This window comes from Seonamhaeicola maritimus (assembly GCF_008056315.1).
GTDB classification, from domain to species: domain Bacteria; phylum Bacteroidota; class Bacteroidia; order Flavobacteriales; family Flavobacteriaceae; genus Seonamhaeicola; species Seonamhaeicola maritimus.
In genome coordinates this window covers 115,343-230,685 of the sequence record NZ_VRKQ01000010.1, presented here as the reverse complement: position 1 = coordinate 230,685, position 115,343 = coordinate 115,343, and the positions used below count along the sequence as shown (strand labels likewise).

The window sequence follows — 115,343 nt, the reverse complement described above, 5'->3', positions numbered from 1 at the left end:
AGGGAATATCGCTGATGTTAGATCAAGAGCGCCCCATCCAGCTTTAGAGGAAGAGGCTATTAGGGTGATTAAATCCCTGCCCAAAATGATTCCTGGTATGCAAAAAGGGAAGGTAGTTAATGTACCGTATAGTTTACCCATTATTTTTCAAGTAGCAGATGATAACCCAGAAGGAAAGAAAGAATGATTTTTCCATTCTGCATTAATTAATATTAAAGACCGAAGCTCAAACTTCGGTTTTTATATTTTAAGTGAATTTAAAAAGCAAAAAAATCGTACTTTTCGGGTACAGTTTTAATCCATGAAGTACCCTCTCATTTTTTTACTAATGTTATTGCTTGTTTCTTGCAATTATTTCGACGTAAAAAAAACTTCATCTGAAGCTATTTTGAACGAAGAATTAAAAACTTTTAATTGGAATGATGTTGATACTTATCCGTCATTTTCTTCTTGTGATTCTTTAAATTCAAAGGTTGAAAAAAAGCAGTGTTTTGAGTATACCTTATCATCTCATATTTTAAAATATCTTCAAGACGAAATTATTGTGGTTACTCAGGATGTTAATGATACTATTGGGTTGCATTTTAAAGTTTCTGAAACTGGAGTTTTAACTTTGGTTGAAACAAAAATTGATAGCCTTACCCTAAAAGAAATACCTAATATCCTAGAATTAATTAAGATTAGTTTAGATTCACTGCCTGAAGTTTTTCCCGGAATAAAACGGGGGCAACAGGTTAAAACGGAGTTCAAACTTCCTATTATAATTAGTGTAGAATAGTCAAAATCTAATAGCTACTTTTCTCATTAGTCTCAATATTTCGGCGTATAACCAAACAAGTGTTACTAATAACCCCCAAGTTGCCAGCCATTCTTTATATTTGGGTGATTTGTGTTTATGTTTTTCAATATAATCGAAATCTAATAGTAACGATAATGATGCAAAAACTGCTGCCAGAATATTAAAAATTATGGCTGGCCATGATGTACCCCAGATAAAAACTTTAATTCCGAAGAAACCTAAAATCCATGAAATAAGATAAATAACAAAAATGCTGGTTGCTGCAGTTATGATAACACTTTTCAATTTTTTAGTAACAACAATTATTCTGGTTTGATATAACATAAGCATGACAAAAAAGGTAATCATTGTAAATCCAATAGCTTGATATGGTAGGTTCGGGTAATGTTTATGTGCATAAGCACTCATTCCTCCCAAGAAAAACCCTTTCGCAATGGCATAAAGAGGTACTAAAAAATGAGCCCAATGTTGACGAACCGAAATAACTATACTTATAATTATAGCAGCTAGCATGCCACCCATAGAATACCATTTAATATCTGTACCTTCATTATATATCTTCCAAACACCTATTGAAATGATAATGATAATAAGTATAGAAAGTATAGACTTTGTAAAAACCCCCGTGACGGACATGGTTTTTGATGAATTGTTGTCACCATCAAAAAAGTAGTTGGTAAACGCCGGATTGGAAGTTTTGTCTAATAACTTCATTATTACAAGTTAAACTTATATCCAGCAGCAAAATTAATTGGAAAATTATCACTATTGCTGGCAAAAACAGCAAATAATTCGTTATAAATTAAAGAAATGAAACTGTTTTCTGAGATTTTTATATCGCTACCTATTCCAAGGCTAAAAGGCACCCTAAAAGCACTGTTTTTTTCAACAGTTGTAGATTCATCAAAAGTTATGGTTTCTTTTGAAAAAGTATAGCTTGCAACATTAAGGTTGGTATAAATATTAAAGTTTGTTTTATTAACAAAACGAAACCTATGTCCAAGAGCTAAAGTTGTAGAGATAAATTTGTAATCGTCGTTTTCCAATGCATGCGAGATACTAATGAATCCCGATTGCAAGGGAAGCGGTTTCTTTTCAAATAACTCTAATTCAGCGTTAATAAAAGTTACTTTGCCATTATTAGGGTTCTCCATAAAAGGATGGTTAGTTAAACCTGCAAATAATCCTAATCTTGTTTGAGCAGTAACTTTCTCATCAGTATATGTAAATCTTCCAGTACCGTTTGAGTTATAGGCTTTAATAAATTGTTTAAGACTATAACGTCCAAAACCCACATTTTCCATGGACATGCCAGAATCTTTGGTAAGTTTATTTAGTACATCCTTAAATTCTTCTCTAAAACTATTATCGTCATTTTGAGTGTTTAATAATTCCTGAAGGGTGCCATAATTATCTCTAACAAAAAGTCTTAAAGTATCTTTCGTTTTTAGTGAAAGTAAATCTAATTCACCTTCAGTTTCAACTTTAAGGTTAGGTGTTTCATTATTAATAGCGAATTGCTCTTGAGCAAAAGAAAATGACATTATGGTCAAATAAACCAGTAGTATAAGGAAAAGTTTTTTCATGCTACATATGGAATTGGGTATATGTAAATTTATGAAAATTATTGATACTCCTATTTTTTAAAGGTTCTTCCTTTCCATTTATATTTTTTGATTAAGGATAAGAATGTTATATAAACACTAAAAAAGGGATAAATAATGAAAGCAAAAGGAAAACTTTGAAGTACTTCTCTTTGATTAAAAAATGAAGCTGATTTATAAATTAATAATAAATCAATGTTAAATTTGATGAATAAGAGATAGAGAAAAGTCCTGAAATTAAAAAGGCTTAATGCAGAGAAGAGGCCTAACGTAATTATTAAGGCATTGGAGAGTAAGACAATTACCCCTGTAAATTTGCTGAACCAATTATTATAGGTGCTTGCCTTTGAAGCCCAGCGTAAACGTTGGTTAATCAATAATGACCATGATAACTGTGGTTTTGTATTTACAATAACATGTTCACTTTTTAAATAATGAACCCCTTTAGGATAAACTTTAATGACTTTTTCTAGAAAGAAAATATCGTCTCCGCTGGCAATGGTTCTGTTGCCTTCAAACCCGTTTAGCTCATTAAATATTGTTTTACGATATGCAAAATTTGCACCATTGCACATAAATGGTTTGTTAATACCAAATCCACCAATTGTTGCTCCTTGCATACTTAAGAAATCTAAAAGTTGAAACTTATTTAAAAAACCTTTTGTATTATTATATGTAACTGGTGGTACAATACATTTTGAATGTTTTTTTTGAATAAATTCATCTAAACTAACTAGCCAATATTTTGGTAAAACACAATCGGCATCCGTGGTAATAATCCACTCGTTTTTAGAATGATTTACCGCCGTAGAAATCGCATCTTTTTTAGGTGAGTTTGAATGTCTTTCATTCTTAATAATTTCAATGTCCGGTTGAGCGCAGTCAAAACCTTTTATAACTTCAACAGAATCATCTTCAGAATGATCATCAACAAAAATAATTTCGTATAGGTTTTTTGGATATTCTAACTTGGAAATAGAATTAAGTAATTCTGGTATATTTTCCACTTCATTTCTAAAGGGGATTATAATCGAAAACGTGGTTTTTGGAGGTAAATCTTTCAGTTCAAAATTTTTGACTTTATCAAAACCTAAAACAAAACTTCCTATTAATAATAGGTAGGTTAAAATTATTACGATACTTAATAGAGCCATTTTAGGTGGAGTCTTTAGGTAGATTAAAATTTAACACGTAGTAACTTCCAAATAAACTGGGTAACACAAAATTCAGAAGCCACATTAGGGTTGAAATGCTTAAAATGGTTAGTTCATTAACTCCAATAAACGAAAACACAAATAAGGCAACACTCCCCTTAATAACTACATCAAAAATAATAATTGAAGGGATTATTGATGATAGAAAATACATAGAGCTAATTAGAATCATAGAATTTAAATAATCTATTTTAATATTAAAAATTTGAAGTAAAAAATAGAATTGAAATGAAAATACTAAATAGCGCGAAAAAGATAAGAGCAATGTATAACTAAGTGTTTTTTTTGAAAGGTTTACAAAAAAGATTTTAATCTTTTTAATTGAAATCCCTTTAATAGTGAACTTGCTATTTTTAACACCGAAACCAATAATAGTAAACGTCAGTAATGCAATAAGCAAGACTCTGGCTAGATTGTAATAATCAATATTAACATTGTATTTGGTTATAAAAAATAGCAGTCCAATTACTCCAAAAAATGTGGTGGCAAGCATTTGAGTAATGTTTCCTATTAAATTCAACAACACTATTTTTTTTCTAAAATTACGGGAAAAGTAAATAGCCTTTGCACCATATTCACCAATTCGGTTAGGGGTGAATAGTGATGCGGTTAAAGCTCCTAAACTTTGTTCTAATGCATATTTGAAGTCTATTTTATTAAATGAGGCTACTAATTTTTGCCATTTTATAATTTCCAAAAACCAGTTAAAACTTGTTAAAATGAGCAAGAGAAGGAGGTTTTTTGTCGAAAAAACGTCATTTTTGGTTAAAAAAGAAACAAAAACAGAAAAATCTATTTCAGGGTTGTTAGTTAGTTTTTTTAAAATAAAATAAATAGCTCCCGTTACAATACTTAATTTAATGAGTACAAAAAAGAATTGTTTAGTTTTGTAGGAGACCCAATTGTTCATGATTACAAATTAAACCATTATTTAGGTTATGATCACAAATTATAAATATTTCAAAATACTTTTTTTCTATTCTGTTTTTTTGTTAAGCAACTCATTTTATGCTCAGGAAGGAACAAGTCTCATTAAAGCTCAATTTGGCTTAGGATTAAATAGTCCTTCTAAAGATGGGTTTGTCAATAATTTTGAAGGGAAGAGTCTTAACTTTCCAACAGTTGATTTAGGGCTTCAATATATGTTTAACTCTGAACTTGGAGGGAAGTTAGATTATAGTTTTAGTAGAATTTCTAATGAAGACAATAACCCAACATTTAAATTGAATTACTCAAGAATCAATCTACAATTGGTTTATGATGCTAACAATATTTTTACTTTTTTACCTTATAGAACGGGTGTCTTTTTTCATGTAGGCCCTGGTTATTCTGCTGTTAAGCCTTTAGGGAATTACACTCAGAATAAAGAATCGTTTTTTAATGTAATGGGAGGTATGCAATTTCATTATGGGGTTTCAGATACCTTTTCAATATATACCGATGTGTCCTATATAAATGGTTTTGGAAAAGAATTTGACCCTATTACAGAAGGAAATGGGTCATTTAACGGAAATTTATTAACCATTACTTTTGGTGTGTCCATTTCACTTAGTGGATGTTATTTTTGTGATCAATAAATGAAGGAAACAATTATATTAGGAATTGACCCCGGAACAACTATTATGGGTTTCGGACTTATAAAAGTGGTAGGAAAGGAAATGCATTTCATTCAATTAAATGAACTGGACTTAAAAAAGTACAATGATCATTATTTGAAGTTGAAACTTATTTTTGAACGTACCATTGAACTCATTGATACCCACAAACCAGATGAAATTGCTATTGAAGCGCCTTTTTTTGGTAAAAACGTGCAAAGTATGTTGAAACTTGGACGGGCACAAGGAGTTGCTATGGCGGCTGGTTTGAGTAGGGAAATTCCTATAACGGAATATCTTCCTAAAAAAATTAAAATGGCAATAACTGGAAATGGGAATGCCAGTAAAGAACAGGTTGCAAAAATGCTTCAGAGCCTTTTAGGTTTAAAAACATTGCCTAAAAATTTAGATGCTACCGATGGATTAGCGGCAGCCGTTTGTCATTTCTACAATTCTGGAAAAGTGACAGTAGGCAAAAGCTATTCTGGCTGGGATGCATTTGTGAAACAAAATCAAGATAGAGTTAAAAAATAGGCGAATGCTTATAACTTAATGGCAGGAATCTACATTCATATCCCTTTTTGCAAGCAAGCTTGTTATTATTGCGACTTTCATTTTTCAACCTCACTTAAAAAGAAAGATGAGTTAATTAAGGCTCTTATTAATGAGGTCACTTTAAGAAAAGGAGAACTACAGGGACAGACTATCGAGACCATCTACTTTGGTGGTGGCACACCTTCTTTACTGTCTAAGGACGAAATATTGTTAATTATTGAATCGATTTACAACACCTTTGAAGTTATTGATAATCCTGAAATCACCTTAGAAGCAAATCCAGACGACTTAACTTCTAAACGATTAAAGGACTTAACAATTTCCCCTGTTAACCGTTTAAGCATTGGTATTCAATCATTTTACCATGATGATTTAAGGATGATGAACAGAGTCCACAATGCTGTAGAAGCAAAAAATTGTTTATCTGAAGCAACTCAGCTTTTTGATAATATTACCATCGATTTAATTTATGGCATTCCAAATATGTCTTTAGAAAAATGGAACCAAAATTTAGAAATAACTTTTGATTATGGAATAAATCATATTTCAAGTTATGCGCTAACAGTAGAACCCAAAACAGCTTTAGATAGTTTTATTAAAAAAGGAACCTATCCACCACTTGATGAAACTTTAGCTTTGAAGCATTTTAATCATTTGGTTGAAAGCTCAGAAAAAAATGGTTTTGTTCAGTATGAAATATCTAACTTTGGGAAACCTGATTATTTTTCAAAACACAATACTAGTTATTGGAAAGGGAAATGGTATTTGGGTATTGGCCCATCGGCCCATTCGTTTACTGGTAATTGTCGCAGTTGGAATATCGCTAATAATTCAAAATATATAAAGGCCATTCAAATCAATGAATTACCTAATACTGTTGAAGTCCTTTCAAAAGAAGATCAGTTTAATGAATATATTATGACCGGGTTGCGGACAATTTGGGGCGTTTCTTTTGACAAGGTTAAAACTGATTTTGGTGAAGAATATCTACAGCATTTAAAAAGGGCTTCAGAAAAATATATTGAGCAAAGTTTACTCTGTTTTACCTCGAATGAATTTAATGATAATCAAAATTCTACTGAGAAGTTAATAACCACCCAAAAAGGTAAATTTTTAGTTGATGGTATTGCTTCCGAATTGTTCATGATTTAGTTATATTTGAGTATGATCGCAACTATACAATATAATTCAAGAAAAATCCAAATAGATGTATCAAAACCAATCGATATTTCTATCGCCATTGACATGTCAAAAACAAATGTAAACGCTTGGTATGTTGATGACCCTAAGATTTTTCCTGAAGCTTCGGATGGTGAGATTATTAAGGTTTCAGAGGGGGCCGTGGTTAATTTTAATAATATTCATTTTAATCCACATTCACATATTACACATACCGAATGTGTGGGTCATATAACTAATGAAGTGCATTCTGTAAATAAAAATTTAAAACATTATTTTTTTGTTGCCGAAGTAGTTACTGTTGCACCAGAAAAGAAAGGAGACGATTTTTTTATATCTACCAAACAGTTAAAAACGGCTTTAAGAAATAAAAAAAGAGATGCCATTGTAATTAGAACACTTCCTAATTTATTGGAAAAAAAGAGTAAGAGATATTCAAATACTAATCCGCCCTTTTTATTAGAGGAAGCTGCTGAATATTTAAAAGAAAAAGGGATTAAACATTTACTAATTGATTTACCATCGGTTGATAAGGAAAAAGATGAAGGAAAATTGGCTTTTCATAATGCATTTTGGAATACTTCTGGTGAAATAAGAATGGATGCTACCATAACGGAGTTTATATATGTACCCAATTCAATTGTAGATGGTGAATATTTACTTAATCTTATGATTGCACCTTTTGAAAATGATGCCACTCCTAGTAAACCTATTTTGTATAAAATAATTCAGTAGTATGGAAATATTTTTAGCTATTATAATAGGCGCTTTAGTTACTTTGGGGGTTGTTACATTTTTAAAGTCTTATAAGAGGAAACAATTAACAAATGCGCAGTCCGTAATTCTTTTAGATAAGATTAAGAAGGTCTGTAAGTTTATTACTGTAGAAGGTGATTTTGCTGAAATTTATCATTATGAAGATGTTAAGCAAAAGTTTTTAAAACTCATTTCCAGCAAAAAGAAGGCTTTAGTGGTTATTAATGCCAAAGCACATGTAGGTTATGATTTGTCTAAAATCCTGTTGAGCTCTGATACTGCAAGTAGAACCATAGTTTTAGAGCATTTCCCAAAGCCAGAAGTGTTATCAATAGAAACCAATTTGAATTACTATGACAAATCGGACGGACTATTCAACAAATTTGAAGCCACTGATTTAACAGATTTACATATGGAAGCAAAACACCATATAGAAGAAAAAATTCCAGAAAGTGGCCTCATTCAAATTGCGCAAGTAGAAGCCAAAGAAACCATTCAATTGATTGAAGTCATAGTGGAAACTATCGGTTGGACATTAGATTATTCTGCGTTAAAAATTGATGGTAAAGATCAAAAGTTAATTTCATAATTGTGGTTTTTCCTGCGAAGACAAGATTTTAATTATGAGAACTTAGTAAAATGAAAAATTTATCTGCTTACGATCGAATAAAGATAGTAGTCTATGTAATTGGGTTAATTTTGACAATCTATTTAATTACTGTTGTTGGTTTAATTGATAGCCATACGCCTCCACCAGGTTTTGTTTTAGCTCTTTTTTTTATGTTTTTAGGAATACTGTGGTATTTTGTTGATCGGATAGTAATTCATTTTTCTAGCTTTATTCAAATAAAACATTCAATAAATATTTTTGGAATATATTTAAATTTTATAATTGTCATTTGGATAATAATTAGAGCCTTATGAACATAGAACAAATCCGTAATTATTGTTTGAGTAAAAAAGCATCAACAGATGAATTTCCTTTTGATGAAAACACCCTGGTATTTAAAGTAATTAATAGGGCGAATTAATTAATTGAAAATCAATGATGTAAGTCGTTTATTTGAGTGAATTTATTCGGAATTCAAACTTTCTCGCATTTTTTTAGTCATTCCTTTTACTACCATTTCGTAACTATGGTCAATAAGTTTTAAAATAAATTTTGGGTGCAATTCCCTTCTATATATAGCAATTGTATTCCAATGCTTGTTGCTTACATAAGGTCCAGGAAACACACTTTCATATTGTTCTCGTAATTCAATGGTATAATCAGGGTTGCATTTTAGAGTAATCGATGCCTCTCCTTTTTCCCATTTGTTTAATGGGGCTATTACAAACATTTTATTTAAGACCTTAAATACAAGTGTGTTTTCATCGAAGGGAAATTCTTCGGTTGTTGATGGTTTTTTTAGACAATATTCTCTCAGTAATTCTATATCCATTAATTAAATATAATTAAAATATGTATTAGATATTTCAATAAATCCTTAGCTCTAAAATATTTATTAATATACCCCCGTCCTAACCACTATCTAAAAACTAGGTCAAAATAAAACCTAGTCTTTCTTAATCGGAATAAACAATCCCGTAATATTCACTTCCATCATTAAATAAATTTATGTGATAGCTATATCCCTTTACTTTTAATGGCAATCCTAAATGTGTGCATTCAACCGATTCCATCTTAACAACCACAGCATCATGAAATCTATGACATGTGGGAACTAGAATATCTGCATAATTTTTCACCAAAACCTTTTCATTCTCCGTTAATCTTTGGTAAAACTCTCCTTTTTTAACCCTTGAAGTTAGCCTTGCTAACCTTATAGATTGCTCATTGGTATATCCACAATTCCTGTAGAATTCAATGGCATCCAGACGTTTGCTATAATGTCTATTGAGCATTTTATTGTAGAGTTGTTTTGCCTCATCTCGTGTAATCTCAAATGCGGTCATTAGATTATCATAAATATTCAAACTAATGTCGCTTCCAATCAAGCTATCCACAATCTGTGCATTTGCTGAATCTAAATCAATGATGAGGTATTTTATTGGTATTAGGCTTCTCAACTCTCTTGGCAATCTAATAAGAGGATAATATTCTCTGTTTTTTATATCTTTGGGTCTATGATTACCTTTCCCTTCTGCTATTAGAAAACCTATGGATTCTATTAGGTTGTTCACTATGGATTTTCTGGAATAACTATATATATCCTTACCAGCTTTTAGGTCTTTAAAGAGCTTCTTAGAACGTTCTTTTATCCAATTCCTTTCATTGCTATCAGGTGTAATATTTAGACTCTTCAGGGCTTTAAAAATAGCATTACAAGCCCTGTTATTCCTATGGTCAGTATCTTCTAATAATGATTTATGAAGCTTGATGTCATATGTCAGTTCATAGATGCTTATTACCCTATCTATATGTTCAGGAAATGCAGTCTTTTTGAATCTGTAAATGGCATAAAGCATCTGCCAATTATCTGTTAGGTCCTTGAGGCAATTCAGCATAAGACTGGCATTTGCATCCATATAGTTGGCATTTCCATAATCAGCCTGATTTTGGGATAGTTGATTGAAATAATAACTGGTATCCACATTGGACCTCAGATATAAATCAACGGTATGATAGAACTCATTTGGCTTGAGGGTTTTATTCTGAAGTTTATCCAATATTACTTCAGCATCGGATAACTTTAGCAATAATACAGTAAGATAAACTAGTGCTAAATCATAAGTAAAGGAACCTTCATCCTTGTATTTAAGACCCTTTAAGATGTCTTTGAAGCTGTTGTGAAGGTCAAGAGTTGGAAGTTCTGCAATATTTTGTAGACGCTCTTTGAAGTTGACGCTACGAAGAGTTGTGTATTTTTCATTGGTGGATTCATATTCAAGAACTTCAAATCCATAAGACCTGAGGGTCTGGTTAAATATAGGTTGGTTATATTGATGGTAGTCATTGATTAATCCTAGAGGTTTGGTCAATAGCATGAGTCTGTTTATGTAATTGTCTTGTGTTATTAGCTCTTTGTTTATATCACTCCCAAAGTAGTAGTTGCCATTAACCTTGGATTGATATTTCTTCAATGTATCTTTGTATTGAGTTGCAATATTATCAACCTCATATTGGGTCTTTGGGTAGTGAATCTCATTGAAATTTCTATCCTTTTTAGCAGTGGTGTTTATATATAATGCATTATGAACCTCATGTCTGCATCTCCCATAGGCTTGGACAAAATTCAATATGTTTATCTTATATGCCTCGTTGCGTTGTTCGCTAACAACACAAATGCTGCAGTCATGTTCAAAGTCGAACCCAGCGAAGTAGCTTGATGATAGAATAAATACATCATACAGGTCATAATCCAAGTTCTCTGATGAGATTCCTCGTCCAAAGGGGAGTAGTTTAATCATTAGGTTGTTGCCGACAAGATTGGCAACTCTTAGGTCCCTGAAGTCCTTGTGAACATCTATGTTATTTGAAAATACAACTACCTTTCTGCCAAGTCTTTGTTCACGATATACAAACTCTTTATAGTGTTGTAACTTGGGGCTAACCATTACTGGTCTGATAGGTTGGTTTTCCCTTTCCAATCTATAGTGCTGGATATTCATATTCTCAGGCATATCCAAGTTATAATAGATAGGCGTTGCTGTTGATACCTTGAAGTTACCTTGCCATTGGTTAATTACCAGTTCCATGAATTCACCCAAAGACTTCCTGTATGAGCTGTCCTGAGTAAATGCATGAATCTCATCTACAAACACATGCATTGGGGTTAATTGATTATATAAACCAGAATTCATGGATTTAATCTTGAGTACTTGCTCCGCTGTTGTATTGATTATAAGATTCTGATTGCGGGGTAAGATATTGTCTAGATAGGTTTCAACATCTTTCCAAGTATCATTGGATTTGCTATATATGAATAGTTGTTTATCACTATCATATGATTTACCTAAATTCTCCTTGCTTTTTATCATTCCAATATTGGGTGAAATGATTATGATACATTCATCTGTTTTATTCAGTACCGAATGCGTTCCTCCAAGTCCTGTTGTACCCTTTGTGACATGGGTGTTTTTGCTAAAGTCTTTTAATACATCTTTAGCTTTTCCGTTTACATACTTACCATTAAATGTTAATGTTTGATTTTTATTAGTTTTCATTTTAAATTAATTATTAAAATGAGTGCTTTTTACTATATAATTTGATATTTATATAATAGAGTTGACACTCTTTAATCTTGTTTGGATTGCTGTACATTCCGATTTAAAAACAAGAAGTTTTATTGATGACCCCTTAGGGTCATTGGATGGTGGTATCATATTTATTTTGATTACCACCATTTTATTATATGCTGATTTAAGGTTTCAGCTTAACCATATACTTATCATGAATTCTTTTCATCCTTGATAGGACCTTATGACGACCATTCTTGATGCTATTGTAGCTCTTTGCAGAGGTCTTAGGTAGCTTATAAAGATTGTTGACCCAAATAGCTTTAAGCTTATCAAAAGCTCTGTGTTGCTCTTGGTATTCGTTTAGGAAATACAATAGAATCAAGCTGTCCCTTCGTTCAACCAATGGTAGTTTGTCGAGGTTGGTTTTCAGACCCCATGATTTGTTGTTTTTGTGTTTTTCATTTTTCATAGTTTTATGCTTTAATATTTATGTTATATATATAAATATGTAGAAAACAAGTAATGTTAGCCTTGATGATTACTTATTTTAAATTTAGTTTCATTAGAGGTGTTACAGTCTAAATATTCGGGTGGAAAAACCTTCCAAAACGATGTGGGTTATCCCACTCAGTTTTTAAGGTTGAAATATTGCAAAATCCCGTGGAGCACCCTACTATTACTGGATTCTTTAGTTTTAAATTAGGTCCCTCCAAATAGGTTAATTGTTATAGTAAAATACTAATTGGAAGGGACGTGATTACCATGGAATTTTGCAAAGAAATCACGCTGGAAATTCTCTAATCATTAAATCCTCAGGTATACTTAGAATTTTATCAATTTGTTTAAAGAAAAATGGAACATTCTTCACTTTACAATCTTCTCTAATCAATCTTGCCCAATCACAATCAAATGGTCTTCTGTTATGACCACTTTCGCCACCATTTATTACCCAATCAACCAAATCCAACAACACCCTATCAGTTCCATCATTAGCTTTAGCCATCAAATTAATTTGTTCAAGTTGAGGTTCAACTGAAAGAAACCTCTTGCCATTGACCTTCGATAGTTGAACAATTAGATTTCCAGCAGTTTTTTGGTCCACTGGTGACGTTCCAAACATGACATTCTTTGGTGGGTTCTCTTTCCAACTTTCAGGAATGTATTTGTTGATGTTTGATGGTCTCTTGGTCAACAATAGGAATAATAGGTTTGGCGAGTTGGGAACCACCTCATTGAAGAATTTGTCTCTCAACTGACCCGTATTCCAAAACTCATGGGTATCTTCGTGATAGGGATTGCCCTTATGGTCAACCAGAGGCATTGGTTTTTCAAAGATGTCTTGCATGGAACCCACAAACACCTTGTGGATTTCACCCGCCTTCATGGCTTCCTTTTGATATGTTTTAAGTTTCCCCCAAACATCTTTAATCATTCTTCGGGGTTTATCAATTCCCCAAATGTTATTACCATATCTTCTTGCCATTGCTAATGCGTAACAATTGTCGCATCCTGAATGTACTTTTGTACACCCCCACCATAAATTTGCCGTATGGCGTGTCCATTCAATTTTACTGTCTTTACTCATAATATTTAGTTTTTATTAATGTCCATTTTATTATTTAGTAGGATTCGGACCAACACTCCCATATTTATGTTTATGGATGACTTTTATAAATGAAGTTTATCATATTTATTAAATATTTCTTCTACTTCTGGTCCCCATAGGAAGTTGTTCTCGGAATCCAAGATTTTATTAGAAAGCATTATAATAGCATCCCAAGCATCGGGCTTATTTATTATTTCATTTGTTTTATCCCAAGCTTTTATAATGAATTCAATATCAAAATGTTTCTTACCAATTATTTTATTGATTTCTTCCATTTCATAAATCAAGCATTCCGAATCTGATTCTGGTTCTTCTTCTTCTTCCAAATAGAAATCCTCAAATAGACCTCTTATGTCGTGCTTTTTGCCCATCATTTTGATTTCTGAAGCATAACCGCTTAAGCATATCATTCCCCATTCAAGCATTTCTGCTTCATGCTCATCCAAACTATTGGATGTATAATATCTAGGTTTAAAGGATGGATTGACTTTACAAATTCCAGTGCCATCTTCATTTGCGTTAATGAATATTATGTTTCTTCCCAATAAATAATATATTAAAGCGTGACCCGCTTCGTGATATGCCGTGTTTTTTAATTCGTTTCTCATAATTTTATTTTTTTTATTACCGCATAGTTATCCACCCCCAGTCTTTCGCTGAATTGTTAATTAATTGAATAACAGATGCTTATTATTTTGCCTTCAGAAATGAAGGACTTTTGTTTAATTTAATCTACTCAGTCTTTGTTCTTGGATTGCTAGTCTATATTTATCCATTAAACAAACCTCAATTTCTATTTAAAAAGATTATATCTTTTTCTTCATCATAATATTCCCATCCAATTTCATCACATACTTTATTTAACCAACCATTTTGAACCGCAGCTTCAAAATATTCTGGTGCCGCTTCTTTCCATTCGTACACAGTTTTATATTGTGATTTCGGTTTAGAAATCATTTTTGAGATTTCTTTTTCTGATGGAGATTCCTCTATACTTTCATAAAATTCTTCAATCTCAGTTTTGAAATCTCCATCATAATTTTTTATAAAAATCAATGCTTTTTTAAGACTTCCAAATACATAGGTCTCAAAAGATTCCCAAAATATTTTACGGTTTTCATCGTGGTCATCATAGTCTCTTGGTATTATTTCTATACCCTCAATCCTTGCATTGAATAAATGAATCTTTGATATATCTTTGGGGATTTCTAGTATCCAACAATCCTCGGTGAGTTCGTCATCTGTCCAGCCATCCAACAGTATTTCATCATAAATGGAATATGATATTCCATCGTTATTGCCATATTTATATTTTCCGTTTATAAATTTTATCATAATATTTTAATTTAAATTGGACCATTTGTTTTCGGTCCGTTAATAATCTGCATTTGAATCACTTGCAAGTTAAATTCACTACAAATATACTACTGAAATATCATAAAAAACAGGGAAATATATATTATGACATATATGGCGCAAGTAATAAAACCCTATATTTGTTGATAATATTGATATTATACTTAATATAGATAGTAAATAAAATATGTTTTATGTATAAAATGACGCAATTGATAATAAATTCACTGAATTACAATCAGATATTATCAAATCTATTGGCGGATAACCCATCAAGTAAAAATTTCCCAGAAAATGTATTAACTCGTCTTATAACAATTATTGGAATGACTTCTGGATTAACACTAATTGAAATTGTTAATCTGAAATGGAGTGATATACTAGCCGTAGATAGCAGAAATCGACCTAAGATTAATAAAAAATATCGTATAGAAAGACATTATGAATTTCCAATCAATGCAAAGCTTCACAATCAACTGGCAATTTTTTATAATTATTTAAATCAACCACAGCTGCAAACTAGAATAATTGATTGCTATCAAGAAAGTCTAACAATTGAAACTCTACTTCTAAGAATCAATATTACATTGGGTATTAAATGGATTAATGGAATAAAAAAAGATGTCGTGGTAAATTATAAGAATGAACAACTCCTTCAGATTTTGTTTGGAAGAAGGGTTATGGAAGTTTGTGGAAGCACCAATAAGATTAACACCTATTTGAAATGGTTGTTTAAGCTTGAAAACAATCAACAATTATTTAATTTTTTGGGATTTAAATCTAAGGATGATATCCACGAAAGCATTTCCAATATTTCCCTGATTGAAGATGGTCGATATGCATATCTCTTTGGAGAACCAAGTAGTTTTCTGGATGATGATAAGCATTTTCTTTCTCAGAATCCAACAACCAATGAATTCTATACATTCCAACATTTTCAAGTGTTTTATGAATTCCTAAATGGAGTTAAGATATATAAATACAATATAGTTACTCAGGGAATTGTTATTCTATTGCTTATAAGTCTTACCAACGGAATACGATTATCAACATTGCTCAATTTACGGTGGTCTGACCTTTTTGATATCAACCAAGATACTTTTGAAATAAAACTCAAAAAAACTATTACATTCAATAAGAAAGAATTGCTATTTCACTACTCGGTATTAAAAAAAATCCTCTTTTATTTTGAAAATGCAATGAAATACTTTGGATTCAATGGTGTTAAGATTTCAGGTGAAGATTCCCTAAGTTTTCAACAACAAACCCCAAATCTTGAGTTGCCAGTTTTCATAACCAACAGAGGAAACCGACTTGTGAGGAATAGTCTAAATAGGGAGTTGAAAAAGGCGTTGAATGGGTTGGACTTTCAACATACTGATAAATTTGCCTTAGAATCAACTCTAATCATGTATGGTAGACGAATTATCGAACTAAAAGGAATACACAGACCTACTCTTAGGTTATTAAAAAAACGATTAAATTTCCGTACAACTCTTGAGCTGTTTAAATTCTTAGAAATAGATGAGCAAAAGGGCAACGATGGACAAATAATGAAAGAGTTTGAGTCCGTTCATGACCATATTTTATATAATAAGTAAATGAAATTCAAACTCTTTGAATAGGGGTTTAAGCATTGTTGTTTAGTTTGTTATATAACAAAGGAAGTTTTTTGAATAAAATAAAGGGTAGTAAACTAAGTCAATTTTCTACCTATTTATTCTAATTCAGATTTCAATACTTTATAAATCTTTACCATCGCATAAGTATCCAATTTACAATATTCAAGTAAATGTTCTCTTGTTTGCATTGCTTTTTTGTTTTTTTTTTAAGCACAAGGCTTTATTCTTTAAGGAATATACCTAACACCAATAATTGCAATCATTTTTGGTTTTATAATCGGAACATTACTTGCAAGAAACAGAAAATTACCACCAACAACTACTACTCACTTGGAATTAAACATAAAGAGAATATTGTAAAAAATAAATTCGATAGTTGTTAAAACATTTAAAGATTTTAATCTTTTATGCAACGAATACATAATCCATTATTTTTTGACCCATAGCTATGTTGTAGTTCACTATCAGTATTTATTACTCTATAATAGGCAGTGTCATAGGGTGTGCCGTTAATCCATAATAATCCTCTATTATTCAAATTGCTAAATACACCAGAACTAAAACTTTTAGAACCGCTTGGAATTACTGTAAGACCAAAAAGATTATCTCTTTCTGAATAAGGGTTGTGAGAGTTTAAGAATCACTCCATCTTTGGCTGCCAGCCAAACGCTCTAGCCAACTGAGCTAATGCCCCTTTCTCAGCGTTTATAGTATTTACAAGCCTTTAGCTTCTTTTTACTAAAAATGCATTTGACTGCAAAACTATGCAAATGTCTACATTTTAATGCAAAAACCCACCACCAAAACCCACCACCATTTTAATTTTTTCAGTAGTTATAATTATCAACCTAATAAAACAATACTTGAAATTAATTGCTAGTACTCCATGGATTAAAAACCAAGTTCTCCATATAGTCTTGTTTTTGAACTATTAACATTTTTTCTACGCCATTATCATCTTTCACTGGGAGAAAACCATAATCATAGCAGAAGTAATATGTTCCACTTTTAAATGTGTAAATATGGGTAAACACATCGAAGTTATAACCTGATTTAAATAGTATCTCTCTTTCCACTGTGGTCTTTCCACTAGGACTGAAATGAGCTAATAAGCTTCTATTCCTTCTTAGTGTACTATTGATTTTTTGAATGGTTATTTCATGCAATGGTCTATTCTTGTTATGATGCGTACTTCTACATTGAGCGTCACAGAATTTTTTATCAGTTCTACCAACTAGCTCCTTGTTACAGGATAAACAAAATTTCATTTGCATAATACTTCTTTTTAGACGTCTATATACGTATATAAACGTTTAAAAATACGGTTTTTAAATTATTATACCGCACTTTTAGGTTATGAGAGCTACAAATACTTTAATCAAACCTGAAATTAATATTATTGGCACTAAGTCAGATTACCAATTAGCAATGGATTTAATGCTCCAAAAGTTAACATTAAAGAAATACAGCCAGAACACCATTAAGACCTATCTACACATGTTTAAACAGTTTCTGGGATATATACACCCAATGCCGCTCCATCAGGTCACCACAGCTCATATAATGCATTATCATAAAGAATTAGTGACCAAACGGAGTGTATCGTCATCTTATCAAAATCAGAGCATAAACGCTATTAAATTCTATATAGAGAAAGTGCTAAATCTTCCAAAAGTAACTTATGATTTCTGTAGACCAAGAAAGGCAAAAACCTTACCTAAAGTATTATCCTTAGAAGAGGTTTCTTTAATATTGGATGCTACCAGAAACATAAAGCATAAAACAATACTTTCAGTTATCTACGGATGTGGACTGCGTATATCAGAGTGCATCAATCTAAAGATAGAAGATATTGATTCTTCCAATATGCGTGTATGGGTCAGAAATGCTAAAGGAAAGAAGGATAGAATAACCTTATTATCTCCCAGCTTATTAGAACAGCTAAGAGCTTATTACAAAGTATATAAACCAAAGCAGTGGTTATTTGAGAGTCCCAGCGGTGGGAAATATAGCGTATCTAGTATCAGACAGGTATTTAATCGTTCCAGAAAGAAAGCTGGGGTTAATGTACCAGCCACGGTTCATACGTTAAGACACTCATTTGCAACGCATTTATTGGATGCTGGAACCAATTTAAGATATATTCAAAAGCTTTTAGGTCATGGTAGTTCTAAGACTACAGAAATCTACACTCATGTAAGTACTACTAATCTGATAAATATTGAAAGTCCTTTCGAAAAGATTGGGAAATTTGATACCTTTACAAATAGGAAATAAACGCAATAAAATACGTTTATTAAATAGTTGTATTTAATAATCCCAGACTTCTGGAACTCCCCTTGTTCATTGCAACTATCGCTATTTATTGACTAAGGTCAGTGTTATAAAATGATAATGGAATACTTCACTGTGGAATAATACTATTACCGACCAAGCTTTCGATTGAAATCGGATGAGAGTTTTACTCTCAAATACGAATTTTGATTCGCATTAAAGCTTGTAAAAGGTAGCAGAAATTTTTGACAAAGTCAAGTACTTCTCATGCTTTTGATTTGATAGCACTGATGTGATTTTCAATAACAAAAGTGCTAGCTTGCTTATAAAATAACGAACCATATCAGGCTTGATATAGCGCATAATTTTAGAACCATGACCATCAGACAGGAAGTTACTATGTAGCGTCAGGTCTTCCTACGTAATTCTGGATATTTCCCGAGGAAATTTCCAAATTACTAAACACAACACCGTGCATAAAAAATAGCTATTAATAAGCTTAAATTAAACTTATTGTCATATTTTTAAGGTAAATACCAAGCATGGAAATAAGGCTTATTTAACCGCTACATTCCATGCACAAAACGTTGCCAACAATACAACTGTACTCTTACTCATTAAACTGACTTACTGAATTGTCTTTATTTTTTTTCGACGCTTTTTTTAGCTTGTTTGCGGACTAATAATCTGAATGTTAAAAACTTGTTGAAAACGTTTATGTGTTTCTATTTGTTTCTAAAAACTTCTTTCCTAAATTTAAACTGCTATTAATAACCTTAATAAAAGCAATCTATGAGTACACAAAGCACAAAAGCGAAAACAATTAGGTTAAACCCTAGTGTTATTGCAAAGATTGAAGCTTTAGCAGAAGAAGAAAACCGTAATTTTTCAAATATGGTTGAAACTATTTTGTTGAAGGTTGCTAAATCACCTGATATTATCAGGATGTAGGTAAAAAACCAAGGGTGCTAGAAATAGCGCCCTTTAAACTAAAAAGAAACGATTGAAATAAAAATAAAACCCTTGCGGTAACAAGGGTTTGAGCTGAGAGTTCTTACGGCTTTGATTTAAGAAAAATGTTTAACAAAAATTCCATTATTATGGCCAAAACAGGCAAGGGCAAGAAAAAAGTGTATGTCGCCCCGTACAAACGGAATGGTAAAAAGGTTGGACCTCATTACAGGTCAACACCTAATTAAAACCATCGGGATGCGGAAAGTCCGTATCCGTCAATTGTTTAACCCTTAAAACAAAGAACTTATGAGAACCACTCGTAGAACGATTCGTATTCCGTCAAGGACGGTAAGAATCACTCGGACGATTCGCATTACTAGACGTGTAAGACTAAGATAATGCAATCAATCAAACGTCAGTATTCGTAGTACTGGCGTTTTTTTGTTGATACAAATTAAACAATTTCCATCTATTTTAACGCTAAATCGTTGTTAAAATTGCGATATATCAATCGATATCAGGTATTTTATAGAAATTTTCAACCGATTCTTAATAAAACAGCTTATTAATTTAATATTTCTCAAACTTTTTGCTTCCGACCGTCAGCAACTTTGCCTTCCCTCGGAAAAAAATAAAGGTTTCAGTATGTCAATGAACGTTTGTTCTTCAATGAAAAGTACAGTTGGCAACAACGTATAAAATTCATTGCTTCTTTCGGTTTACTACCGAAAATCCTGCGGATTTTCAGTTTGGTTTTGTACTTGTAAAGGTTTTCGCTAAATTCACGCAACGAAATCTTATACAAACCGTTAGGCAACATTTGACAAACCAATCAACATCTGAATAGAATATGGGATTTTTTGATTTTTTAAGTTTAAAAACAACTGACGAAAAACTGACAGAAAAATTAGTGAATTTTGTTTACAACAGTATTCAATCTAAAAAAGGGGTTCGAGTAGAAGATGCGATATGTTTGATTTCTACAATTGTTGCAGAAAGATGTATTGAAGTTACGAATGAATTTTCAATTAACGAACACGAATTCGAACCTGGTTCAGCAGTTTTTTCCGAGAAAATTAATGAATTACTTGTTGGAGAAATCGCTGTAGAAAAATGGACTGAATTGCCTGAAGAATGTGTTTTTGCTAGAATTAAAAGTAAAATTAATTCTCATTTTGACAATAGTTCTTTTCCTTCTCTAACTGGAATTTTTGAAAATTACGCGAAGAATGTTGGAAAAACGGAATGGGGAAATCTAAATTTATCAATTCCAGAAGATAACAAACCATTCTTATTGCCATTACGAGTTGGATATGAAACAAGAAAATTCATTGATAATAATATAAATATTGAAAATAACGAAAAGACATTACAGATAGCGATTAATGCAATAGGAAAAATACTTATAGAAACTAAAATGGCTTTGGACTCATCAATTGCTTTGGTTATGACATTCGAAATTATAAATGGAATGTCTAAAACAGCAACAATGACTGACAAAAAAATAAAAACGTTGCCTAACACCGTATAAAAAAAATTGATAGTTTTAGCTAAACCAAAGTTAGTTGCTCGTTTGCTTGCTTCTGATTTTCCTTCGGAAAATCCTCGCACACAAACACGCAACTTTCCTTATACAACAACGTTGTGTGTAATGTAACCAAACCTTATGTCTAAATTCATTGAACTAAAAGATTTAATCCATTTTAAAGGTAAATTCATTTACGACAATTTCATTTTAAGAAATTTAAAGCGGATTGAATTTAGAAGTGCTTTATCGAATGAATTAACATATTTGGAAATTACCAAACAGAATATCAAAGACAAGGAGTTCAGTATTAAACGAACAAATTGTGCAATCGATTTGAAAGGAAATAAAAATTACGATTTTGAAATAAAAGACTCTGAAAAAAATATAAATTGGAAATCACATAATCCGATTAAATTTATTGGATTTTCAAATAAATCATTTTATAAATCTGAAAATTCGGAAGTCAAAATTGTGAGTAACGGATTTGGAAAAATGGTTTATTTAAATAGTAAGTTCATTGGTCGAATAAAAAGAAAACGAATTGACATAAAAAATGAGAATTACGCCAATATTCTCATCGGAATTTGTTGCGTAGATATAATTTGCAACGATATTTATAAATTGAACGAACCGAATGATTAAAAACACTACACACAACACCGTGTATAATTCATTGCTTCTGATTTTCCTCATCGGAAAATCCTCGCGCTGAATTAATGCCTTCTATTTTTTATTAAATTAGTTGCTGAAACACGCAACGAAATCATACACAAAACCGTTGTGCAACATATCTGAACTGAATATCGAACGATAAATTTTGAAAAGTCAAAGAAAAACAATTTACCAAGTATTACTAATGATGATTTTCATCTTGATTGGATTATCAATATTGACTGTTGTTTTAGGTATCCTGTCAATGGGAGACAACGTGAATGATAAACAGGTTGAATTTAATGGAATTATAAATAGCGTTGTCGGATTTCCAATCGGACAATTTAAAGTCGGATTCCCACTGTTGCAGAACAATACTGAATTTTGGAAAATCAATAATCTGATTTTACTCTTTTTAAACACTTTGATTCAAGCATCAGGAATTGTTTTCATTGGAAAATACGTAAAAAGGAAAAGAGTAAACAAATAAAATACGTTGCACAACACCGTATAAAAAAAATTGCTAGTTTTAGCTAAACCAAAGTTAGTTGCTCGTTTGCTAGCTTCTGATTTTCCTTCGGAAAATCCTCGCACACAAACACGCAACTTTCCTTATACATAAACGTTGGCGGTAATTTAGGAGGACGAATCTGCATATTAGAAACTAAATGAAAATAAAAAACCAGAAAATATTGAAAATTCTAACATTGGGATTATTCTGTATTACATTTCAAAGTTCATTTTCACAAATTAAAGACGACTGTAATGTAATACTTAAAAATTGGCGTGCGGCAGATTGTGATAATACTTTTGACCCATACAGAATAAAAAATAGAATAACAGGCATAGAAACAATTGATAATGTTACAATTATTACAGTGAACTTTTCTGAGAATTGTTGTGTTGAATTGAATCCTTCTTTGGAATTTGAGAATAATAGACTGAATTTACTCCCATATACTGAATATGAAGGCGATTATTGTGAATGCAATTGTTGTTTTTCTATCAGCTATGAAATTTATGGACTTGCTCAGCTTAATTACGAAACATATTTTAACGGTAAAAGGATTGAATTTTCAAATGAACACTATCAAGTAAAAGAACCGACATTTGAAATTTATAACGGTCAGGAGATTAATAAGACTAATAAATATGGTTTTCAAGAAGGTATTTGGATGAAATTTTACGAAAGTGGAGAAATAAAATATTTGTATCATTTCCCTGACCAAGTCCTTTATTATCGCTCCTATCCAACATGGACAAAAGAATTTTATGAATCTGGAGCTTTAGCCTATTATAATAGAAACGACTCCACAGAAAGATGGTTTGATGATGGACAATTACAAGCTTGGGACTATAAATATAGCATTGGAGACACGGCTTATAAGGAGGGCTTTGCTTTATATGACAATCATCAATTGAAGAAAAGGTATAAAGAAAAGAGTCATATAGAGAAGGATACAAGTACAAGACATCTTATTGAAAGAACTATAACTGATGTTTTCTACCATGAAGAGTATTATGAAAATGGTGTAAAAAAGTATTTGTATACAATGGATACTATTTTTAGTTGGTATAACACTGGTATTATAAAAGAGAAGGAAATAAGTAATGGAAGACTTGAATATAATGAAAGTGGAAAGCTCGTAAAGAGAATTATCCATTGGTCTTTAAATGACACAATATCAAACTGGAACCTAAGCCATTCTTTCTATATTGAATACTTAGAAAATGGACAAATTGGAACTATTCATTATGTAAGGGATGAAGTTTTAGATGGAGGTGATAGCATGGCTCCAAGTAATCATTATTATTGGAAATGGAATGAATTAGGAGAATGCTATGAAACTCCAAGTGAATGGACAGAAGATTTACCTTGGATAGGTTTTTATGAAATAAAACTACCACCAACAAAAAATATACGTAATGCGGGGCAAAGTAGGTAATTTAAACTTTTGTACATTTATTAAAAATCGTATCGGCTTGATAGGTTGGAGCGTTGAAATCCCGCACTCCGCATATTCAGGTCGTTATAGCCAATGAAAAATTAGTTTGGGAAGACCAATAAACATAAATAGCACGGAAGAAATTGTCGACTTGAAAGCCTCGAGATATAGAATTTATTCACTTGGAGGATTTGGTGTGAACCTTAATCAATTCTCAATCTCCTTAAAGAATATCGCAACAGATGAATCGATTAAATGTAAAAAGGCTTTTTGGCCAGTACAAGCATATGCTTTTGGGAAAAGAGCTAAAAGGATTTTAATCGTAGATATTCCAGAAGAAGGACGCTATGAAGTATTATTCGATAATCCAGAAACGTTAAGAATAAAACATTCAAATTTGCCGATTAGTTCAATGTTCAGAAAACCTTTGGCAACCGACAAAATTGAAATACTAATTACTGAAAAGCTCGGTGTATGGCCGAAATTAAAATGATAAAAGAAAAAGGCTATAACACAGGAATATAATCAATTGCCGCATAAAGCTTTCGCACAATCCAAAGCAAAAAATTATATTCTAAACGTTAGCGGTAATTTGACCCCAAATTTAAATGAGAGAGCAGATAACAGTCGATAAAGCAATAAAGAGAGGACATTTGACAGTCAATCTTCCTGTTTGGCTTTTATTGTTGGGAACACCTTGTATAGCTATGTTTCTGTTCAGTCAAAAACTGATTCCAAATTGGGGAATAGCTATTAGCTTTTTAATTGGATTTTTACTTGCTTGGCTATATTGGAGCTACAGAATTACCAAATGGAGGATTTGGGCTTTTGAAAACGTTAGAAACGTTCACGAACTTAAAAAGAAAGCAATTCAACAAGGTTTAATTTGGAAAGACAATAGTTGGTTTAACAAAACAGAAATCAAAACCGACTCTGACAAACGAAAATGGGCTGAATTAGAGAAAAAGTTTGAGAAAAAAGACGTTTTCAAAGAAGACCGTTCTGTTCCAAGTCAATCTGTAATTTACTATTCAAAAATTAAAAACACATATGAGTTTATAATAATGCTTATATGTTTAGCAGGGGGAATATACTTATTAGTAAACTCGGACAGCTATATTTTCGGAACTTTACTAACTTTAGCTGGAGGATATTTCGGATTCAAGGAACTAAAACAAGTTTTTGACAGGAATCCGCAAATAACAATAGACAGTAAAGGAATTAAAACCATAAATACTGAATTTAAAAGTTGGAGTGAAATAAAAAATGAAGAGGTTTTAATGGAAGGCTCTGGAAAGCACAGAGAATTTTATTTTATTTATGACTATAAAAACGGATTTGAAAAGCTGAAAATTGACGACTATGATATAAGTCCTAAAAAGCTAGAAAATTTAATTAGAACATATCGAATTAGAAATAATAAAAACTACCGCTAACATTGTATAAAAATAATTGCTTGGTTCCAGCCCACTCGGAAAATCCTGCGGATTTTCCTCTGGTTCGTTCCATTTTTGTTAAGTTAGTTGCTTAATCACGCAACTATCCTTACACAAACCGTTGTGCTTCATTATGACCCGTCCTGAATAAAGGCTACATAATTTTAAACATTATGTACAAAAACGACAAAGTAATCAGACGGTATTCAGAACCTTTTAAACTGAAAATTTTAGACGAACTTACCACAGGTAAACTAAACAAGTATCAACTCGGCAAACTTTATGGTATTGCTCCTACTACCATTAACGAATGGATTAGAAAGTACAACCGTAAAGACCTAATGAACACCAGAATTAAAGTGGAAACAAAAGACGAAATCACACGTATTAAAGCACTTCAAAAGGAAATCAAACAGTTAAAACAGCTCTTACTTAAAAAGGATTTAGATGCTCTGGTACTGGATTCCTACCTAGAAGTAGCTGCTGAACAATTGGGATATAAATCTGTAGCGGAACTAAAAAAAAAGCTAAATATCTAGCCTTAATTAAAGCCAAAGATAAAGCTAAGGGATTTGCTTCTTTAACAACTATAACCCATTGTTTTGGACTCAAACGTGATGCATTCTACAAGTATAAAGATAGAGCTGGAAAACGCTTAGAGTTAGAACAACAAATTATAAATATAGTTAAGAAAAGGCGCAAATCCCTTCCTAGAGAAGGCGTTCGTAAACTCAAAAAATCATTGCATGACGAGTTTAATAAAGCCAACCTTAAAGTCGGTAGAGACACCCTGTTCAACGTCCTTAGAAAACACAACATGCTAACTCTTAGAAAGAAATACAGCTCTAGAACAACCAATTCATTACACAGGTTCTATAAGTATAAAAACATCATCAAAAATGTAAAAGTAACCAAGCCTAATCAAGTTTGGTTATCTGATATTACCTATATCAGAACCGTGAAAGGCTTTTGTTACTTAGCTTTAATAACAGATATGTATTCTCGTAAAATTGTTGGTTATGACCTTAGTGATAGCTTAGAACTTAAAGGATGTGTAAGAGCCCTTAATAAAGCTTTATATCAAGTTAAAAATACCTGTACTGAGCATAGTCGAAGTATTAAACAACTTATTCATCATTCGGACAGAGGCATACAGTATTGCAGCAATCAATACACACAAATCCTTAAAAGAAATAGGATAAATATTAGCATGACCGAAGAAAATCATTGCTATGAAAATGCCTTGGCTGAAAGGGTTAACGGGATTCTTAAAGATGAATTTTATCTTGACCAAACCTTTACTGATACGGCTCACGCAAAAAGAGCTACAAAAAATGCAATTAATTTATACAATGAAATAAGATTACATTTATCTTTAGACTATAAAATACCAAATATGGTATATAAATTAACAGCGTAAATCATTTTTTAACCTGTAGCCATATTTCAGGACTAGACATGTTGAACCAGATGAGGAAATTCATTCTTATATTGACTATTTTGACCTTTTTATCGTGTGATTTGAATAATCAAATTGAACTCGATGGAAATTGGATAATTACCGAAATGACCTATGAGGGAAAAAGCGTATATCCTAAAACTCTGAATCAAACTATCCGAATCGTATATGGTGGATATGAAAACTCTGAAAGTATGAATTTTAAAGTATCTGACTCAACTTTAACGCTTCCTGGATTCGAATCAGAGCAATTAAAAACGGAATTCGCTTTTGATAAAGGAAAACTAAAAATTAACTCTAATCGCTCAAACTCTGAATTAGAATTGACAAATAAAATTTTTAGCGGGACTTACGACTGGGCTTTTTCGAATATAGAAAAAACGTTGAAATTGAAATCGGATAAAACTTATATAAATATGATAAGTCAAGAAAAAATTGTAAGTGATTCGGTTGACAAAGTATTTGATGGATTATAAAAACACTACGTACAACATTGCATATAAAAAATTGCTATTTTGTGCTGAACCAATGGGAGTTGCTTTGTTTGCTAGCTTCTGATTTTCCTTCGGAAAATCCTCGCACACAAACACGCAACATTTCATATACATAAACGTTGTATGCAATTTCAGCAAAACCGAAAAAATGAGTGACGAAAAAAGGGAAAAGTATTTTAAAATGGTTTATGACAATATTGAAAAATATGGATTTCATAATACCTACGTAATGGAAGAAATTGGATTTACGCCTTTTGGATACTCAACTGGAATTTATAAAAACTTTAGAATTCCTGAACTTTTCATTTCTGGACTTCCGAATGGACTAACAAATACGTTGATTACTAATTATGCGGAAAGATTTAAATTCAAAGAAATACCGCTGAATAAAAAAATTGATGATTTAATTGACCGATTTCCTGTTTACTTCATTGAGGTGGAAAATGATAAGCTGACTGAATATACGTTGAGTTCGTTTAAGTTTTATGAAAATTCGGAATTCAATTATTTACAGTTAATTTTTCCTGACTTGAATGGATTTTTTCCAAATGAAGCGGAATATGACTATGACCAAGAAATATTAGGAGAATGAAAAAACTGCATACAACAATGTATAACCGCAATTACGGCGGATTCGACTACGTCCGAATCCACGCGGAATTGCTAAAGTCTGTGCTAAACCGAAAATTAACGCATATTAACCCGTAACTGACGGTTATACTAGACCGTTACCTGCAAGCTGAATGAACAACACGTTAAAAAAAATAACACCATTTCTGATTTTATCAATATCGTCTATAATTTATGCGATATTCATTGTAATTAAGGAAAGAAATTTAGGTTGGGGATTTTTTGCTGTTATTGCATTAATTGTCATCGGAATTTTACTGTTTGTTGTTGACTTTGGATTAAAAAAATGGCTTAAGAATTACAAAAAAATATTTCTGACTGAATTAGCTTTATTGCTACTTGTAGTGGTAGTTTATAACTATAAGTTCAATCGGACTAAAACACTCGTTTTACCAACGGAATTTAACAAAAGTTATGTGACAATAATTTATGGAGTTGAAAACTCGAAAGATTTGTCCATATCAGCTTTGACTTGGAATAAAAAAATAGAAATACCAAAGAGTGGAATTCTTTTAACTTCATCTGACTTTAATGAAAACCTGCGGGAAACAGATATGAAAATGGATTCTGGAATCTATTTAAACTCTGACGAAACCGAAAAAGGATTTATTCGAATGACAGAATCTGAATTTGAATCAAATGGTCGAAATTATAAATTTAGAACTTGGAAAATACAAGACGGATTTTGTTGTTCTTATTCATCAAAAGAAGTTGAAAAATTTAAAACGGAATTAAAAACGGAATTTGAAACGGAATTTGAAAAAATAAAAGCCAGCAGGTAACACCGTATATAATTTATTGCTTGGTTCTAGCTACTTACGAAAGTCCTCGCGGACTTTCTATCCTTGATTTATTTGCTAACTTTAGTGCTTAAACCACGCAACTAATCTTATACAAACACGTTGTAGCACATTATAAAAAAAATCAAGTGAGAAGAATGTTCAACACCATAATATTAGGAGTTTTAGCGCTAATTGGAATAATTGTCTTAGCTAGCTGGAATTCAAGCAAAAAAGCAGTCACTAAAAAAACTACTATCATTCAAAAAGTTGAGCTCAGACAAAAAAGCGAGATTTAAAACTTTCTGTTTTGTACAATTACGGAGATTCCACAAAAACTATTTCAGAGAAAGCAACAGCAGAAATAATAAAAAACACAATGAAATCAATCAATTGGAATGAATTTCATATTGTGCAATTGGAAGATGAAAATGGAGATGGATACAAAAGTTTACATGTAAGCGGAAGTTTAGAAGAAGATGGGTTAGCTTCAGGATTTGTGACAGATGATGACCACATTTTATTGGTAAAACCGCCTACAACAGTGAAAGAAATGACTGAAATCCTTCTTGACTTTTTGAAAGGAGAAGAAATTTGGAGAAAAAAATATGATTATAAATAACGTGCCACAACAATGCCTATAATTAATTGTTGCAGAGGAACTAAAACAGAAAGAATTACTAAATTTGAGAAAAGAAGAAATAAAAAGCTATGAACGTTAAGCCAGTTTTGTTTCGCCATCCAAAGTGCCTCCTCCATCGCTCAGTCCGATTGTCGGCACAGCCATTGGCACAAAACTGTCCAATCAACAACTAATCATAGCCTAGAACGTTGTAAAACATTTTGACGCAACCTCTTGAAAATTTCGATATCTATTGAATAAAGTCTACTCCATGAGAAAAACTATTATCATTTTATTATTAATAACCTTTTATAATTGCTCTAAAACAGATGATACGGGCAATGTTTGTACTTCAGACTGTACTACTTTACAAGGCAGGTTTATTACACTAAATAATGTCGGAATTGAAGGAGTAAAAGTTTCCTTAAAATATAGAATCCCTGGAGGTCCTTTTGGTGGAGGTTCTATAAGATACATTGTGAAAACCGAAACGGATGAAAATGGATACTTCCATCAAGAATTCTATATTAAAGATAGTGAATTAGGTGAATCAGCTGATGGATATTTTATAATAGATTACGATGATTCTAGCTTAGACGTTTCACAATATATTTTATCTGACAATTTAATAGGCACAACGACTCAACCTCTTCTTGGGCAAGCAATTTATTCAATTAATTCTCGTGATACAATAATTGGCAACACATGCTATTTACCTAAAAAAACATATGTAAAAATCAATTTAAATAATTTCGTTCCAGTACAAGATGGAGATATTTTCGAAGTTCAGTCACTGTACCCCTTTGGATTAGATATAGGTTATAATCAATTTCTTGACTCCAAATACACTACTGGGTCAAGTGGTTTTAGTACATTCGAAGCATCGGAGGTTAACAATCAATTTAATGTTTTTGTTGCCGAAAATGAAAATAATATCATAAGAATACTAAAAATAAAAAATGGAATAAGCACACCAGTCGATTATACCATTTATATACCTACGGACAATAACATTGAACTGACTTATGAGTATTAAAAAACGATTTACAACATCGTATAAAAATAATGCTTAAGTTTAATCTTAAATCAAGAGGTTAGTACGTGTTTGGTCACTCCGATTTTCCTTCGGAAAATCCTCGCACACAAACACGCAACATTTCATATACATAAACGTTGTACCCAATTATGACAAGACCTTTACAATATTTATTTTTAGGGTTTTTATTTCTGATAACTCAACAATCCTTTGCTCAAACAAACAATGACATTTGGATTTCTTCGTATCTAAAAGAAACGCAAAAAAACAAAGAAGTTGTTGACCTATCGGGAGAAGAAATTAAAATGGTAAAACTTGATTCAATCCAAACAAGTTTTTATTATCACGAATCTTACTTATTACTAGATTTCTTGGATGATAATTATGTTATAATTAAGGGTATAGGAGAAAAAGACCTAAAATGTAAATACACAATTAAAAGAGGAAAATTAAAAATAACTTTTGATAAAGGAAAAATTAAAGGTTATGTAACTGAAAAACTTATAGTATTCAAAGAAAAAGTTAGTAAAACATCAACAAAAGAAATATTTTTTGAGAGAATAAATGAGTCACATTTGACTGATTCTCAAAAATTAAAAGAAAGCTTCTTGGAGAATACTAATTGGACTATTAATGCAGATATTAATTCTTATAATTACGGAACTGAATTGCACTTATTGAATGATAATGAATTAAGAATCATACAAATTAACGAGGATTATGGATATAATAATTGGGGAAATTGGAAAACAGATTTATATAAAAACCATCTTTTCCTAATATATAATGATGTGATTAGACCTGAAAAAAGAGTCTACCATTTTTATAGAACAAATAACGACACATTAATCGGAAATACATTTGAACATTCAAATTTCACTGAAAAACCTAAATTGACTAATATCAAACTCTCAAACACCAATTTTTTAAATAATACTCAATTAACAGTACTTGAATCAAAGTTGATAGGAAATTGGCACGCAATTAATAATCCAATTCCGTTTGACCCAATTTTCGGTTCAGACACTTTAACAAACGAGAAATTTGAAATTATCTTCGATGAAAATAAAAAATTCAGTCTATTAAAATCAGGAACTCTTACTAAAGATTCCATTGTCTCTGATAAAAAATTCATACTTAAAGGCAACTGGAAATTAGACAAATCAGGTAAATTTATTGAGTTAATCGATGATGACAACTCAATTAGACTTATAACACTATCAAAACTGACTGAAAATGATTTAGAGATATTTTACAGGATAAGAGCTTTAGACGAAAATTTATTTAGTAATCGAATAATAAAAATGAAAAAATAACTGGGTACAACAACGTATAAAATTAATTGCTAAGTCAAGCTTACTTACGAAAATCCTCGCGGATTTTCTATTCGGTTTGTATTTGCTAAATTAGTCGCTTAAACCACGCAACTAATCTTATACAAACCGTTGTAAAACATTAGAACGAAATCCTAGAAATGAAGAAAAATCCGAAACTATTTTCAATTTTAATCACTCTAATCGTATCTGCGATTTTAGGATATATAGAAATTGGAATTTTTAAAGAATATGGTTGGACTGTATTTCTTGTTATTCCATTCATAATTGGATTTCTTCCACCTTTTATTAATGGAAAATTATCAGAAATAAGTAAAAAAGAGAGTTATAAATTAAGTTTTCTAACACTCGGAATTGTTTTAATTGGACTTTTGATTTTCGCAATTGAAGGAATGATTTGTATTGCAATGTCTTTGCCATTAATCGCTTTATTAGTTTGGCTTGGCTCTTATTTAGGATTTAAAGCAAACTCTGGAAAGTGGATAAATCCGACAAATACAACAATTGGACTTCTTATCATTTGCGTAAGTTCTATGAGTTTCGACTATGTTAATGAACCTGAAAACTTAATTCCTGTTAGAACGAAAGTTATTGTTAACTCAAATATTGAGAATGTTTGGAAAAACGTTGTGACTTTTGACAAAATAGACGAACCAACTGACTGGATATTTAAAACTGGAATTTCATATCCAACAGACGCAACTATTAAAGGAACTGGAATTGGAGCAATAAGATATTGTAATTTTACAACTGGTAGTTTTGTAGAACCAATCACAACTTGGAACGAACCGAATTTATTACAATTTGACGTAAAAGAACAACCAATTCCTATGAATGAATTTAATCCGTTTTGGGAAATTCATCCACCACATTTAGATGGTTATTTCAAGTCATATAAAGGTCAATTTAAACTTACCAAAATCGGAGAGAATAAAACGGAATTAGAAGGAACGACTTGGTATAAAGTAGATGTTACACCAGAAATTTACTGGAAAACTTGGTCTGACTTTATAATTCACAGAATACATAAACGAGTATTGAATCATATAAAAATAGAAACTGAAAATAAATAACGTTTTACAACACCGTATAAAATAAATTGCTAGTTCTAGCTTACGTACGAAAGTCCTTGCGGACTTTCTATCCGTGATTTATTTGCTAACTTTAGTGCTTAAAACACGCAACTAATCTTATACAAACACGTTGGCAATAATTAGAAAATGACAAAACTACTATCAATTTTAACATTAGGAATTCTTTTAATAAATACCAATCCTATTACCGAATTAAAAATTAATAATCCACCGACGAAAGAAGAAGCTAAAAAATTAAATCGTTCTCATAATGAATATGAAATATTCTTAAATGACAAAGGGGATGTTGAATATCGAGATTATGATTATAAGAATATTAAAGGAACTCAATTACCGTTTAAGATTACTCCAAAATCAGGAAAGCAAGTAAACCTAAAGATTAAAAATGGATGGCTAGTAGGATTTGATGTGGGAGAATTTGGTGGAAGTTTATTTTGGTTTAATGACAAGGGAACAGAACATAAAAGAATAACAAGTGGAAATATTAAAAACCTATTTGAAATAAATGGAGAAATTTATGCTACAGAAGGACTAGCTCACATGACCACGTCTAGAGGACAAATCCTTAAAGTTAAAAAAGAGTATGATAAATGGACGGTTGAGAAAAAAGTTGATTTGCCAAATGCACCCTATTCAACCACATTGACAAAAGATAATGAGTTTCTAATAGTGACTTCAAAGGGACTTATAAAAGTAAATAAAGACTTTGAAATAGAAACTCTTGTTGAAGAAGGGTTTTGGCGGTATTATTTATATCCAAACTCAATTTTGATTAAAGGACAAGATATCTATATAGGAATGCGAGGAGGTATCTTAAAAACTCGAATGAATAAAATTGAAAATCAGGAATGGTTGACAAAACAATAACTATTGCCAACACCGTATAAAAATAATGCTTAAGTTTAATTCTAAATCAAAAGGCTAGTGCGTATTTGGTCACTACGATTTTCCTACGGAAAATCATCGGACACAAAACCGCACTATTCTTATACCAACCGTTGTACACAAGCACACAAAAATGATATGAAAAAATTAATCACCGTTATTATAATTACTTTATCATTAACTGTATTTGGACAGGATAAAAAGGAGATTTTAAAGATAATGAATGACTATACTGATAATTATGGGAAATCTGATTATAGTCACGAATATATTGATACAAAATTAAACCCAGCCTTACTGAAATTAGAAAAAATCACTTGTGATGGAAAAGATTTTGGATTATTGAATAGCTTTTTAAAAATGCTTATTAAAACAAAAGGTTCTGCAAATGAATTGCCTGCTGACGTTTTAGCTGGAATCTTTATATGTAAACCAGAAGCGGTACAGAAATATTTAACACAAGTATACAAAGATGAATATTTAAAGAACATTCTGGAATTTGGATTTGGTAATAGAACCTATAAAAAAGAAAATGAAATTGAAAACTATTCAATCCTTAAAGAAAGATTGGATAGATTGATAAAAACTGAATAAAAAGCCAGTGTACAACAACGGCTAAAGTTAATGTGGGCTTGATTTCTAATCCGATGTTTTGTGTATATTTACTAGGTCGCTAAACCCTTTTCGATTTAGCTTTTGATAACAAAATTAAAAACTAAACAAAAAGGCTTCAGCTTAGTGCGTTCTCGATAAATCTCTGATTTATCTCTCCCACACTACCCTTAGCCAGAGCCGTTGTATGTAATGTTACTCAAACACTATAATTAGAATTGTAAATGAAAAAAATTAAAATTACTTCTCTTATTATTTCATCCCTCATCTTAAATAGTTGTTTGAATTTAAGGTCTTGTCCTGAAGAGATTTCTGGAAAATTTGTTTGCAAAAATAATCCAAGCGCCGAAAATTATTTATTGTTAAATAAAGATGGAACATTCGAACACTTTTATAAAGAGGACAGCATAACGCTTAAACAAAATGGAACTTGGAAAAGAAGTAATGATGGTTATTGCAAAATAGAGTTAAGCGAATGGAATAGTTATAATGAAAATGGTGCCGATTTTGAGAAATTCGGAAATGGACTCTTTTGGATTAATGGAAAATATCTCGATATGACACCCGACGGAAATTCACGCTCAAGTTTTGAAAAATCTAAAAAATAAAAACACACTACATACAACAATGTTTAACCGCAATTACGGCGGATTCGACTACGTCCGAATCCACTCAGAATTGCGAGCGTCAGTGCTAAATCGAAAAATAGTAATTTTAAACCCGTAACTGACGGTTATACTAGACCGTTACCAGCAATTTTCAACAACTACTAATGAATTCACTTAAACCTCTGCTGATTATTTTTTTTATATCAATTTCGGCAATTGGACAAAATAAATGGGCAGAAACTCATTCGATTGTAAATCCTGTAACACTTAACGACATAAAAGTTTACGACCTAACACCTGAATTAGTTACGAACTTATTTTCAAAACCAAAAGAAATAAAAACTATTTGGAGTGAATATCATGACGAAAATATGGTCTATTATATTTACGAAAATTCATATTTTCAATTCTGGCCTAATAACCTTCTACAGGATTTAGAAATCAGGGACAAAAAAATAAACAATATCTCTGTTCAAATTAACAATCATTCAGTAGGAGACTCTTTAATTAATCTAAAAAGAGATTATTATAAATCGACCTTGAATATGAGTGATAATGAAGTTAGTATTCACTTAATATCATCGGACTTTTGTATTACTGGTAGTATAATAACTTTTAAGATTGCAAACGACCTTATAGAGCATATTAAACTAATTGATTTAAATTAAAACAACAGCAGGTAACAGCGGCTATAATTCAGCGTTATTTTTTAGCTAAACAAAAGAACTTTTCTTACTTTTAAGAATGATTTCAACTGCGGACAAAACCTGCGGATTTTTCCACGCCGAAATCATAGCCCAAACGTTGTAACCAATATTGAAAAACGCCTATGGGAGCTTGGGGAACAGGAATTTCTTCAAATGATATTTACGAAGACATCAATTATGAATTCTTTGAATTGTACAATCAAGGAATGGAAGTTTCTTCCGTAACAGAAAAGTTATTAAAAGAAAATAAAGAACTGATTGACTCTCACGAAGACCAAAATAATTTTTGGATTACCATAGCAAAATCTCAATGGGAATGTAAAGCTCTTGACCCAAAAATCTACAATCGAATTAAAGACATTGTGGAATCTGAAAAGGACATTGAATTGTGGAAAGAACTTGACGCCTCAAAATCGGATTTGACAAAGCGGAAAAAAGTATTAGAAAACTTTCTGGAAAAAATATCAACCGAAAAGAAAACTGCACGAAAGAGAAAGGTTAAGAAAAAAAGAGGTGCGATTTTCCAAAAAGGAGATTGTTTAATATTCAAATTAAGTGATGGCGACTTCTGTGGAGCATTCGTACTTGAATCAGAAAAAGAATCGGAATTCGGACTTAATTTGGTCGCGGTAACCGATTTAAAAAAGTCTGACAAACCGACTGAACAAGATTTTGAAAATGCTAACATTTTGTTTGGACTTGAACAACAAATAAATAAAGAGTTCAAACCAAAAGAAAAAATAAGTTGGTACTACGCTCAACATTATAAAAAAGCAGAAATTGAAATTGAGATAGTCGGACAATTAGAGGTTGACAAAAGTTATTCATCTTCGAGACATTATCAAAGTTTTTCAAATTGGGATAACCTGAAATTATTTCAAGACAGTTATTACTCTGACTTGGAAAAAAATAAGTGTGACGTGAATGTTCCACTAAAAAGTTTAAGAAAAAATACTGGTTACAACAATGGCTATAATTCATTGTGGCAACGAGTTAAAACAAAGTTTAATTTATAAATGAAAGGTCTGGATTTCGGCGGAATAATCCTGCGGATGATTCCACAACGAAATCATAGCCGATACCGTTGTATGCAATTAAAGAAAACGTAAATGATACAAAAACTGCTTTTGACCTTAACCATTCTGACTTTCCTTTCATGCGGTAATGAGTCGGATAAAATGATTTACAAAACTAAAGGTGGAGAATTTGCCTCTGAACAAGGGAACTTTATTGCCGATTTCCCAACTAAACCAGGATATTCCGCAATTGACAATCAAATTGGATTGGATAAGTTTCAACTTCACTTATTCCGTTCTTCTTTAGGTCCAAATAAAATATTCTCAATAGAATACAACGACTATCCAGAGCATATGATTAAGTCAATGACAGACGAACAAATTTATTCGCAAGGAGTTACTAACTTTTCTAATAAAATGGCCGAAGCGTTTAAATTGGAATTTCAAGAACCTATTGAACAACATGGATTGAGTGGTCATTATTTCGTTCTGAACCTTAAACAGAATGCAATCGAGAAGGGAATCAAAGGACATATTCAAGGCAAACTATTTAGAAACGGGAATAGAGTTTACACGATTACGTATATCGGACAGGATGACAAAAATGTGGATGTCTTTATGAATTCATTTCGACTGATAAAATAACTGCATACAACAACGGCTATAATTCATTGCTTCGGAATTTTCTACCGAAAATTCCTTCCTTTTCGCTAAGTTTGTTTTACGGCGGAAAATCCTAGTGGATTTTCACGCAACAAACCATAGCCCAACCGTTGGCTGTAATTTAAATGCATGTAAATATTAAAATAAATAATATGAAAAAATCAATTCTTTTAAATTTATTACTTTCATTTAGTTGCCATTTTATATTTCTTGCTTCCACCTTTGGACAGAATACAAATGTTGATACCAATGGCAATTTACCAGTTGTTAGTGATGAAATTTATCGCTCTATTGTTCAATTTTATGACTACGATTCCGATATACCATTAGATGCAGGAATTGTTGGCAGTCAGAAGCTTCCATACGGAACCCGAGAAAAAATTATTTTTACAGGGGTTAATTACAGTCGAGTACCATCCTATTTAGTTATTCCGAAAAATGGTGCTAGTTCTCATCCAGTTGTTTTAATTGTCGATGGTATATTTGGTTCAAAGGAACGCTGGTTCGATGATATGAGTTGGCCAAAAGGCGGTCAGGTAACGAAGGCATTGCTTAGCAATGGTTTTGCTGTAATGATTTTAGATGCTGTCTATCATGGGGAGCGTTCAGCTGAGAACGATTATGAAGGACCTTCACTTAAATATCCTATTGCCGCAAGGAATATGATTATGCAAACTACGTGTGAATACCGTCGTGCTATAGATTATTTATCAACTCGTAAGGAAATTGATTCTACTCGAATCGGTATGTTAGGACTTAGCATGGGTGGTTTAATTACATTTCAGATGACAAGCGTGGATTCACGAATCAAAACAGCAATAGCAGGAGTGACGCCACAATTAAGGAATCCTAAATATCAACCAATTGAATCCGCTACGTTCGCAAGTCGTGTTCAATGCAACTCATTTCTTATGTTTATGGGGAATAAAGATTCGTGGTATACAATGAAGGAAGCCTATCAGCTATTCGAACTCATTCCAATTCAAAAGAAAGAATTTGTAGAATATGATACAGGGCATAAACCTCCTGTTGAATATATTGAAAAAGTGACTGATTGGTTTGTAAAGAACTTAAAATGAGATAAGAGAAATTAGAAAACTACAGCCAACATTTTGTATAAGTAATGGCAGGATAAGTGCTAATAATCAAGGTTTGTAGCCCACTCAAACCACATAGTTGTTTGAAAGAAAACTACCATGCAATCTGCCACTACTCATACAATTTACCGTTACCCACAATATGACAAAACTCACGCGCACCCTGATTTTAATATTCATTCCTTTAGTTTTTTTATCGTGTAAAAAAGATGAAACTAAGGAATTGAAAAATCGGATAACTATTCTTGAAAAGAATTTATCGGAATTAAAAGACTCAATTTCAAAATCAAAAAAAGACAAAATATCTCATTCAAATATAATAGTACAAACATCTAAGGAGAATTTTAAAGTTAATGAAAAAACGAAAGTGAAATTTGTCTTCAATTACTTAGAGAATATTCCTGAATATGATGTTTACCAAATATTGAATGATGACAGTCGTAAATTGATTATAGAAAATCTTTCAGTTAATGAATTCGAATATGAGTATTCTCCAACAAAAGAGGGATGGAATCCGATTAAATTAATGACCGTTTTTAAGTTCGGAAATGAAAAAATCGAAGTACCTGTGTTTAGTTCTATTAAGGGGGAAAAATAAAATACTGTGGGTAACATTGTATATAAAAAATTGCTATTTTTAGCTTAACCTATGTTAGTTGCTCGTTTGCTAGCTTCTGATTTTCCTTCGGAAAATCCTCGCACACAAACCACGCAACTTTCCGTATACGTAACCGTTGGCACACATTAGGAAAAACGACATATGAAAATTTATTTAACCATAATTATTTTAATTTCAACTTTCAATTTGTTCGGTCAAAATTCGGAACTAAAGACAATTAAGCTTTCAGAAATAAAACTTTGTGAATTAACATTATCTGAATTAAAAAAACAGGATGAAAATTTGAAAGAAGTGGAATTAATAGAAATGGATTTATGCTCTGATGGTTTTGTTCAAGATGCTCGATTTGAGAATAGAAAAGGATATATTTCAAAACTTTACAATGGAATAATTTTCCAAAAAGACAGAGATACTGAATTAATTTCGAAAATAAGATTAACGAAAGAATTTAAAGGAAAATTACCAGATGGAAACTATATTGACCTTTCAAATTTGACAGCGGAAAAAGTTCTTGAAAAGTATCCGAAATTTAACACTTGGAGTTCAAGAGGTTGTTCAGACTATTGGAGTCTAACTGATAAGTCTATGTATTTCTATGTGGCAATTGACGAAACGAAAGAATCAAGATATCCAATAGACGAAAAATTCTATCTAACAAAATCAATTGAAGGAATTGATATTGTATCAAACTGTTATGAATTTATTCAAAACAATAAAAAAGAACCGTTGATAATTTTAAACGGAAAAGAAGTTACTAAAGCCGAAATTGAAAAATACAAACCTGAAGATATCGAATCGGTTACAGTTTTAAAAGAATCTGCAATTGAAAAATACGGAGAAAAAGGAAAAAACGGAGTTATAATAATTAAAACAAAATCGGAAAAATAACGTGTGCCAACACCGTATATAATTTATTGCTAGTTCTAGCCTACTTACGAAAATCCTCGCGGATTTTCTATTCGGTTTGTATTTGCTAAATTAGGTGCTTAAAACACGCAACAAACCATATACAAACACGTTGTACGCAATTTGAGAAATGAACATCAGAACTACATATTTCATCATTTTTTTAGTCTTATTTGGATGTAGTGACCCTTCATATCAAATTACTAAAGAAGGAATAAATAGAGACAAACCGATTCAAGACGGATTTGACTTGATTGAAATATTCGTAACAGAATTTAATGAAGAAGGGAGACCGACAAAATATACTGATGGAACATCACTCTTTTGTGGACCAACAAAAGGATTTTCTGGACATTTAGGCGAAAACGTATATAATCAAACAGAAAAAAGTTTGATTTCTAAAAATCGCAAGAAAATGGACACCATAATGACTTTGAACGGAAACTCACTTGGCGGAGAAGAACACGACAAAAGAATTATGGAATACATTGATAGTAAAAATCTTATTGACAGTATTATCAGTGAAAACTTTCCGTTTGAAGCCCAAAGAAAAATCAGATTTTTTGAAAAAAGTGAAAATTACAAGTGGGTTTTCACGAAAGACGGAGTGGCTGACCTAAAATTTTACGATTATTCGAAAAATGTGTTTGACACGCTACCTACGGACTTGAAAAAGAACCAATGGTATCTTTTAAATTTTTCTAATGCTTCGAATATAATTGACAAAGTATTTTTTAGAATAAAGGAAAACGGAGAAATTGAGCAATTTGACTATTATAAAGTTATAATGGGAGTATGAAAAAACTGCGTACAACAATGTATAACCGCAAAAACGACGGATTCGCCTATGTCCGAATCCACTTGGAATTGCTAAAGTCTGTGCCAAATCAAAAATTAACACATATAAACCCGTAACTGACGGTTGTACTAGACCGTTATGCGTAAGTTGAGAAAAACTGAAATCTGAATGAAAAAAAGATTGCTGAAAATATTAAAACGAATTTTAATAACAGTTTTGATTCTATTTGTTATTGTGTTTATATCGAACGAAATTGTCTATAGAACTTCAATTCCAGAAAACTTTGAGGAATCAAATTGGAACGGAAAATGGAGCAGTTCTGAGTACGCTCTTATTAGTGGAAAAGTCCTAACTACAATTCCAGAAAAAAATAACACGGATTTTAAAAGCGAAACTTTGATTTACTATAATCTTTGGAGTCTTTATAAACCTGGACAAAATAAAATAGTGGAATTATCAGGTAACTTTTCGGAATCTGATATTAATGGAAATAATTTAGCACAAAAAAGAAGACCAAATGAACGTGTTCAATCCAACCCAAGTTTTTTTAAAGCTAAATTATCTTTTGGTAACGGACAATTAATCGAATATGGTGGAATTAAGGACAATGACGGAATTGAAATAAATGGCGAATATGATTCTAGTTTCCCAATGGACAAAGGAACTTTTGAATTGAATAAAAAATAAAACCTACGCACAACATTGCATAAAAATAATGCTTAAGTTTAATACTAAATCAAAAGGTTAGTGCTCTTTTGGTCACTCCGATTTTCCTATGGAAAATCCTCGGACACAAAAACGCACTATTCTTATACAAACCGTTGTATGCAATGCCAAAAAAAAAACTAATTAATTTAAATGAATTATACTGACAGCAATTGCATTAGAATTGATTGGAAAGAAGAAATTAACGAAACTGTTTCTTTACTTACTCAAAAATGGACTGAGCATCAGAGTGTTTTTTCTGAAAGTAAATTTAAATTACTTTTTGACAACTATAATTCTGAACCTACAGACGAATACCTACTTGCTTTAGGCCAGGAATTAAGTACATTCAACCTTGCTCTTTATAATATAATAGAAGATAGTGACTCATATTGCTTGGTGCTAATAAAAGAGGAAAATAAAATAGACTTTGAAAGGGAAAACAAAAAAAATAAAATCTCTTTTCAACTTCAAAAACAACCAAGAAAAAAATGGGGTACATCTGCAAAACTAATAAACCTATCCTCACAAATCCCTTTTGAAAAGCAATCTATAAAAGGTCATTTAAAATTAAACTATCCATTATCCGTCTGTCAAGAAAGATTTTACACAAAAGGTGGTGGTTATGAAAAAAGCAAATATTATTTTATTGACACTAAAATATGGCCATTAGAAAAGTTTGAAACTAAAGCTGTTAATTATACTGATTCTTCTATAACGAACAATTACCATTGTGCTATATTTAAGAACGAACTTGATAAAACTGGAACTATTAAAATCAGTAAAACTCCATTCGATATCAATACTTGGGAACAAGTAACTTCTACTGATAAAATTCCAACTTTAGCTTTTCCTTTTTGGGTTAATAACGACCTGTTAATCTTAGATAAAAAAAATGTTTGGCTGGTCTCTTCTGTAGCCACTGGCAATAGAAAATGTAAAAAAATATTAGAAGTAAATACACCTCGAAGATATATCCACGGAGAATTTCCAAGAGTATTTAAAACAGGAAATGGTGATGTTTATATTCTTCTTTATTTTGTCTTTTACAAATGGGAAAATAGAAAACTTATTGATACAGGATTATTTGCAGAAGAACATTCTGACTTTAGTGTTTTTCAAACAGGCAATAATCGAGTTGTTTATGTTTCAAAAGGAGACTTAATCGAAATTGATTTTAAAACTAAAAAAACAAGAAAACGAACTTTAGAATATATGGATTCAAAAACCAATATTAAAAAGTACTCAGAGGATTGGGCTGTATTAAAAAGGTTTGGTAGAACGAGTAAGTCAGTAGATTTAGCTCAATTTTGGCATCCTAAAACAGACACTTGGATTCGTATGCCTTTGGGTAAAATCGGGACATTTGGGGTTTCTGATATTTTTTTACACCCAGATAAGTATACTATCATTAAAACAGGAAAGGAGACAATATTAAAAATAGACAACCTAATTGAAAAGCTAAAATTAGAGCCCAAAAACATACTCAAACTTGATGATTGGGATGAATACTGGAAACCTGAACTTGAAAATGCTAAAAAAGAAAAAACATTAAACTTTTGGTCCAGTATAAAAAAGAGACTAAAAAAATAACACTGCATACAACACGGTGTATAAAACATAGCTAATAAGTGCTTAATCGAAAGGTTTGTGTATATTTAGAAAGTCCGCCAAATTTTTAATTTGGATTTTTAAAAGAGAAAAATTAAAAACAAAATATAAAAATTCGGCTCTGTGTTAATCCGAAAAGTTCGTGTCCTTTTGCACGCTACGTTTCATACACAAGTCCGTTGTACACAATGCAGGAAAAATGAAAACGAAAAGAATAATTGGAATTTTTTGGTTGATTTTTGGTGTTCTATATTTAATATCTGGTTTTGGTCTTATATATAAATATTCTCAACCAAATGTTCTTTGGTTTGTAATGATTCCAATTATTATAGCTTACTCAAAAATCATTGGTGGAATATTATGTCTTTTAATTGGAATTAAATTTTCAAAAACTGAATCACAGAAAGATTATTCAATTTTATATCTAATTATCCCATTGATAATTTACTCGTTATACGGAATGTTACGATTCGGTGTTTTCACTATATATTATTCTGGTGAGAACCTACTTTTGTTAATTTTAATTGGTATATCAATCTATAAATTGAAAAGTATAGTCGAAATTAACCTTTTGGCAGAAAACTTGAAAGAGAATAGAAAGGAATTGTTTAGAATTTTATTGTTGACGTTTTTACCTTACTTATTAAATAAAATAACTTATTACGAGCTATTTAGCTTCTTACATTAAAAATGCACTATGTACAACAAAGTGTAAAAATAATGCGTAAGTTTATTCCTCAATCGTAAGTCCGTGCTGATTTGCTTGCGTCCGATTTTCCTTCGGAAAATCAGCCTCTCTCAAATCCGCACTATTCTTACACCAACCGTTACCACACATTTGAGAAAAACACTTTTCATATCAACAATTTTAGTTTTGAATTCATTCTTTTTGTTTGCCCAAAACAGAATTGAATTAGTTCCGAATGATTGTATTCAAGAAAATGGATTTACAATGTTTTTGTTAGATAGAGCTAAACCTAAAATTCTGACTGACCAAAAATTTGAACAAACAGAAAAATACTGGGGAAATCAAAAAAGGATTTTAGTCAATAACTCGGACTTTTTAAAAATCGAATACACGAACATTTTTGGACAGATAATTGACACAACTTTTACAAACGCAAAGAAACTGAATGAAATAAAAATCTGTGTAAATAAATACAAAGATTACGAAAAGGAATCTCTAATAAAAGAATCAATCCAAAACGACAAAAGTTGGATTTTAAACACAACTTGGGGACATCAGACTTTTGAATCTGACAAACTGATTTTAAAACCTAAAAATGGATTTCTAAAATATAAATATTACAAAAACGGAAAAAGAATAAAGCGTGGAAAAATAAAAATAACGGAATCTGTTATTGACAGAATAGCTTTGTTTGAGCGTAAACTGAATTTAATGCAAAATGCTGACAATTCTTGTAATTTCGGAATTAGTTATAATCTTGACAATGGAATTGAAATGCTCAATTTTCAAGACGACAGTTGTTCTGGATTTTCTAATGAACAATTATTGACTAAATTAAAAATAACGGAATAAAAAACGTGTGGTAACACCGTATAAAAATAATTGCTATTTTAGTGCTTAACCAAAGGTCGTTGCTGTTTTGCTACGTCTGATTTTCCTTCGGAAAATCCTTGCACGTAAACCCGCAACTTTCCATATACAAACACGTTAGCAAACATTAAAAATGAAATACGGAATTGCATCAATAATTCTAGCAATAACTGGAATTTGTCTTATAGTTTGGATTAATTACGAGTTCTCCCAGAATTATATGGAATTTGCTTCAAAATTTGAAGCTGAAGGCGGTGTGACACCTAGTGTTGTTATGACAAATTGGATTAATAGAAGTATTGCTATTGGAATTTCATTGTTTGGATTGGCCCTAGGAATTAAGTCCTACAGAATCGAAAAAAAAATCGGAATAATTGGTATTATCCTCTCCATTTTACTTTTAATTCTGGTCTTTTTCCCTATTTGGCCATATCTCATATCCGAATAAATTATTTTGAATTAAAAAACGTTAGCTAACATCGGCTATAATCCATTGCTATGAACGTACTTATTCGTAAATTTATGTAAGAAATAAAGCTATTGATTCCTACTGCGAAATTCTACCGAATTTCATCGCAATGGAATCATAGCCCAACCGTTAGCCAAAATATGAAAATGAAAAAAATCTATTTACTTATTATCTTAAGTATATCTTCTTTTTTTAAAAGTTGTAGTCAAAAGACTACCTCTTCAAGCTTAATCAAAATAGATTGGTTACAAGAATACCCAATGAATTCATTTATTGAGAATTTATTTGATAAAGAAAAATATGAAAAAATTAAAATCCCTACAGATAAAACAAAAACTGTTTATGATAGAAAAGAACTAACAGTAAGTATAAATGGCTATTATATAAATTTTTTAGATTACAAAAATGGCAAGTCTATAATCAGATACATAGTTAATGAAAATACTAAAATTCAATATTGGAATTACTTTCATAAAAATGGAAAAATAAAACTTAAAGGGTATACTATAGGTTCAGTTCAAAAAATTGGAGTTTGGGAAAAATATTCCGAATCTGGAACTTTAGAAGCTAAAATTAATTATGAAGAAAACAGATTAAGTTTTTACAAAATTCATGAATTAGCAAAAAATAAAGATTGGTTGAAAAACGAACTTGAATTTAGTTTTTCTAAAGAGAGTGGAAAATGGAAAATTAAAGATTGGACAAAAAAACTAGATTATATAGTTGATAATAACGAAAAAATAAACAAAGAAAAATTTAAAAAAGATTATTTAGACGAGGATATGATACTTTATTGAAAATAGAGAAAAATACTTTGGCTAACATTGTATATAAAAAATTGCTAATTTTAGCTTAACCAACGTGACTTTCTTTGTTTGCTAGCTTCTGATTTTCCTTCGGAAAATCCTCGCACACAAACACGCAACATTTCATATACGTAACCGTTGGCAACAAGCTGAAAAACAGAACGAATAAAATATGATGCTATTAGATTTAGCTTGCTTTGATTGCATTATTGAACAAGTCGAAAAAGGAGAAGATAAAACATTTGACGGAACTTCAATACCAACACCATTTGAGCAAGTCAACAATAACGGAATTTATGAATTCACTTGTTTAAAAGGTCATAAGGCAAAAACAGTTATTGATAATATCAACTTTGAAATTCTATTCGAATATGGACTTAATGCTATCGTTGATGGATATTATCGTGAATCAGTTTCTTCGCTGACTTCGGCAATGGAAAGGTATTTTGAGTTTTTTATCAAAACCATATTAAGAACATCGAAAAATGATTTCGAATTAATAGATAAATCTTGGAAAAAAATCTCAAGTCAATCAGAAAGACAACTTGGTGCTTATATAATGCTTTACCTACAAGTATTCGGAGAAGAACCATTATTATTAAATCCTAATAGTGAAATTCCTTTTAGAAATAAAGTTATACATAAAGGATATATACCGACAAAAAAAGAATCCATAAAATTCGGAAATTCTGTTATGAAAATAATAGAACAATCTCTTTTAAAATTAAAAAGCAAATATCAAAATGAGTGTTTTGAAACATTTGACCATTATGGATACAAAAAGAAAGCGGAAGAAGATATTAAGAAGTTAGAAGAAGAAACAGGAAAAGAACAAAATACAATGTTCGTCAATATAATGACAACAATTGATGTCAAAAATGGCAGAGAAAAAAATCCAAAAGATGGTAGAAAAGGACTTGTAGAAGAACGAATTCCTAATATTATAAAAAGAAGAGAACCAAGAAGTTTAATTCTGCTAAAAGATAAACCAAAAACGAAATAAAAGCCAGTTGCCAACACCGTATATAATTTATTGCTAGTTCTAGCCTACTTACGAAAATCCTCGCGGATTTTCTATTCGGTTTTTATTTGCTAAATTACGTGCTAAACCACGCAACAAACCATATACAAACACGTTAGGCAACATTGAAAAAAATGAGTAACGCAATTAAATTCGGAACATTAAATTCAATCGTCGGACTTATACTAGGAATATATATTGCGTATTCTGCAATCGGAAACGGATATTGGATTTTAGCAATTGGAGCTCCAATTTCAGCTTTTGTATGCGGATTTCATTTTTGGAAACTGATTTTTAAAAAATCGACTGAAAAAAGAAACGGAAAACTGATTTTAATCGGACTTTTAACTGGAACAGTTTCACATTATCTATGTTGGATATTGCTAAATATCGGAATGAATATTTGCTATTGGACTACTGGAAATTGTACAGGTTCTTTAGGAGACCCACCAGCTCAAATATGGCAAATGCTGATTTATGGAATTGTAATGACTGGAGGAAGTTTATTATTCTTTGGTTGGATAACAATACCAAGTTCAATCGGAATTGGATTTTTGGTTGACCGAATGAATAAAAAAAACGTTGCCTAACATCGTATAAAAATAATGCGTAAGTTTATTCCTAAATCAAAAGTTAGTGCTTGTTTGCTTGCATCCGATTTTCCTTCGGAAAATCCTCGCACTCAAACTACGCACTATTCTTATACGTAACCGTTGTGGTGCATTTAAGAACATCGCACAAATATTTAACAAAAGGAATTATAAAATGGCAACTTACAAATCAAAATTTGGTTATAAAATAATAGTGTTTCTAACAGTAATTTTCGGAACGATTATTGGATTTATGATTTATCAAAACGAACCCATAAAAGTAATAGTTTCAGTTTGTGGAATATTCGCTTTGGTTTACGGGTTTTTCCTTTACCTGAACTTTTCAACCGAATATACCATTACTAAGGACAATCTATTGAAAGTAAAATGTGGATTTATTTACAACAAGTTATTTGACATTAATAAAATCAGGTCAATAAAAAAGAGTGAGAATTTAATTTCATCTCCTGCTCCATCCTTAGACAGAATTGAACTGACTTATGAACAATATGGCTTAATTATAATTTCCCCAAAAGATAAATTTGAATTTGCAAATGAATTGACTAAAAAGAACCGAAAAATTGAAAACAAACTGACTGAATAAAAAAAACGACACCACAACAATGTATAACCGCAATTACGGCGGATTCGACTACGTCCGAATCCACGCGGAATTGCTAAAGGCAGTGATAAACCGAAAATTAACGCATATAAACCCGTAACTGACGGTTATACTAGACCGTTGTGCATAATTTGAGAAAACTCACAAATTGAATAAAATAATAGGAATTATATTGACAATTTTACTTCTGATTTCTTGTAAAAATTCGGAAAAAACAGAAACGGAAAAATCTTCTGAATCTAAAAATGAACACACTCAATCGGAATTTAAAAAAGTGGAATCTAAAAACGCTCTGAATTTGGAATACCAAGTTTTAGACGAAAATGACGAACAAATAAATTTTGCAAGTTTAAAGAAAATGCCTGAATTTCCAGGCGGACTAGATTCTCTGACAATATTTATTCAAAATAACTTTTCTTTTAAACAAGGATTTATTGAAAAAGTTGAGGGAAAAGTTAAAGCGACATTTGTTGTTGACACATTAGGAAAGGTTGTTGATATTGAAATTATAGAAGGATTTAAAAATCATATTGACAAATCTTGCTATGATGTAATTTCTAAGTTACCTGACTGGAAACCTGCTGAATTATCTAAAAATAAAAAAGTTAAAGTGAAATTCCTTTTACCATTTAAATTTGTAACGGAGAAATAAAAACTATGCACAACACCGTATAAAATTTATGCTTACATTTAAACAAAAATTGAAAACCAAAACAACCAATAAACATTTGTAAAAGGCTGAAAATATTACGATTTTAAGCCGCACAAATCTTATACAAAACCGTTGCCATTAATACCTACCAAACCGTAAAAATTCATCCTTTTTAAAAAAATGTTCTTTAAATTGTCATATTTCTCGAACTATGGTAACTAAAGTAGTAAAGGGAAGTATTAAAAATGGAAAAACAAAAAAGCCTATTTCTATCCGAACTTGAGGAAAACCAAGATAAATTATATAGGCTTTGTTCAATATATTCTGATAATAATGAAGACTCAAAAGACCTATTTCAAGAGGTTTTAGTTCAAATCTGGAAGTCGATGAGTTCATTTAAAGGCAATTCATCTATTGGTACTTGGATGTTTAGGATAGCATTAAATGTTTGTCTTCGCTTCAAATCAAAATACACGAAAAACCAAAACCGATTTATAAGATTAGATAGCATAGCTATTATCAATATCAGCTCTAAAGTAGATGATGAAAATAATGATGAAAAAATAATAGCTTTAAGAAAGTGTGTGAAAAAATTGAATGATGGAGACAAAGCAATAATTGCTTTGTACTTGGAGGGAATAGCATACCGAGAAATTTCAGACATACTTGGGTTATCTGAAAATCACATAGCCGTAAAAATCAAGCGGATTAAATCAAAATTATTTAACTGTATAAATGGAATATTATGATAGAAGATGAATTAATTAAAATCTGGCAATCTTCCAGTAATCAAGAGCGTATAAAATTTGAGAAATCAAAATTAATGATAGAATTACAATCGAGTTTAAAGCGTTTAGACAAATGGTGGAACTATATAGAACTTTCAGAAATGGTTTTGGCCATATTTGGAGTTTTATTATCTACTTTTTTATTATTCAAGATTCCATTCATTCTGACAAAAATAGCATTGGCTTTAATGATTATTTGTGCAGTTTATTTAATAATAAAATATCGAGGTGTCAAAAAGTTTCAGCCTAGTGACTTGGAAAATAATTATCTCAATTATCTCAAAAAAAACAGGGAATATCTTCAAGCACAAAAGAAATTCCTTAAAACATACTTCTATTGGGGAATATTACCAGTTTACCCAATAATGTTGTTATTCACTATCAGCGTTTGGGAAAAAGTTCCAATACATTTGATTGCCCTTATTAATGTGGCTACCATCGGAATAGGTATTTATGGATATTTCTTAAATAAAAAAAGAGTAAAAAGAGAAATAACTCCAAGGATATCTGGAATTAATGAATTAATAAATCAATTGGAAAAATAGCATATGAAATCCAAATATAGACCCTCGAAAGCTTCAAGAAGCTTTTTAGAACAATTGTCAAAAATTTTGCGATTTTCAACTTCAAAAACAAGAAGAGAAACAATCAAACAAAAGAGAAATCAAATTAGGAATAAAAAGTACTAATGGCAACAATGTGTATAATTCATTGCTAGTTAGAGCTTACTTAAGAAAGTCCGCGAGGACTTTCTATCTGTGATTTATTTGCTAACTTTATTGCTTGAACCACGCAACGAAATCATACACTAGACCGTTAGCATACATTAGAAAAAAATGAAATTACCAGAAAAAATAGATGAAGTTTCTATAAATTCAGAAATAGAGGTTGGAGTATATCCACCTAACGGATTTTTACAATTTGATGAAGCAAGTTTAGGAAATGGAGATTATTTTGGTTTTTATTGGGAGTTTGGAAAAGAAAATCAAGAACCAATTATTTGTGAAATGATTCACGATGAAGGAATTATTGCACCAAGGTTTTCAAACTTGGGTAAATTTCTAGAGTGGTATAAATTAAATGATTTTGATTGGGGAGAAGAAGAAGTTGATGATGAAAAATTTGTCTTGAATTTCCTTAACAAAGGAAATGAGCAATTGAAACAAAATAATCCTGAAAAGGCTATTCAATTTTATAAGCAAAGTACCGATAGTTTTGGAGAATTAAGTGAAAATTGGTTCAAACTAGCTTCTCAACAGAAAAGAATCGGTAATGAATTAGAATTTCAAAAGAATATAATTAATTCAATTCTATCAAACTGGGCGATTGAATTCCCTTCTCAAAACGCTATAAGAATGATTAAGGCTTTAAATCCTGTTGAGGAATTGAAAAGCCACCCTTTGATTAAGAATCGTGAAAAACTTGAATTTAGTTTTGGAGGCAAAAAAGAGAATGAAGATTATTTAATTATTACCGAAATTATTGCTGGACTCAATGATATTGGAGATGTTAATAGAGCTTTGTTAATGGAACAAAACTATGCTTTAATGATGTACTGGGAAACATCTTCATTTCAAGAAAGATATAACTTTAATCTTGACGAATGGAAAAAGAGATTTGAGTTAAAAACTAAAGAAAGATTAAAAATAACGTTGGGTAACAATACCTATACGACAATGGCGGCTGAAGTGCAAAAAGATAAATTAGAAACAAAAACAAACTTTTGGTCTAAGCTGAAAAGTATGTGGTCATAAACCCGCCACTGCGCATAGCCAAACCGTTGGCAGCAAGCCGAAAACGAATAACGAATGAAATATTTCAAAAGAAAATGGAATGAAACAAGGGGCGACCAATACGATGATTGGGGAACTTCTACATTTTTTATTGAAACTAATGATTCAGGTTTTCCATCACGACAGATTGAGAAATATGATAACGGAATAGTTCTCAAATATGGCAATGAAAAAACCCAAGATGAATTCGGAATGTTAGGCGACCAAGATTTGGATTTGGAAGAATTTAGTGAATTTGAAATCACAAAGACCGATTTTGAGAGCGAATGGGAATCAAACGAAAAGAAGTTTATTTCTAGTGAAATAATTGGAACTCTATTCCAAAACGACCAATTCGATGATTGGTGGGAAAGTGAGCCAATTGAAATTAGATTCTTTGATAATAAGAAATTGAAAATCACATTTATGGACTTGGTTCCTGAAAGTGACCAAAATTTCATCAATGAAGCAGACAAGGCTTTAAAATCATTCTTGGAAAAGCAAACGAATGACAGACTAGAACTTAGTGAACTTGCTTATCAAAATTGTATGGAGTTCTTAAATGCAGTTGAATACGATGAAGCTGACAAGCCACTTTGGGACATCAAAGACAAAAGTGAAATATGGAATTTCATTTATCCACAAGACATTTACGTAACTAGGAGGCATCGTAGAGATGAAGACATTTATATCAATTTGACCTGTGAGTGCGAATGGGAACGAGAACACGGACTTCAATTGGTATTTAGACAAGGGAAAAAACTGACTCGGATTAGTGACCAAGACGGACACATAACTGAAGCTGATGCATTCGACAAACCAGACGAAGAAGATGAACTACTGAGCCAATTTGAGAATAAAGAAAAAAGCCAGCTGCCAACAATGCATAAAAGCAATGGCGGGTTTAGTGATAAATCAAACGATAGAACTAATAATAAAAGTCGGTCTTGGTGGAAAAGACTTTGGTCTTAAATCCGCCACTGCTCTTATGCGTATTCCAAGATAAAATCCAAACTATTTTAAATTTTTATTTAAGCTGCATATTGTTTCAATAACACATAAGGTGTTCCTCTTTTTACAACATCAAAAGCTCTAGCTAAAAGTTTATTTCTAACATTGTTCAAAGCAATCATTTTTGGTTTTCCTTCAGCTACTTTAGATTTATAATACAACCTTAGTTCCTGGTCATGTTGTATGGCAGAAATACTAGCCATACTCAACAAACTTTTCATTTTCCTATCTCCAAGATAATGACATTTTTTACGTCTGTGAATACTTGTTCCTGAACTATACTCATAAGGTGCTAGTCCACAATAACTCGAAAATTGTCTCCAAGTTTTAAAACGACTGAAAATTTGTGTATGATAAATTAATTGACACGCTAATACAAAGCCAATTCCTTTCATAGATTGCAGCAAACTGAAGTTTTTAGAATAAGACTCATTTTCCAATATAAGTTCTTGTAATCGTGCTTCTATAGCCTTAATTTGCTTTGCTAAGTAATCTGTACTCCTTTTAAGCAGGACACAGCCAACATATTTAGATGAACTTTTTAATAGTTGCTGAGTTTCTTTAAATGTCCCAATTAGACCAGCTCTGTTCCTTACCAATTGGTCTCTAAGACCTAGCAATCTTCCCATTTCTTGAAAAGCAATGTCCTTTAGCTTACTTGGTTCTAGTTCTTCTCTGTATAGCCATGCATATCTAGCTATCATACTAGCATCTATTTTATCGCTTTTTTCTCTGACCAATCCTGAAGACCGCTTTATTGTTATTGGACTCTCTTCTACATATGGAACTTCCTTCAAAGTTAAGTAACTAGCTAACTTTAGTGAATAGTTGCCTGTGTTTTCAAAACAGTAAAATAATTGAACGCCTTTTGTGGTCTTTCTTACCCATTTAAACATGCTTAAATACCCTTTGTATTCATTGCTAAATACATGATGTTTCCCAGCTAAATGACATTTTACATCAATAGTCTTTTTTGATACATCAATTCCTACTACTTCTTCATAATTTTTCATACTTTTAATATTGTAAATTAATATTATGTCGCATAAACTATTTCCTTTAGTGGGTTCTTATAAACCTGGTATTCCAATTGGTTCTATGCAACATCTAAGAAGAAAAGAGGACTAGTACGTATAATGGAGCTTTAATCTAAAGACCGTTTTAGTTCTCCTCTTTTCTTCTATTAAATTAATGAATCAAAGTAAAGGTAACCGTTGGCAACCATTTGAGAAATGACCGTAAAAGAAGGAGACATATTTATTTCTAAACTCGAAAGAAATTTTTTCGGAGCATTCAGAATATTAAAAACGAATGGAAAAACGAGTTTCACAGAAGATTTAGAATGTATTTTAGTTGGAATTACAAAATATATCGGATTAGAAAAACCAAAACTGAACGATAAAAACCTAACAGAAATTTTAATTGAGAATCGTTTCTTCTGTAACAACAAATCTGCGATTGGAATAAGAATATTAAAAGGAATAGAGAACTTTGAATATTTAGGAAACATTCCTTTAAAAAAAGATGAACGAAATTTCAAAATCGAAATTGGCGATAGCACAAATGGATGTCATCCTTACTATGGAGCTTTTGATAAAAACTTTGGGCAAGATGCTTTTTATGAATGGAGATGGGAAAATGAAAAAGAAGAATTTCAGCAAGAAGTAGAGATAGCAAAAATTGAATCAGAAAAAAGAGCTGAAGAATACCGAAAGAGAAATATGAAACCTAAAAAAATGATGGACGAAAAATCATTTTGGGAGGTTATTGATAAAATCGATTGGTCAAAAAGTGATGATGAAGAAAGAATGTTGACAGCGATTAAGTTTTTAGCTAATAAAAAAGTGACTGAAATAAAACAGTTTCAAGAGAATTTAAGCTACAAACTCTATTTATTAGACAATGAGGAAAACGCAAAGAATATTGGAGAAAACTCATATGGAAAAGATAACTTTTCGGCTGATTATTTTCTATATGCAAGATGTTGTGTAATTGCCAATGGCAAAAGTATGTTTGAAAGTGTGATATTGGATTCTAAAAAAATGCCAAAAGACTTGGATTTTGAACCACTGCTCTATCTTGCAACTTCTGCTTATGAACAGAAAATGAAAAAGGACTTTGAATACGAATCAGGTTGCGACTATGAAACATATTCAAATATTAATGGATGGAAATAAAAACGGTTGCCAACAACTGGTATATTTTATTGTTTGGTTCTAGCACACTTACGAAAATCCTATCGGATTTTCTTGGTCAGTGATTATTTACTAAATTTATAGCTAAATCACTCAACAAAACATACCAAAAACCGTTAGGTGCGATATGAACACAACTTTGTCTGAAAATAATTTTGATATAAAACTGAAGGAACATTACAAGCTTTATGTTTTGTTGAAAGACAAAATCATATTCGAATCTGAATTACAAAATAGCGGAATAAAATACTACGCAGATATAAATGAACAACCATCAATTGACGGCGGAATTAGATACTTCCTACTCGACTCTGATATGGAAAATGTTGACCGAATTATAACGAAAAACGGAATCGTTGCGAATACGGAATCTCATCTGATTTCGGATTTTAGAGACGAAAAAAAAGTAATGAAATTATATATTACCGTTGTTGGAGCAGTAATCGGAATTATAATTCTGATTGCACTAATTGGAAAAATAATTGGCTGAATCTTGAACAGAATAATAAATACTGCACCTAACAATGGCTCCTATGAAAAGCACTAGCCTAGTTCTTCAAAGTTAATATTTATTATTTTAATTATCTCATAATGATGATTTTGTGGTGTTGAATTGTTGGTAATTCCGTAGAATTATCAATACTTCAATACCTTATATAACTTGCTCCGCATCCTATTTGTGATACACGCTTGTTTTGGTGTTCACCAGCATCTGTATGATTATAAGTTATAATTAACCCAGCCACTTGCTATAAAAATGTGATACTAAAGGATAAGCAGTTTAACGTTAATATTTAGAAGCTTCCTCAATCAACACCCTAATAGCGGATGATGCACTTCCACCATATTTACTTCTTTTAGCCAATTGAGTTAACTTATCTTTTAATTTTGGTGATATACGCATTGTGAATACCTCAGTATTCTCAGTTGAAGGTAATTTTCTCATAACATATTCTTTATATATAAATATGGCAATATGTATAAACCTCAACAAACTATTTTAAATGTACCATATGGACCTTATCTAGCAAGTTTAATAAAGTATATACTTTGTTATAAATGCTGTTTTCAGGTCATTTAGGTTAAATAGGTCCGTCTGGTCCGTGAGCATTAGATGTATTTTAATAATTACCAGACCCCAACCACGTATCCTCCCTTATAATAGGGCCAAAAAGAACTTGTCTATACAAATAGGTCCGATATGTCAAAAAATTTTTTTTTTAGAATTTTCACAAAAGAAATAAAGGGTTGTATATATGTGTATAATTCATCATTTTTATTAAATATAACAAATTGGTAACTACTGTTTGCGATATGTTATATTTTTTGTATATTTGTATAACACTAAATTTCAGGTCATGGATAACACTTCAATTCAAATAGCTCATACGATTTTAAATCAAATAAAAATATTAGATAGATATGCACTTATGGCTTGGGGAGCAAAAAGATTTATTTCTCTACCAGAATCAAAAGGAGTTCAAGGCGGTGTTCAGTTTAAGGTAAATGGTCTGACATTTAAAAATTGGGTGAGGGTTGAACTAACATGGCTAGATGTATATAATGTGACATTTATAAATACTAGAGGTGAGGTAGTAAAGCAATTTGATGATGTGTATTGTGATATGTTGGTTGATATTATTGATTGGGTTGAAAATAAGCATGCAGCGTAATGAAGAACTATATAGCTTATTATAGGGTCTCAACTGTAAGACAAGGAAAATCTGGATTAGGACTTCAGGCGCAACAGAATGCAGTACAAAAATATATTTCTGGAAAAGGAGAAATGATTGCAGAATTTACTGAAGTGGAATCTGGAACTAGGAAGAAGAAGAGAGTTGAAATCTATAAAGCAATAGAATTTGCAAAATTGGAAAATGCAACCCTCATTGTGGCCAAACTTGATAGATTGGCGAGAGATGTCGAATTTACCTCTGCATTATTCAATGGAAAAGTTGATTTTATTTGTTGTGATAATCCCAATGCCAACAAATTAACCATTCAGCTATTAAGTGTTATTGCAGAAAACGAAGCTGAAGCTATTTCTACTAGAATTGTTGATGCGTTGGCGGTTAAAAAGGATAAGATTAAAAAAGGTATCTACGTTAACAAAGATGGTTCAATGATGAAACCAATTGATGGCGAATATAGATTAGGGAATCCAAATGGGTTTGGTGATTATCAAAAAAAAGGTGTTGAAAAAATAAAGCAGAATGCATTAGAGAATAAAGCCAATATCCAAGCAATGGATGTTATATGTTCTGCTAGAAGGGAAGGGATGACCTTTCAAAAGATTGCTGATAAACTCAATAAATTGCAGTACACTACTCGAAGAGGGAAGCAGTTCAATCCAATTCAAGTACAAAGGCTTTATAAACGATGTCCAAAGATTGAAAAATTGAATGAATAATCAAATTAAAACACAGAACTATGACACAAGGAGAAAGACAAGATTTTAAATGGAGACCTAATGATAATAGCTCAACAACTTTAGCGAGGTATGACCAAGAGGCGGAACATTGGTATAGAGCATTTAAGAATGCTGAAAGGAAAAATAAACCGTCATCATTTAAAAGTGATTTGGCCGTTATAGGGTTAATGTTTTCTTTAGTATTTTCATTATTAACGTTGGTAGCATTGTCCGTTATTCAGTTTATTAAGTGGCTAAGGTCAGAATAAATTTATTTAGCTCTATAGCTAATTTTTTTTCATTATTATGGATTTGATTGCTCGGCTAATCTCTTTGCCATATCTCAGTCGTTCTTTTTCTGATATCCGTTTATATTTATTTGAAATTGGTATTAATACTTCATCGAATATTTCAATTGCATAATGCATTTTGTAAGGAGCTAAGTAAACCTCAGCCTCTAAATCTGGAATATTGAAATATATTTCAATTTCATGTAATCTTATTTTTTTAAATTCATTGTTGATTCTAATTTCACTGATATATTTATTAATAATTATTTTCTTGTCTTTAAAAGGGATATTTGATTTTAATCCATTAATTTCTTGTTTTACTTCATCAATATCATATACTTTCTTTCTAAATGCATCTAGTTCTTCTATTAAATTGCTTAACTCTATTTCAATTTTAGTTTTTTCTTTTTTGTTTTTTTCGATTTCTGGCCTTAATTCTTCTGAAGTATAAACCCCATCTACAGCCAAACTTCTAATGTTTTTAAATTTTTCTTCATTTTTTTCAAGTTCTATTTTTAATTTTGAAAGCTTAGTATTTAGTTCCTCTTCAATACCACTTTTGTTATTATTTTTAAGATGTTCTTTTATTAGGTTTACTAATATCTTATCCATAAAAAATCTATCCCAAATGAGATTATCTAATTTTGTTATGTTAATTCCAGCATTATCACATTTATCTTTTAAATGTTGTTTGGTGCGAGATATACAGGCATAATAATTGTTCTTTTTGGATACAACTCCATGATAAAACATGCCACAGCAATTACATCTTAAAATTCCTTTTAATAAATAATTATGTGTTTGGGGTGCTCCCGAGTATACTTTATTTCCTGTTAGAGATAATTGGGCTTTTTCCCATGTTAGGGAATCAACAATAGGTTCAATAGGAACGAATCCACTTTCCACTGATTTATATGGTCGTTCACCTTTATATCTGGGGTTTTTTAATAGGTAATAAATTGTTGAAGGCAGCCATATTTTATTTTTTTTAGTTTGTATATTGTTTTGATTTAGGAGTGTGGCAATCTTAGCGGTGCTTACTCCATTTATAGAGAAAGCAAATATCCTTCGCACTACATTAGCTTCAAAGTCATCTAGAATATATTTATCATTATCAATTTGATAACCATATGGCGTAACTCCATGAGGACGTAAGTTTTCAGCATTTCTTTTTAATACTGAAGTTACTCTTTTTTTAGTTTTTCTTACCATATGAGCATTAAACAGGGATTGAATATCACCAAGTAAATCTGCTTCATCATCAAATAAATTTATTTCACCATTTTCAGTAAATAACCGAGCATTAGCATCTTTAAGAATACGCTTAATATAAAATCTTACTTCGGTATTTCTTTCTAGCCTATCTTGCATATAAATGAACATATGGGTAATTATTCCATCTTCAATTTTTTGAAGTAACCTTTCCAATTCTGGTCTTTTATGAATTGGTAAAGTTCCAGAAACTCCTTCTTCAATAAAAATTTCTGATTTTAACTTTAGCTCCTTCGCAAGTTCCAGACCGAGTAATTTTTGGTCATTTATACTTCTGTCCTTTCCTTCGGCTTTGCGTTGCGATATTCTACAGTATATACCTAACATTAAATGTCTTTATTGGATTTTGATAGATAAAGATAGTTAAAATTATTTACCCTATTAATTAACTAAAATATACTTGTGTTTAAAGTATTAGGAAAAATGTTTTTAATGGCTCCCTTAATTAAATGGGAAAAAGGAGAAGCCTCTATTACCATAAAATGTGATCCAGAGTATACTGAAGAATTACGCGAACAATATGAGAGTATTTATGCAGGTCCTTATGTAAGTAATAAACATTGGAATACTATTGATCTTTACAAAGGAGAACTGCAACCTCCTTTTGTTCTTACTCTTATAGACCATTCGTATAATATGGTTGTAAAAGGTATGACCAAGAAAATGAGGGAAACCTTATCAAATCTATAAGGTTCTGTAAATTAATAAATTTACATTTTTTTATTGTATATTTATATTCTGTCTTCCCCAAGAAAGGTTAATTAATAGCACAAATAGATTGACCAAATCTTATATTATCGCCCCATAATCTTAAAAAGTAGTGTTTAACTTAAATTAATATACTAACCATTTAATTAATCAGATTATGAAAACAACCAATCAATTTTTTTCAGTTTTAATAGTAATGTTATTACTATTTAGTACTTCAACTATTTTAGCTCAAGAGGAGGAACAAAAAAGACCAGAGTATGTAACCGTAACCATGATGTACTGGAATAAAAATTATGATGGAACACCTGAAGAATGGCGGGCAACCGAAAAAGAATATATGGAGAAGGTAACTAGTAAAAATGAATTTATTGTAGGTGCAGGATATTATACGCATCTTTTCACAGAAAACAGCAATGAAGTAATGTATGTGCAAACATACCCTAATTGGGAAGCTATAGATAAAGCTGGTGATAGAAATGCAGAACTTGAAAAAGAGGCATGGCCAGACGAGGAAGCTAGAAAGGCTTTTACAAAAAAAATGAATTCAGCTTATGCACAGTTCCATAAAGATGAAATTTTAGCAACAATGCCAGGAGCAAAACCAATGGCGGGACCCATGGAAAAAGATATGGTTTTATATTTAAGAATAAACAAAATGGCTTTTCCTGAAGAAGGTACTGGAGAAGAATTCAAAACTTTACGTAAAAAGTTACGTGATGGCGTAATTGCAAAGAATGAATATATAAAAGCTTATTACCCGTCTATGCATGCTTGGGGGTCGGATAGAAGAGATTTTATTGAAGGTGTGTTTCTTGATTCCATGGGGGACCTAGACAAAATGTTTGATAAAAATCAAGAATTAATGAAAGAGGTTTTCTCCGAAGAAGAAGGTAAAGCTTTTGGTAAATATTTTAAAGGACATGGAGACTACTTATATACAGCTATAAAATTGTAAATTGCTATAGTTGATAGGAAAAGGTGCCATATGGCACCTTTTTTTGTATCTAAACTTATTCTGAAGTTCTTTCTATTTGGTGTATTATTGCACAAACAAATTAAGATGAGCGTATTACAAACCCTAAAAGAGAGAAGTAATAATAAATGCGAATTATGTGGTGCCACAGAAGATTTAAAACAGTACACCATTCCGCCTTCTTTAAATGAAAATGTGGATAATGATGTGTTGGTTTGTAATACTTGTAAAAGTCAGATTGAAGGCGATGAAAAAATGAATCCAAACCACTGGCGCTGTTTAAATGATTGCATGTGGAGTGAACATGTGGCGGTTCAAATAATGGCTTGGAGAATGCTACAGCGTCTTAGAACAGAAGGTTGGCCTAAAGACCTTTTAGAGATGATGTATTTGGATGATGAGGCTCTGGTATTGGCAAGAGCAACAGGTGAAGATAAAGATCCTAGCGAAAAGATTATTCATAGAGATTCTAACGGTGTAGAGTTGAAAGTTGGAGACTCCGTAGTTTTAATAAAAGACTTAAAAGTGAAGGGTTCCAGTTTAGTTGCTAAACAAGGAACCGCTGTTAGAAATATTCGTTTAGACCACGAAAACGCCAAATATATAGAGGGAAAAGTAGGTGCTCAACAAATTGTTATTATTACTGATTTTGTAAAGAAGATTTAATCTTTTTTACTCCCTTTTTTTAACCATCCAAATCCTAACGGAATCATTAAAAACAGGAAAAAGTATCGTCCAGTTATCACTCCAAAAGCGGTGATAATTAGTGTTATGATTAGAATTATATAAACGTACTTTTCTTTCATAATTACTGATAATTCTTTCTAAATTCTGAAGGACTAACAAATTTAATGCTCTTAAAATGTCTGTTAAAATTAGACATATTATTAAAACCAATCAGTTCCGCAATTTCGGTTACCGAAACATCTTTATTAGATATTAATTTTTTACAAGCATGTTCTATGCGTAATTCATTTAAAAAATGAATAAAAGTCTTGTTGGTGCGTTTTTTGAAATATTTGCAAAATGCATTTTTTGTCATATTAGCTACATTTGCAATGGTCTCTAAACTAATATCGTTTTCGTAATTATTCATTGTATACTCAAAAACATCTCTCATTCTATTCCCTTCATTAATGCTGTATTTCTTGTCGTAAATGAATGAGGACAGACTTTTGTAATCAGCTTTAGAAGCTATTTTCAAAACCTGAAACAATGTAATAAACCTATCTAATTTGCTTGATTTCTCAAGTTTGAAAAATAGGTCCTTTATAGGTTCACTTTCAGAGGTTAATTTAAAACCATGTTTAGCGCGTTTAAAAAATGGTTGTATTTCCTTAAGTTCTTCCAAGTCAAAAAACTGTTTACCAAAAGAGGTTTTAGTAAAAAATAAAGTAAGCATGTGTGATGTTTTTGATATTTGGGTATCACTTTTAAACACATGCGGAATGTTGTTTCCTAAAACCAAAATATCACCTTCAGTATAGTAATTCACCGAGTCGCCAACTACTAGCGTGCCTTCACCAGATACTATTAGGCTTATTTGAATTTCCTCATGCTGATGTAATTTATCATAAAAGGCATTTGAATGGTCTATTTGAAAGACTAAAGCATCTTGTTCTGGTTTGGGTATTTTAAATGGTAAAACTTTCAATTAGCCAGTATATGCATAAATAATATTCAAAAATATACATTTTAATAATAAATAGGATAATATAATATGTATTTTGAATAACAAGCTATTAAGATTGTTTTCAAGGAGCCCTTAATTTTGTGATGTAAAACTTAAGATATGAATTTGGAATGGAAAGGCGTTATGCCAGCAGTAATAACTCAATTCAATGAGAATGATGAGTTAGATTTAGAATTGTTCAAAATAAACATCAAAGCACAATTAGATGCTGGAGTGCACGGAATAGTATTGGGAGGAACATTGGGAGAAGCCAGCACTTTATCTACCGAAGAGTTGAGAACATTAATAAGAGAAACAGTTTCATTTGTAAACGGCAAGGTTCCGGTTATTATGAATATTGCTGAACAAACTACAAAAGCGGCCATTATTTTAGCCAAAACAGCCGTAGAAGATGGTGCAAAAGGGCTCATGATGTTACCGCCCATGCGTTACAAAGCAAGCGATGAAGAAGTAGTTGAATACTTTAAAGCCGTTGCAGATAGCACCTTACTTCCTATCATGATTTACAACAATCCGGTAGATTACAAAATTGAGGTGACCTTAGATATGTTTGAAGAGTTAATTCAAGAGTGCCCAAATATTCAAGCTGTAAAAGAATCTACAAGAGATACCACAAACATTACCAGAATAAAAAATAGATTTGGCGATAGACTTGCCATTCTTTGTGGTGTAGATACTTTGGCATTAGAAAGTTTACTAATTGGTGCAGACGGTTGGGTGGCCGGTTTAGTAGACGCCTTCCCGCAAGAAACCGTAGCTATTTATGAGCTACAAAAAGCAGGAAGAATTAAAGAAGCGCTCGCAATTTACAGGTGGTTCATGCCATTGCTAGAGTTAGATATTAACACTAAATTAGTACAGTACATAAAACTGGCATCGGTTTACACTAATATAGGTTCAGAACATGTAAGAGCCCCAAGACTGATTTTATCAGGTCAGGAAAGAACTGAAATCATCAAAATAATTGAAGATGCTTTAGCGCTGAGACCAATATTGCCAGAGTACAAAAATTTAGGTGCATTAGTATAAGTAATTTGGGTGTTACCCTATCGGGTCGGGCTTTCCGTTATATCTTTTGCAAAAAAAGCAAAAGGATGCCACTGCAATCCCTAACACAGAAGAAAATGTTAGAAATAAGACCAACATGCGAACATTGCAACAAATCATTACCATTTGATTCGTCAGAAGCTATGATTTGTACATTTGAGTGTACGTTTTGTAGAGCGTGTGTTGATAATGTTTTGCAACAGGTCTGTCCAAACTGTGGTGGTGGATTCGAAAAACGCCCAATACGTCCAAAAAACCTTTTAGAAAAGTATCCTGTTTCAACAAAGCAAGTATTTAAACCTGTCGACGTTGAGGCACATTTAAAAAGAATAAAAAATTCATGATAACAGGAAGAAACTATATTGGCAATCAATTATCATCAAAAGGAAATAAAACCTATAAAACCTTTAATCCAGAATTAAATATTGAAAACAAAACTGTTTTCACAGAGGCAACTTCCGAAGAAATTGACGAAGCTGTTTCTTTGGCATCAACAGCTTTTAAGGCATTCAAATCAGTTTCAGGAAAACAAAAATCAGATTTTTTAAACGCCATTGCCGATGAAATTATAGCACTAGATGAGGAGTTAATAAATACCTATTGTTCAGAGACCGGATTACCTGAAGGACGTGCAAAGGGAGAGCGTGGAAGAACCATTTTTCAATTGCGTTCATTTGCAGATTTAGTTTTAGAAGGGTCATGGGTAGAAGCTAGTATTGATACCGCGGTTCCAAACAGAGAACCTTTACCAAAACCAGATTTAAGGAAAATGTTAATCCCGTTGGGGCCCGTAGTTGTTTTCGGAGCAAGTAATTTTCCGTTAGCATATTCAACAGTCGGTGGAGATACGGCAGCGGCTTTGGCTGCTGGCTGTCCGGTCATTGTTAAATCACACCCCATGCATGCTGGAACAGGTGAGTTGGTAGCATTTGCAATTATTAAAGCTGCTGAAAAAACAAATATGCCAAATGGAGTCTTTTCTAATTTAAATTCTAGCGGCATTGAAGTGGGGGAACAATTGGTAAAACATTCTAAAGTAAAAGCAGTTGGTTTCACTGGAAGTATAAAAGGCGGAAGAGCATTGTATGATATGGCTTCTCAAAGAGAGGAGCCGATTCCAGTATTCGCAGAAATGGGAAGTATCAATCCAGTGGTTATTTTACCCGAAGCCTTAAAAGAAAGAGGCGAGACTTTAGCTAAGACATATGCTGGTTCAATTACTTTAGGAACCGGTCAATTTTGTACCAATCCAGGGTTGATTTTAGGAATTAAGAGTGAACATTTAGAAGCATTTATAGAAAAGTTATCAACCGAAATAGTTGAGATTGAACCTTCCTGTATGTTACACCCAAACATTCATGGTGCATATAACAGAAATAAGGAAACGGCTGTATCTCAGCAAGAATTACAAGTGGTTGCGGATTATGATAATAATGTCCGTTCTAATTATGCAAAACAAGCTGTAGTAACGGTGAAAGGTGATAATTTTTTGAGTAATACTAAACTTCAACAGGAAGTGTTTGGTCCATTTTCAATGGTTGTGCAATGTGATGATAAGACTCAGTTGGAGCAAATTATTTGGCAATTAGAAGGGCAATTAACAGGTACGCTTATTTCAAACGATACAGAAATATCGAATTACCCAGAGTTGATATCAGCATTACAAAATAGAGTTGGGCGTTTAATTTTTAATGGCGTACCAACTGGTGTTGAGGTTTGTCCATCCATGGTTCATGGAGGTCCTTATCCGTCATCAACAGATAGTCGTTTTACTGCAGTTGGTATTCATTCAATAAAACGTTGGGTAAGGCCGTTTAGTTTTCAAAATTGGCCGAATACGTTATTACCAGATGAATTAAAAAATGAAAATCCTTCAGGAATAATTAGAAATATAAATGGCAAATTAAGCAAGGAAACTATAAAAGATAAATTATGAAACATTTAAAAATCGTATTTACCTTAATTGTACTAGGGGTAATATTATGCTTTAAGAATGCATCAAATAGTGAAAAACTAAATGCAATAATCGCAAAATATGAAGCCAAAAGGGAATATGATTTTGAAAGGAACGAATCCGTTGGGAATACAATTAGGTACTACGAAGCTGAAGCTGATTTTGCTAGGAGTCTAATGGAGGAAATGAGACAAGTTTCTAATGATGGTTTGTCTGAATCTGAACTAATTTCAAAAGAACTTTTGTTGTTTGTTCTACAAGATAAAATTGATGATGATAAGTATAAAACCTATTTAAATACGATTACAAACGAAAGAGCTTTTCACTTGAATTTGCGTAGGATGGCCAATACTACTTTTAAAAACAAAAAAGGGGTAATCGAGTATTTTGAACGATTGGATAAATTGCCGCAACGAGTTGATTATAATTTAGATTTATTGAGAGTAGCATATAAAGAAGGGTTATCCCAGCCTAGAGTTGTTTTCAAGAATTATGATGATACTTATGACAAGCATATTGTTACTGATGTAACTACCAGCGACTTTTATAAACCTTTTAATAAGCTTCCGGAGTCATTTTCTAAAGAATTAAAGGATTCTATTGTCAAAGTAGCTAAGGTTAGTATGCAAAAGAACGTGGTAGAGCAATACAAGAAGATCAAAACCTTTTTTGAAGAAGAGTACTTTCCTAACACAAGAAAAGGATTAGGTATTTCTACAACACCAAATGGAGTGGATTTCTATCAAAATAGAATAAACTACTTTACCACAAGTACGCAGTACACAGCTGAAGATATTCATCAAATTGGGTTAAAAGAAGTTACTCGTATCAAGGCAGAAATGAATAAAATTATTTCCGATCTGAAATTCGAAGGTTCCTTTGCTGACTTTTTTGAATTTCTTAGGACGGATGAACAGTTCTACCCAAAAACTGCGGATGAGCTTTTAATGTTCGCAAGAGATATATCAAAACGAATTGACGCCGAATTACCGAGGTTCTTTATCACCTTACCACGAAAACCATACGGAGTAGCTCCAGTACCTGCCGCTATTGCCCCAAATTATACAGCGGGAAGATATTCAGGCTCTTATAACGACTCTACAGCAGGTTATTATTGGGTAAACACCTATAATTTACCTAGCAGAACATTATATACTATTCCTGCTTTAACAGCACACGAGGCAGTTCCTGGACATCATTTACAAATCTCATTGAATAATGAGTTACCTGGAACAATTCCACAGTTTAGAAGAAATTTATACCTATCAGCTTATGGTGAGGGTTGGGGGTTATATTCCGAATATCTTGCTGAAGAAATGGGTATTTATACAACGCCATACGAAAAGTTTGGACAATTAACTTATGAAATGTGGCGAGCCTGCAGATTGGTAGTTGATACTGGTGTTCATGCTAAAGGATGGACGAGAGAACAAATGGTCGATTTTATGTCTGAGAATACTGCACTTTCGATGCACGAAGTAAATTCAGAAACAGATAGATATATCTCATGGCCTGGTCAAGCAATATCATATAAGATAGGAGAAATTAAGATTAGAGAATTACGTAAAAAGGCTGAAGAATCATTAGGTGAAAAATTTGACATTCGCGAATTCCATGAAGTGATTCTTGAAGAAGGAACAGTAACACTTTCAATTATGGAAAGAAGAATAGATTCATACGTCGATAAAAAATTAAATGAGTAGGAAAACCTTTTTTTGCGTTGATGCACATACATGTGGAAATCCAGTAAGAGTAGTTGCTGGAGGAGGTCCAGATTTAAAGGGTGTGAATATGAGTGAAAAGCGTCAGCACTTCTTAAAAGAATACGACTGGATTAGAAAAGGATTAATGTTTGAACCGCGTGGCCACGACATGATGAGTGGTTCTATTTTATTTCCTCCGCATGATCCACAAAACGATTTTGCAATTCTTTTTATTGAAACTTCAGGGTGTTTGCCAATGTGTGGTCATGGCACCATTGGAACTATTACAATTGCCATAGAAGAGGGTTTAGTAATCCCAAAAGTGCCAGGAAAAATTCGAATGGAAGCTCCTGCAGGATTGGTGGGAATTGAATATCAGCAAACGGGGAAAAAAGTTGATTGGGTAAAGCTTAGCAACGTGAAGAGCTATTTGGCAGCAGAAGGTCTAACTATTGAGCTTGATGGTACAGGTGAGATAACTTTTGATGTGTCTTATGGAGGGAACTACTATGCCATTGTTGATCCTCAAGAAAACTTTGAAGGAGTTCATAAGTACACAGCTTCGGAGATTATTAGATTTTCTCAAGAAGCGCGTAAAAAGATCAATGAAAAATATCCGGATAAATTCATCCATCCAGAGAATGATACGATTAGAGATGTCTCGCATATGCTTTGGACTGGAGATCCAATTGACCCAACATCTTCAGGTAGAAATGCAGTGTTCTATGGAGATAAAGCCATAGATCGTTCTCCATGTGGAACAGGAACATCGGCAAGAATTGCACAGCTTCATGCCAAAGGAAAACTTAAAAAAGGAGAGGACTTTATTCATGAAAGTTTCATTGGTTCCAAGTTTATTGGTCGTATAGAAGAGGAAACTACTTTAGGTGGCAAATCAGCTATTGTTCCAAGTATTCAAGGATGGGCTAAAGTGTATGGATATAATAACATTGTTATTGATGATGAAGACGATCCTTTTGCTCATGGATTTCAGGTGATTTAAATACATTTAAGATGAAAAAACTAGTATTCATTCCATTTTTTGTTTTTGGACTATTATTTGTACAAGGGCAAGAACTTACTAAGGAAGACTATGCGCGTGCAGTAAGTTTTATGTACGACAACTTCAATAACAAAACCGCATTCAATTTGTATACTTCGGTTAATTGGTTTAACGATGGTTCTGGATTGTGGTTCATTGACTATTCAAAAGACAAGAAAACTTATAAAACAGTTTCTTTTATAAAGAAGAAAGTAGAATTACTTTTTGATCATGAAAAGTTAGCAAGCGCATTAAGCGATATTACTGAGAAAGAAGTCAAGGCAAATGACATTGCAGTATCTAGTGCTGAACCTACGGAAAATGGAAATATGACCGTTGTTTCTAAGGGTCAAAAGTATACCTTAAATCTTAAGACTTATGAATTACTGGAAGTAACCGAAGATAAAGAAAAGCCTAATCCCTTTGAAACAAAATCGCCAGATGGTAAGTGGATTGCTTACGCCAAAGATTACAACCTCTTTATCAAATCGACAGAAACAGATGAGGAATTTCAATTGAGTACAGATGGACGAAGAGGATTTGAGTATGCTTCATTTTACGGATGGTACGATAAAATGGAAGGTGAAAATGGAGAACGTCCAAAGCGTTTTTTTGTAAACTGGTCAGAAGATTCAAAGTGGATAGGAACCAATATAGTTGACACTAGAAATGCTGAAAAAATGTATTTGCTGGATTGGAGTATCGATTCTCTTTACAAACCAAAATTACTGTCATATTACAGAGGCTCCCCTGGTGATACTACAATGGTGAAGATAACTCCAGTTTTCTATAATGTTGATTCTAAAAAAGAAATAAAAACCAGCTTACTAACTGCAACACATATCAATGGGTCTTCTGTTCAATTTTTAGAAACATCAGGAGTAATTATCACTTCTACTCCGGAGAGAGGTTATCAAAGGCAAACAGTGAAAATGATTGACCTTAATAATGGAAATGAACGAATATTAATTGATGAAGTTAGCGATACTGGAATTGATAATTTTGAGTATAGAGTATTAGAGGGTAAGCAAAAAATTATCATTTTGTCTGAACGTTCTGGTTGGAGACAAATACATGTTTTGGATTTAAGAACAAATCAAACGAAACATCTAACGAGTGGAAATTACTATGTCAATGAAATTCAATATATAGATGAAGATAATGAAACCATATATTATTTGGGCTCGGGAAAAGAACAAGGGAATAACCCTTATCATCGCCAAATGTATAAGGTGAACTTCAAAGGAAAAGAAACTTTACTTACTCCTGAAAAGACAAACCACCAAGTAAGTTTTTCAGAAGACGGTAAATACTTTGTAGATAATTATTCGGCTATTAATATTCCAACTACAGCTGTTTTAAGAGAATCGAAAACAGGAAAGATAATTGCTCAATTGACAACTGCGGATGCATCATATGTTATTTCTAATGGATGGACGACGCCAGAGCCATTTTCATTTATGGCAAAAGATGGAAAGACAACATTGTATGGTGCTTTTTGGAAACCAATAAATTTTGATGCTAGCAAGTCGTATCCAATAATTGATGCTACTTATACAGGGCCACATACGCAACGTTTTCCAAAATCGTATAATCGTGGATTTGATAATCAGTCCTTGGCGGAATTAGGATTCATTGTAGTACAATTAGACGGTTTAGGGACTTCGGGACGTTCAAAAGAATTTCATGATCATTCGTATAAGAACATGGGTAATAACTTAGAAGACCATATTTTAGGAATCAAACATTTAGCAAACCAATACTCATGGATTGATATTGATCACGTTGGAATATTTGGTCATTCGGCTGGTGGATTTGATACAGGAAGAGCGCTGTTGGCTTTTCCAGGTTTCTATAAAGTTGGTGTTGCAAGTTCTGCGGATCATGATTTTAGAATGGAAAAAGCCTGGTGGCCAGAAATGTATCAAGGTTGGCCAATAGATGAAACTTATGAAGAGGTTTCAAACATTACAAATGCAAAGAATTTAAAAGGGAAACTGTTGATTACGCACGGTGGTTTAGATGATAATGTGAATCCATCAGCCACTTTTAAGTTAGCCGAAGCTTTAATTAAGGCCGATAAGGATTTTGACTTACTAATCCTACCAAGTCAAAGACATGGTTATATCGGGAAGTACCGAAATTATTTTATAAAAAAGCGATGGAACTATTTTGTTGAACACCTTTTAGGCGAAAAACCAATTTGGGATTTTAAATGGAAATAATTAATGGGAAGGGAAGTTGTAATTATAGGTGGAGGAATTATTGGGCTTTGTGCAGCTTATTATCTTTATAAAGAAGGACATCAGGTAACAGTAATTGATAAATCAAACATGGATGCAGGGGCGTCTTACATTAATGCCGGTTATTTATCTCCCAGTCATATTATTCCATTGTCTGCTCCCGGTGTTATGAAAAAAGGACTGAAGTGGATGTTTAATCCTTCAAGCCCATTATATATTAAACCACGTTTAGATACGGACTTTTTAAAATGGGTTTGGGCATTTAATAAGTCTTGCAATCCGGAGCATGTAAAAAAATCTGGGAAAGCTATTCGAGATATTTCGGTTTTGAGTCAGGAACTGTTTCAAGATATAAGTAAATCGGAGAATTTTAAATCTCATTATGAAAAGAAGGGTCTTCTTATGTTATGTCAAACAGAAGAGGCTATGAAGGAAGAAATTTATATGGTTAAAATGGCTAACGATTTGGGCTTAGCGGCTAAGGAAGTGAACTTATATGACATAAAGCAAATAGAACCTAACGTTTCTATTAAAAGTATAGGAGGTACGTATTTTGAATGTGACCATCATTCAACACCGCATGAATTTATGAATGAAATGAAAGCCTATTTAAAAAAGGTTGGTGTTTCGTTTTTTACAAACGATGAGGTAGAAGATTTAGAATTTCAGAATGGAAATATTTCTAAAGTTAAAACTCAAAATCAAGTTTTAAGTGCCGATGAATTTGTTTTAGCTGCTGGTTCATGGAGTGCTTTTTTAAGTAAAAAAATAGGATTGAAACTATTACTACAAGCAGGAAAAGGATATCGGATAAATACTAATCGAGAAATTAAAATAACTGTACCAGCTATTTTAGCGGAGGCTAAGGTTGCCGTAACCCCGATGAATGGATTTACTCGGTTTGCGGGAACCATGGAAATTGCTGGAATCAGTAATCATATTAATAATGTTAGAGTTAATGCCATAGCAAAAGCTGTGAATGAATATTACCCGGAAATAGAGTTAAATCAAGAAGAAAAATTGGAATCAGCTTCAGGTTTAAGACCCCTTTCTCCAGATGGATTACCATACATTGGTAAATCGTCAAAATGTAATAACTTAACTATTGCAACAGGACATGCTATGATGGGTTGGAGTATGAGTACAGCTACAGGTAAATTAGTTTCAGAAATTATATCAGATAGACAATCATCTTTAGATTTAACCCCGTTTCATATCGATAGAAAGTTTTGATAAGTATTATTTCAACCAATTATCAATAATATTGTAAATTTCATTTTGCCTTTCTTTTTCAAAGCTTTTAATACGTGTTTTATGATCTCCTTTAGATTTTACAAATTTATATAATTGCCTTTTTGAAGCATCTTTTTGCAATTCTACCGCCGTAGCACTCCATGTATCATACTGGCCGTAAATAAAAAGAATTTTTTCAGCAGATTTATCTAAATAAGACTTGATTTCTTGCATTGGCTGAGTATCATAAGTTTTAGATATTCCTTCAGGAAATGCCCAATCAAACTTTTTAACTTCATTCGAACCAAAATACTTTTTAAAAGGTTTAGTTTCATAACCATAAATCCCCTGTTCGGTTAAAGCAGCCCAAAAATAAGGTTGTAAATTTTCAACAGATGCGGCTTCAAAGAAACTATAACCTACAACATCAATTAAATGTTTGTAAATTTTATCGGGTGAAGCATTATTAGGAGGAATGCTGTTTACATCTGTACCCCATTGCCAATAGGCAAATGAGTATTCTAGTATTGTGTAATCCAATGCATTTTCAACTCCAAATTCCCAAGACAATTGGCCTTTGTTAGCAGCATTTTTCATTTGCTCAAGAAGAGCCGATCTATTTTCAAAACATAAATTTTGAAATGCTTTTACTTTATTACGCTCTTCTTTTGTACCTACATTTTCTAGGAATGAATATATTCTAGGGTCCTCTCTTTTGAAGTTTAACGGACCGACATAACAAACACTGGCATCAACATTTTTCGGAAAAAATCTTCTATGAGCCATCGTAGTCTGGCACCCTTTAGAAATACCTGTTGAAATAAATTTAGATTTAGGGAAAACGTGTCTAATAGCATTAATTATTATGCTTTGATCTTTGGCTGAATTTTCAATTGTCAAGGTGTTCCAATCTATTTCAGCTGGTCTCGAGTTGTTAAAGTATCTGTGTTCAATTGCCAATTGATTCGCTTCATAATGACTTGCTAATTCTCCAGCTTTATCAGAACCAATCCCGTAACCTCTCAATTCAACAATCACCGGTTTTGACGCATTCTCAAATCCTAAAAACACGCGTTGATTAAAGGTTCCTTTTGATAAATCATTATGATCTATAGGTTGCTTGAACCAGATTTCATAATTCTCGTCGAAATGACTTATTAAATCTCGTTTTTCAATTTTCACCACATTTTTTATGGAAGCTAATTTTTCGAAATTTGACTTTTGTGAACTAGTAACAGGAACTGAAGTTTTACAACTAGCAATTAAGAGAATGAATAGTAGTAAAGCAATACGGTTTAATCTCATAAGTATTTAATATTTAACTGGAAGTGTCGGCTATTATTTTCCATTCGCCATTAATCTTTTTAAAGACTAGCATAAAAATGCCATCGGCATTGCCAATTTCCCATTTTAAATGATATTCGCCTAAAACATAATAAGCTTTTTGAGTAATTTTAGATATGGCATTAATTTTGAAATTTAATTCTCCAGTATGATTTTTTGATGGGTAGGCTTTTAAATACCTATCTAAGGTGTTTTTCCAGCCATTGGTAATGCCACTTTTTCCGTAGAATTTAAGAGAATCATTTTTCCAATAGCCCTCCATGTATGTTTTAATATCTCCTTTATTCCAAGCTAGTCTTTGTGTTTCTAAAACGGCCTTAATATCTTCTTTGTTTTTTCCATTATTTTGAGTATAACCGTGAGAAATAGAAATTACTATTAGACCTAAAATAAGTAGTAATTTTTTCATGCTGCTAGTTTGATAAAGTAAAAATAACTAAACTAAGATTAAAATTAATTTTTAGTATTCTTTTTTTGTAGATTTCTTTTTATCCAATGATATAATATGTTAATCGATAAAATGAAAGAATTTAGCTATTAAATTCTTATATTTATGCTGATAATCAGTAGATTATTCTCCCTCCAGATTTATTGTTAACTTTTAAAAAGCATGTTATGGAATTGAAAATTACAAGCTTCAATAATTATTTTGAAATTTACGGTACTTTAAATCGGAAAAGTGTAAACTTATTCCAACAAGAATTCAGCAACATTTTTGATGAAATTGATAGTCTAACTATTAGCCTTGAAGGGGTTGAGAGAATGGACCGTTTCGGAGTTAAGGCCATTACTGAATTGAGTCAGCTTGCTCTTGATAAAAATAAGAGTTTGACCATAATTGGTTATGGTTGTAATGATTTATACAATCATTTTAAAACGGGTGATGCTGCCTAATTATAATATGTTTTTTTGATTTTTGAAGAAAGCATCTGCTTGTAGCTGCATAAGCTCTCTAGCTTTTTTGCGCTTATAGGTGTAAAGTTCTTCTTCTTGTTCTATGTCTGTATAAATACGGTCGTTAATAGCGTAGTCGGTTTTTAGAAGAAGTTCTCTTTGATTTTTGTTTTGAGCAACATTTGTTTTCAATGCTGTTTCTTGATCTTCAAGTTTAAGATCATAAGCTCCTTTAGGAGATAATAATTTAGCAAAAATTGGAGATGTTTCTATTACCAAAAACAATAAGAATATAAAGAATGATGGTAACCAAGGTAATTCACCTAGGGCATTAACACGTGCCATTAAACCATCAAAGCTATTAATTATTGGTTGTGTAGTGATTACTTCTGCTTCGTAATCACCCTTTAGTTTTGCTATGTTAGATTCGGCATCGTTTATTTTCGCTTTATTTTCGGCTTTCAGTTGTTGCAATTCAGCTAGAAGCGCATCGTGTTTCTCTCTCTTTTCTTTATAAACAGGACCTTTACCTAATAGCTTGGTGCCTTCGCGACCCTCGGCTTCAGCAATATAAGTATCATAGAGTTCATTTACTTCAGTTTCCTTAGTGTCAATTTGATTTTGTAAAGCTGTGATATTATTATTTAACTCTTCGATAGGAGGTGAATACTGAGCTGCAATCTGAGTTTTGTTTTCTAGGGTTAATTGATTTTTTTGCTCTAATAAAACCTGATTAATTTCTTTTTCAAATATTTTTAATTCTAAAGGTTTGGCTATTACTACCGCTATAATGACTGCTAGAATAATTCTGGGTGTAGCTTGAATAAATTCATCTATAACCTTACCTGTTTTTTTTATAGTTGAGACTATGTACCTGTCTAAGTTAAAAATGAGTAATCCCCAAATAAAACCGAAAGCAATGGCAGTGAAAAGATTGTCAAATACTGTGTATAGGGCATAACTTGCAGCTATAAATGCCATTAGAGCTGTGAAGAACACGGTGGCGCCAATTCCGGCATATTTATTTTGTTCACCTTTAGAGCACTGTTCTAAAATATCGGTATCAGCCCCTGAGCAAATGATGAAGAATTGCTTTAACATAATGTGATTGTTTTTTGATTGATTGACTATTAGAACGTTAAAGCCAAGGAATTGTTACATAAAAAACAAAGAAATTTATCCCTTTTTAGATCTGATACTCTCAATAATTACAGTTGCAAGAATTAATGAACCTCCAATAAATGTATTTAGAGTTGGTATTTCATTTAAAAAGAAAAAAGCAATAATAATTCCGAAAATGGGTTGAGTTGTACCAATGATACTAGCGGTACTCACCGAGAAATATTTTAAACTTTTTATGAATAATGAATGACCAATAGCCGTTGTGACTAGGGCAAGAATTATAATATAAGGAAACTGTGTTTTTATATTACTGGAATCAAGAAAAAACATAGCAGGTAGCAAAACAATGCTAATAATAAGTGCTTGTTGCATCATAAGTACTGTACCATTATATGTGGCAACATGTCTTTTTAAAATTAAATTTCTTAAAGCATAACAAACAGCCGAAAACAACCCAAATAGAATGCCTTTTACATGTGAACTTTCAAAATTAAACTCTGGTGCCAGAATGTAAATGCCTATTAAGACTAGAATAGCTAGTAACACATGAATAGGATTGAATTTTGATTTTGTAAAAAAAGGCTCTAGTAAAGCCGTAATTACAGGAAATGTAAACATTGATAGCATCCCAAGAGCGACGTTTGACAATTTTAATGCATAAAAATAGGTAACCCAATGACTACCCAGTAGCAGTCCACCTATTACAATGGTAGGTAAGTCACTTCTTGAGCGTATTTTTAGATTAAGTTTTTTATGACGACAATATAGGTATAGAAATAAAGCACCTAAGGCAGCACGCCACCAAATAATTATTGTGGTTGGTAAATCTATAAATCTACCTAATGCACCAGATGTGCTAATTAGAAGTGTTGCTAGGGTAAGAATTAAAAGGTGGCTGGTATGTTGGTTTTTCATATCAAATGCAAAGAAAAGATATTTATTTATCTGTCCGATATGTGTTTTGTGATTTTAATGGTAAAAAATTAACGGTCTATAGGCTATAACTACGCATTTAATTGGAAACCACTGATATTATGTGTACATTTAAAAATGAGTTAAATTATTTGCATAATTAATTCCATTCCTAACAATTCCTTATAGCAGCCTTATCTCTTCTCTTGTTTCACGAAGCAACTTGGGTTTGGTATTTTTTTCAAACAAATTATTAACCAACTAAATAAGTCATTATGAAAAAAACAATTATGATGCTATTCATTATGTTAATGAGTAGTCAATTTATTCAAGCACAAGGCACTTCCGTACACATGCATAGGAGAGTTGCAGACACAGACATGGAAGAGGTCATAAAACGAGAAGTAAAGTATTGGAGCAAGTTTGCTGAAAGTGAAATTGAAAAAGGCAATATGACTTTTTGGGGAGTATTTGTTAGAATAGGAGGAACAGATTTAGAAAACGAACCAAATATTTTAATTGTTAATGGATTTACAGATATTGATAAAGAAATTAATTGGGGAGGAATTAAGGATATGTTTCCAGATGTAAAAATGGAAGACATGGAAACAAGGCATTTGAGTACAACTACCGATATGATTGTTTTAAGAGATTTAAAAAACCATATTCAGGTGCCCGGAGCTACAGGAGATGATTTTAATTTTGTTAGGATTAAATATCATAATGTGAAAGACCTTGGATGGCATTTTAGATTTGAAGCGGATAAAGTGAAGCCATTTTTTAAGGCAGATATGGATGCTGGGAAATCTAAAAGAAAGGGCTGGGGGAATGCTGTAATACTAGAGCCAAAATCAGAAAAATTCCCTTACAAAGCATATTCTTATAATTTGTTTTCAAAACTAAGTGATGCTTTAAATCCAAGACATAAAGAAGGGACTCCATTTCCAGATGGCTTTTTTGATGAATATCAAAAAAATGTTGCAGGTCCGGATAACTCAAGATTATATAGAGTTATAAAAGTAGTAAACAAATAGACTTAAAAAGGGTTGAACATATGTTCAACCCTTTTTAACTTATTTAGATAATTCTGTAAAATATTTGTAAAAATAGGGGATGGTTTCAATGCCCTTTAAGTAGTTCCAAACACCAAAATGTTCATTAGGAGAATGAATAGCATCACTATCAAGACCGAAGCCCATGAGTATGGTTTTACTGTTGAGTTCTTCTTCAAATAGTGCTACAATTGGGATGCTACCACCGCTACGTTGAGGTATTGGAATTTGACCGAAAGTTTCGGTATATGCTTTTGAGGCGGCTTGATAACCTATACTGTTTAATGGCGTAACATAACCGTTGCCACCATGATGTGGTTTTACTTTAACTTTAACTCCTTTTGGGGCAATGCTCTCAAAATGGTTTTTGAATAATTCAGTTATTTCTGCCCAATCTTGATTGGGTACTAAACGCATGGATATTTTCGCGTAAGCTTTACTTGGTATTACTGTTTTGGCACCTTCACCTATATAACCACCCCAAATACCATTTACATCTAATGTTGGTCTTATGGAGTTTCTTTCGTTTGTAGTGTACCCTTTTTCTCCGTGAATAGATTCAATGTCTAAAGCATTTTGATATGCCTCTAATGAAAATGGTGCTTTTGCCATTTCAGCGCGTTCTTCTTGAGAAAGTTCTTCTACTTTATCATAAAATCCTGGAATGGTAATATGATTGTTTTCATCATGAAGTGATGCTATCATTTTGTTTAAAATATTGATGGGGTTGGCTACTGCACCACCATATAATCCAGAATGTAAATCTCGGTTTGGGCCAGTTATTTCAACTTCAACATAGCTTAGTCCTCTAATTCCTGTGGTAATTGATGGGGTATTATTACTAATCATTCCAGTATCCGAGATAAGTATAACATCGTTTTGTAAACGTTCCCTGTTTTCTTGTACAAAGGTCCCAAGATTTTTACTGCCTACTTCTTCTTCACCTTCAATCATGAATTTCACATTACATGGTAATTGGTTAGTGGAGGTCATAAATTCCATGGCCTTTACATGCATAAACATCTGGCCTTTATCGTCTGAAGCACCTCTGGCAAAAATTGCCCCATCCGGATGTTTTTCTGTTTTCTTAACAACGGGTTCAAAAGGAGGTGAGTGCCACAAATCTAATGGGTCTGGTGGTTGTACATCGTAATGTCCATAAACCAATACCGTTGGTAAATTAGGGTCTATTGTTTTTTCGGCATAAACAATAGGGTAGCCTTCAGTTTTACAAATTTCAACAGAATCACAACCTGCTTTTTCTAGACTTGCTTTAACAGCTTCGGCAGTTTTAATGACATCATTTTTATAAGTTGAATCTGCACTTATTGATGGTATTTTAATAAGTTCAATTAATTCATCTAAAAAACGCTGTCTATTTTCCTGTATATATGCTTTTATGGAATTCATAAGAATGGTTTTAAATCTATCAAAAGTACATGATTTTTTTTCATTCTAAAATTTACTGAAGCTGAATGAAAATAAAAATATGTACTAACGAAGTGATTCCTGAAGTAAAACTAAATTTTGTAGTTTTTTTGAAAACAAAATTTGATTTTATACTGAAGAAATGTATAAAAAAGAATGTTTTTTTTGGGTAGAAGTTTGCAATTTAAAAGTATTGATTATATTTGCAGTCCTTTTGCGGGCGTGGTGGAATTGGTAGACACGCTAGACTTAGGATCTAGTGCCGCGAGGTGTGAGAGTTCGAGTCTCTCCGCCCGCACTGAAATTAGAAAAGCTTCTCAATTTGAGAGGCTTTTTTTGTGTTTTGAAAACAACTTAAGCGGTTTCGTTAATTTTCATGAAAATATTTGCTTTTTGCCATCTCAACTAATTAAAGATTATATATTTGCAAAAAAATATTTCTTACTAAAACGAGGAATAAATTCAATAAAAATTAACCATACATTAAAATGAACAAACAAATAGATCAGCAATCAGCGGATAATATTAGAGCATTGGCTGTAGCAATGGTAGAGAAGGCAAATTCAGGGCACCCTGGAGGGCCAATGGGAGGTGCAGATTTTATGCATATTCTTTATTCAGAATTCTTTAATTATGATCCATCTGATATGACATGGCCATTTAGAGATCGTTTCTTTATGGATGCTGGTCACTTGTCAACTTTAATGTATGCGCAATATTATCTTTTAGGAAATTATGCTAAAGATGATGTTGCTAATTTTAGACAATGGGGTTCAATTACACCTGGTCACCCAGAAGTAGATGTAGCTAGAGGTATTGAAAACACATCTGGTCCATTAGGACAAGGGCACACCATGGGTGTTGGTGCCGCTATTGCTGCTAAATTTTTACAAGCTCGTTTTGGAGATTGGATGAATCATAAAATTTACGGATTCATTTCTGATGGAGGAATTCAAGAAGAGATTTCTCAAGGAGCTGGCAGAATAGCTGGTCATTTAGGATTGAGTAACTTTATTATGTTCTTTGATTCTAATGACATTCAATTATCAACTTCTACAGATGAGGTAACAAGCGAAGATACGGCTGCTAAATATGAAGCTTGGGGATGGAAAGTTGTAACTATTGATGGTCATGATCACGATCAAATTAGAAAGGCTTTAACTGATGCTAATAATGAAACTGAAAAACCAACACTTATTATTGGAAAAACCATAATGGGTAAAGGTTGTGTTGCAGCAGATGGAAGTATGTTTGAAGGATATTGTGAGTTACACGGTCAGCCTATTGGACATACCGGAGCAGATTACGAAAAGACTTTAATTAATTTAGGAGCTGACGTTGAAAATCCATTTGATATATATGGAGACGTTAGTGAGTTTTATAATAATTTAATAGCTGATAAAACTGCGAAAGCTGCAGAAAAGAAAGCAGAAATTAATGCATGGAGACAAGAAAATGGAGCTATAGCTGATAAATTAGATTTCTTCTTATCAGGACAATTACCTGAGTTAGATTTTGAATCTATAGAACATAAAGCAGGCTTAGCAACAAGAGTAGCTTCTTCAAATGTATTGGGGTATTTAGCTGAGAATGTTGAAAATATGATTGTGTCTTCGGCAGATTTATCTAACAGTGATAAAACAGATGGATTCTTAAAGAAATCATCAGCATTACAGAAAGGTGATTTTAGTGGCTCATTCTTACAAGCAGGAGTAGCTGAATTAACTATGGCTTGTATTGCAAACGGTATTGCTTTACATGGGGGTATTATTCCTGTAGTAGCAACATTCTTTGTGTTTTCAGATTATATGAAACCTGCTATTAGGTTAAGTGCTATTCAAGAATTACCAGTTAAATATGTGTGGACACATGATGCCTTTAGAGTAGGGGAGGATGGACCTACACATCAACCTGTAGAACAAGAAGCTCAAATAAGATTATTAGAAAAGCTTAAAAATCATAGTGGAAATGCAAGTTTCTTAGCAATGCGTCCAGCAGATTCGGCTGAAGCAACAGTTGCATGGAAAATGGCTTTGGATAACACTAATACACCCTCAGGATTAATCCTTTCAAGACAAGGTATTAAAGATGTACCTGCACAAGGAGCATCTAGATATGAAGAAGCTTTAGGAGCTGAAAAGGGTGGTTACTTGGTGAAGGAAGTAGAAAACCCTGATGTTGTTTTAGTTGCTAACGGATCTGAAGTTTCAACTTTAATTGCAGCTGCAGATATTTTAGAGTCTCAAGAGAATTTAAAAGTAAGTATTGCTTCAATAATTTCAGAAGGTTTATTCAAACAACAATCTAAAGGATATCAAGACAGTGTTATTCCAAAGGACAAACCATTATTTGGTTTAACAGCAGGTTTACCTGTAAATTTAGAAGGACTTGTAGGTGAAAATGGGAAAGTATTTGGATTGGACCATTTTGGATATTCTGCACCTGCAGGTGTTCTAGATGAAAAGTTTGGTTTCACAGGAGAGCAAGCAAGCAAAAATGTATTAGAGTATTTAAATACTGTTTTAATAAAATAATAAACTAAGAAGAAAATGAAATTTTTTATAGATACGGCAAACCTTGATGATATAGCAGAAGCACAAGCATTAGGGATTTTAGATGGTGTTACAACAAACCCATCATTAATGGCTAAAGAAGGAATTACAGGAGCTGATAATATTATTGCACATTACAAAAAGATTTGTGACATAGTTGAAGGTGATGTTAGTGCTGAGGTAATATCAACAGATTTTGAAGGTATGGTAAGAGAAGGAGAAGAACTTGCTGCTTTACATCCTCAAATTGTTGTAAAATTGCCTTTGATAGCTGATGGGATTAAGGCATGTAAATATTTTTCAGATAAAGGTATTAGAACCAATGTAACATTAGTTTTTTCGGCAGGCCAAGCTTTGTTAGCTGCTAAAGCAGGTGCAACTTATGTGTCACCTTTCTTAGGTAGATTAGATGATATTTCAACAGACGGTTTAAACCTTATTGCTGAAATTAGACAGATTTATGATAACTACGGTTTTGAAACGCAAATATTAGCCGCATCTATTCGTCATACTATGCACGTAATTGATTGCGCTAAAATAGGATCAGATGTAATGACAGGACCTTTATCATCAATCACAGGATTATTAAAGCATCCATTAACAGATATAGGTTTAGCTAAGTTTTTAGCAGATTACAAAAAAGGAAACTAAACGATAGTTTTTATAATAGAAAAGCGTTCAATTTTGAAATAGAAGTTGAACGCTTTTTCATTTTATATTATTAGTTTTTAGAACCATTGTAAAATTTCATACCCAGTGAAGGTTTGTTGTCATGGTTAAATAACGTGGCGTTATCCCAATGAGAACCTTGTCCCCAAAGCGTTGAGCAACTTGTTGATACCCAGGCAGGTTCCCAATAGATTAATCCTTCACCTCCTGCTTCTTCAATCTTTAACTTTAAAGTATTTAAATAATCTAATTGACCTTGCTCTGATGCAGGATAACCAGAAATAAGCGCATTATTGTCTAAAATATTATTTGCAGAATCTAAATTTTGAAGGGTAAATGGATATGCTGTTTCAACAATCATCAAACGTTTGTTATAGGTGGTTATTAGAGTTTTGATTGGTGTTGAAACATCATTTAATTTATATTCAGACCAAAGAGGGTAGTAGGATAATCCAATCCAGTCATAATCATTAATACCATTAATTGTAGCATCTCTAAACCAGGGTAATGCATTTTCTGGTTGAGCAATATGTAACATTACTTCTACCTCGTTTGAAAAATCTCTTACTGCTTGAATTCCTTTATTAATTAAGTAAGCATTTCTTGTCCAATCAATGGGCCAAATCAAAGTCTCCCCTTGGAGTATCATTGGGTTAATTTCATTGCCTATTTGAACTATATCTGGTGTTAGGTTTGCAACTTTAAGATCATTAAGAGTTTCTAAAGTATAATTATATAAAAGTTCACCTAGAGCCGAAGTGTTGTCAATTTGATTTTCCCACGCTTTTGGGATAAGCTGTTTATGAGGGTCTGCCCAAGTATCAGAATAATGAAAGTCTAAAAGCACTTTCATACCTAATGATTTTGCCTTAGAAATGGTTTTTTTAACATCGGCAAGGTTTGAATAATTGGTCCAAGTTGGGTTATGCCATAAACGAACTCTAACTAGATTACATCCTGAGTCCGAGAAAATTTTATAAACATCTTTATCTTTACTATTGTTGTTTTTATACACTGCTCCGCAGTCAATCATTTCGTTTACATATGATAAATCGGCTCCATAATAAAATGAAATTTCTTGTTCAGGAATATCTTCATCGGTGTTCTTGTTGACATTGTTTTGGCATGAACACAAATTGAGTATGATAATACACTGGAAAAAAACACCTAAAATAGATTTCATTTTATAAAGTTTTGAATACAAAGTTAATAAACCAACCCTATGTTAAATTATGATTAAAAAAACCTCTCAAATTTGAGAGGCTTTTTTGTTACAACTAAACTAACTGAAAAACTAAACTACAGTTTAACTACTTTGAGAGTTTCTTGCACTCCCAATTTGCTATTAATCTTTACTATATAAATACTTTGAGGTAGGTTTGAAATATCAAAGGAATGTCCTTTGTCAAAATTCCCTCTAAATGATTTTACTTGTTTCCCTGTAAGATTATAAATAGAAACCGTTTCAATATTTTTGTTTATCCTAAACGAATTTCTTGAAGGGTTTGGATAAACCATTAAACCAGTTTCAAAAATTTTATCTTCGGTACTTAAGGAAGCCGATTGATTTCCGTACATTTTAAATTCTCCTGCAGTTAAATTAACGGATGTTGTACTTCCACTAATAGTTGTGCTACCAGATTCATCCATCAAATCATACCATGTTCCCCCATAAGGAAAATTTGGATTTACATTTTGACTTGAAGTAGAAAAATTGGCAATAACAATAACATTTTTCAGATTTACACCTGAAGTGTTTTCGTCACCCGTATAAATACTTATTCTAGGTGTTTGCGTGCTTGAAGTAATATTATAATCACCCTCAAAGACAGGTTCGTTTATTTTAAGTTTTATCATTCTGGTCCAATCGCTATGCACTTGGCTACGGTTAGGGTCACTTAGCCAATTTTCGGCCCATTGTGGTTGGGGTTTTGTGTCAAGTTTACAATCACCATCATTATTGCCATCGTAGTCTGAGTTAACAGTGCCGTTGGAACAGGTCCAGATGGAATCGTCCATGCCTAATTCTGCAAAATGCCACATCATTTTTGGTCCTGGTACTGTAATGAATACAGCTCCAATGGCTGACATTCTTTTAAGGGAATTATTTAAGTTTCCTTGTATACCGCTTTCTCCATAGGTGAACATTTCATACATAATTCTGTCTTTATCATGACTTTCAGGATATCCGACAACCCTTTTACCATCGAAACCTTTACCTATATGACCTATTCCAGAAATATCTATACCTGTTGATTTTCCATTTGCTAATTCTTTGTATGGATGCCATTGTTCACTCCACATCATAATACCTTTACCTTCTCCTATACGATAATTGGCCCATTCTATATCTTCATCCACCGACGTTTTGCCATCTGAATTTTGATCTCCAAATCCATTTGTTCCAAGATGTTCAAAAATCACGTAATGGTCTGGGTCTAAACTCCAAGAATGATCTGCGTAATCTTTTAAAATGTCTACTCTGTCTTGATTGTAATCATTTGTACAAGCTTCATCTGATTCACAATTTTGTGTAAAACCTTTAGTTAAATCCCAACGAAAACCATCTATTTTAAACTCTTCAATCCAATATTCAACAACTCTTTTAACATAATCTTGAGTGATAGTTTGAGAATGATTAAAATCAGAACCTACACTATAACTATGTTTAGCAGTTTGATTAAAAAATGGATTTTCACTACTAGGAGCTCCCCAGCCAGTGTTATCTGCATCGTCCATCCACATTCGTACAAGTGGATTTCTTCCGTAAGCGTGATTAAATGCTATGTCTAGTATTACAGCAATTCCATTCTGGTGACAAGTATCTATTAACTCCTTAAATTTTTCCGCAGTTCCGTAAAACTTGTCCAAGGCCATATGAAATGCCGTATTGTAGCCCCAAGATTCATTACCTTCAAATTCCATAACGGGCATTAATTCAATAGCATTAATTCCCAGATTTTTGAAATAGGAGATTCTATCAATTAAATCTTGAAAATTTTTATCTGAATCAAAATCCCTTATTAATACTTCATAAATAATAAGGTCTTCCTTTTTAGGTTTGTTAAAATTTGTTTCCTGCCAAATATAAGGTATTTGACCAGTCTGAATTACGGTAACTTCACGTTCCTGACCTGACGGATACTCATATGTTGTGCCAAGACCTGGAAATGAAGTTGAAGGAATACTCCAGTCATCAAAAGGAGATAAAACTAATGTTGAAAAAGGATCGGCAGTTTTTACGATATTTGGAGAATTAGCCACAGGATTTGTGTCATATACCCAATATTGATAGGTTTCAACTTGTCCTGATATCAATCCAGTTAATTCTAGCCAAAATATTCCAGTTGAAGGATCTTTTTTCATTAAATAGGAAGCTCCAGGATTATAGTTGTTAAAACTACCCGCAACATAAACAAAGTCTTTTAACGGGGCATTAAGTACTAATGTAGCCTTGGTATCATCGGAATCATTGTAATTAATACCTTCTTTCAAACCTGCTGGTATATTTTGGTCAGTAACGGTAGGTGCTACAATGACTTCTACTGAGCACGAATTGCTATCTCCTAGATAAGTTGCCTCAACTCTAACGGTTCCACTTGTTGTAATGTTAGTTAGAGTATTACTAAAGTTTGGAAACCCTGTTGTACCACTAACTTGAGACACTTCATTGAAAAATATTTCATAAGGGACATTGACAATCTGAGCACCTTTAGAAAAAACAGAACCACCAATAGTTAGATTGTCACCGCTATTAAGAACAACAGTGCTGGCAGGATTTGCTATGTTAACATGAATACCTTGTCCCAAATATTCAATATGATCTTGCGTTTTTTTATCTCCATTACCATTATCTGCTTTAACTAAAACTCCAAAACCAGACATTTTAGATATACCGAAAAAAATTGATGGAGTCATTACAAAACTATATGTTCCATCTCCGTTGTTTGTTAATTGGAGATCATCATTGGAGTTATCCCAAGAACCGTTTCCAATTAAAGGACCTCCAACGGTGTTGCCACAACCATCAAAATACCATGCCCAAAGAAAAATGTTATTTGGTTCACCGGTATTCCATATTTCTGGATCTACCCCAGAAACTGTAATGGTAACTTCATCATTTATCCCAAAATTAGTGGGGGAGAAAGAAAATGAACCAGTCTGTTCCTGTCCAAATGAAGTTAGTCCAACTAATAATAAACTAAGAAGTAGAATTTTTTTCATGGTATAAAGAAGGTATGTAAAAAGGGACATGAGAATATCTCATGCCCCATTTACATAATTATGTTATTATTCTAAAGTTATTGTTTTATTTACTGTATCAATGGTCAGTAAATAAGTTCCAGGAGTTCCGTTGAAGTAGAAATTACTATCGCCATCCATGGCATTTGTAAAGTCACTATCAATGGTATAACCTTCACCTTCATAATATGGGTAGTTATAACTTGGAGACCCCCATTCTAATGTTCTGTCTGTAAAAAATCTGAAAGCATCATTTCCAAACGTTACATCTCCGGAGTAAGTTCCATTTCCTGTACAAGGTAAAGCTACAGGAGTATCCCATCCCCAGCCAGCGTCAGGTACACCTGCACCAACTAACCAAAGTTGATCTAGGTCACAATTAGGTACTGCAACCTCAATTAAAGTTATGGTTTTGGCCATGGTGTCTATAGTAAGATTATATGTACCTGTTACACCAATAAAAGCAAAGTTGTTGTCACCATCCATGGCATCGACAAAGTTACTATCTATTGTATAGCCTTCTCCTACATAGTAAGGATAGTTAAAACTTGGCGAACTCCATTCTAGAGATCTGTCTGAGAAGAATCTGAAATTGTTGTCCGCTCCATTGTTATTTTGTAGGTATACATCACCAGAATAAACACCGTCTCCATAACAAGGTATAACAACAGGAGTATCCCATGCCCAACCTGCATCTGGTACACCAGCACCTACAAGCGATAATTCGTCAAATTCACATGCAATTGGTTCAAGAGTAATTGTTTTAGCTGTATCATTGATGGTCAAAAGATAATCACCAGAAGTACCAATAAAAGCAAAGTTGCTATCTCCGTCATTTGCATTTATGAAATTACTATCTATGATATATCCAGCATTTTCATAATGTGGGTAGTTAAAGCTTGGAGAGCCCCATTCTAGGGATCTATCTGTAAAGAATCTAAAGTTGTTATCAGCGCCTCCATTGTTTTGGAATGTTACGGCTCCGGTGTAAACTCCATTTCCAGTACAATTAATAACTACGGGAGTAGTCCATCCCCATCCAGCATCAGGAACACCGGCCCCAACTAAAGACAATTGGTCATAGTCACAGTTTGGCCCTGTTCTAGCATCACCTAACGTAATGGTTCTGTTCTCAACATCTATTTCTAAATAATATAATCCTGTGGTTCCAACGAAAGCGAAATTACTGTCACCATCATTAGCATTTTCAAAATTTGAATCTATTGTATAGTTTCTGTCGCTGTAATACGGGAAGTTTTGACTAGGTGAACTCCACTCTAAAGAAGCATCTGTAAAGAATCTAAAGTTGTTATCGGAACCTCCGTTGTTTTGTAAATTAATGTTACCACCATATTTAGATCCAGATAAGGTTAATTCAACTGGAGAATCCCATCCCCAACCAGCATCAACAGCGCCAGCACCAACTACGTAAAGAATTGGTGGTAAAGTTACATCATAAGGTGTAACAGTAATTGTTAAACTTTCAGAAAGGCGCACCATATCTCCACCTGTTAGTGCTATGGAAGCTTTTACTCTAACATCAAGAGCAGCAGCATTTTCTGCTGTTAGACCGACTGATAAAGCAGCTTCATTTAATTGTTCATGACTAACAGTCATTGAGGTTGCGGTAGGATTTTCGGCTGGTTCAATTAAGAAGGGTGCAGCAAAATTATCACCGGCTTTTCCAAATTCTAACGCATAGGTAACTTCTACCGTAGTATTTTCACCAAAGTCAGGGTCATTCCACTCAACCGTCAATGCTGCGTCAGATGGAGCAACATCAGATAAAACTACCTCGAATGTATTATCAGGGCTAGTGATAACCGGAGGTGTTTCGGCATACGATGATACACTAAAACTTACTACATTAGAAATTAAAGACCCCGTTGATATTCTCATGAAAACTGCAAATGGTTCAAAGGCGGGTACATCAGCTCCTATTAGAGCTTCATTAAATTCTCCTACTGTCATACTAAACCTGTCTGAACTTGAAGTTCCTAATGTCATAGGATTTTCAAACGCAAGAGGGTCTTTTGAAATTTCTACAGTATAGCTTGAACCTCCACCAGATAATTCATCTGTCCATACAATTGTAAATGCAGGATTATCAGGTATTTCTGGGTTTAAATTTATATTGGAAATAGATGGCTGTTGCAGTTCAAACACTGCTTCAGGACTCGTAATTTCTAGAGTTTCTTCGGTTTCGCAAGCTATAAATAATAGCGCAAAACCTAATAAAAACTTGCTTATTTGTTTTATACTTATCTTCATAGTATTATTTTTTTATAAGTTTAACGGTACCATTATATACCTGCCAGTTAAATCATTAAACCAAATATCATAATCGTCTTCTACAATAACAGGGATTGAACCACCGCCATCAGTTGCCACTCCAGAAAAAGATGTTGTACTTCCCCAAGCGTTTCCATCAGCTATAAAAGCTAGCTCTCCAGGTACTAAATGTACTCCAGTTGCATACCATATATGACCATCAAAAGTTAAAGCAGTCATTGTCGTAGTTTCAACACTTGATCCTTGAATTTCGAGTGAAGTAGGGCTTGTAATTCCTGATTCATCGAATGACTCAACTGAAAACGTTTTACTAGCAAAATTGATTGTAAAGGTAAAGTAGCCAGAATCAGTTACGCCAAATCTCCCAGGATCTCTCATATCATCAGGGTCACTTGGGTTTGGTATACCTGGTGGATTACTAGCAATACCTCCACTAGCTTCTACTGGATCAGTATCATCTAAATCAGGATATGAAGTACCCCATTGAGGTTGCCATAGTCCCTTAGTTTCAAGAACTTTGAATCTGCCATCACCTGCATCAGAACCAGCCTTATCAAAATAACCTGTGTAATAGAATATCTGACTATTACTTTCATCTCTAAAAAGAGGTGGATTATTATCGTTATTATTCCACCCTCGTGCTGTTGCACTTCCCACTAAATAGTAATCTTCAAACGAATAGTTGAAATAAGGGTATACATCAAAGTTTAGAGTGTTTGAAGCAATAGGTTTACCTTGTTGAGTCCCTAAAGAAGCAACTACTCTAGTATATAAAGTAGCCCATTCAAATGGGTTTAAACCAGTATTACCAGCTGTTGCATTAATTTCACTTATTGAAAAAGTAATTGTGTTTCTTCCTGTTACCGTTGCAGCCGTATAAGATTCAGTAAAGGCTTCATCACTAGCAAATTCAACAGCGTAATTAACGGCGGTTTGTTGACCATAATCTGATTCTGACCAGCTTAAGGTTACTGCCGGGTTTGACGTATTTAAAGCGTCTAGCTCTAATTGAGAAAAGCTCAAATTTGTCAATACTGGTGCCGTTGGGTCAGATATATAGAATTTATCTGTAGTATCATCACAAGAGGTAGCAAAGAAAAGCATAACCAAACCAATGATACTAGAAATGTTTTTAAAATTTTTCATCATTTATAATTTTTTAAATTTTAATATCCTGGATTTTGAGTTAAGTTTGGATTAACTGCTAAACTTGCAGATGGAATAGGGTATAAAGCCATATGAGCAGGTAAAGCAATACCATTACTACCGTTTCCTTTCCAAGCCCAATTATAATTACCTCCAGTAAATCTACCGTATCTAATTAAGTCTTGTCTTCTATGAGCCTCCCAGTGTAGTTCTCTTGCTCTTTCGTCTAAAATATAATCTAGAGTCATTTCGCCAGAAGTTAAAATAGCTGGGTTATTAGCTCTTGTTCTTAATGAATTAAGATATCCAAGTGCCGTTGAAGCACTTCCTCCTCCTCCTCTTAAATGGGCTTCAGCATACATTAAGTATACGTCTGCTAATCTAAATAAAGGGAAGTCTGTATCAACAAAAGTTTGATCTACTCCAAATCCTCCCGTAGAGGTAGCATTTGAATACTTTTGAATAATGTATCCAGTATCTTTATCCGAGATATCAGAAATATCAATTGGTCTATCTTCCGTAATCAAAGTGTTTCTGTCGTCATCACCAAAAGCACCATCAAATAATTGAGCAAATTGTTTACGTACCCTAAGAGCACCTCCCCATCCACCAGCGCCTACACCAACTTCTGTTCCGTTTTCCTCAATGCTTCCTACAGCACCATTTATCATTACCGTTGTAGGACCATAGTTTTGTGTTGTAATACCATCAGAAACTATAGGGAAAATAACCTCCTCTATAGCAGAGTTGGTATTGTTGTCTGCCATGAAATTGTGTAAATAGTTACTAGCTAAGGAATAACCACTATTGATTATTTTGTCACAATAACTAACACAATCACTATATCTGTCTTCATTAATATAAACCTCTGCATTCAAATACATTTTAGCTAAAATCATGTAGGCAACTGCTTTATCAGCGCGTCCATATTGATTTTGTCTTGCACCTATTAAATCGGATTCAATTTCTAATAATTCAGATTCTACAAAGTTGAATAATTCTGCTCTACCATAAGCTGGAAGCTGAGAATTTAGAGCGTCATTTTCGGTAGTAAAATTTGCTTGTCCAAAAAGATCCATCATATAATAATATGCCATGGCTCTCATTAGTCTTGCCTCCGCTCTGTAAGCAGGAATTTCACTTCTTACTGATGAGGAAACCTCTCTAGCGTCTAGTTTTTCATCAGTAGTTTCTCTTAAAAAGTCATTAGCTAAAGCTATTGATAAGTGAGCTCTACTAAACATTCCTAATAATAGTGGGTTTTGAGCTGTCCAAAGATTTCTTTGTAACTCTCTGGTTCCTGGGTCATTCTCATAAGACCATATCATTTGGTCTGCAGCTAATGTTTGTGTATATAAAAGTACACGCCCAAATTGACTGGTTCCAGCATCAATATTTTTTAAGTTAGAACTGCCTGCACCATCTGTCCCTGTTAATGCTAAATTTGCATAAATACCCGCCAATACTTGCTTGTAGGCTCCTTCATCAACATATAAGTCTTCGCTTAATGTTGTTTGGTCATCATTTGGTGTTATATCTAAATCATCTGTACATGATGTAAATACCATTGCAAAAAGCAATATAAAACCAAGTGCTTTGTTTATTTTAAATCTTGTTTTCATAGTTATTTTTTTAAAATTTAAAATTAGCTCCCGCCAAAATTGTTCTTGGTCTAGGGTAAATCAAATTATCAATTCCATTAAATACTTCAGGATCTAAACCTGTGTAGTTAGTAATGGTGAATACATTTTGTATACCACCCCAAAGTCTCACACTTTTTAATCCTTTACATACATCATTAAATGTATATCCTAGAGTAATGTTGTCCATTTTTAAGAATGAAGCATCTTCTAAATAAATATCTGAGATAATCACATCTGATGTTCGTACAAAATTTGTATTTAATACAGATGTAGGCAAATTTCCTAATACGGCATTATCTTGAAGTCTCTCTAATTGAGCGTTCGAAGAGTTAACATTATTATAGACATAATTACCTAAGTTAGCTCTCATGTTAAATGCTAAATCGAAATTTTTGTAATTGATATTAGATTGGAAACCTAGAATAACATCTGCTCCAGGATTCTCTTTTAAGTATCTATCGTCATCATTTATAACATTATCTCCGTTAGTATCTAAATAAGCACCTTCAATTGGGTTTCCAGCAACATCATATAATTGTTTGTAAACACTAAATGAGTTTGGCGCTTCTCCAATTCTATGTAATTGAATGTTATTACCTGTTCCGCCTGCAATACCACCAGTTCTTACGTCTTGACCCAAAGCTAAGTTTTGAATTTCTCTATCTAAAAAAGTAGCATTGAAATTAAAGTCTATGCTTAAATCGTCTTTTTTAATGACATCTACGTTGGTAGAAAACTCAATACCTTGAATTTGTAACTCACCAATGTTTTGAACTACGCTGTTTGAGAAATTTGCGCCATCTGCGACAGCAGCAACAAACAATAAATCTTTAGAATTCTTTTGGAATAAATTTAATGATCCTGACACACGATTGTTAAATAAACCATAATCTATACCAAATTCCAGTGTTGAAGTTTCTTCCCATTTCAAATCTGGGTTGATTTCAGATGCAATTAAAGATTGGATAACTACATTATCAAATTGGTATTGAGAATTTTGGTCACCTGCTCTATAACGGTTTAAGAAAACGTCTTTTTCACCAACATCTTGCTGCCCTGTAATACCGTAACCAGCTCTTAATTTTAAGTTAGAAATTACATTAGAGTCTTTTAAAAAGTCCTCATCGCTAATATTCCAAGCAACTGCCGCTGCAGGGAAATCACCCCATCTATTTTTTTCACTGAAACGCGATGTTCCATCACGTCTGTATGTCAGCGTTACCAAGTATTTGTCTGATAAAGTAAAGTTTGCTCTACCAAAGTAACCAATTAATACTACGTCTGGATCAGCAAAGGTAGAAGGGAAACTAAGAGGGTCTCTTTTGTTTCCTGTATTATCACCTTCATTTGTGAATCTTTGATAAGAATAACCAGCGGTAAACTCAGTTCTGAATTTGTCAAATTCCTTATTATAAGTTAAATAACCATCTAGCAACTCATTGGTTCTTTTTTGAAAACCTAATGAAGAATTACCTTTAACATCATCATTGGTTGCAACCAAAGTAGAAGAAGAATTAATAGTTTTTGCTTTAATATTGTCATAACCAATATTTACAACTGCTCTTAATTCTGGTAAGAAATGGAATTTGTAATCAAAATTTATATTTCCATAGCTTCTGTTAGAATCACCTAAGTTATTTGTTTGTAATAATGAAGCTACTGGGTTTGTTGTTCCGTTAGAAACTATAGAACCGTTTCTATGTTGATAAAACCCTCCAAAAGGAGAAGACTGGTCGTAAACAGGTTTAGTAGGGTTGTATCTTAAGGCAGCCCCTATTTGACCTGAATCACCAAACCTGTTATCTTCAAAAGAAAGATTTGCGTTAATGTTAATTTTTAAGTGATCATCAAAAAGGCTAGGGTTTAATGCTAAACCTAAGTTTCTACGCTCAAATGTTGAAGTTAAAAGCGCACCTTCTTGATCTGTAAGTCCAAAAGAAAATCTTGCTGGAATTGCTTTAAAAAGTGATCCCTGTAAAGATAGGTTATGTTGAGATGATACCGTATTTCTAAAAATCTCATCTTGCCAATTAGTGTTGGCACCACCTAAAAGACTTTCGTCTAGAGTAGTTCCGTTAATTGGTTGAGACCTTACTAAGTTTCTATAATCATTCCCATTGAAAACGTTTATTCTGTCGGTTAATTCTCCAAAACTATATTGAGAGTCTAATGTCGCACTAAACGTTGATTTACCTTTTTTGGTAACAATAATTATAACACCATTGGCAGCTCTAGAACCATATATTGCTGTAGCTGAAGCATCTTTTAAAACCGAGAACGAATCAATATCGCTAGGATTGATACTTGCTAAAACACCTCTAGATCCACCTACGCCGTTATTAGTAATAGGTAAACCATCGATAATAATTAGCGGGTCATTTGATGCCGAAATTGAGGAGCCACCACGAATTCTAATTTGCGAACCGGAACCAGGAGCACCACTTGTTGTAATACTAACACCAGAAATTCTACCACTTAAAAGATTTTCAGGAGTTACAATATTTCCTTTAGTAAAATCTTCAGATGTAATAGCTTCTACAGAACCGGTAGCGTCCTTTTTAGTTGTAGAACCATATCCAATAATTACAACCTCATCCAATTGGGCAGCATCTTCGGTTAATTCAACATTCAGATTTGCTTGACCAGTAAAAGTAGCTTCTATAGGTTGATAGCCAACGTAAGTAAAGACTAAAATGTCTCCGTTGTTAGCTTCAATCTGATAGTTGCCATCAAAGTCTGTAGCAGTTCCTGTAGTTGTACCTTTAATAACAACATTTACTCCAGGTAGAGGAATAGCTGTTGATTTTTCTGTTACCGTTCCTTTTACTATAGATTGTGCAAATATTCCAATTGGCACAAAAAATATAAAAAGTAGTAACCTATTCATTGTTGTTTTCATACAATAACTTTTAAAATTAATGTCTAGTTAGTCAATTATATTTTCACTTCTCGAGGATAAAACTAGATAAAGAAACTGTAAACAAAGAATTTAGAATTACGAAATTCCTAGCGAAAACGTTTTCGTGTTGACAACTTTTTAGTTTTTAGTCGAAAAACTAAGAAAACCTAATATTTGAGCAGTTGTTTTAATATGTTTATATTTAACTTTACAAATGCAATTTCCCTACTAAACTGATTATTAGCACATGAAGAGAAAAATTACATTAAAACAGATTGCCAAAGAATTAGACGTGTCGGTTTCTACTGTTTCAAAAGCCTTGAGTGGAAGCAAAGAAATAAGTGAAGATACTACACAGAAAATTCAAGCCTTTGCTAAACTTTATAACTATCGTCCCAATAATATTGCCCTTAGTTTAAAGAATAGAAAGACTAAGACAATTGGGATCCTTATTCCCGAAATAGTACATCACTTCTTTTCAACAGTGATTAGAGGTATTGAAAGAGTTGCTAATAGAAGAGGTTATAACGTAATTGTGGGCTTGTCGAATGAATCATTTACCAAAGAAGTTATCAATATGGAACTACTTGCTGGGGGTAGTATTGATGGTTTTATTCTATCCATTTCTAAGGAAACATTATTGAAACAGGATTATCATCATTTTAATGCTACTATTGATCAAGGAATGCCAATAGTGATGTTTGATCGGGTTGTTGCTGAGGTAGATTGTGATAAGGTGATTGTTGATGATATGAAAGGCGCGGTTAAGGCCGTGAAAAAACTTATTGAAAATGATTGTAAAAATATAGCATTAATCACTACAATGGACTATGTAAGTGTTGGTAGACTAAGAACCCAAGGGTATTTACAAGCTTTACAAGAAAATGAGATTGAGGCAGAGCCTAACCTGATTTTAAAGATTGATGATAGTTTGGATGTTGAAAATCATTTAGAGATTCTTGAAAATGAAATAGAAACCTTTTTCAGAATGAATAAAAACATTGATGGGGTGTTTGCCGTAAACGAGCTTTATGCCGTTACAGCAATGAAAGTTGCTAGAAAATTAGGGTTAAATATTCCAGATGATATTCAGGTTATAGGATTTACAGATGGGGTGCTTTCAAAGCACGCCACACCAAGCTTGACAACCGTTAGTCAGCATGGTCAAAAAATTGGCGAACAGTCAGCAAATTTGCTTATTGACAGGCTTGAAGCAGAGGATGCTGAACAGGATTCTTACATAGTAAATACAGACCGTAAAAAGGACTTTATAAAGATGGTAATTGAGACCGAAATTATTGAGAGAGAATCTACTAAATCAAAAATTTATTTGGAAGAATAAAAATCTTTTCTATATCTTTGATGCGAAATCAAAACTTATATTTTCACTTCTCACATAAGTTTTGATAAGTATATATCGCTTATCAAATAGTATTAATTTAAACATACTATTTAATGGAAAAGCGTAGATTAAGTTTCTGGGAAATTTGGAACATGAGTTTCGGTTTCTTAGGAATCCAATTCGGATTTGCATTACAAAATGCTAATACCTCCAGAATATTTGAAACCCTTGGAGCACAAGTAGATGAACTTGCTGTTTATTGGCTAGCAGCTCCTGTAACTGGGTTAATAGTTCAACCCATAATTGGATACTTTAGTGATAGGACTTGGCATAAAAAATTAGGTCGACGTAGACCCTATTTCTTAGCTGGGGCTATTTTGGCATCAATTGCCTTATGTTTAATGCCCAATTCTCCAATATTATGGATGGCAATTGGCGTATTGTGGATTATGGATGCATCAATAAACATTACCATGGAGCCATTCAGGGCTTTTGTTGGGGATAATTTATCTGATAAGCAAAGAACTTTAGGTTTTGCTATGCAAAGCTTTTTTATAGGAATTGGTGGTTTTGTGGGGTCTTCTTTACCGTATGTGTTTTCCAATTGGTTTAATATAAGTGATACGGCACCCGAAGGAGTTATACCGGATACTGTTAAGTATTCTTTTTATATTGGAGCCGCCGCCTTTTTCTTAGCGGTGCTTTGGACTGTGGTTCGATCAAAGGAATATACTCCTGAAGAATTTGAGGCGTTTGAGAAAGCTAATCATGTTGAAGGGGAAGAGGAATCCCAAATTGAAGTAAGTACAAATAAACAGGTTAGAACCGGATTAGTAATGATGGTTATTGGCCTATTAGCAACAATGGCGATTGTTTTTTACGATCTTAAAAAGGACCTTTATATTCTAACTGTTGGTATTGCTTTTGTTGGTTTACTATTTATTCTTGCAGCTTTCTTAAGAAGAGCAAATGCAAATAATGGGTTTGTTAGTATAATGACTGATTTACTGCGAATGCCAAAGACAATGAAACAACTAGCGCCTGTTCAGTTTTTTTCATGGTTTGCCATGTTTTCAATGTGGATTTATGCAACATCAGGGGTTACAAGCCATATTTATGGTACTTCTGATACTACTTCAAGTCTGTATAATGAAGGTGCTGATTGGGTTGGGGTTTTAATGGGGATTAAATTTTTGGTGGCAGCATTGGTGTCATTTTTAATTCCTGTTTTGGCAAAATATACGAGTAGAAAATGGGCACATTTAATCTGTCTTACTTTAGGAGGTTTAGGGTTGATATCATATTATTTTGTAGGAAATCCAGATTACCTATTAATATCAATGATTGGTGTTGGTATTTCATGGGCTTCAATTCTTTCAATTCCATATGCTATGTTAACAGGAGCACTTCCATCAAACAAGATGGGATATTACATGGGAGTATTCAATTTCTTTATTGTAATACCACAAATTGTAGCTGCCTCATTACTTGGGTTTATGCTTAATAGCTTTTTTAATAGTGAACCAATTTATGCATTAGTTGTAGGTGGAGTATCCATGATTATTGCAGGTTTATTGACATTAAGAGTGACAGATAAAATAACTGATTAGAAAAATGAACAAGATAGGAGTTATATTCGATTTAGACGGTGTCATTGTAGACACTGCTAAATATCATTATTTAGCTTGGAAAGAGCTTGCAGATGATTTGGGATTCGAATTTACCGAGAAACATAATGAGTTACTTAAAGGTGTAAGTAGAGTGCGCTCGTTAGAAATCTTATTAGGAATTGGAAATATTAGTATTTCCGAAGAAAAAAAACAAGAATATCTGGTAAGTAAAAATGAGGAATATTTAGGTTATATAACAAAAATGGGGGCGAATGAAATTCTTCCTGGTGCCTCAGAACTGTTAGATGCTTTAGATAATGTAGGTATTAAGTACGTGCTAGGTTCTGCAAGTAAAAATGCACCTTTAATTCTAAAACAAATCGGGCTATATGATAGGTTTGCTGGTATTGTAGATGGTAATAGTGTTTCAAAGGCAAAACCAGACCCTGAGGTGTTTTTAATTGGAGCTGAAAAGCTTAATCTAACACCAAAACAATGTGTCGTTTTTGAAGATGCCATTGCTGGTATTGAAGCTGCAAAAAATGCTAACATGATTTCCGTAGGGATAGGGGATGAAAACACCTTAAAGGAAGCAGATTACAATTTTAACAACTTGACTGAAGTCCCTAGTGACTTTTTCGAAAAGTTAGTGACATTAAATTGAGAGAACAATGAATCAAGATTATATAAAACCAGATAACTGGTCAATCATAGAAGAAGGCTTTGACCCTAGTAGAGTTGAATCTTCTGAGAGTTTATTTAGTATAGGTAATGGAGCCATGGGGCAACGCGCGAATTTTGAAGAAACTTATACTGGAGAAACCTTTCAAGGAAGTTACATTGCCGGCGTTTATTACCCAGATAAAACTCGTGTAGGATGGTGGAAAAATGGCTATCCTGAGTATTTTGCTAAAGTGTTAAATGCACCAAATTGGATTGGGGTAAATGTGTTGGTAAATGGAGAATCTCTAGATTTAAACACTTGCAAACAATTAAGAGGTTTTAGAAGAGAGCTTAATATGAAGGAAGGATGGTTGTCTAGAAACTTTACTGCAACACTTCAAAATAGTGTTACCGTAGAAGTAACTACAAAACGTTTTTTGAGCTTAGAATTGGATGAATTGGGAGCTATTCAATTTAGCATTATACCAGTTAATTCTGATGCTGAAATTACTTTTCAACCTTATTTAGATAATGGTATAACTAATAAAGATACCAATTGGGATGATAAGTTTTGGGATGTTTCAGGGGTAAGTCACAAGAACCATCAAGGGTTTATTGAGGCTAAAACAATGAAAACAGATTTTCATATATGTACGTATATGGAGTCTCAATTATATGTTAATGGTAAACAAGTTGCTATTGAGCCAAAAGTTCAAGTAGATTCTAATTACATTTCGTTTGATTATAAGCAGAGTGTAAAGAAAGGGGATACATTTACCATTACAAAATATGGTGGGTACACCGTTGACCGAAATCATGACAAAAAAGAGTTGGTTTCAGCAGCAATAAAAGTATTAAAAGAGGCCATAAAATTTGGTTTTGAGGGACTCTTAGAAAAGCAAAAAGAGGCATGGGCCAGTATTTGGGAACGTGCTGATATTACTATAGATGGAGATGTAAAAGCTCAACAAGGTATTCGCTTTAATATCTTCCAATTAAATCAAACATATTTAGGAACCGATTCAAGATTAAACATCGGCCCTAAAGGGTTTACTGGTGAAAAATATGGTGGTAGTACCTATTGGGATACTGAAGCCTATTGTATTCCATTTTATATGGCAACTAAAGATCAAGAAGTGGCCAGAAAACTATTAGAGTATAGATATAATCATTTAGAAAAAGCCATTGAAAATGCTGAAAAATTAGGTTTTACTAATGGGGCTGCATTGTACCCAATGGTAACTATGAATGGAGAAGAATGCCATAATGAATGGGAGATTACTTTTGAGGAAATTCACAGAAATGGAGCCATTGCTTTTGCTATTTTTAATTATCACAGATATACCGCAGATTATAGTTATATCCCCGAAAAAGGATTAGAAGTATTAATTGGAATTGCCAGATTTTGGCAACAACGAGCTACGTTTTCAAAAGATAAAAACAAATATGTTATTCTAGGGGTTACGGGACCAAACGAATATGAAAATAATGTAAATAATAACTGGTATACAAACTATTTAGCACAGTGGTGTATTAATTATGCTCTTGAATGTATAGAAAAGGTAGATGCGGGATATCAGTCAGACTTTTTAAGAATTGCAAAAAAAGTAGCCCTGACTAAAGGTGAAATGGCTCTTTGGAAAGCAGTAGCTGATAATATGTATTTTCCATATTCTCAAAAGCACCATGTGTATTTACAGCAAGATGGTTTTTTAGATAAGGAGTTAATATCAGTATCAGAATTAGATGCTTCTCAAAGGCCAATTAATCAACATTGGTCATGGGATAGGATTTTACGTTCGCCTTATATTAAACAAGCAGATATTCTTCAAGGATTTTACTTTTTTGAAGACCAATTCACAAATGAAGAATTAGAACGTCACTTCGATTTTTACGAGCCTTATACGGTTCATGAGAGTTCATTGTCGCCTTGTGTGCATAGTATACAGGCTGCTCAACTAGGAAGAATGGAACAGGCTTATAACTTCTATTTACGTACATCTCGATTAGATTTAGATGATTACAATCACGAAGTGCATGAAGGCTTACACATTACATCTATGGCGGGAACTTGGATGAGTATTGTTGAAGGTTTTGGTGGTATGCGCATAAAAGATAATATGTTGTCTTTTAAGCCTCAAATCCCGAAACAATGGAAAGGCTATTCGTTTAAAGTAAACTTTAGAGATACTATTATAAAAGTAAATGTATCTCAAGATGCAACCAATTTTGAATTGGAAAGCGATCATGAAACACAAATTTTGGTGAACGATAATCCAGTGACTATTACACCTGATAATTTGGTAACTGTATAACCAAAACCTAATAAAAAACCAGATGAAAGGATTATTAAAGCTATTAGCAATTATTATATTGTTTATGGGGTATTCCTGTAAACAAAATAATTCGCAAGAACCCCATATTACACCGAGTGAATCTGTTACAGAAATTTATGATATTGAACTCATAGAACCTCTTAACTGGTGGGTTGGGTTTAAAAATCAAGAACTACAACTTTTGGTAAAGCACCAAGAAATTTCAAAAGCTACTCCTAAAATTAATTATTCTGGTGTTACTATAAGAGAAGTTCATAAGGCAGATAGCCCTAACTATTTGTTTATTGATTTAATGATTTCTGAAAACACAAAAGCAGGGAAATTCAATATTGAGTTTGTTTTTGAAAACGGAGAGAGTTTAACACATACATATGAGCTCAAGGCTAGACAAAAATCACCAGAAGAATACAAAGGTTTTGATAGCTCAGACGCTATATATCTAATCACTCCTGATAGGTTTGTAAATGCGAATCCGGAAAATGATATTGTTGAGACTTTAAACGAAACAACAATTGACAGAACAGATGGTTACAAACGTCATGGTGGTGATATTGCAGGAATCATTAATCACATAGACTATATTCATGATATGGGTTTTACGGCTATTTGGCCTTGTCCATTATTAACTAATGATATGCCACGAGGTTCTTATCATGGTTATGCCATGACTGATTTTTATGAGATTGATCCAAGGTTTGGTACTATGAAAGAGTATCTTGAATTATCATCTAAATTATCAGATAAAGATATGAAACTTGTTATGGATCAGGTGGCTAATCATTGCGGTTTAGAGCATTGGTGGATGAAAGATTTGCCATTTAAGGATTGGGTAAATTACCAGGCACATTATGAAAAAAACAAGGAAAATTGGAATGGTTTAGTTACTAAAACTTCAAGCCATAGAAGAACTTCTAACCAAGATCTTTATGCTTCTCAAGTAGATAAGGAAGACATGACGGATGGTTGGTTTGTTTCTGGAATGCCAGATCTAAATCAACGTAATCCATTTATGGCTAAATATATTATTCAAAATAGTATTTGGTGGGTTGAAACTGCCAATTTAGGGGGTATTCGTCAAGATACTTATCCATATCCAGATAAACATTTTATGAGTAATTGGGTAAGAGCTATTATGACCGAGTATCCAAACTTTAGTATAGTTGGAGAACAATGGAGTTATAATCCACTAGTTATAAGTTATTGGCAAGAAGGAGCCATTAATAAAGATGGTTATGATTCTGATTTAAAATCCGTAATGGATTTTCCTATGCAGCAAAACATTGTCGATGCTTTGAATGAAAATGAGGCTTGGGACAAAGGCTTAGTTAAAATTTATGAAGGTTTAGCTAATGATTTTCATTATGCAAATCCAAAAGATTTATTAATTTTTCCTGATAACCATGATATGAGTCGCATATTTACACAATTGGGAGGTGATAAAATAAATACTAAAATAGCTTTAAGTTATCTGCTTACCTTACCTAGAATCCCTCAGGTTTATTATGGTACGGAAATACTAATGGATGATTTTGATAACCCAGGTGATCATGGCCTTATAAGAACCGATTTTTCTGGTGGTTGGAAAGGTGATGAAGTGAATGCATTTACAGGTGAAGGCCTAACGGCAGATCAAAAAGATATGCAATCATTTTTACGTAAGGTTCTTAATTATAGAAAAAGCAGTAAAGCAATACACAATGGCGAAACCATGCATTTTGCGCCTCAAAATGGCGTTTATGTTCTGTTTAGAATCCTTGGAGATGAAACGGTAGTACATGTCATAAATAAAAATGAAGGTGTAACAAACTTGGATTTGCCCAGGTTTAATGAAATAGATCTTAACGGAAAAACTTTAAAAAATATTATTACCGACGAGACTATAGTTTGGGGTGATATGTTAAAGTTAAATGAAAAAGGGAGTATGATTTTAACCACTAAGTTTTAGATATGAAACGGTTAATAGCAATCTGCTTCCTTTTAACTTTTTTGTCTTGTAAAAATATTAAAAAGGAAGATGTTTCTACAGCAAGCAAGATTATTGATGTAGAAATCTATAAACTTGAAAACATCATGTTATCAAGTGGTTCGTTATTTAGAATAGATAGCCTTAAATCAAATTACATTAAACCCCGTCCAGTCGATGTTTGGTTACCAGAAGACTATTCAAAAGACAAAAAATATGCGGTGTTATACATGCACGACGGACAGATGTTATTTGATAGTACAGTAACATGGAACAAGCAGGAATGGAAAGTTGATGAGTGGGCGTCAAAGCTTATGAATGAAGATAAAGTGAAAGATTTTATTGTTGTTGGTATTTGGAACATTAGGGAGTTAAGGAACTCTAATTATTTTCCTGAAAAGGTTTTCAACGCCATGAGCAAAAAGGATAAGGATTCATTAACCGAAGTAGGTAGGCGTCATAAATGGATAAATACCATCAATTCTGATGATTACCTTAAGTTTATTGTTGAAGAGGTGAAGCCGTTTATAGATACTCATTATAGTTGTTTAACAGATAAGGATAACACTTTTGTGATGGGATCCAGTAGAGGAGGTTTGATTTCCATGTATGCAATTAGCGAATATCCTAATGTTTTCGGAGGAGCCGCTTGTCTGTCTACCCATTGGATAGGTACTTATGATAATATTGATAATGGTATTCCTGATGCCTTTTTTGATTATATGAAATTGCATCTGCCAGATAGCAAAAACCATAAGCTGTATTTTGATTATGGAGATAAAACCTTAGATGAAAAGTATTTAACATATCAAGATAAAGCAGATAAGGTCATTAAAGGGAAGGGGCATATAAATAACATTAAGTTTCCTGGAACAGATCATTCTGAAATTTCATGGGGGGCAAGATTAGATATTCCGTTAACTTTTTTATTAGGCAATGAAAATGAATAGATTTCTAATAGGTTTAATAGTGTTTTTTGTTGGAATTTTTGCGTTTGGGCAAAATGAAAACAGAAAATTTGAAGCCTTTATTGAAAAAGAAAATCACGTTATTGTAAAAGTAAGTGATGGGGAATATCGCATTCATTTCTACACACCAGAAATACTTGAGACTACTTTTATTCCAAAAAAGGAGAAATTTAAAGAAGAGTCGCATGCAGTTGTCTTTACCCAGCAAGATGTAAAAACCTCAAGTATTGATGATGGGTCAAATATTATAATTTCTTCAAAGGATTTAGGTGTTACTATTCAAAAGCAACCTTTCCAAATATCCTATTCAAACAAAGGGAAGTCCTTAATTTCTGAAAAACGAGGTTACTTTAAATCTGTTCATAAACCAATTGATTTGGTGCATGATAATATTACTGCTAAAACAACCGAAAAGATAGAATTCAATTTATCATCTGATGAGGTGCTTTATGGTGGTGGTGCTAGGGCACTTGGAATGGACAGAAGAGGAAATAAATTACCATTGTTCAACAAGGCTCATTACGGTTATGAAACTAAAAGTGAGCTTATGAATTTTACTTTGCCAATTGTTTTGTCATCAAAACAATACATGATTCATTTCGATAATGCACCAGTTGGTTATTTAGATTTGGATAGTAAAGGTGTTAATACGCTTACTTATGAAACTATTTCTGGCAGGAAAACTTATCAAGTTATTGTAGGTGATTCATGGTATGATATTGTTAATAATTATACCAATTTAACAGGAAAACAACCTATGCCTCCACGTTGGGCTTTAGGTAATTTTTCAAGTAGGTTTGGTTATCATTCACAAAAAGAAACGGAGAACACCATTTCTAAATTTAAAGAAGATGAAATTCCTGTAGATGCCGTTATTTTAGACTTGTATTGGTTTGGAAAGGAAATTACGGGTACAATGGGAAATTTAGAATTCCATAGAGATTCATTTCCTAATCCCGAACAAATGATTAAAAATCTTCGGGATAAAAATGTAGAAACCATTTTAATTACAGAGCCCTTTGTTTTAACAACATCTGGGAAATGGAAGGAAGCTGTAGAAGAAAATGTTTTATCAAAAGATTCAATTGGAAACCCCTTTACTTTTGATTTCTATTTCGGAAATACTGGTCTCATAGATATTTATAATCCAAAAGGAGAGCAATGGTTTAAAAATATCTATAAAGATTTAGCTGATTTTGGGGTAACTGGATTTTGGGGAGATTTAGGAGAACCAGAAGTGCACCCTGAAGGCTTATTACATGCTTCTGGAACTGCCAATGAAATGCATAATATTTATGGTCATAATTGGGCAGAATTAGTTTATGAAGCAAATATAGAAGTAAATCCAAACCAGAGACCATTTATTTTAATGCGTGCTGGATATTCCGGGTCTCAAAGATATGGAATGATTCCATGGTCTGGTGATGTTAACAGAACCTGGGGTGGACTGCAAAGTCAACCAGAAATAGCGTTACAAATGGGTATGCAGGGGTTGGCATATATGCATTCAGATTTAGGAGGTTTTGCAGGAGCAAATCTAGATGATGAACTTTATGTACGTTGGTTGCAATATGGGGTTTTTCAACCAATATACCGTCCACATGCACAAGAAGAAGTGCCAAGTGAACCTGTTTTTAGAAGTGATGAAGCAAAGGCTTTGGCTAAAGAAGCCATTGAATTGCGTTACCAATTGCTGCCCTATAATTATAATTTGGTTTATGAAAACAATCAATTTGGTAAGCCATTTATGCGCCCACTATTTTTTGAGGAATCGGATAATGCAGAATTGTTTAATTATTCCAAAACCTATTTATGGGGGAATGATATTTTAGTGTCTCCGGTTTTATATCAAGGGCAAAAAGAGCAAGAAGTATACTTTCCTAAAAATGCTGTTTGGTTCGATTTTTATTCAAATGAATCTATTGAAGGAGGGCAAACAAAAGGCGTTGGCTTAAACAAAAAATCTATTCCAACCTATGTGAGAGCGGGAGCATTCATTCTAATGTCAAAACCTATACAATCCACTAAGGAATATGATGCTAATAATTTAGACGTTCATTATTATTTAGATGCTTCTGTTGGAGAAAGCGAGCAGAAATATTATAACGATGATGGGAAAACCCCTGAAGCATTAGAGAAAGGTGATTATGAGATTATCGAATTCAAATCTGAATTCAAGAATTCACGTTTAGAAATAGAATTTGAGGCTGAAATAGGAGATAGATTTAACACTGAATCCAAAAACATCAATTTGATAATACATAATGTCAAAAAACAGCCAAAACGTATCAGGGTTAATGGGAAAAAAGCGTTGATTAATTGGAATAATAAAACTAAAACGATGAGTGTTCCAATTAAGTGGAATACTTCAGAAGAAATCGAAATTAAAATAAAACTTAAAAAGTAGCATCATGAACAAAACTATTGTTTTAGCATGTTTTTTAGCAGTTACAATGATTTATAGTTGTAAAAAGAAAGGAAAAGAATCACATCCTGAAGTTAAGGTGGTTTTTAAGAAGAAGCAAGTGGTGTATCAGGTGTTTACACGCCTTTTTGGAAATACAAATAATAACAACAAACCTTGGGGAACCATTGAGGAAAATGGCGTTGGTAAGTTTAATGATTTTACTAATACGGCATTAAAGGAAATTAAAGATTTAGGTGTGACTCACATCTGGTATACAGGAGTACCACACCATGATGTGATAACAGATTATACAGAATACGGTATATCTAATGATGACCCAGATGTAGTAAAAGGACGAGCTGGTTCACCTTATGCAGTAAAAGATTATTACAATGTAAATCCTGATTTAGCTGAAAATCCAGCTAATAGATTAGAAGAGTTTAAAGCACTTATTGAGCGATCTCATAAGGCGGGTTTAAAGGTTATAATAGATATTGTGCCAAATCATGTCGCTAGAAATTATCAGGGGTTAACCAATCCGGATGGTGTGAATGATTTTGGTGCTAATGATGATAAATCGGTAGCTTATCGCGTAGATAATAATTTTTACTACAACCCTGCAGAATCATTTAAAGTGCCTGTTTTTGAAAGAGACTATAAACCTTTAGGAGGCGATAATCACCCCTTGTCAGATAGGCAGTTTGATGAAAATCCTGCTAAATGGACAGGTAATGGGTCTCGTTTAAGTCAACCAAATTTTCATGATTGGTACGAAACAGTAAAAGTTAATTATGGTATTTCACCTGATGGTAAAAAAGATTTTGATGAATTACCAGAAGGATACGAGAATGAAGGTTTCAGAAAACACTTTGAGTTTTGGCAAGATAAAACTGTTCCTAATTCATGGGATAAGTTTAAAGACATTGCTCTGTATTGGTTAGATATGGGGGTAGACGGTTTCCGTTTTGACATGGCTGAAATGGTTCCAGTTGAATTTTGGAGTTATATGAATTCAAGTATTAAAACTAAAAATTCAGATGCCTTTTTATTAGCGGAAGTTTACAATCCAAGTTTGTATAGAGATTATATCAAAAAGGGGAAAATGGATTATCTGTATGATAAAGTTGAGCTCTATGACACCATCAAGCACGTAATGCAAGGCCATGGAAAAACAGATAATATCCCGCCAATTCAGGAAGGGCTAAAAGATATAGAACATCATATGCTTCACTTTTTAGAAAACCATGATGAACAACGAATTGCAAGTCCTGAGTTTGCAGGGAGCCCAGACAAAGGAAAGCCGGCTATGGTGGTATCGGCAACTATTAGTACTTCGCCAACTATGATTTATTTTGCTCAAGAGGTTGGGGAAGATGGTAGTGAAAATGCAGGTTTTGGAAAACCTTCAAGAACCTCAATTTTTGATTATATAGGAGTGCCAACCTTACAAAAATGGGTAAATGATAAACAGTTTGATGGTGGGAAATCAACAGAAGAAGAAAAGGCACTTAGAGATTTTTATAAAAGATTATTAAATTTCACTATTAATAGTTCTGCACTTGCAAGTAATTATGAAGATATTCATTTATACAATCGTAATAATACTGAGGGTTATAATGATAAAGTGTTGTCATTTGTGCGTTGGAGTACTGATGAAAAATTAATCATAATTTCAAATTTTGATGACACAAACACATATAACTTCAATTTAGAAATTCCAGAAAATGTGATTAAAAAATGGCAGATGGAAGATGGTAATTTTAATACTAATGATGAACTTTACAATCAGTATTCTTCAAGTTTGAATATTGAAGATTCTAAGGGAATTATTAATATGGAAATTAAGCCTTTGGAATCGTTCATTTTAAAGATTAAATAAATGAAGAAACTTTTATTATTAGTGGTTGGTATCCTTTTTATAAACTGTAAAGAAAAGGAAGGACAAATAGAGGTGCAGCAAGAAATACCTTTTGTTTGGGAAGGTGCCAATGTTTATTTTTTGTTAACGGACAGGTTTAATAATGGAGATACATCTAACGATATTAATTTTGATAGAACTAATGAAACTGCCATACTTCGTGGTTTTGAAGGGGGCGATTTGAAAGGAATTACAAGAAAAATAGACGAAGGTTATTTTAATGATTTAGGAATCAATGCGATTTGGATGACGCCTATTGTAGAGCAAATTCACGGAAGTACAGATGAAGGAACTGGTGTCACGTATGGTTTTCATGGGTATTGGGCAAAAGATTGGACCGCAATTGACCCTAATTATGGAACAAAAGAAGATTTACATCAATTAGTAGATGCTGCTCACAAAAAGGGAATAAGAGTTTTATTGGATGCAGTTATTAATCATACAGGTCCGGTTACCGAAAAAGACCCTGTTTGGCCGGAAGGTTGGGTTAGAACAGGTCCTGCTTGTAAGCATAATTCGTACGCGTCTACCATAACCTGCACATTGGTAGATAATTTACCTGATGTTAAAACAGAGTCTAATGAGGCTGTAGATTTACCACCTCAATTGGTTGAAAAATGGAAACAAGAAGGACGTTATGAGCAGGAAGTAAAAGAGATAGATGCATTTTTTAAGAGAACAGGTTATCCTAGAGCGCCACGTTTTTATATCATTAAATGGTTGACAGATTATATCACCGAATTTGGAATAGATGGTTACCGTTGTGATACTGTAAAACATACCGAGGAATTTGTTTGGCAAGAATTTAAAACTGAATGTGATTATGCTTTTACTGAATATAAAAAAGCAAATCCAGATAAGGTTTTAGATGGAAATGATTTCTATTTGGTTGGAGAAGTTTATAATTATGGTATAAGTGGTGGGAAGTACTTCGATTTTGGAGACAAAAAGGTGAACTATTATGACAATAGATTCACAAGTCAAATCAATTTTGAATTTAAGTGGAATGCTGCTCAAATGTCAATTCAAGATATGTTTGATAAATATAATAGTGCTTTGCAAAATGAGTTGAAAGGCTTTGGTGTTTTAAATTATTTAAGCTCTCACGATGATCATGATCCCTTTGATGCAAACAGAACGAAGTCTTATGAAACAGCAAACAAATTATTGTTAGCTCCGGGTACTTCACAAGTGTATTATGGAGATGAATCTGGACGAGTGCTTCATGTAGACGGAGCAAATGGAGATGCCAACTATCGATCTTTTATGAATTGGAAAGATATTGAGAAAAATAAAGACGTATTAAGGCATTGGACAAAAGTTGGTCAGTTTAGAGCTAATCATCCGGCTGTTGGAGCTGGGGCTCATGAAATGCTTTCAAAAGAACCATTTGTTTTCAAAAGAAGTTTTGTTAAGAATGATTTTCATGATAAGGTAATTGTCGGGTTAGATTTACCAAAGGGTAAAAAGAAAATTGATGTTTCACATACATTCGAAAATGGTCAAAAACTTCATGATGCCTATTCTAATCAGCATGTATATGTGAAGGAAGGAAATATTATTATAAACTCAGACTTTAATATTGTTCTTTTAGAGAAATAAATAGATCATTTCTATTTAAAATTTAACATATTTGGATGTAACATTTCTAGTGTTATGAAGTCTTGTTTTTAACGACTAATCCAATTCTTTGTAAATTTGTTATACAAGACTATTTATATGACCGACATTAATGCCAATATAGATTCACCTTTAATTCTTAAAGTGAGCTTCAAAAAGCTTTTGGAGTATTATGAAGGTTTAGCCAATAATGAAGATGAATTTTTAGCTGCTAGAGCTAATCGTGTTTTAAAAACAGCCGAAGACTATCCTGAATTGCGTGATGGTTTCACTACAATTCAAACTTTAAAAGATAGAAAGAAAGAAATTGGTTTTATTCTTCAAGATACGTTTAGCCCTTTACTTACTAAAAACGAAATTAAAACCGCTTCGGTACCGTTTCATAATTTGATTTTTAATAAATCAGAGCGATTTAAAAAAATCATCAAAACTGCTGGAGACGATTTTGAACTTCAAATAAAAAATATGCCGGATGAATATAGGTATATTATTGCCTGTACCATCATCTTAAATTTCTGCTACGGACATGATTTGAATTTCAAGCGTCCTTTTTATTACGAAATACCAGATGCTAATGGCATCATGCGTTATTATAAAATAATGTACAATGCTGATTTTTGCGAAATAATACCTGCCGAAAATGCTCCTAAGATTACTCAAAAAGACTACGATGAATTATTAGATAATTTCGAAAATTTAGAACTTTGGAAAGCGAAATTTCCACCGAATAGTTATCAATTTAAAGGTTTTGTGATATCTAATATTTTTGATGTTACAGATGACCAGTCTATATCAAATATTAAATCTTCTTTAATCGGTGATGAGAAGAAAAAAGATGAAACCGTTATGGAAGGGTTTTATGATATTTTTCGTTCACTTTTAGGAATTAACGATATTAAAGTTGGGTTTTCAATTTATAATAAAGAAGAGAACACCTTCGAAAATGTATATGGTGCTGGAGTTAGTAGTTTTTTATTAGGAGGGCAAGAGAAAGAAGATTGTTGTAAGGCACTATGTGATTGGTCTCATAATAGATTGCTGAAAGAACATAAATATTTTTCAATTTCTGATGTCGACAAAGTTTATAAGAAAACTGAGGGCAAAGTACCTCAAATAAGTGTGCTACATAAGCAGGGGATTAAGAGCGCTATTTTTGCTCCTATAGCCAATGATGATGGCCTTATGGGAGTTCTGGAAATTGTGTCTAATAGACCAAAAGTACTCAATAGTATCAACGCAAATAAGTTAGTAGATATTATGCCATACATTGTGTCTGCTGTTGAGCGTTCTAAGGATGAAGAAGAAAATCTTATTGAAGCGGTTATTCAAAAAGAATGTACCTCTATTCACCCTAGTGTGCACTGGCGTTTTGCTAAGGAAGCTAAAGAGTTTATTAAAGACGAGATGAGTGGAAAGGAGGCAAGATTCAGAAAAATTGCTTTTGATAGCGTATATCCACTATATGGGCAAATTGATATAAAAGGTTCTTCCGAAGCTAGAAATAAAGCAACAAAGCAAGATTTAACCCTTCAATTAAACGCGGTTAAAAGTATATTTGAAAAGGCGTTTGAAATTGAGCCTTTACCAATTTATGAGCAGTTTGTTTATCAGGTAAAAGATTACCTTAATGGACTTAAAGAACATTTTCAGGTAGATAGTGAACAACAGATTTCAGTATTTTTTAAGCAAGAAGTGGAGCCTATATTTCAGCATTTAAGGAAGGTTGAAGGTTTGCAAGGGCTTATTGAAAAGTACCATAATAGTATTGACAAAAAGGTTGATGTACTTTATAAGCATAGAAGAGATTACGATGAGACTATTGCCACTATAAATCAGGAAATGGCATCGTTATTAGATAGAAAGCAGATTGAAGCACAAGCTATGTATCCGCACTTTTTTGAGCGTTTTAAAACGGATGGTGTAGAACATAATATGTATGTTGGTGAGTCAATCACTAAAGAAGATAATTTCAATCTTTTATACTTGTACAATCTTAGATTGTGGCAACTTCAGGTCATGTGTGAAATGGAGAATACCTACTACCAAATGCGGCCTGATTTTTCAATTTCATTAGATGTGGCATCAATGGTATTAGTGTTTAATCAGCCATTGTCTATAAGTTTTAGAATGGATGAAAAGCAGTTTGATGTTGATGGAACATATAATGCTCGATATGAGATTGTGAAAAAACGCGTTGACAAAGCTTTCATAAAAGGAACTAATGAGCGTGTTACTCAAAAAGGTAAAATCAGTATTGTTTATTCTCAAAAACAAGATGAAGTTGAATACATGCATTATATTAAGTTTTTGCAGGCTAAAAACTATTTAGATGATGATGTTGAAATTGTTGAACTTCAAGATTTACAAGCGGTAACCGGGCTTAAAGCTATTCGCGTTAGCGTACTTTATCATAAAAATGAAAACGATAAATCATTTTACACGTATGATGATTTAATGAAGGAGATAAAGGCTTAATGTACTCCTATCATAATAAAATTAAATCTAGAATTAAAAACAACGAACTCATTAAATATGAGTATGTAGATAATTACTAAGCTATTGCGCCATGTGTTTATTGTTGTGTTTTAATACTGAGCCCTATATTCGTCCAGTAAGAGAGTATAGGTTTGAAGAATACGAAGCCTTTTTTAAAGAGTTGAATATTGTTAGTTAGCGGCACCCGAAGTGTAAAAAGCTATGGCAAAAGCTAGTACACTTACAATAATTCCAATCATAAAAACGCTATAAGTTAAGCGTAATATTTTATATTTTTTATCCAAAACAAGACCTAAGAAATAAAGGTCTTTTTTCATGGATGAATACAGGTAATCTCTGTCTTGCATCATTTCACTCATAGCCCATTCAAAATCGTTTAGAGTCATTTTATGGAAGTTTCCAAAGAATAAAAGATTTACTTTTTTGTTAGCGACATCATCTTTGGTGAATTTACCTCTTGTAACATTAGGTCTAGTAGCTAAAACTGAAAGAATAATTGATGCAACGGTTACAGTCACAAAAATAATGGTAGGAATAATTAAATGATGATTGGACGCATTATCCAATTTTGGAATTAAGTTAGCTAAAAGCAAAGACACAATAATAGCATTTACAGACAGTAATATGTTCGCTTTGGTATCGGCAATATTACTTAATTGCATGTGATTTTTTAGAGTGACTCTGAACATGGTTTCAATACCGCGTTCTGGTACTGCAACTTTATCTTTTTTAAATTTTAACTCTTCCTTTTTTTGAGATAGCTTTTTATCATCGGCATCTAATTTCTTTTTCATTTTTAACAATTCTGATAAATTTTTGCCTTTTCGTTTATCCCAAACAGCCGCCGCTTCATGCGTATGAAACTTATGTTTTGTTGAAAGGAAATTGATGTTTTCTTCTAACCATTCACTTTCATTATAAGTTCTGTTACAAAGCAATTCCCATTCTTTCCTTAGGAGTTCAGAAACTTCCATATAGCTTTTACTACCAATATGAGAACAGTCTGCATCCCTAATAATTTTTTCAAGCTGAGTTTGAGGCTTATAATCCATTTTAGTAGCCATAATTAACTGGCAAACCGTTTCAACGTTTTCTGGAGTGTATTTTTTAGAATTCAGAAATTCTTTGGCAATAACTACACTAGCTTCCTCGTGATTTTCAATACCAGTTGTGTAACCTGTATCGTGAAGCCAGCTACTTAAAAACAAAATTTCTTTATCGGTATCTGATAAATCACAAAGTTCAGCAAGTTCTTTGGTTTTTTCTGCAACACGTTGTGTATGAGTTAGGTTGTGATAAAGAAAAGAGGTGTCAAGCCCTTCGTTTAAAAGTTTGGTGGCAAATTTTTCGGCTTCAATGACTAGGTTGTTCATAAACAAACAGTTTAATGTAAAAATACTAAACTTTAGGAAAACTAAAGTATTGTATGTAAACGCAATATTTTGTCGTAAATTTCAAAATAACTTTCAGACGTTAGCGGATTAGAGGGTTTGTAAGAATGCTAATTGAAGAAGGACTCAGAATGAGGTAAAAAGCTACTAATGCATAAAGAAAGGACAAAATCTATGCTTACTTGGAAAGATGTTATCAGTTTTGCGGTTAATGGAAATTTAGAGCCAGATATTCGTGTTGAAAAAACTGCGAACCAATGGCAAAATCAATTAACACCGGAACAATTTAGAATTACTAGGCAAAAAGGAACGGAGCGACCTCATTCAGGTGCTTTGTGTGCCTCCCATGAATTAGGTAAATATAGTTGTATTTGCTGTGATTCGCCTTTGTTTGATTCTACAATAAAATTTAACTCTGGTACGGGGTGGCCTAGTTTTACACAGCCTATAAAAGATAATGCTATTAAATACGAAAAAGATGATTCGTTTGGAATGGTTAGGGTTGAAGTTATGTGCAATACTTGCGATGCACATTTAGGGCATGTGTTTCCTGATGGACCGGAACCCAGCGGATTGAGATATTGTATCAATTCAGAATCACTTCAATTAGAAAAGGAGGCTACAGATGGACAATAAAAAAAATGAATTAGCCACTTTTGGAGGTGGTTGTTTTTGGTGTACAGAAGCTATTTTTCAAGAGGTTAAAGGCGTTGAAAAAGTGGTATCCGGTTATTCAGGAGGAAATGCACCTGGGAAACCAACTTACAGAGAGATTTGTTCTGGTTTAACGGGGCATGCCGAAATAATACAAGTTAGTTATGATGCCGATATTATTTCGTATGAAGAACTGCTTCTTATTTTTATGACCACACATGATCCTACAACTTTAAATAGACAAGGTGCAGATTCTGGTACACAGTACCGCTCGGTTATTTATTATCAAGATGAAAACCAAAAGGAAATTGCTGAGGCTGTAATTAAAGAGGTTGCTAAATATTTTGACAACCCAATTGTTACTGAAATTGCACCTATAGATATTTTTTATGAAGCCGAAGATTATCATCAAAATTATTACCAAAATAACACTGAACAAAGCTATTGTAATTTTGTAATTACACCTAAGTTGGCAAAGTTTAGAAAACTTTATGCTGAAAAGTTGAAAAAATGATGCACTAGCTAAAATTGTTTATTTTTATAATTGAGAATTAACCCAACCAAATGAAGATTCGTTTAAAAACAGTTATAGTTTTTATTGGTGTTATTATTTTAAATGCCTGCGCCACTTATAAACCTCAATATAAAGAAGGAGTTCAAATACAAGATATTCCTATAGGAGATATTGCTCATTCATTTTATCTAATTGGGGATGCTGGAAATTCACCTATTGGAAGTCAATCAGTTGCAGTAAAAAAGTTTAAAGAAGCACTGATTAATGCAAATAAAAACAGTACCGTCTTGTTTTTAGGTGATAATATTTATCCAAAAGGGTTGCCAAAAAAATCAGAAGAAAGTAGAGCCTTTGCAGAACATCAATTGAATGTGCAAACAGAAGCGGTTAAAGATTTTAAAGGAAGAACCGTTTTCATTCCAGGTAACCATGATTGGTATAGTAACGGACTTAAAGGTTTAAAACGTCAAGAAAACTATATTGAAGATATTTTGGGCAAAAACACCTTTTTACCTGAAAATGGCTGCCCGTTGGAAAAGGTTGAAATATCAGATGATATTGTAATGATTATAATTGATTCTGAATGGTATCTTACAAATTGGGATAAGCATCCAACAATTAATGATGATTGCGAAATTAAAACTAGAGCTAAGTTTTTTGAAGAATTAGAAGGTCTAGTAAAAAAAGCTCGTGGAAAAACTACTTTAATGGTTATGCATCACCCTATGTTTACTAATGGACCTCATGGTGGACAGTATTCGTTTGGTATGCACATGACTCCAATTCCAATTCTAGGAACTCTAAAAAACGTATTAAGAGAAACAAGTGGGGTGTCACCCGCAGATTTACAAAATAAGAAGTATAATACGTTTAAAAAACGTGTGGTGACCTTAGCTCAAGAAAATGAAAAAGTGGTCTTTGTTTCAGGCCATGAACACAGTTTGCAATACATAATTAAAGATAATTTACCGCAGATTATAAGTGGTTCGGGGTCAAAAGCTACACCAACTAGAAATATTGATGGTGAGTTTTCGGCAAGTGACTCGGGTTATGCGAGGTTAGATGTTTATAAGGATGGTTCTTCGGTTGTTGAGTTTTATTCGGCAACACAGGAAAAAGTAATTTTTAAACAACAAGTATTTGAAAAGGATAATAATGAAACGGTTGATGAATACAATAATATATTTCCAAATGAGGAAGCTGCTTCTGTTTATACAAATGAAGAGGTAGATAAGAGTAATTTCCATAGAAAATTTTGGGGAGAACGTTACAGAAAATATTATGGTATTAAAGTAAAAGTACCAACAGTAAGGTTGGATACTTTGTTTGGTGGTTTAACACCTTTTAGAAAAGGAGGGGGGCATCAGTCAAAATCACTTCAGTTAATTAATAGTGAAGGAAAGCGTTATGTAATGAGGGCCATTCGAAAAAGTGCTATTGTTTATTTGCAAGCTATGGCCTTTAAGGATCAATATATTGAAGGGCAATTTGATGACACCGCAACCGAAAGCTTATTGCTAGATTTTTATACAGGGTCTCACCCATATGCACCGTTTGTTACAGGAGGATTGTCCGATGCAGTGAACCTATACCACACCAATCCAGTTTTGTATTATGTGCCTAAGCAAAATACATTAGGTGCTTTTAACTCAAGTTTTGGTGATGAGTTGTATATGCTTGAAGAGCATGTGTCTGACGGTCATGGTAACCTTAAAAGTTTTGGTTACGCCAACAAAATTGAGAGTACAGATGATTTAATGAAGAAACTGCGTAAAGATGAAAAGTATGTTGTAGATGATGATATGTTTCTTAGAGCACGCTTATTTGATATGGCTATAGGAGACTGGGATAGACATACAGATCAATGGCGTTGGGCGGAATTTGAAAATGGTGGAAAGGTAATTTATAAGCCCATTCCTAGAGATAGAGATCAAGCGTTTTCAAAAATGGGAGATGGTGCCTTAATGAAGTTTGCAACACGAGTAGTGCCACCATTAAAATTGATGGAGGGTTTTATGGAAGATATTCGCAATGTGAAAGGATTTAATTTTAGTCCGTTTTCTTTAGATATGACCTTACTTAATAAAACCACAAAAAAACAATGGTATGAGCAGGTAGCTTATATTCAAAAAAACTTAACAGAAGAGGTTATTAATAAGGCTTTTGAGTCATTTCCCATAGAAGTTCAAAGTGAAACCATTATTGAAATAGAGCGTGTTCTAAAAGCAAGAATCAAGAACTTACCCAAGATTGCTGATGCGTATTATCAGGCGCTCAA

106 protein-coding genes and 1 tRNA gene (2 of these 107 running past the window's edge) are annotated in these 115,343 nt (G+C 32.7%); 81 read left to right on the top strand and 26 right to left on the bottom strand.

Annotated elements, in window-relative coordinates; translation table 11 throughout:
* Positions 1-187 carry the final stretch of an energy transducer TonB gene (locus FUA22_RS09135; protein WP_241664798.1) on the top strand. Its footprint begins 1,832 nt before the window's first position, so only the last 187 of its 2,019 coding nucleotides appear in the window; the start codon falls outside the window, past its left edge; its stop codon occupies positions 185-187.
* A gap of 114 nt (positions 188-301) precedes the next feature.
* Positions 302-778, top strand: coding sequence for a hypothetical protein (locus FUA22_RS09130; protein WP_147767660.1), 477 nt, complete (start codon positions 302-304; stop codon positions 776-778).
* Here FUA22_RS09130 and FUA22_RS09125 read toward each other — a convergent pair whose 3' ends face one another.
* Genes FUA22_RS09125 through FUA22_RS09110 form a run of 4 tightly spaced genes read right to left on the bottom strand, consistent with a single transcriptional unit; the run spans position 779 to position 4,527 of the window.
* Complete coding sequence (locus tag FUA22_RS09125; RefSeq protein ID WP_147767659.1) at positions 779-1,513, bottom strand: Bax inhibitor-1/YccA family protein; 735 nt, start codon at positions 1,511-1,513, stop codon at positions 779-781.
* Between the two features lie 2 nt (positions 1,514-1,515).
* Positions 1,516-2,385 carry an autotransporter outer membrane beta-barrel domain-containing protein gene (locus FUA22_RS09120; RefSeq protein ID WP_147767658.1) on the bottom strand — a complete coding sequence of 290 codons (870 nt, stop codon included), beginning with the start codon at positions 2,383-2,385 and terminating at the stop codon, positions 1,516-1,518.
* Between the two features lie 50 nt (positions 2,386-2,435).
* The gene (locus tag FUA22_RS09115) at positions 2,436-3,557 is read right to left on the bottom strand and encodes a glycosyltransferase family 2 protein (RefSeq protein ID WP_147767657.1); all 1,122 of its coding nucleotides are present in this window, start codon (positions 3,555-3,557) and stop codon (positions 2,436-2,438) included.
* Position 3,558: 1 nt separating this feature from the next.
* The gene (locus tag FUA22_RS09110; RefSeq protein WP_147767656.1) at positions 3,559-4,527 is read right to left on the bottom strand and encodes a lysylphosphatidylglycerol synthase domain-containing protein; all 969 of its coding nucleotides are present in this window, start codon (positions 4,525-4,527) and stop codon (positions 3,559-3,561) included.
* A 28-nt stretch (positions 4,528-4,555) separates the two neighbouring features.
* On the opposite strand from FUA22_RS09110, the gene FUA22_RS09105 reads away from it, so the two are divergent.
* Genes FUA22_RS09105 through FUA22_RS09085 form a run of 5 tightly spaced genes read left to right on the top strand, consistent with a single transcriptional unit; the run spans position 4,556 to position 8,291 of the window.
* On the top strand, positions 4,556-5,194 hold the full coding sequence (locus FUA22_RS09105) for an outer membrane beta-barrel protein (protein WP_147767655.1): 639 nt from the start codon (positions 4,556-4,558) through the stop codon (positions 5,192-5,194).
* Positions 5,195-5,746: a crossover junction endodeoxyribonuclease RuvC gene (ruvC, locus tag FUA22_RS09100; protein ID WP_147767654.1), complete on the top strand. Its 552-nt coding sequence runs from the start codon at positions 5,195-5,197 to the stop codon at positions 5,744-5,746.
* Positions 5,747-5,764: 18 nt separating this feature from the next.
* On the top strand, positions 5,765-6,919 hold the full coding sequence (hemW, locus tag FUA22_RS09095) for a radical SAM family heme chaperone HemW (RefSeq protein WP_147767653.1): 1,155 nt from the start codon (positions 5,765-5,767) through the stop codon (positions 6,917-6,919).
* A 12-nt stretch (positions 6,920-6,931) separates the two neighbouring features.
* Positions 6,932-7,681, top strand: a complete 750-nt coding sequence (locus FUA22_RS09090; protein WP_147767652.1) for a cyclase family protein — start codon at positions 6,932-6,934, stop codon at positions 7,679-7,681.
* A 1-nt stretch (position 7,682) separates the two neighbouring features.
* On the top strand, positions 7,683-8,291 hold the full coding sequence (locus tag FUA22_RS09085) for a DUF4230 domain-containing protein (RefSeq protein ID WP_147767651.1): 609 nt from the start codon (positions 7,683-7,685) through the stop codon (positions 8,289-8,291).
* A 484-nt stretch (positions 8,292-8,775) separates the two neighbouring features.
* Here FUA22_RS09085 and FUA22_RS09075 read toward each other — a convergent pair whose 3' ends face one another.
* The 5 genes from FUA22_RS09075 to FUA22_RS09055 all read right to left on the bottom strand — a co-directional run bounded on the left by FUA22_RS09075 (position 8,776) and on the right by FUA22_RS09055 (position 14,825).
* A complete protein-coding gene (locus FUA22_RS09075) occupies positions 8,776-9,144 on the bottom strand; it encodes an MmcQ/YjbR family DNA-binding protein (protein ID WP_147767650.1) in 369 nt (122 codons plus the stop codon).
* A gap of 124 nt (positions 9,145-9,268) precedes the next feature.
* Positions 9,269-11,869, bottom strand: coding sequence for a hypothetical protein (locus FUA22_RS09070; protein WP_147767649.1), 2,601 nt, complete (start codon positions 11,867-11,869; stop codon positions 9,269-9,271).
* A 796-nt stretch (positions 11,870-12,665) separates the two neighbouring features.
* Complete coding sequence (locus FUA22_RS09065; protein ID WP_147767648.1) at positions 12,666-13,469, bottom strand: DUF5131 family protein; 804 nt, start codon at positions 13,467-13,469, stop codon at positions 12,666-12,668.
* Positions 13,470-13,552: 83 nt separating this feature from the next.
* Positions 13,553-14,098, bottom strand: coding sequence for a M41 family metallopeptidase (locus FUA22_RS09060; protein ID WP_147767647.1), 546 nt, complete (start codon positions 14,096-14,098; stop codon positions 13,553-13,555).
* A gap of 178 nt (positions 14,099-14,276) precedes the next feature.
* The gene (locus tag FUA22_RS09055; protein WP_147767646.1) at positions 14,277-14,825 is read right to left on the bottom strand and encodes a hypothetical protein; all 549 of its coding nucleotides are present in this window, start codon (positions 14,823-14,825) and stop codon (positions 14,277-14,279) included.
* 215 nt (positions 14,826-15,040) lie between these two features.
* Between FUA22_RS09055 and FUA22_RS09050 the strand changes: the two genes are divergently transcribed.
* Positions 15,041-16,447 (top strand): site-specific integrase, encoded by a 1,407-nt coding sequence (locus tag FUA22_RS09050; RefSeq protein ID WP_206667097.1) that lies wholly within the window; start codon positions 15,041-15,043, stop codon positions 16,445-16,447.
* Positions 16,448-17,337: 890 nt separating this feature from the next.
* On the opposite strand, the gene FUA22_RS09045 is transcribed toward FUA22_RS09050, so the two are convergent.
* On the bottom strand, positions 17,338-17,736 hold the full coding sequence (locus FUA22_RS09045; RefSeq protein WP_147767644.1) for a hypothetical protein: 399 nt from the start codon (positions 17,734-17,736) through the stop codon (positions 17,338-17,340).
* Positions 17,737-17,824: 88 nt separating this feature from the next.
* Here FUA22_RS09045 and FUA22_RS09040 point away from each other — a divergent pair, with 88 nt between their 5' ends.
* The 40 genes from FUA22_RS09040 (at position 17,825) to FUA22_RS18590 (ending at position 52,183) form a co-directional block, all read left to right on the top strand.
* Positions 17,825-18,745 carry a tyrosine-type recombinase/integrase gene (locus tag FUA22_RS09040; protein ID WP_147767643.1) on the top strand — a complete coding sequence of 307 codons (921 nt, stop codon included), beginning with the start codon at positions 17,825-17,827 and terminating at the stop codon, positions 18,743-18,745.
* A gap of 789 nt (positions 18,746-19,534) precedes the next feature.
* Positions 19,535-19,693: a hypothetical protein gene (locus FUA22_RS18430; RefSeq protein ID WP_170309886.1), complete on the top strand. Its 159-nt coding sequence runs from the start codon at positions 19,535-19,537 to the stop codon at positions 19,691-19,693.
* A gap of 853 nt (positions 19,694-20,546) precedes the next feature.
* Positions 20,547-21,227 (top strand): hypothetical protein, encoded by a 681-nt coding sequence (locus tag FUA22_RS18425; RefSeq protein WP_170309885.1) that lies wholly within the window; start codon positions 20,547-20,549, stop codon positions 21,225-21,227.
* A gap of 135 nt (positions 21,228-21,362) precedes the next feature.
* Positions 21,363-21,866, top strand: coding sequence for a hypothetical protein (locus FUA22_RS09035; protein ID WP_147767642.1), 504 nt, complete (start codon positions 21,363-21,365; stop codon positions 21,864-21,866).
* A gap of 175 nt (positions 21,867-22,041) precedes the next feature.
* A complete protein-coding gene (locus FUA22_RS09030) occupies positions 22,042-22,365 on the top strand; it encodes a hypothetical protein (RefSeq protein WP_147767641.1) in 324 nt (107 codons plus the stop codon).
* Positions 22,366-22,567: 202 nt separating this feature from the next.
* On the top strand, positions 22,568-23,821 hold the full coding sequence (locus FUA22_RS09025) for a hypothetical protein (RefSeq protein ID WP_147767640.1): 1,254 nt from the start codon (positions 22,568-22,570) through the stop codon (positions 23,819-23,821).
* Positions 23,822-23,927: 106 nt separating this feature from the next.
* Positions 23,928-24,314: a hypothetical protein gene (locus FUA22_RS09020; protein WP_147767639.1), complete on the top strand. Its 387-nt coding sequence runs from the start codon at positions 23,928-23,930 to the stop codon at positions 24,312-24,314.
* 115 nt (positions 24,315-24,429) lie between these two features.
* On the top strand, positions 24,430-25,257 hold the full coding sequence (locus tag FUA22_RS09015; RefSeq protein ID WP_147767638.1) for a hypothetical protein: 828 nt from the start codon (positions 24,430-24,432) through the stop codon (positions 25,255-25,257).
* Positions 25,258-25,430: 173 nt separating this feature from the next.
* A complete protein-coding gene (locus FUA22_RS09010; RefSeq protein WP_147767637.1) occupies positions 25,431-25,796 on the top strand; it encodes a transposase in 366 nt (121 codons plus the stop codon).
* Positions 25,760-26,677, top strand: coding sequence for an IS3 family transposase (locus FUA22_RS09005; protein ID WP_147767636.1), 918 nt, complete (start codon positions 25,760-25,762; stop codon positions 26,675-26,677). Before FUA22_RS09010 ends, FUA22_RS09005 begins: the two co-directional genes overlap by 37 nt.
* A gap of 101 nt (positions 26,678-26,778) precedes the next feature.
* On the top strand, positions 26,779-27,192 hold the full coding sequence (locus FUA22_RS09000; RefSeq protein WP_170309884.1) for a hypothetical protein: 414 nt from the start codon (positions 26,779-26,781) through the stop codon (positions 27,190-27,192).
* 166 nt (positions 27,193-27,358) lie between these two features.
* The gene (locus tag FUA22_RS08990) at positions 27,359-27,802 is read left to right on the top strand and encodes a DUF4262 domain-containing protein (protein ID WP_147767633.1); all 444 of its coding nucleotides are present in this window, start codon (positions 27,359-27,361) and stop codon (positions 27,800-27,802) included.
* A 151-nt stretch (positions 27,803-27,953) separates the two neighbouring features.
* Positions 27,954-28,622: a hypothetical protein gene (locus FUA22_RS08985; RefSeq protein ID WP_147767632.1), complete on the top strand. Its 669-nt coding sequence runs from the start codon at positions 27,954-27,956 to the stop codon at positions 28,620-28,622.
* Positions 28,623-28,929: 307 nt separating this feature from the next.
* A complete protein-coding gene (locus FUA22_RS08980; RefSeq protein ID WP_147767631.1) occupies positions 28,930-29,241 on the top strand; it encodes a hypothetical protein in 312 nt (103 codons plus the stop codon).
* Between the two features lie 271 nt (positions 29,242-29,512).
* A complete protein-coding gene (locus FUA22_RS08975) occupies positions 29,513-30,277 on the top strand; it encodes a hypothetical protein (RefSeq protein WP_147767630.1) in 765 nt (254 codons plus the stop codon).
* A gap of 149 nt (positions 30,278-30,426) precedes the next feature.
* Entirely contained in the window at positions 30,427-31,593 is a 1,167-nt protein-coding gene (locus tag FUA22_RS08970) for a hypothetical protein (protein ID WP_147767629.1), read from the top strand.
* Positions 31,594-31,751: 158 nt separating this feature from the next.
* Positions 31,752-32,684, top strand: coding sequence for an SRPBCC family protein (locus tag FUA22_RS08965; RefSeq protein WP_147767628.1), 933 nt, complete (start codon positions 31,752-31,754; stop codon positions 32,682-32,684).
* 147 nt (positions 32,685-32,831) lie between these two features.
* Entirely contained in the window at positions 32,832-33,572 is a 741-nt protein-coding gene (locus tag FUA22_RS08960; RefSeq protein WP_147767627.1) for a hypothetical protein, read from the top strand.
* A 156-nt stretch (positions 33,573-33,728) separates the two neighbouring features.
* Complete coding sequence (locus FUA22_RS08955) at positions 33,729-34,184, top strand: hypothetical protein (RefSeq protein WP_147767626.1); 456 nt, start codon at positions 33,729-33,731, stop codon at positions 34,182-34,184.
* A 242-nt stretch (positions 34,185-34,426) separates the two neighbouring features.
* Positions 34,427-34,810: a hypothetical protein gene (locus tag FUA22_RS08950; protein WP_147767625.1), complete on the top strand. Its 384-nt coding sequence runs from the start codon at positions 34,427-34,429 to the stop codon at positions 34,808-34,810.
* 164 nt (positions 34,811-34,974) lie between these two features.
* Positions 34,975-35,478, top strand: a complete 504-nt coding sequence (locus tag FUA22_RS08945; RefSeq protein ID WP_147767624.1) for a hypothetical protein — start codon at positions 34,975-34,977, stop codon at positions 35,476-35,478.
* Between the two features lie 161 nt (positions 35,479-35,639).
* Positions 35,640-36,533: a hypothetical protein gene (locus tag FUA22_RS08940; RefSeq protein WP_147767623.1), complete on the top strand. Its 894-nt coding sequence runs from the start codon at positions 35,640-35,642 to the stop codon at positions 36,531-36,533.
* 93 nt (positions 36,534-36,626) lie between these two features.
* A complete protein-coding gene (locus FUA22_RS08935; RefSeq protein WP_147767622.1) occupies positions 36,627-37,178 on the top strand; it encodes a hypothetical protein in 552 nt (183 codons plus the stop codon).
* Positions 37,179-37,348: 170 nt separating this feature from the next.
* Positions 37,349-38,275 (top strand): alpha/beta hydrolase, encoded by a 927-nt coding sequence (locus FUA22_RS08930; protein WP_170309883.1) that lies wholly within the window; start codon positions 37,349-37,351, stop codon positions 38,273-38,275.
* 160 nt (positions 38,276-38,435) lie between these two features.
* Positions 38,436-38,891: a hypothetical protein gene (locus FUA22_RS08925; protein WP_147767620.1), complete on the top strand. Its 456-nt coding sequence runs from the start codon at positions 38,436-38,438 to the stop codon at positions 38,889-38,891.
* Between the two features lie 162 nt (positions 38,892-39,053).
* Positions 39,054-39,800, top strand: a complete 747-nt coding sequence (locus tag FUA22_RS08920; protein ID WP_147767619.1) for a hypothetical protein — start codon at positions 39,054-39,056, stop codon at positions 39,798-39,800.
* Between the two features lie 148 nt (positions 39,801-39,948).
* Positions 39,949-40,617 carry a hypothetical protein gene (locus FUA22_RS08915; RefSeq protein WP_147767618.1) on the top strand — a complete coding sequence of 223 codons (669 nt, stop codon included), beginning with the start codon at positions 39,949-39,951 and terminating at the stop codon, positions 40,615-40,617.
* A 168-nt stretch (positions 40,618-40,785) separates the two neighbouring features.
* On the top strand, positions 40,786-41,304 hold the full coding sequence (locus FUA22_RS08910) for a hypothetical protein (protein ID WP_147767617.1): 519 nt from the start codon (positions 40,786-40,788) through the stop codon (positions 41,302-41,304).
* 171 nt (positions 41,305-41,475) lie between these two features.
* A complete protein-coding gene (locus tag FUA22_RS08905; RefSeq protein WP_147767616.1) occupies positions 41,476-42,915 on the top strand; it encodes a hypothetical protein in 1,440 nt (479 codons plus the stop codon).
* A gap of 892 nt (positions 42,916-43,807) precedes the next feature.
* A complete protein-coding gene (locus FUA22_RS08900) occupies positions 43,808-44,473 on the top strand; it encodes a hypothetical protein (protein WP_147767615.1) in 666 nt (221 codons plus the stop codon).
* A 151-nt stretch (positions 44,474-44,624) separates the two neighbouring features.
* The gene (locus FUA22_RS08895) at positions 44,625-44,939 is read left to right on the top strand and encodes a hypothetical protein (RefSeq protein ID WP_147767614.1); all 315 of its coding nucleotides are present in this window, start codon (positions 44,625-44,627) and stop codon (positions 44,937-44,939) included.
* Positions 44,940-45,106: 167 nt separating this feature from the next.
* Positions 45,107-45,757 carry a hypothetical protein gene (locus FUA22_RS08890; RefSeq protein ID WP_147767613.1) on the top strand — a complete coding sequence of 217 codons (651 nt, stop codon included), beginning with the start codon at positions 45,107-45,109 and terminating at the stop codon, positions 45,755-45,757.
* 181 nt (positions 45,758-45,938) lie between these two features.
* Positions 45,939-46,769: a hypothetical protein gene (locus tag FUA22_RS08885; RefSeq protein WP_147767612.1), complete on the top strand. Its 831-nt coding sequence runs from the start codon at positions 45,939-45,941 to the stop codon at positions 46,767-46,769.
* A 152-nt stretch (positions 46,770-46,921) separates the two neighbouring features.
* Positions 46,922-47,377 carry a hypothetical protein gene (locus tag FUA22_RS08880; protein ID WP_147767611.1) on the top strand — a complete coding sequence of 152 codons (456 nt, stop codon included), beginning with the start codon at positions 46,922-46,924 and terminating at the stop codon, positions 47,375-47,377.
* 175 nt (positions 47,378-47,552) lie between these two features.
* On the top strand, positions 47,553-47,981 hold the full coding sequence (locus tag FUA22_RS08875) for a PH domain-containing protein (RefSeq protein ID WP_241664797.1): 429 nt from the start codon (positions 47,553-47,555) through the stop codon (positions 47,979-47,981).
* A 166-nt stretch (positions 47,982-48,147) separates the two neighbouring features.
* Positions 48,148-48,651 carry an energy transducer TonB gene (locus FUA22_RS08870; RefSeq protein WP_147767610.1) on the top strand — a complete coding sequence of 168 codons (504 nt, stop codon included), beginning with the start codon at positions 48,148-48,150 and terminating at the stop codon, positions 48,649-48,651.
* Positions 48,652-48,896: 245 nt separating this feature from the next.
* A complete protein-coding gene (locus tag FUA22_RS08865) occupies positions 48,897-49,400 on the top strand; it encodes an RNA polymerase sigma factor (RefSeq protein WP_147767609.1) in 504 nt (167 codons plus the stop codon).
* Positions 49,397-49,984, top strand: a complete 588-nt coding sequence (locus FUA22_RS08860) for a hypothetical protein (protein ID WP_147767608.1) — start codon at positions 49,397-49,399, stop codon at positions 49,982-49,984. Before FUA22_RS08865 ends, FUA22_RS08860 begins: the two co-directional genes overlap by 4 nt.
* A 291-nt stretch (positions 49,985-50,275) precedes the next feature.
* Entirely contained in the window at positions 50,276-51,193 is a 918-nt protein-coding gene (locus FUA22_RS08855) for a hypothetical protein (RefSeq protein ID WP_147767607.1), read from the top strand.
* 54 nt (positions 51,194-51,247) lie between these two features.
* A complete protein-coding gene (locus FUA22_RS18590; protein WP_241664796.1) occupies positions 51,248-52,183 on the top strand; it encodes a DUF6985 domain-containing protein in 936 nt (311 codons plus the stop codon).
* Positions 52,184-52,242: 59 nt separating this feature from the next.
* Here the strand turns inward: FUA22_RS18590 and FUA22_RS08845 are convergent, their stop codons facing one another.
* Positions 52,243-53,235 carry an IS110 family RNA-guided transposase gene (locus tag FUA22_RS08845; RefSeq protein WP_147767606.1) on the bottom strand — a complete coding sequence of 331 codons (993 nt, stop codon included), beginning with the start codon at positions 53,233-53,235 and terminating at the stop codon, positions 52,243-52,245.
* A gap of 219 nt (positions 53,236-53,454) precedes the next feature.
* Between FUA22_RS08845 and FUA22_RS08840 the strand changes: the two genes are divergently transcribed.
* On the top strand, positions 53,455-54,399 hold the full coding sequence (locus tag FUA22_RS08840) for a DUF4240 domain-containing protein (protein ID WP_147767605.1): 945 nt from the start codon (positions 53,455-53,457) through the stop codon (positions 54,397-54,399).
* A 145-nt stretch (positions 54,400-54,544) separates the two neighbouring features.
* Positions 54,545-54,907 (top strand): hypothetical protein, encoded by a 363-nt coding sequence (locus tag FUA22_RS08835; RefSeq protein ID WP_147767604.1) that lies wholly within the window; start codon positions 54,545-54,547, stop codon positions 54,905-54,907.
* Between the two features lie 297 nt (positions 54,908-55,204).
* On the opposite strand, the gene FUA22_RS18420 is transcribed toward FUA22_RS08835, so the two are convergent.
* Positions 55,205-55,363 (bottom strand): hypothetical protein, encoded by a 159-nt coding sequence (locus FUA22_RS18420; protein WP_170309881.1) that lies wholly within the window; start codon positions 55,361-55,363, stop codon positions 55,205-55,207.
* Between the two features lie 412 nt (positions 55,364-55,775).
* On the opposite strand from FUA22_RS18420, the gene FUA22_RS08830 reads away from it, so the two are divergent.
* From FUA22_RS08830 to FUA22_RS08820, 3 genes are read left to right on the top strand one after another with little or no spacing between them, the layout of a single operon-like run.
* On the top strand, positions 55,776-56,090 hold the full coding sequence (locus FUA22_RS08830; protein WP_147767603.1) for a hypothetical protein: 315 nt from the start codon (positions 55,776-55,778) through the stop codon (positions 56,088-56,090).
* Positions 56,090-56,827 (top strand): recombinase family protein, encoded by a 738-nt coding sequence (locus tag FUA22_RS08825; RefSeq protein WP_147767602.1) that lies wholly within the window; start codon positions 56,090-56,092, stop codon positions 56,825-56,827. Before FUA22_RS08830 ends, FUA22_RS08825 begins: the two co-directional genes overlap by 1 nt.
* 20 nt (positions 56,828-56,847) lie before the next feature.
* Positions 56,848-57,096, top strand: a complete 249-nt coding sequence (locus tag FUA22_RS08820) for a hypothetical protein (protein WP_147767601.1) — start codon at positions 56,848-56,850, stop codon at positions 57,094-57,096.
* 18 nt (positions 57,097-57,114) lie between these two features.
* Here FUA22_RS08820 and FUA22_RS08815 read toward each other — a convergent pair whose 3' ends face one another.
* Positions 57,115-58,716, bottom strand: coding sequence for a recombinase family protein (locus FUA22_RS08815; protein WP_147767600.1), 1,602 nt, complete (start codon positions 58,714-58,716; stop codon positions 57,115-57,117).
* Positions 58,717-58,791: 75 nt separating this feature from the next.
* Between FUA22_RS08815 and FUA22_RS08810 the strand changes: the two genes are divergently transcribed.
* From FUA22_RS08810 to FUA22_RS08800, 3 genes are all read left to right on the top strand, one after another.
* On the top strand, positions 58,792-59,079 hold the full coding sequence (locus FUA22_RS08810) for an MmcQ/YjbR family DNA-binding protein (protein ID WP_147767599.1): 288 nt from the start codon (positions 58,792-58,794) through the stop codon (positions 59,077-59,079).
* Positions 59,080-59,254: 175 nt separating this feature from the next.
* The gene (locus FUA22_RS08805; protein WP_147767598.1) at positions 59,255-60,055 is read left to right on the top strand and encodes a hypothetical protein; all 801 of its coding nucleotides are present in this window, start codon (positions 59,255-59,257) and stop codon (positions 60,053-60,055) included.
* 105 nt (positions 60,056-60,160) lie between these two features.
* Positions 60,161-60,739 (top strand): PhnA domain-containing protein, encoded by a 579-nt coding sequence (locus tag FUA22_RS08800; RefSeq protein ID WP_147767597.1) that lies wholly within the window; start codon positions 60,161-60,163, stop codon positions 60,737-60,739.
* Between the two features lie 142 nt (positions 60,740-60,881).
* Here the strand turns inward: FUA22_RS08800 and FUA22_RS08795 are convergent, their stop codons facing one another.
* Entirely contained in the window at positions 60,882-61,727 is an 846-nt protein-coding gene (locus tag FUA22_RS08795; RefSeq protein WP_147767596.1) for an AraC family transcriptional regulator, read from the bottom strand.
* Between the two features lie 138 nt (positions 61,728-61,865).
* Between FUA22_RS08795 and FUA22_RS08790 the strand changes: the two genes are divergently transcribed.
* The 7 genes from FUA22_RS08790 (at position 61,866) to FUA22_RS08760 (ending at position 70,988) form a co-directional block, all read left to right on the top strand.
* Positions 61,866-62,795, top strand: coding sequence for a dihydrodipicolinate synthase family protein (locus tag FUA22_RS08790; protein ID WP_147767595.1), 930 nt, complete (start codon positions 61,866-61,868; stop codon positions 62,793-62,795).
* A gap of 95 nt (positions 62,796-62,890) precedes the next feature.
* Complete coding sequence (locus FUA22_RS08785; protein WP_147767594.1) at positions 62,891-63,157, top strand: DUF1272 domain-containing protein; 267 nt, start codon at positions 62,891-62,893, stop codon at positions 63,155-63,157.
* The gene (locus FUA22_RS08780; protein ID WP_147767593.1) at positions 63,154-64,749 is read left to right on the top strand and encodes an aldehyde dehydrogenase (NADP(+)); all 1,596 of its coding nucleotides are present in this window, start codon (positions 63,154-63,156) and stop codon (positions 64,747-64,749) included. Before FUA22_RS08785 ends, FUA22_RS08780 begins: the two co-directional genes overlap by 4 nt.
* Positions 64,746-66,470 carry a DUF885 domain-containing protein gene (locus FUA22_RS08775; RefSeq protein ID WP_147767592.1) on the top strand — a complete coding sequence of 575 codons (1,725 nt, stop codon included), beginning with the start codon at positions 64,746-64,748 and terminating at the stop codon, positions 66,468-66,470. The genes FUA22_RS08780 and FUA22_RS08775 overlap by 4 nt, the downstream gene beginning before the upstream one ends.
* Positions 66,463-67,473, top strand: a complete 1,011-nt coding sequence (locus tag FUA22_RS08770) for a 4-hydroxyproline epimerase (protein WP_147767591.1) — start codon at positions 66,463-66,465, stop codon at positions 67,471-67,473. Before FUA22_RS08775 ends, FUA22_RS08770 begins: the two co-directional genes overlap by 8 nt.
* An 11-nt stretch (positions 67,474-67,484) precedes the next feature.
* The gene (locus tag FUA22_RS08765) at positions 67,485-69,737 is read left to right on the top strand and encodes a S9 family peptidase (RefSeq protein ID WP_147767590.1); all 2,253 of its coding nucleotides are present in this window, start codon (positions 67,485-67,487) and stop codon (positions 69,735-69,737) included.
* A gap of 3 nt (positions 69,738-69,740) precedes the next feature.
* Entirely contained in the window at positions 69,741-70,988 is a 1,248-nt protein-coding gene (locus FUA22_RS08760; protein WP_147767589.1) for an NAD(P)/FAD-dependent oxidoreductase, read from the top strand.
* 6 nt (positions 70,989-70,994) lie between these two features.
* On the opposite strand, the gene FUA22_RS08755 is transcribed toward FUA22_RS08760, so the two are convergent.
* Together FUA22_RS08755 and FUA22_RS08750 are read right to left on the bottom strand one after the other, a co-directional pair.
* Positions 70,995-72,293, bottom strand: a complete 1,299-nt coding sequence (locus FUA22_RS08755; protein WP_147767588.1) for a S28 family serine protease — start codon at positions 72,291-72,293, stop codon at positions 70,995-70,997.
* A 13-nt stretch (positions 72,294-72,306) separates the two neighbouring features.
* The gene (locus tag FUA22_RS08750; protein ID WP_147767587.1) at positions 72,307-72,741 is read right to left on the bottom strand and encodes a YybH family protein; all 435 of its coding nucleotides are present in this window, start codon (positions 72,739-72,741) and stop codon (positions 72,307-72,309) included.
* Positions 72,742-72,947: 206 nt separating this feature from the next.
* Between FUA22_RS08750 and FUA22_RS08745 the strand changes: the two genes are divergently transcribed.
* Entirely contained in the window at positions 72,948-73,226 is a 279-nt protein-coding gene (locus FUA22_RS08745) for an STAS domain-containing protein (RefSeq protein ID WP_147767586.1), read from the top strand.
* Here FUA22_RS08745 and FUA22_RS08740 read toward each other — a convergent pair whose 3' ends face one another.
* The gene (locus FUA22_RS08740; protein ID WP_147767585.1) at positions 73,227-74,327 is read right to left on the bottom strand and encodes a DUF4407 domain-containing protein; all 1,101 of its coding nucleotides are present in this window, start codon (positions 74,325-74,327) and stop codon (positions 73,227-73,229) included. It abuts the gene before it with no gap.
* A gap of 75 nt (positions 74,328-74,402) precedes the next feature.
* A complete protein-coding gene (locus tag FUA22_RS08735; RefSeq protein ID WP_147767584.1) occupies positions 74,403-75,263 on the bottom strand; it encodes a DMT family transporter in 861 nt (286 codons plus the stop codon).
* 272 nt (positions 75,264-75,535) lie between these two features.
* On the opposite strand from FUA22_RS08735, the gene FUA22_RS08730 reads away from it, so the two are divergent.
* A complete protein-coding gene (locus FUA22_RS08730; RefSeq protein ID WP_147767583.1) occupies positions 75,536-76,294 on the top strand; it encodes a hypothetical protein in 759 nt (252 codons plus the stop codon).
* A 39-nt stretch (positions 76,295-76,333) separates the two neighbouring features.
* On the opposite strand, the gene FUA22_RS08725 is transcribed toward FUA22_RS08730, so the two are convergent.
* Positions 76,334-77,722, bottom strand: coding sequence for a dipeptidase (locus FUA22_RS08725; protein ID WP_147767582.1), 1,389 nt, complete (start codon positions 77,720-77,722; stop codon positions 76,334-76,336).
* Positions 77,723-77,956: 234 nt separating this feature from the next.
* Between FUA22_RS08725 and FUA22_RS08720 the strand changes: the two genes are divergently transcribed.
* From FUA22_RS08720 to fsa, 3 genes are all read left to right on the top strand, one after another.
* Positions 77,957-78,038: transfer RNA gene (locus FUA22_RS08720), tRNA-Leu, on the top strand.
* Positions 78,039-78,228: 190 nt separating this feature from the next.
* Entirely contained in the window at positions 78,229-80,274 is a 2,046-nt protein-coding gene (locus FUA22_RS08715) for a transketolase family protein (RefSeq protein ID WP_147767581.1), read from the top strand.
* A 15-nt stretch (positions 80,275-80,289) separates the two neighbouring features.
* Positions 80,290-80,943: a fructose-6-phosphate aldolase gene (fsa, locus tag FUA22_RS08710; RefSeq protein ID WP_147767580.1), complete on the top strand. Its 654-nt coding sequence runs from the start codon at positions 80,290-80,292 to the stop codon at positions 80,941-80,943.
* A 70-nt stretch (positions 80,944-81,013) separates the two neighbouring features.
* Here the strand turns inward: fsa and FUA22_RS08705 are convergent, their stop codons facing one another.
* The 6 genes from FUA22_RS08705 to FUA22_RS08680 form a co-directional block, all read right to left on the bottom strand.
* On the bottom strand, positions 81,014-82,144 hold the full coding sequence (locus FUA22_RS08705; RefSeq protein WP_147767579.1) for a glycoside hydrolase family 53 protein: 1,131 nt from the start codon (positions 82,142-82,144) through the stop codon (positions 81,014-81,016).
* 116 nt (positions 82,145-82,260) lie between these two features.
* Entirely contained in the window at positions 82,261-85,185 is a 2,925-nt protein-coding gene (locus tag FUA22_RS08700; RefSeq protein ID WP_147767578.1) for an alpha-amylase family glycosyl hydrolase, read from the bottom strand.
* Positions 85,186-85,251: 66 nt separating this feature from the next.
* Entirely contained in the window at positions 85,252-87,474 is a 2,223-nt protein-coding gene (locus tag FUA22_RS08695; RefSeq protein WP_147767577.1) for a SusE domain-containing protein, read from the bottom strand.
* Positions 87,475-87,486: 12 nt separating this feature from the next.
* Positions 87,487-88,644: a SusE domain-containing protein gene (locus FUA22_RS08690; RefSeq protein ID WP_147767576.1), complete on the bottom strand. Its 1,158-nt coding sequence runs from the start codon at positions 88,642-88,644 to the stop codon at positions 87,487-87,489.
* Between the two features lie 17 nt (positions 88,645-88,661).
* Positions 88,662-90,263, bottom strand: coding sequence for a RagB/SusD family nutrient uptake outer membrane protein (locus FUA22_RS08685; protein ID WP_147767575.1), 1,602 nt, complete (start codon positions 90,261-90,263; stop codon positions 88,662-88,664).
* A 10-nt stretch (positions 90,264-90,273) separates the two neighbouring features.
* Positions 90,274-93,183, bottom strand: a complete 2,910-nt coding sequence (locus tag FUA22_RS08680; RefSeq protein ID WP_241664795.1) for a SusC/RagA family TonB-linked outer membrane protein — start codon at positions 93,181-93,183, stop codon at positions 90,274-90,276.
* Positions 93,184-93,430: 247 nt separating this feature from the next.
* On the opposite strand from FUA22_RS08680, the gene FUA22_RS08675 reads away from it, so the two are divergent.
* From FUA22_RS08675 to FUA22_RS08630, 10 genes are all read left to right on the top strand, one after another.
* Positions 93,431-94,525 (top strand): LacI family DNA-binding transcriptional regulator, encoded by a 1,095-nt coding sequence (locus FUA22_RS08675; protein WP_147767574.1) that lies wholly within the window; start codon positions 93,431-93,433, stop codon positions 94,523-94,525.
* 113 nt (positions 94,526-94,638) lie between these two features.
* Complete coding sequence (locus FUA22_RS08670; protein ID WP_147767573.1) at positions 94,639-96,135, top strand: MFS transporter; 1,497 nt, start codon at positions 94,639-94,641, stop codon at positions 96,133-96,135.
* A 4-nt stretch (positions 96,136-96,139) separates the two neighbouring features.
* A complete protein-coding gene (gene pgmB, locus FUA22_RS08665; protein WP_147767572.1) occupies positions 96,140-96,799 on the top strand; it encodes a beta-phosphoglucomutase in 660 nt (219 codons plus the stop codon).
* Between the two features lie 7 nt (positions 96,800-96,806).
* Entirely contained in the window at positions 96,807-99,113 is a 2,307-nt protein-coding gene (locus FUA22_RS08660; protein WP_147767571.1) for a glycoside hydrolase family 65 protein, read from the top strand.
* A 22-nt stretch (positions 99,114-99,135) separates the two neighbouring features.
* Positions 99,136-101,079 (top strand): glycoside hydrolase family 13 protein, encoded by a 1,944-nt coding sequence (locus tag FUA22_RS08655; RefSeq protein WP_147767570.1) that lies wholly within the window; start codon positions 99,136-99,138, stop codon positions 101,077-101,079.
* 2 nt (positions 101,080-101,081) lie between these two features.
* Positions 101,082-102,047 carry an alpha/beta hydrolase gene (locus FUA22_RS08650; protein ID WP_147767569.1) on the top strand — a complete coding sequence of 322 codons (966 nt, stop codon included), beginning with the start codon at positions 101,082-101,084 and terminating at the stop codon, positions 102,045-102,047.
* Complete coding sequence (locus FUA22_RS08645) at positions 102,040-104,472, top strand: glycoside hydrolase family 31 protein (RefSeq protein ID WP_241664794.1); 2,433 nt, start codon at positions 102,040-102,042, stop codon at positions 104,470-104,472. The genes FUA22_RS08650 and FUA22_RS08645 overlap by 8 nt, the downstream gene beginning before the upstream one ends.
* Before the next feature lie 4 nt (positions 104,473-104,476).
* Positions 104,477-106,351: an alpha-amylase family glycosyl hydrolase gene (locus FUA22_RS08640; RefSeq protein WP_147767567.1), complete on the top strand. Its 1,875-nt coding sequence runs from the start codon at positions 104,477-104,479 to the stop codon at positions 106,349-106,351.
* The gene (locus tag FUA22_RS08635) at positions 106,352-107,992 is read left to right on the top strand and encodes an alpha-amylase family glycosyl hydrolase (RefSeq protein ID WP_147767566.1); all 1,641 of its coding nucleotides are present in this window, start codon (positions 106,352-106,354) and stop codon (positions 107,990-107,992) included.
* Positions 107,993-108,109: 117 nt separating this feature from the next.
* Entirely contained in the window at positions 108,110-110,485 is a 2,376-nt protein-coding gene (locus FUA22_RS08630; RefSeq protein WP_147767565.1) for a GAF domain-containing protein, read from the top strand.
* A gap of 191 nt (positions 110,486-110,676) precedes the next feature.
* On the opposite strand, the gene FUA22_RS08620 is transcribed toward FUA22_RS08630, so the two are convergent.
* Positions 110,677-111,879, bottom strand: coding sequence for a Pycsar system effector family protein (locus FUA22_RS08620; protein ID WP_147767564.1), 1,203 nt, complete (start codon positions 111,877-111,879; stop codon positions 110,677-110,679).
* Between the two features lie 192 nt (positions 111,880-112,071).
* On the opposite strand from FUA22_RS08620, the gene msrB reads away from it, so the two are divergent.
* The 3 genes in view from msrB to FUA22_RS08605 are tightly spaced (at most 50 nt apart) and all read left to right on the top strand, a layout consistent with a single transcriptional unit that may run on beyond the window.
* On the top strand, positions 112,072-112,533 hold the full coding sequence (msrB, locus tag FUA22_RS08615; protein ID WP_147769048.1) for a peptide-methionine (R)-S-oxide reductase MsrB: 462 nt from the start codon (positions 112,072-112,074) through the stop codon (positions 112,531-112,533).
* Complete coding sequence (gene msrA / locus FUA22_RS08610; protein ID WP_147767563.1) at positions 112,523-113,065, top strand: peptide-methionine (S)-S-oxide reductase MsrA; 543 nt, start codon at positions 112,523-112,525, stop codon at positions 113,063-113,065. Before msrB ends, msrA begins: the two co-directional genes overlap by 11 nt.
* A 50-nt stretch (positions 113,066-113,115) precedes the next feature.
* Positions 113,116-115,343: the 5' portion of a metallophosphoesterase gene (locus FUA22_RS08605; protein WP_147767562.1), read on the top strand. Its footprint extends 1,447 nt past the window's final position; only the first 2,228 of its 3,675 coding nucleotides appear in the window; it begins with the start codon at positions 113,116-113,118; its stop codon lies beyond the right edge, outside the window.

What these genes read in the sequence shown, in the direction of transcription:
- FUA22_RS09130 (WP_147767660.1), top strand. Translation starts at nt 302, where the DNA reads ATGAAGTACCCTCTCATTTTTTTACTAATGTTATTGCTTGTTTCTTGC.
- FUA22_RS09125 (WP_147767659.1), bottom strand. Translation starts at nt 1,513, where the DNA reads ATGAAGTTATTAGACAAAACTTCCAATCCGGCGTTTACCAACTACTTT.
- FUA22_RS09120 (WP_147767658.1), bottom strand. Translation starts at nt 2,385, where the DNA reads ATGAAAAAACTTTTCCTTATACTACTGGTTTATTTGACCATAATGTCA.
- FUA22_RS09115 (WP_147767657.1), bottom strand. Translation starts at nt 3,557, where the DNA reads ATGGCTCTATTAAGTATCGTAATAATTTTAACCTACCTATTATTAATA.
- FUA22_RS09110 (WP_147767656.1), bottom strand. Translation starts at nt 4,527, where the DNA reads ATGAACAATTGGGTCTCCTACAAAACTAAACAATTCTTTTTTGTACTC.
- FUA22_RS09105 (WP_147767655.1), top strand. Translation starts at nt 4,556, where the DNA reads ATGATCACAAATTATAAATATTTCAAAATACTTTTTTTCTATTCTGTT.
- ruvC (WP_147767654.1), top strand. Translation starts at nt 5,195, where the DNA reads ATGAAGGAAACAATTATATTAGGAATTGACCCCGGAACAACTATTATG.
- hemW (WP_147767653.1), top strand. Translation starts at nt 5,765, where the DNA reads ATGGCAGGAATCTACATTCATATCCCTTTTTGCAAGCAAGCTTGTTAT.
- FUA22_RS09090 (WP_147767652.1), top strand. Translation starts at nt 6,932, where the DNA reads ATGATCGCAACTATACAATATAATTCAAGAAAAATCCAAATAGATGTA.
- FUA22_RS09085 (WP_147767651.1), top strand. Translation starts at nt 7,683, where the DNA reads ATGGAAATATTTTTAGCTATTATAATAGGCGCTTTAGTTACTTTGGGG.
- FUA22_RS09075 (WP_147767650.1), bottom strand. Translation starts at nt 9,144, where the DNA reads ATGGATATAGAATTACTGAGAGAATATTGTCTAAAAAAACCATCAACA.
- FUA22_RS09070 (WP_147767649.1), bottom strand. Translation starts at nt 11,869, where the DNA reads ATGAAAACTAATAAAAATCAAACATTAACATTTAATGGTAAGTATGTA.
- FUA22_RS09065 (WP_147767648.1), bottom strand. Translation starts at nt 13,469, where the DNA reads ATGAGTAAAGACAGTAAAATTGAATGGACACGCCATACGGCAAATTTA.
- FUA22_RS09060 (WP_147767647.1), bottom strand. Translation starts at nt 14,098, where the DNA reads ATGAGAAACGAATTAAAAAACACGGCATATCACGAAGCGGGTCACGCT.
- FUA22_RS09055 (WP_147767646.1), bottom strand. Translation starts at nt 14,825, where the DNA reads ATGATAAAATTTATAAACGGAAAATATAAATATGGCAATAACGATGGA.
- FUA22_RS09050 (WP_206667097.1), top strand. Translation starts at nt 15,041, where the DNA reads ATGTATAAAATGACGCAATTGATAATAAATTCACTGAATTACAATCAG.
- FUA22_RS09045 (WP_147767644.1), bottom strand. Translation starts at nt 17,736, where the DNA reads ATGAAATTTTGTTTATCCTGTAACAAGGAGCTAGTTGGTAGAACTGAT.
- FUA22_RS09040 (WP_147767643.1), top strand. Translation starts at nt 17,825, where the DNA reads ATGAGAGCTACAAATACTTTAATCAAACCTGAAATTAATATTATTGGC.
- FUA22_RS18430 (WP_170309886.1), top strand. Translation starts at nt 19,535, where the DNA reads ATGAGTACACAAAGCACAAAAGCGAAAACAATTAGGTTAAACCCTAGT.
- FUA22_RS18425 (WP_170309885.1), top strand. Translation starts at nt 20,547, where the DNA reads ATGGGATTTTTTGATTTTTTAAGTTTAAAAACAACTGACGAAAAACTG.
- FUA22_RS09035 (WP_147767642.1), top strand. Translation starts at nt 21,363, where the DNA reads ATGTCTAAATTCATTGAACTAAAAGATTTAATCCATTTTAAAGGTAAA.
- FUA22_RS09015 (WP_147767638.1), top strand. Translation starts at nt 24,430, where the DNA reads ATGAGAGAGCAGATAACAGTCGATAAAGCAATAAAGAGAGGACATTTG.
- FUA22_RS09010 (WP_147767637.1), top strand. Translation starts at nt 25,431, where the DNA reads ATGTACAAAAACGACAAAGTAATCAGACGGTATTCAGAACCTTTTAAA.
- FUA22_RS08990 (WP_147767633.1), top strand. Translation starts at nt 27,359, where the DNA reads ATGAGTGACGAAAAAAGGGAAAAGTATTTTAAAATGGTTTATGACAAT.
- FUA22_RS08985 (WP_147767632.1), top strand. Translation starts at nt 27,954, where the DNA reads ATGAACAACACGTTAAAAAAAATAACACCATTTCTGATTTTATCAATA.
- FUA22_RS08975 (WP_147767630.1), top strand. Translation starts at nt 29,513, where the DNA reads ATGAGAAAAACTATTATCATTTTATTATTAATAACCTTTTATAATTGC.
- FUA22_RS08970 (WP_147767629.1), top strand. Translation starts at nt 30,427, where the DNA reads ATGACAAGACCTTTACAATATTTATTTTTAGGGTTTTTATTTCTGATA.
- FUA22_RS08965 (WP_147767628.1), top strand. Translation starts at nt 31,752, where the DNA reads ATGAAGAAAAATCCGAAACTATTTTCAATTTTAATCACTCTAATCGTA.
- FUA22_RS08960 (WP_147767627.1), top strand. Translation starts at nt 32,832, where the DNA reads ATGACAAAACTACTATCAATTTTAACATTAGGAATTCTTTTAATAAAT.
- FUA22_RS08955 (WP_147767626.1), top strand. Translation starts at nt 33,729, where the DNA reads ATGAAAAAATTAATCACCGTTATTATAATTACTTTATCATTAACTGTA.
- FUA22_RS08950 (WP_147767625.1), top strand. Translation starts at nt 34,427, where the DNA reads ATGAAAAAAATTAAAATTACTTCTCTTATTATTTCATCCCTCATCTTA.
- FUA22_RS08945 (WP_147767624.1), top strand. Translation starts at nt 34,975, where the DNA reads ATGAATTCACTTAAACCTCTGCTGATTATTTTTTTTATATCAATTTCG.
- FUA22_RS08940 (WP_147767623.1), top strand. Translation starts at nt 35,640, where the DNA reads ATGGGAGCTTGGGGAACAGGAATTTCTTCAAATGATATTTACGAAGAC.
- FUA22_RS08935 (WP_147767622.1), top strand. Translation starts at nt 36,627, where the DNA reads ATGATACAAAAACTGCTTTTGACCTTAACCATTCTGACTTTCCTTTCA.
- FUA22_RS08930 (WP_170309883.1), top strand. Translation starts at nt 37,349, where the DNA reads ATGAAAAAATCAATTCTTTTAAATTTATTACTTTCATTTAGTTGCCAT.
- FUA22_RS08925 (WP_147767620.1), top strand. Translation starts at nt 38,436, where the DNA reads ATGACAAAACTCACGCGCACCCTGATTTTAATATTCATTCCTTTAGTT.
- FUA22_RS08920 (WP_147767619.1), top strand. Translation starts at nt 39,054, where the DNA reads ATGAAAATTTATTTAACCATAATTATTTTAATTTCAACTTTCAATTTG.
- FUA22_RS08915 (WP_147767618.1), top strand. Translation starts at nt 39,949, where the DNA reads ATGAACATCAGAACTACATATTTCATCATTTTTTTAGTCTTATTTGGA.
- FUA22_RS08910 (WP_147767617.1), top strand. Translation starts at nt 40,786, where the DNA reads ATGAAAAAAAGATTGCTGAAAATATTAAAACGAATTTTAATAACAGTT.
- FUA22_RS08905 (WP_147767616.1), top strand. Translation starts at nt 41,476, where the DNA reads ATGAATTATACTGACAGCAATTGCATTAGAATTGATTGGAAAGAAGAA.
- FUA22_RS08895 (WP_147767614.1), top strand. Translation starts at nt 44,625, where the DNA reads ATGAAATACGGAATTGCATCAATAATTCTAGCAATAACTGGAATTTGT.
- FUA22_RS08890 (WP_147767613.1), top strand. Translation starts at nt 45,107, where the DNA reads ATGAAAAAAATCTATTTACTTATTATCTTAAGTATATCTTCTTTTTTT.
- FUA22_RS08885 (WP_147767612.1), top strand. Translation starts at nt 45,939, where the DNA reads ATGATGCTATTAGATTTAGCTTGCTTTGATTGCATTATTGAACAAGTC.
- FUA22_RS08880 (WP_147767611.1), top strand. Translation starts at nt 46,922, where the DNA reads ATGAGTAACGCAATTAAATTCGGAACATTAAATTCAATCGTCGGACTT.
- FUA22_RS08875 (WP_241664797.1), top strand. Translation starts at nt 47,553, where the DNA reads ATGGCAACTTACAAATCAAAATTTGGTTATAAAATAATAGTGTTTCTA.
- FUA22_RS08865 (WP_147767609.1), top strand. Translation starts at nt 48,897, where the DNA reads ATGGAAAAACAAAAAAGCCTATTTCTATCCGAACTTGAGGAAAACCAA.
- FUA22_RS08860 (WP_147767608.1), top strand. Translation starts at nt 49,397, where the DNA reads ATGATAGAAGATGAATTAATTAAAATCTGGCAATCTTCCAGTAATCAA.
- FUA22_RS08855 (WP_147767607.1), top strand. Translation starts at nt 50,276, where the DNA reads ATGAAATTACCAGAAAAAATAGATGAAGTTTCTATAAATTCAGAAATA.
- FUA22_RS18590 (WP_241664796.1), top strand. Translation starts at nt 51,248, where the DNA reads ATGAAATATTTCAAAAGAAAATGGAATGAAACAAGGGGCGACCAATAC.
- FUA22_RS08845 (WP_147767606.1), bottom strand. Translation starts at nt 53,235, where the DNA reads ATGAAAAATTATGAAGAAGTAGTAGGAATTGATGTATCAAAAAAGACT.
- FUA22_RS08840 (WP_147767605.1), top strand. Translation starts at nt 53,455, where the DNA reads ATGACCGTAAAAGAAGGAGACATATTTATTTCTAAACTCGAAAGAAAT.
- FUA22_RS08835 (WP_147767604.1), top strand. Translation starts at nt 54,545, where the DNA reads ATGAACACAACTTTGTCTGAAAATAATTTTGATATAAAACTGAAGGAA.
- FUA22_RS18420 (WP_170309881.1), bottom strand. Translation starts at nt 55,363, where the DNA reads ATGAGAAAATTACCTTCAACTGAGAATACTGAGGTATTCACAATGCGT.
- FUA22_RS08830 (WP_147767603.1), top strand. Translation starts at nt 55,776, where the DNA reads ATGGATAACACTTCAATTCAAATAGCTCATACGATTTTAAATCAAATA.
- FUA22_RS08825 (WP_147767602.1), top strand. Translation starts at nt 56,090, where the DNA reads ATGAAGAACTATATAGCTTATTATAGGGTCTCAACTGTAAGACAAGGA.
- FUA22_RS08820 (WP_147767601.1), top strand. Translation starts at nt 56,848, where the DNA reads ATGACACAAGGAGAAAGACAAGATTTTAAATGGAGACCTAATGATAAT.
- FUA22_RS08815 (WP_147767600.1), bottom strand. Translation starts at nt 58,716, where the DNA reads ATGTTAGGTATATACTGTAGAATATCGCAACGCAAAGCCGAAGGAAAG.
- FUA22_RS08805 (WP_147767598.1), top strand. Translation starts at nt 59,255, where the DNA reads ATGAAAACAACCAATCAATTTTTTTCAGTTTTAATAGTAATGTTATTA.
- FUA22_RS08800 (WP_147767597.1), top strand. Translation starts at nt 60,161, where the DNA reads ATGAGCGTATTACAAACCCTAAAAGAGAGAAGTAATAATAAATGCGAA.
- FUA22_RS08790 (WP_147767595.1), top strand. Translation starts at nt 61,866, where the DNA reads ATGAATTTGGAATGGAAAGGCGTTATGCCAGCAGTAATAACTCAATTC.
- FUA22_RS08785 (WP_147767594.1), top strand. Translation starts at nt 62,891, where the DNA reads ATGTTAGAAATAAGACCAACATGCGAACATTGCAACAAATCATTACCA.
- FUA22_RS08780 (WP_147767593.1), top strand. Translation starts at nt 63,154, where the DNA reads ATGATAACAGGAAGAAACTATATTGGCAATCAATTATCATCAAAAGGA.
- FUA22_RS08775 (WP_147767592.1), top strand. Translation starts at nt 64,746, where the DNA reads ATGAAACATTTAAAAATCGTATTTACCTTAATTGTACTAGGGGTAATA.
- FUA22_RS08770 (WP_147767591.1), top strand. Translation starts at nt 66,463, where the DNA reads ATGAGTAGGAAAACCTTTTTTTGCGTTGATGCACATACATGTGGAAAT.
- FUA22_RS08765 (WP_147767590.1), top strand. Translation starts at nt 67,485, where the DNA reads ATGAAAAAACTAGTATTCATTCCATTTTTTGTTTTTGGACTATTATTT.
- FUA22_RS08760 (WP_147767589.1), top strand. Translation starts at nt 69,741, where the DNA reads ATGGGAAGGGAAGTTGTAATTATAGGTGGAGGAATTATTGGGCTTTGT.
- FUA22_RS08755 (WP_147767588.1), bottom strand. Translation starts at nt 72,293, where the DNA reads ATGAGATTAAACCGTATTGCTTTACTACTATTCATTCTCTTAATTGCT.
- FUA22_RS08750 (WP_147767587.1), bottom strand. Translation starts at nt 72,741, where the DNA reads ATGAAAAAATTACTACTTATTTTAGGTCTAATAGTAATTTCTATTTCT.
- FUA22_RS08745 (WP_147767586.1), top strand. Translation starts at nt 72,948, where the DNA reads ATGGAATTGAAAATTACAAGCTTCAATAATTATTTTGAAATTTACGGT.
- FUA22_RS08740 (WP_147767585.1), bottom strand. Translation starts at nt 74,327, where the DNA reads ATGTTAAAGCAATTCTTCATCATTTGCTCAGGGGCTGATACCGATATT.
- FUA22_RS08735 (WP_147767584.1), bottom strand. Translation starts at nt 75,263, where the DNA reads ATGAAAAACCAACATACCAGCCACCTTTTAATTCTTACCCTAGCAACA.
- FUA22_RS08730 (WP_147767583.1), top strand. Translation starts at nt 75,536, where the DNA reads ATGAAAAAAACAATTATGATGCTATTCATTATGTTAATGAGTAGTCAA.
- FUA22_RS08725 (WP_147767582.1), bottom strand. Translation starts at nt 77,722, where the DNA reads ATGAATTCCATAAAAGCATATATACAGGAAAATAGACAGCGTTTTTTA.
- FUA22_RS08715 (WP_147767581.1), top strand. Translation starts at nt 78,229, where the DNA reads ATGAACAAACAAATAGATCAGCAATCAGCGGATAATATTAGAGCATTG.
- fsa (WP_147767580.1), top strand. Translation starts at nt 80,290, where the DNA reads ATGAAATTTTTTATAGATACGGCAAACCTTGATGATATAGCAGAAGCA.
- FUA22_RS08705 (WP_147767579.1), bottom strand. Translation starts at nt 82,144, where the DNA reads ATGAAATCTATTTTAGGTGTTTTTTTCCAGTGTATTATCATACTCAAT.
- FUA22_RS08700 (WP_147767578.1), bottom strand. Translation starts at nt 85,185, where the DNA reads ATGAAAAAAATTCTACTTCTTAGTTTATTATTAGTTGGACTAACTTCA.
- FUA22_RS08695 (WP_147767577.1), bottom strand. Translation starts at nt 87,474, where the DNA reads ATGAAGATAAGTATAAAACAAATAAGCAAGTTTTTATTAGGTTTTGCG.
- FUA22_RS08690 (WP_147767576.1), bottom strand. Translation starts at nt 88,644, where the DNA reads ATGATGAAAAATTTTAAAAACATTTCTAGTATCATTGGTTTGGTTATG.
- FUA22_RS08685 (WP_147767575.1), bottom strand. Translation starts at nt 90,263, where the DNA reads ATGAAAACAAGATTTAAAATAAACAAAGCACTTGGTTTTATATTGCTT.
- FUA22_RS08680 (WP_241664795.1), bottom strand. Translation starts at nt 93,183, where the DNA reads ATGAAAACAACAATGAATAGGTTACTACTTTTTATATTTTTTGTGCCA.
- FUA22_RS08675 (WP_147767574.1), top strand. Translation starts at nt 93,431, where the DNA reads ATGAAGAGAAAAATTACATTAAAACAGATTGCCAAAGAATTAGACGTG.
- FUA22_RS08670 (WP_147767573.1), top strand. Translation starts at nt 94,639, where the DNA reads ATGGAAAAGCGTAGATTAAGTTTCTGGGAAATTTGGAACATGAGTTTC.
- pgmB (WP_147767572.1), top strand. Translation starts at nt 96,140, where the DNA reads ATGAACAAGATAGGAGTTATATTCGATTTAGACGGTGTCATTGTAGAC.
- FUA22_RS08660 (WP_147767571.1), top strand. Translation starts at nt 96,807, where the DNA reads ATGAATCAAGATTATATAAAACCAGATAACTGGTCAATCATAGAAGAA.
- FUA22_RS08655 (WP_147767570.1), top strand. Translation starts at nt 99,136, where the DNA reads ATGAAAGGATTATTAAAGCTATTAGCAATTATTATATTGTTTATGGGG.
- FUA22_RS08650 (WP_147767569.1), top strand. Translation starts at nt 101,082, where the DNA reads ATGAAACGGTTAATAGCAATCTGCTTCCTTTTAACTTTTTTGTCTTGT.
- FUA22_RS08645 (WP_241664794.1), top strand. Translation starts at nt 102,040, where the DNA reads ATGAATAGATTTCTAATAGGTTTAATAGTGTTTTTTGTTGGAATTTTT.
- FUA22_RS08640 (WP_147767567.1), top strand. Translation starts at nt 104,477, where the DNA reads ATGAACAAAACTATTGTTTTAGCATGTTTTTTAGCAGTTACAATGATT.
- FUA22_RS08635 (WP_147767566.1), top strand. Translation starts at nt 106,352, where the DNA reads ATGAAGAAACTTTTATTATTAGTGGTTGGTATCCTTTTTATAAACTGT.
- FUA22_RS08630 (WP_147767565.1), top strand. Translation starts at nt 108,110, where the DNA reads ATGACCGACATTAATGCCAATATAGATTCACCTTTAATTCTTAAAGTG.
- FUA22_RS08620 (WP_147767564.1), bottom strand. Translation starts at nt 111,879, where the DNA reads ATGAACAACCTAGTCATTGAAGCCGAAAAATTTGCCACCAAACTTTTA.
- msrB (WP_147769048.1), top strand. Translation starts at nt 112,072, where the DNA reads ATGCTTACTTGGAAAGATGTTATCAGTTTTGCGGTTAATGGAAATTTA.
- msrA (WP_147767563.1), top strand. Translation starts at nt 112,523, where the DNA reads ATGGACAATAAAAAAAATGAATTAGCCACTTTTGGAGGTGGTTGTTTT.